The sequence below is a fragment of the Streptomyces sp. NPDC046349 genome (assembly GCF_055587885.1).
On sequence record NZ_JBVJFK010000008.1, the window covers coordinates 215,557 to 328,255 of the forward strand.

At 72.1% G+C, this 112,699-nt stretch carries 103 protein-coding genes and 1 riboswitch (2 of these 104 running past the window's edge); of the genes, 75 read left to right on the forward strand and 28 right to left on the reverse strand.

What is annotated here, in order from left to right; all coding sequences use genetic code 11:
- The 15 genes from secY to glmM all read left to right on the forward strand — a co-directional run.
- Positions 1–391 carry the 3' portion of a preprotein translocase subunit SecY gene (secY, locus tag ACZ6JS_RS20485; protein WP_030026339.1) on the forward strand. The gene continues 923 nt to the left of window position 1, outside the view, so only the last 391 of its 1,314 coding nucleotides appear in the window; the start codon falls outside the window, past its left edge; the stop codon is at positions 389–391.
- Positions 391–1,038, forward strand: a complete 648-nt coding sequence (locus tag ACZ6JS_RS20490; protein WP_136229682.1) for an adenylate kinase — start codon at positions 391–393, stop codon at positions 1,036–1,038. Before secY ends, ACZ6JS_RS20490 begins: the two co-directional genes overlap by 1 nt.
- 92 nt (positions 1,039–1,130) lie before the next feature.
- The gene (gene map, locus ACZ6JS_RS20495) at positions 1,131–1,982 is read left to right on the forward strand and encodes a type I methionyl aminopeptidase (protein WP_469299667.1); all 852 of its coding nucleotides are present in this window, start codon (positions 1,131–1,133) and stop codon (positions 1,980–1,982) included.
- A 138-nt stretch (positions 1,983–2,120) separates the two neighbouring features.
- Positions 2,121–2,342 carry a translation initiation factor IF-1 gene (gene infA / locus ACZ6JS_RS20500; protein WP_003956442.1) on the forward strand — a complete coding sequence of 74 codons (222 nt, stop codon included), beginning with the start codon at positions 2,121–2,123 and terminating at the stop codon, positions 2,340–2,342.
- Positions 2,343–2,415: 73 nt separating this feature from the next.
- The gene (rpmJ, locus tag ACZ6JS_RS20505; protein WP_003956441.1) at positions 2,416–2,529 is read left to right on the forward strand and encodes a 50S ribosomal protein L36; all 114 of its coding nucleotides are present in this window, start codon (positions 2,416–2,418) and stop codon (positions 2,527–2,529) included.
- Positions 2,530–2,727: 198 nt separating this feature from the next.
- The gene (rpsM, locus tag ACZ6JS_RS20510) at positions 2,728–3,108 is read left to right on the forward strand and encodes a 30S ribosomal protein S13 (RefSeq protein ID WP_007265919.1); all 381 of its coding nucleotides are present in this window, start codon (positions 2,728–2,730) and stop codon (positions 3,106–3,108) included.
- A 54-nt stretch (positions 3,109–3,162) separates the two neighbouring features.
- Positions 3,163–3,567, forward strand: coding sequence for a 30S ribosomal protein S11 (gene rpsK / locus ACZ6JS_RS20515; protein ID WP_003956432.1), 405 nt, complete (start codon positions 3,163–3,165; stop codon positions 3,565–3,567).
- A 158-nt stretch (positions 3,568–3,725) separates the two neighbouring features.
- A complete protein-coding gene (locus ACZ6JS_RS20520) occupies positions 3,726–4,748 on the forward strand; it encodes a DNA-directed RNA polymerase subunit alpha (protein ID WP_007265920.1) in 1,023 nt (340 codons plus the stop codon).
- Between the two features lie 106 nt (positions 4,749–4,854).
- Complete coding sequence (gene rplQ / locus ACZ6JS_RS20525) at positions 4,855–5,328, forward strand: 50S ribosomal protein L17 (RefSeq protein ID WP_319733898.1); 474 nt, start codon at positions 4,855–4,857, stop codon at positions 5,326–5,328.
- 102 nt (positions 5,329–5,430) lie between these two features.
- Positions 5,431–6,282 carry a tRNA pseudouridine(38-40) synthase TruA gene (gene truA / locus ACZ6JS_RS20530; RefSeq protein WP_469299668.1) on the forward strand — a complete coding sequence of 284 codons (852 nt, stop codon included), beginning with the start codon at positions 5,431–5,433 and terminating at the stop codon, positions 6,280–6,282.
- 44 nt (positions 6,283–6,326) lie between these two features.
- Positions 6,327–7,955 carry an ABC-F family ATP-binding cassette domain-containing protein gene (locus ACZ6JS_RS20535; RefSeq protein WP_469299670.1) on the forward strand — a complete coding sequence of 543 codons (1,629 nt, stop codon included), beginning with the start codon at positions 6,327–6,329 and terminating at the stop codon, positions 7,953–7,955.
- Positions 7,956–7,974: 19 nt separating this feature from the next.
- The gene (locus tag ACZ6JS_RS20540; protein ID WP_469299672.1) at positions 7,975–9,258 is read left to right on the forward strand and encodes a glycosyltransferase family 87 protein; all 1,284 of its coding nucleotides are present in this window, start codon (positions 7,975–7,977) and stop codon (positions 9,256–9,258) included.
- Positions 9,259–9,501: 243 nt separating this feature from the next.
- A complete protein-coding gene (rplM, locus tag ACZ6JS_RS20545; protein ID WP_363060160.1) occupies positions 9,502–9,945 on the forward strand; it encodes a 50S ribosomal protein L13 in 444 nt (147 codons plus the stop codon).
- Between the two features lie 42 nt (positions 9,946–9,987).
- Positions 9,988–10,503 (forward strand): 30S ribosomal protein S9, encoded by a 516-nt coding sequence (gene rpsI, locus ACZ6JS_RS20550; protein ID WP_469299674.1) that lies wholly within the window; start codon positions 9,988–9,990, stop codon positions 10,501–10,503.
- Between the two features lie 135 nt (positions 10,504–10,638).
- The gene (gene glmM / locus ACZ6JS_RS20555) at positions 10,639–11,997 is read left to right on the forward strand and encodes a phosphoglucosamine mutase (protein ID WP_469299676.1); all 1,359 of its coding nucleotides are present in this window, start codon (positions 10,639–10,641) and stop codon (positions 11,995–11,997) included.
- An 11-nt stretch (positions 11,998–12,008) separates the two neighbouring features.
- Here the strand turns inward: glmM and ACZ6JS_RS20560 are convergent, their stop codons facing one another.
- The gene (locus ACZ6JS_RS20560) at positions 12,009–12,983 is read right to left on the reverse strand and encodes a DUF389 domain-containing protein (RefSeq protein WP_469299678.1); all 975 of its coding nucleotides are present in this window, start codon (positions 12,981–12,983) and stop codon (positions 12,009–12,011) included.
- A 16-nt stretch (positions 12,984–12,999) separates the two neighbouring features.
- Complete coding sequence (coaA, locus tag ACZ6JS_RS20565) at positions 13,000–14,049, reverse strand: type I pantothenate kinase (RefSeq protein ID WP_469299680.1); 1,050 nt, start codon at positions 14,047–14,049, stop codon at positions 13,000–13,002.
- A 257-nt stretch (positions 14,050–14,306) separates the two neighbouring features.
- On the opposite strand from coaA, the gene ACZ6JS_RS20570 reads away from it, so the two are divergent.
- The 9 genes from ACZ6JS_RS20570 to ACZ6JS_RS20610 all read left to right on the forward strand — a co-directional run bounded on the left by ACZ6JS_RS20570 (position 14,307) and on the right by ACZ6JS_RS20610 (position 23,050).
- Entirely contained in the window at positions 14,307–15,041 is a 735-nt protein-coding gene (locus tag ACZ6JS_RS20570) for a hypothetical protein (RefSeq protein WP_469299681.1), read from the forward strand.
- A gap of 241 nt (positions 15,042–15,282) precedes the next feature.
- A complete protein-coding gene (locus ACZ6JS_RS20575) occupies positions 15,283–16,023 on the forward strand; it encodes a hypothetical protein (protein WP_469299683.1) in 741 nt (246 codons plus the stop codon).
- Between the two features lie 109 nt (positions 16,024–16,132).
- Positions 16,133–17,980 (forward strand): glutamine--fructose-6-phosphate transaminase (isomerizing), encoded by a 1,848-nt coding sequence (glmS, locus tag ACZ6JS_RS20580; protein WP_469299685.1) that lies wholly within the window; start codon positions 16,133–16,135, stop codon positions 17,978–17,980.
- Between the two features lie 21 nt (positions 17,981–18,001).
- On the forward strand, positions 18,002–18,370 hold the full coding sequence (locus ACZ6JS_RS20585) for a holo-ACP synthase (RefSeq protein ID WP_469299687.1): 369 nt from the start codon (positions 18,002–18,004) through the stop codon (positions 18,368–18,370).
- A 4-nt stretch (positions 18,371–18,374) separates the two neighbouring features.
- On the forward strand, positions 18,375–19,778 hold the full coding sequence (locus tag ACZ6JS_RS20590) for an NAD(P)H-hydrate epimerase (protein WP_469299688.1): 1,404 nt from the start codon (positions 18,375–18,377) through the stop codon (positions 19,776–19,778).
- Between the two features lie 109 nt (positions 19,779–19,887).
- Positions 19,888–21,024, forward strand: a complete 1,137-nt coding sequence (alr, locus tag ACZ6JS_RS20595; protein WP_469299690.1) for an alanine racemase — start codon at positions 19,888–19,890, stop codon at positions 21,022–21,024.
- A complete protein-coding gene (locus ACZ6JS_RS20600) occupies positions 20,969–22,228 on the forward strand; it encodes an alpha/beta fold hydrolase (RefSeq protein WP_469299692.1) in 1,260 nt (419 codons plus the stop codon). Before alr ends, ACZ6JS_RS20600 begins: the two co-directional genes overlap by 56 nt.
- A complete protein-coding gene (gene tsaE, locus ACZ6JS_RS20605; RefSeq protein WP_469299694.1) occupies positions 22,179–22,745 on the forward strand; it encodes a tRNA (adenosine(37)-N6)-threonylcarbamoyltransferase complex ATPase subunit type 1 TsaE in 567 nt (188 codons plus the stop codon). The genes ACZ6JS_RS20600 and tsaE overlap by 50 nt, the downstream gene beginning before the upstream one ends.
- Positions 22,746–22,861: 116 nt before the next feature.
- Positions 22,862–23,050 carry a hypothetical protein gene (locus tag ACZ6JS_RS20610; RefSeq protein ID WP_469299696.1) on the forward strand — a complete coding sequence of 63 codons (189 nt, stop codon included), beginning with the start codon at positions 22,862–22,864 and terminating at the stop codon, positions 23,048–23,050.
- Positions 23,051–23,137: 87 nt separating this feature from the next.
- On the opposite strand, the gene ACZ6JS_RS20615 is transcribed toward ACZ6JS_RS20610, so the two are convergent.
- Complete coding sequence (locus ACZ6JS_RS20615; RefSeq protein ID WP_469299698.1) at positions 23,138–23,701, reverse strand: hypothetical protein; 564 nt, start codon at positions 23,699–23,701, stop codon at positions 23,138–23,140.
- A 129-nt stretch (positions 23,702–23,830) separates the two neighbouring features.
- Here ACZ6JS_RS20615 and tsaB point away from each other — a divergent pair, with 129 nt between their 5' ends.
- From tsaB to ACZ6JS_RS20635, 4 genes are read left to right on the forward strand one after another with little or no spacing between them, the layout of a single operon-like run.
- Positions 23,831–24,493: a tRNA (adenosine(37)-N6)-threonylcarbamoyltransferase complex dimerization subunit type 1 TsaB gene (gene tsaB, locus ACZ6JS_RS20620; protein ID WP_469299699.1), complete on the forward strand. Its 663-nt coding sequence runs from the start codon at positions 23,831–23,833 to the stop codon at positions 24,491–24,493.
- 26 nt (positions 24,494–24,519) lie between these two features.
- Positions 24,520–24,999 (forward strand): ribosomal protein S18-alanine N-acetyltransferase, encoded by a 480-nt coding sequence (gene rimI / locus ACZ6JS_RS20625; protein ID WP_469299921.1) that lies wholly within the window; start codon positions 24,520–24,522, stop codon positions 24,997–24,999.
- A complete protein-coding gene (tsaD, locus tag ACZ6JS_RS20630; RefSeq protein ID WP_469299700.1) occupies positions 24,992–26,113 on the forward strand; it encodes a tRNA (adenosine(37)-N6)-threonylcarbamoyltransferase complex transferase subunit TsaD in 1,122 nt (373 codons plus the stop codon). The genes rimI and tsaD overlap by 8 nt, the downstream gene beginning before the upstream one ends.
- Positions 26,110–26,406, forward strand: coding sequence for a hypothetical protein (locus ACZ6JS_RS20635; RefSeq protein WP_469299702.1), 297 nt, complete (start codon positions 26,110–26,112; stop codon positions 26,404–26,406). The genes tsaD and ACZ6JS_RS20635 overlap by 4 nt, the downstream gene beginning before the upstream one ends.
- A 63-nt stretch (positions 26,407–26,469) precedes the next feature.
- Here the strand turns inward: ACZ6JS_RS20635 and ACZ6JS_RS20640 are convergent, their stop codons facing one another.
- Positions 26,470–27,666, reverse strand: a complete 1,197-nt coding sequence (locus ACZ6JS_RS20640) for a class I SAM-dependent methyltransferase (RefSeq protein ID WP_469299703.1) — start codon at positions 27,664–27,666, stop codon at positions 26,470–26,472.
- Positions 27,667–27,773: 107 nt separating this feature from the next.
- On the opposite strand from ACZ6JS_RS20640, the gene ACZ6JS_RS20645 reads away from it, so the two are divergent.
- Positions 27,774–28,730 carry a polysaccharide deacetylase family protein gene (locus tag ACZ6JS_RS20645; protein WP_469299705.1) on the forward strand — a complete coding sequence of 319 codons (957 nt, stop codon included), beginning with the start codon at positions 27,774–27,776 and terminating at the stop codon, positions 28,728–28,730.
- A 5-nt stretch (positions 28,731–28,735) separates the two neighbouring features.
- A complete protein-coding gene (locus ACZ6JS_RS20650) occupies positions 28,736–29,611 on the forward strand; it encodes a polysaccharide deacetylase family protein (RefSeq protein ID WP_469299923.1) in 876 nt (291 codons plus the stop codon).
- A gap of 114 nt (positions 29,612–29,725) precedes the next feature.
- On the opposite strand, the gene ACZ6JS_RS20655 is transcribed toward ACZ6JS_RS20650, so the two are convergent.
- Positions 29,726–29,935, reverse strand: coding sequence for a hypothetical protein (locus tag ACZ6JS_RS20655; RefSeq protein WP_469299707.1), 210 nt, complete (start codon positions 29,933–29,935; stop codon positions 29,726–29,728).
- A gap of 211 nt (positions 29,936–30,146) precedes the next feature.
- Between ACZ6JS_RS20655 and ACZ6JS_RS20660 the strand changes: the two genes are divergently transcribed.
- Positions 30,147–30,905 (forward strand): GntR family transcriptional regulator, encoded by a 759-nt coding sequence (locus tag ACZ6JS_RS20660; protein ID WP_469299708.1) that lies wholly within the window; start codon positions 30,147–30,149, stop codon positions 30,903–30,905.
- Positions 30,906–32,203: 1,298 nt separating this feature from the next.
- Here ACZ6JS_RS20660 and ACZ6JS_RS20665 read toward each other — a convergent pair.
- Positions 32,204–33,598 (reverse strand): FtsW/RodA/SpoVE family cell cycle protein, encoded by a 1,395-nt coding sequence (locus tag ACZ6JS_RS20665; protein WP_469299710.1) that lies wholly within the window; start codon positions 33,596–33,598, stop codon positions 32,204–32,206.
- A 532-nt stretch (positions 33,599–34,130) separates the two neighbouring features.
- Between ACZ6JS_RS20665 and ACZ6JS_RS20670 the strand changes: the two genes are divergently transcribed.
- Complete coding sequence (locus tag ACZ6JS_RS20670; protein WP_469299712.1) at positions 34,131–34,313, forward strand: hypothetical protein; 183 nt, start codon at positions 34,131–34,133, stop codon at positions 34,311–34,313.
- 103 nt (positions 34,314–34,416) lie between these two features.
- Here the strand turns inward: ACZ6JS_RS20670 and ACZ6JS_RS20675 are convergent, their stop codons facing one another.
- Complete coding sequence (locus tag ACZ6JS_RS20675; RefSeq protein WP_469299714.1) at positions 34,417–34,875, reverse strand: hypothetical protein; 459 nt, start codon at positions 34,873–34,875, stop codon at positions 34,417–34,419.
- Between the two features lie 258 nt (positions 34,876–35,133).
- On the opposite strand from ACZ6JS_RS20675, the gene groES reads away from it, so the two are divergent.
- A complete protein-coding gene (gene groES, locus ACZ6JS_RS20680) occupies positions 35,134–35,442 on the forward strand; it encodes a co-chaperone GroES (RefSeq protein WP_030011064.1) in 309 nt (102 codons plus the stop codon).
- A 112-nt stretch (positions 35,443–35,554) separates the two neighbouring features.
- Entirely contained in the window at positions 35,555–37,183 is a 1,629-nt protein-coding gene (gene groL / locus ACZ6JS_RS20685) for a chaperonin GroEL (RefSeq protein WP_030851491.1), read from the forward strand.
- 63 nt (positions 37,184–37,246) lie between these two features.
- Here groL and ACZ6JS_RS20690 read toward each other — a convergent pair whose 3' ends face one another.
- The 3 genes from ACZ6JS_RS20690 to ACZ6JS_RS20700 all read right to left on the reverse strand — a co-directional run bounded on the left by ACZ6JS_RS20690 (position 37,247) and on the right by ACZ6JS_RS20700 (position 39,556).
- Entirely contained in the window at positions 37,247–37,957 is a 711-nt protein-coding gene (locus tag ACZ6JS_RS20690; protein WP_469299716.1) for an ester cyclase, read from the reverse strand.
- Between the two features lie 107 nt (positions 37,958–38,064).
- A complete protein-coding gene (locus ACZ6JS_RS20695; RefSeq protein ID WP_469299717.1) occupies positions 38,065–38,838 on the reverse strand; it encodes an SDR family NAD(P)-dependent oxidoreductase in 774 nt (257 codons plus the stop codon).
- A 31-nt stretch (positions 38,839–38,869) separates the two neighbouring features.
- Positions 38,870–39,556, reverse strand: a complete 687-nt coding sequence (locus tag ACZ6JS_RS20700) for an MOSC domain-containing protein (protein ID WP_469299925.1) — start codon at positions 39,554–39,556, stop codon at positions 38,870–38,872.
- Between the two features lie 88 nt (positions 39,557–39,644).
- Between ACZ6JS_RS20700 and ACZ6JS_RS20705 the strand changes: the two genes are divergently transcribed.
- A complete protein-coding gene (locus tag ACZ6JS_RS20705; protein ID WP_046779224.1) occupies positions 39,645–40,544 on the forward strand; it encodes a LysR family transcriptional regulator in 900 nt (299 codons plus the stop codon).
- 160 nt (positions 40,545–40,704) lie between these two features.
- Here the strand turns inward: ACZ6JS_RS20705 and ACZ6JS_RS20710 are convergent, their stop codons facing one another.
- Positions 40,705–41,031, reverse strand: coding sequence for a WhiB family transcriptional regulator (locus tag ACZ6JS_RS20710; protein ID WP_030027725.1), 327 nt, complete (start codon positions 41,029–41,031; stop codon positions 40,705–40,707).
- A 389-nt stretch (positions 41,032–41,420) separates the two neighbouring features.
- Between ACZ6JS_RS20710 and ACZ6JS_RS20715 the strand changes: the two genes are divergently transcribed.
- The 4 genes from ACZ6JS_RS20715 (at position 41,421) to ACZ6JS_RS20730 (ending at position 45,916) form a co-directional block, all read left to right on the forward strand.
- Positions 41,421–42,032: a response regulator transcription factor gene (locus ACZ6JS_RS20715; RefSeq protein WP_003948568.1), complete on the forward strand. Its 612-nt coding sequence runs from the start codon at positions 41,421–41,423 to the stop codon at positions 42,030–42,032.
- Between the two features lie 375 nt (positions 42,033–42,407).
- Positions 42,408–43,037, forward strand: a complete 630-nt coding sequence (locus ACZ6JS_RS20720) for a sigma-70 family RNA polymerase sigma factor (protein WP_469299719.1) — start codon at positions 42,408–42,410, stop codon at positions 43,035–43,037.
- 114 nt (positions 43,038–43,151) lie between these two features.
- The gene (gene guaB / locus ACZ6JS_RS20725) at positions 43,152–44,651 is read left to right on the forward strand and encodes an IMP dehydrogenase (RefSeq protein WP_469299720.1); all 1,500 of its coding nucleotides are present in this window, start codon (positions 43,152–43,154) and stop codon (positions 44,649–44,651) included.
- A 140-nt stretch (positions 44,652–44,791) separates the two neighbouring features.
- Positions 44,792–45,916, forward strand: a complete 1,125-nt coding sequence (locus ACZ6JS_RS20730; RefSeq protein WP_030851473.1) for a GuaB3 family IMP dehydrogenase-related protein — start codon at positions 44,792–44,794, stop codon at positions 45,914–45,916.
- 227 nt (positions 45,917–46,143) lie between these two features.
- Here the strand turns inward: ACZ6JS_RS20730 and ACZ6JS_RS20735 are convergent, their stop codons facing one another.
- Complete coding sequence (locus ACZ6JS_RS20735) at positions 46,144–47,373, reverse strand: nucleotide sugar dehydrogenase (protein WP_469299722.1); 1,230 nt, start codon at positions 47,371–47,373, stop codon at positions 46,144–46,146.
- A gap of 229 nt (positions 47,374–47,602) precedes the next feature.
- Between ACZ6JS_RS20735 and ACZ6JS_RS20740 the strand changes: the two genes are divergently transcribed.
- From ACZ6JS_RS20740 to ACZ6JS_RS20770, 7 genes are all read left to right on the forward strand, one after another.
- A complete protein-coding gene (locus ACZ6JS_RS20740) occupies positions 47,603–49,309 on the forward strand; it encodes a glycerol-3-phosphate dehydrogenase/oxidase (RefSeq protein ID WP_469299723.1) in 1,707 nt (568 codons plus the stop codon).
- Positions 49,310–49,470: 161 nt separating this feature from the next.
- Positions 49,471–51,930 (forward strand): serine/threonine-protein kinase, encoded by a 2,460-nt coding sequence (locus ACZ6JS_RS20745; RefSeq protein WP_469299725.1) that lies wholly within the window; start codon positions 49,471–49,473, stop codon positions 51,928–51,930.
- A gap of 78 nt (positions 51,931–52,008) precedes the next feature.
- Complete coding sequence (locus ACZ6JS_RS20750; protein WP_469299726.1) at positions 52,009–54,609, forward strand: protein kinase; 2,601 nt, start codon at positions 52,009–52,011, stop codon at positions 54,607–54,609.
- A 125-nt stretch (positions 54,610–54,734) separates the two neighbouring features.
- Positions 54,735–56,378 (forward strand): serine/threonine-protein kinase, encoded by a 1,644-nt coding sequence (locus ACZ6JS_RS20755; protein WP_469299727.1) that lies wholly within the window; start codon positions 54,735–54,737, stop codon positions 56,376–56,378.
- Positions 56,379–56,481: 103 nt separating this feature from the next.
- On the forward strand, positions 56,482–58,113 hold the full coding sequence (locus tag ACZ6JS_RS20760; RefSeq protein ID WP_469299729.1) for a succinic semialdehyde dehydrogenase: 1,632 nt from the start codon (positions 56,482–56,484) through the stop codon (positions 58,111–58,113).
- A gap of 9 nt (positions 58,114–58,122) precedes the next feature.
- The gene (locus ACZ6JS_RS20765; protein WP_469299730.1) at positions 58,123–59,940 is read left to right on the forward strand and encodes a GMC oxidoreductase; all 1,818 of its coding nucleotides are present in this window, start codon (positions 58,123–58,125) and stop codon (positions 59,938–59,940) included.
- A 166-nt stretch (positions 59,941–60,106) separates the two neighbouring features.
- Positions 60,107–61,741 carry a peptidase gene (locus tag ACZ6JS_RS20770; RefSeq protein ID WP_469299732.1) on the forward strand — a complete coding sequence of 545 codons (1,635 nt, stop codon included), beginning with the start codon at positions 60,107–60,109 and terminating at the stop codon, positions 61,739–61,741.
- Between the two features lie 261 nt (positions 61,742–62,002).
- Here ACZ6JS_RS20770 and ACZ6JS_RS20775 read toward each other — a convergent pair whose 3' ends face one another.
- Entirely contained in the window at positions 62,003–62,263 is a 261-nt protein-coding gene (locus ACZ6JS_RS20775; RefSeq protein WP_469299733.1) for a chorismate mutase, read from the reverse strand.
- A 292-nt stretch (positions 62,264–62,555) separates the two neighbouring features.
- Between ACZ6JS_RS20775 and guaA the strand changes: the two genes are divergently transcribed.
- The 4 genes from guaA (at position 62,556) to ACZ6JS_RS20795 (ending at position 66,974) form a co-directional block, all read left to right on the forward strand.
- On the forward strand, positions 62,556–64,142 hold the full coding sequence (gene guaA, locus ACZ6JS_RS20780; RefSeq protein ID WP_469299735.1) for a glutamine-hydrolyzing GMP synthase: 1,587 nt from the start codon (positions 62,556–62,558) through the stop codon (positions 64,140–64,142).
- Positions 64,143–64,292: 150 nt separating this feature from the next.
- Positions 64,293–65,087: a class II aldolase/adducin family protein gene (locus tag ACZ6JS_RS20785; RefSeq protein WP_469299737.1), complete on the forward strand. Its 795-nt coding sequence runs from the start codon at positions 64,293–64,295 to the stop codon at positions 65,085–65,087.
- 102 nt (positions 65,088–65,189) lie between these two features.
- Positions 65,190–66,446 carry a hypothetical protein gene (locus ACZ6JS_RS20790; RefSeq protein WP_469299738.1) on the forward strand — a complete coding sequence of 419 codons (1,257 nt, stop codon included), beginning with the start codon at positions 65,190–65,192 and terminating at the stop codon, positions 66,444–66,446.
- Positions 66,447–66,464: 18 nt separating this feature from the next.
- The gene (locus ACZ6JS_RS20795) at positions 66,465–66,974 is read left to right on the forward strand and encodes a DoxX family protein (protein ID WP_469299740.1); all 510 of its coding nucleotides are present in this window, start codon (positions 66,465–66,467) and stop codon (positions 66,972–66,974) included.
- Here the strand turns inward: ACZ6JS_RS20795 and ACZ6JS_RS20800 are convergent.
- Together ACZ6JS_RS20800 and ACZ6JS_RS20805 are read right to left on the reverse strand one after the other, a co-directional pair.
- Positions 66,920–67,144: a hypothetical protein gene (locus ACZ6JS_RS20800; protein WP_469299742.1), complete on the reverse strand. Its 225-nt coding sequence runs from the start codon at positions 67,142–67,144 to the stop codon at positions 66,920–66,922. The two genes, ACZ6JS_RS20795 and ACZ6JS_RS20800, sit on opposite strands and share 55 nt — an antisense overlap.
- On the reverse strand, positions 67,131–68,477 hold the full coding sequence (locus tag ACZ6JS_RS20805; RefSeq protein WP_469299743.1) for a PspC domain-containing protein: 1,347 nt from the start codon (positions 68,475–68,477) through the stop codon (positions 67,131–67,133). The genes ACZ6JS_RS20800 and ACZ6JS_RS20805 overlap by 14 nt, the downstream gene beginning before the upstream one ends.
- Before the next feature lie 131 nt (positions 68,478–68,608).
- On the opposite strand from ACZ6JS_RS20805, the gene ACZ6JS_RS20810 reads away from it, so the two are divergent.
- The 3 genes from ACZ6JS_RS20810 to ACZ6JS_RS20820 all read left to right on the forward strand — a co-directional run bounded on the left by ACZ6JS_RS20810 (position 68,609) and on the right by ACZ6JS_RS20820 (position 71,827).
- Positions 68,609–69,904 (forward strand): PspC domain-containing protein, encoded by a 1,296-nt coding sequence (locus ACZ6JS_RS20810; protein ID WP_469299745.1) that lies wholly within the window; start codon positions 68,609–68,611, stop codon positions 69,902–69,904.
- Positions 69,901–70,599: a LuxR C-terminal-related transcriptional regulator gene (locus ACZ6JS_RS20815; RefSeq protein WP_469299747.1), complete on the forward strand. Its 699-nt coding sequence runs from the start codon at positions 69,901–69,903 to the stop codon at positions 70,597–70,599. The genes ACZ6JS_RS20810 and ACZ6JS_RS20815 overlap by 4 nt, the downstream gene beginning before the upstream one ends.
- A 124-nt stretch (positions 70,600–70,723) precedes the next feature.
- Positions 70,724–71,827 (forward strand): alpha/beta hydrolase, encoded by a 1,104-nt coding sequence (locus tag ACZ6JS_RS20820; protein ID WP_469299749.1) that lies wholly within the window; start codon positions 70,724–70,726, stop codon positions 71,825–71,827.
- A gap of 173 nt (positions 71,828–72,000) precedes the next feature.
- Here the strand turns inward: ACZ6JS_RS20820 and ACZ6JS_RS20825 are convergent, their stop codons facing one another.
- The 3 genes from ACZ6JS_RS20825 to ACZ6JS_RS20835 form a co-directional block, all read right to left on the reverse strand.
- Complete coding sequence (locus ACZ6JS_RS20825) at positions 72,001–73,047, reverse strand: C40 family peptidase (RefSeq protein ID WP_469299750.1); 1,047 nt, start codon at positions 73,045–73,047, stop codon at positions 72,001–72,003.
- Positions 73,048–73,190: 143 nt separating this feature from the next.
- The gene (locus ACZ6JS_RS20830) at positions 73,191–73,544 is read right to left on the reverse strand and encodes a hypothetical protein (RefSeq protein ID WP_136229734.1); all 354 of its coding nucleotides are present in this window, start codon (positions 73,542–73,544) and stop codon (positions 73,191–73,193) included.
- Between the two features lie 27 nt (positions 73,545–73,571).
- Positions 73,572–74,522 (reverse strand): alpha/beta fold hydrolase, encoded by a 951-nt coding sequence (locus ACZ6JS_RS20835; protein ID WP_469299753.1) that lies wholly within the window; start codon positions 74,520–74,522, stop codon positions 73,572–73,574.
- A gap of 143 nt (positions 74,523–74,665) precedes the next feature.
- On the opposite strand from ACZ6JS_RS20835, the gene ACZ6JS_RS20840 reads away from it, so the two are divergent.
- Positions 74,666–75,013: an ArsR/SmtB family transcription factor gene (locus ACZ6JS_RS20840; RefSeq protein WP_469299755.1), complete on the forward strand. Its 348-nt coding sequence runs from the start codon at positions 74,666–74,668 to the stop codon at positions 75,011–75,013.
- On the forward strand, positions 74,997–77,513 hold the full coding sequence (gene pcrA / locus ACZ6JS_RS20845) for a DNA helicase PcrA (protein ID WP_469299757.1): 2,517 nt from the start codon (positions 74,997–74,999) through the stop codon (positions 77,511–77,513). The genes ACZ6JS_RS20840 and pcrA overlap by 17 nt, the downstream gene beginning before the upstream one ends.
- A gap of 84 nt (positions 77,514–77,597) precedes the next feature.
- Here the strand turns inward: pcrA and ACZ6JS_RS20850 are convergent, their stop codons facing one another.
- Both ACZ6JS_RS20850 and ACZ6JS_RS20855 read right to left on the reverse strand, forming a co-directional pair.
- Complete coding sequence (locus ACZ6JS_RS20850; RefSeq protein ID WP_469299759.1) at positions 77,598–79,187, reverse strand: M23 family metallopeptidase; 1,590 nt, start codon at positions 79,185–79,187, stop codon at positions 77,598–77,600.
- 164 nt (positions 79,188–79,351) lie between these two features.
- Positions 79,352–80,140, reverse strand: a complete 789-nt coding sequence (locus tag ACZ6JS_RS20855; RefSeq protein WP_469299760.1) for an esterase/lipase family protein — start codon at positions 80,138–80,140, stop codon at positions 79,352–79,354.
- 170 nt (positions 80,141–80,310) lie between these two features.
- Between ACZ6JS_RS20855 and ACZ6JS_RS20860 the strand changes: the two genes are divergently transcribed.
- Positions 80,311–80,712, forward strand: a complete 402-nt coding sequence (locus tag ACZ6JS_RS20860; RefSeq protein WP_361590982.1) for a cobalamin B12-binding domain-containing protein — start codon at positions 80,311–80,313, stop codon at positions 80,710–80,712.
- Between the two features lie 365 nt (positions 80,713–81,077).
- On the opposite strand, the gene ACZ6JS_RS20865 is transcribed toward ACZ6JS_RS20860, so the two are convergent.
- Both ACZ6JS_RS20865 and ACZ6JS_RS20870 read right to left on the reverse strand, forming a co-directional pair.
- On the reverse strand, positions 81,078–82,664 hold the full coding sequence (locus ACZ6JS_RS20865) for a DUF5691 domain-containing protein (RefSeq protein ID WP_469299762.1): 1,587 nt from the start codon (positions 82,662–82,664) through the stop codon (positions 81,078–81,080).
- Positions 82,665–82,916: 252 nt separating this feature from the next.
- Positions 82,917–84,260 (reverse strand): SWIM zinc finger family protein, encoded by a 1,344-nt coding sequence (locus ACZ6JS_RS20870; protein WP_469299763.1) that lies wholly within the window; start codon positions 84,258–84,260, stop codon positions 82,917–82,919.
- A gap of 134 nt (positions 84,261–84,394) precedes the next feature.
- Between ACZ6JS_RS20870 and ACZ6JS_RS20875 the strand changes: the two genes are divergently transcribed.
- The 5 genes from ACZ6JS_RS20875 to sucD all read left to right on the forward strand — a co-directional run bounded on the left by ACZ6JS_RS20875 (position 84,395) and on the right by sucD (position 91,412).
- Complete coding sequence (locus ACZ6JS_RS20875) at positions 84,395–85,501, forward strand: ATP-binding protein (protein ID WP_469299765.1); 1,107 nt, start codon at positions 84,395–84,397, stop codon at positions 85,499–85,501.
- On the forward strand, positions 85,498–87,789 hold the full coding sequence (locus ACZ6JS_RS20880; protein WP_469299766.1) for a DUF5682 family protein: 2,292 nt from the start codon (positions 85,498–85,500) through the stop codon (positions 87,787–87,789). The genes ACZ6JS_RS20875 and ACZ6JS_RS20880 overlap by 4 nt, the downstream gene beginning before the upstream one ends.
- A gap of 43 nt (positions 87,790–87,832) precedes the next feature.
- Positions 87,833–89,029: a VWA domain-containing protein gene (locus tag ACZ6JS_RS20885; protein ID WP_469299768.1), complete on the forward strand. Its 1,197-nt coding sequence runs from the start codon at positions 87,833–87,835 to the stop codon at positions 89,027–89,029.
- Between the two features lie 292 nt (positions 89,030–89,321).
- Positions 89,322–90,500, forward strand: coding sequence for an ADP-forming succinate--CoA ligase subunit beta (gene sucC, locus ACZ6JS_RS20890; protein WP_469299769.1), 1,179 nt, complete (start codon positions 89,322–89,324; stop codon positions 90,498–90,500).
- A 21-nt stretch (positions 90,501–90,521) separates the two neighbouring features.
- Positions 90,522–91,412 (forward strand): succinate--CoA ligase subunit alpha, encoded by an 891-nt coding sequence (gene sucD, locus ACZ6JS_RS20895; RefSeq protein ID WP_030764277.1) that lies wholly within the window; start codon positions 90,522–90,524, stop codon positions 91,410–91,412.
- Between the two features lie 75 nt (positions 91,413–91,487).
- On the opposite strand, the gene ACZ6JS_RS20900 is transcribed toward sucD, so the two are convergent.
- Positions 91,488–92,744: an RNA polymerase sigma factor gene (locus tag ACZ6JS_RS20900; RefSeq protein WP_469299770.1), complete on the reverse strand. Its 1,257-nt coding sequence runs from the start codon at positions 92,742–92,744 to the stop codon at positions 91,488–91,490.
- Positions 92,745–92,863: 119 nt separating this feature from the next.
- On the opposite strand from ACZ6JS_RS20900, the gene ACZ6JS_RS20905 reads away from it, so the two are divergent.
- Entirely contained in the window at positions 92,864–94,492 is a 1,629-nt protein-coding gene (locus tag ACZ6JS_RS20905) for a cell division protein PerM (RefSeq protein ID WP_469299772.1), read from the forward strand.
- Between the two features lie 433 nt (positions 94,493–94,925).
- Here the strand turns inward: ACZ6JS_RS20905 and ACZ6JS_RS20910 are convergent, their stop codons facing one another.
- Entirely contained in the window at positions 94,926–95,507 is a 582-nt protein-coding gene (locus ACZ6JS_RS20910) for a hypothetical protein (protein WP_469299773.1), read from the reverse strand.
- A 244-nt stretch (positions 95,508–95,751) separates the two neighbouring features.
- Here ACZ6JS_RS20910 and purN point away from each other — a divergent pair, with 244 nt between their 5' ends.
- Together purN and purH are read left to right on the forward strand one after the other, a co-directional pair.
- A complete protein-coding gene (gene purN, locus ACZ6JS_RS20915; protein WP_469299774.1) occupies positions 95,752–96,375 on the forward strand; it encodes a phosphoribosylglycinamide formyltransferase in 624 nt (207 codons plus the stop codon).
- Complete coding sequence (gene purH, locus ACZ6JS_RS20920; RefSeq protein ID WP_469299776.1) at positions 96,372–97,967, forward strand: bifunctional phosphoribosylaminoimidazolecarboxamide formyltransferase/IMP cyclohydrolase; 1,596 nt, start codon at positions 96,372–96,374, stop codon at positions 97,965–97,967. Before purN ends, purH begins: the two co-directional genes overlap by 4 nt.
- A gap of 79 nt (positions 97,968–98,046) precedes the next feature.
- Here purH and ACZ6JS_RS20925 read toward each other — a convergent pair whose 3' ends face one another.
- Positions 98,047–98,712 (reverse strand): hypothetical protein, encoded by a 666-nt coding sequence (locus ACZ6JS_RS20925; RefSeq protein WP_469299777.1) that lies wholly within the window; start codon positions 98,710–98,712, stop codon positions 98,047–98,049.
- A gap of 244 nt (positions 98,713–98,956) precedes the next feature.
- Here ACZ6JS_RS20925 and ACZ6JS_RS20930 point away from each other — a divergent pair, with 244 nt between their 5' ends.
- The 6 genes from ACZ6JS_RS20930 (at position 98,957) to ACZ6JS_RS20955 (ending at position 104,914) form a co-directional block, all read left to right on the forward strand.
- A complete protein-coding gene (locus tag ACZ6JS_RS20930) occupies positions 98,957–99,817 on the forward strand; it encodes a bifunctional methylenetetrahydrofolate dehydrogenase/methenyltetrahydrofolate cyclohydrolase (RefSeq protein WP_469299779.1) in 861 nt (286 codons plus the stop codon).
- The gene (locus ACZ6JS_RS20935; RefSeq protein ID WP_469299781.1) at positions 99,807–100,238 is read left to right on the forward strand and encodes a DUF3017 domain-containing protein; all 432 of its coding nucleotides are present in this window, start codon (positions 99,807–99,809) and stop codon (positions 100,236–100,238) included. Before ACZ6JS_RS20930 ends, ACZ6JS_RS20935 begins: the two co-directional genes overlap by 11 nt.
- Positions 100,239–100,720: 482 nt before the next feature.
- Positions 100,721–101,710, forward strand: a complete 990-nt coding sequence (locus tag ACZ6JS_RS20940; RefSeq protein ID WP_469299783.1) for a malate dehydrogenase — start codon at positions 100,721–100,723, stop codon at positions 101,708–101,710.
- A 143-nt stretch (positions 101,711–101,853) separates the two neighbouring features.
- Positions 101,854–103,575: a hypothetical protein gene (locus ACZ6JS_RS20945; RefSeq protein WP_469299785.1), complete on the forward strand. Its 1,722-nt coding sequence runs from the start codon at positions 101,854–101,856 to the stop codon at positions 103,573–103,575.
- A complete protein-coding gene (locus tag ACZ6JS_RS20950; protein WP_469299786.1) occupies positions 103,562–103,945 on the forward strand; it encodes a hypothetical protein in 384 nt (127 codons plus the stop codon). The genes ACZ6JS_RS20945 and ACZ6JS_RS20950 overlap by 14 nt, the downstream gene beginning before the upstream one ends.
- 3 nt (positions 103,946–103,948) lie before the next feature.
- Positions 103,949–104,914 (forward strand): hypothetical protein, encoded by a 966-nt coding sequence (locus tag ACZ6JS_RS20955; protein ID WP_469299788.1) that lies wholly within the window; start codon positions 103,949–103,951, stop codon positions 104,912–104,914.
- A gap of 49 nt (positions 104,915–104,963) precedes the next feature.
- Here the strand turns inward: ACZ6JS_RS20955 and ACZ6JS_RS20960 are convergent, their stop codons facing one another.
- Entirely contained in the window at positions 104,964–105,479 is a 516-nt protein-coding gene (locus ACZ6JS_RS20960) for a carboxymuconolactone decarboxylase family protein (RefSeq protein WP_469299789.1), read from the reverse strand.
- Positions 105,480–105,526: 47 nt separating this feature from the next.
- On the opposite strand from ACZ6JS_RS20960, the gene pdxR reads away from it, so the two are divergent.
- A complete protein-coding gene (gene pdxR / locus ACZ6JS_RS20965; protein ID WP_469299791.1) occupies positions 105,527–106,924 on the forward strand; it encodes a MocR-like pyridoxine biosynthesis transcription factor PdxR in 1,398 nt (465 codons plus the stop codon).
- A gap of 136 nt (positions 106,925–107,060) precedes the next feature.
- Here pdxR and ACZ6JS_RS20970 read toward each other — a convergent pair whose 3' ends face one another.
- Positions 107,061–107,897, reverse strand: coding sequence for a DMT family protein (locus tag ACZ6JS_RS20970; RefSeq protein ID WP_469299927.1), 837 nt, complete (start codon positions 107,895–107,897; stop codon positions 107,061–107,063).
- A gap of 116 nt (positions 107,898–108,013) precedes the next feature.
- Between ACZ6JS_RS20970 and ACZ6JS_RS20975 the strand changes: the two genes are divergently transcribed.
- Entirely contained in the window at positions 108,014–108,310 is a 297-nt protein-coding gene (locus tag ACZ6JS_RS20975) for a hypothetical protein (protein ID WP_469299792.1), read from the forward strand.
- 7 nt (positions 108,311–108,317) lie between these two features.
- The gene (locus tag ACZ6JS_RS20980; RefSeq protein ID WP_469299794.1) at positions 108,318–109,520 is read left to right on the forward strand and encodes a glutathionylspermidine synthase family protein; all 1,203 of its coding nucleotides are present in this window, start codon (positions 108,318–108,320) and stop codon (positions 109,518–109,520) included.
- Positions 109,521–109,543: 23 nt separating this feature from the next.
- Here the strand turns inward: ACZ6JS_RS20980 and rocD are convergent, their stop codons facing one another.
- A complete protein-coding gene (gene rocD / locus ACZ6JS_RS20985) occupies positions 109,544–110,749 on the reverse strand; it encodes an ornithine--oxo-acid transaminase (protein WP_469299795.1) in 1,206 nt (401 codons plus the stop codon).
- Positions 110,750–110,919: 170 nt separating this feature from the next.
- Positions 110,920–111,010, forward strand: a riboswitch (ZMP/ZTP riboswitch).
- Positions 111,011–111,044: 34 nt separating this feature from the next.
- On the opposite strand from rocD, the gene ACZ6JS_RS20990 reads away from it, so the two are divergent.
- Positions 111,045–112,313, forward strand: a complete 1,269-nt coding sequence (locus tag ACZ6JS_RS20990) for a serine hydroxymethyltransferase (RefSeq protein WP_469299797.1) — start codon at positions 111,045–111,047, stop codon at positions 112,311–112,313.
- A gap of 248 nt (positions 112,314–112,561) precedes the next feature.
- Positions 112,562–112,699, forward strand: the 5' end (the start) of a protein-coding gene (gene trpS / locus ACZ6JS_RS20995) for a tryptophan--tRNA ligase (RefSeq protein ID WP_469299799.1). The gene runs 876 nt beyond the window's last position; 138 of the gene's 1,014 nt are visible here — the first part of the coding sequence; its start codon is at positions 112,562–112,564; its stop codon lies beyond the right edge, outside the window.

Below are 112,699 nucleotides of genomic sequence, written 5' to 3' on the forward strand. Positions count from 1 at the left end.
GCACTTCGTCAAGGGCGACCACCCGTACTACATCGCGGTCTACTTCCTCCTGATCGTCTTCTTCGCGTTCTTCTACGTGGCGATCTCGTTCAACCCCGAGGAAGTTGCAGACAACATGAAGAAGTATGGTGGGTTCATCCCCGGTATCCGCGCCGGTCGACCCACCGCCGAGTACCTGAGCTACGTGCTCAACCGGATCACCTGGCCGGGGTCGCTGTACCTGGGTCTCATCGCTCTTGTGCCGACGATGGCGTTGGCCGGCTTCGGAGCGAACCAGAACTTCCCGTTCGGCGGGACGAGCATCCTCATCATCGTGGGTGTGGGTCTGGAAACCGTGAAGCAGATCGAGAGCCAGCTCCAGCAGCGTAACTACGAAGGGTTCCTCCGCTGATGCGAATCGTCCTCGTCGGACCGCCCGGTGCGGGCAAGGGAACGCAGGCCGCGTTCCTTGCCAAGAACCTGTCGATCCCGCACATCTCCACGGGCGACCTGTTCCGGGCCAACATCAGCCAGGGCACCGAGCTGGGCCTGCGCGCCAAGGCGTTCATGGACGCCGGCGACCTCGTTCCGGACGAGATCACCATCGGTATGGCGAAGGACCGGATGGAGCAGTCCGACGCCGCCGGCGGCTTCCTTCTCGACGGCTTCCCGCGCAACGTCTCCCAGGCCGAGGCGCTCGACGTGATGCTCCAGGAGTCGGGCATGAAGCTCGACGCCGTCCTCGACCTCGAGGTCGAGGAGGACGAGGTCGTCAAGCGCATCGCCGGCCGCCGCGTCTGCCGCAACGAGTCCGCGCACGTCTTCCACGTCGTGTACGCCGCCCCGAAGACCGAGGGCGTCTGCGACCACTGCGGTGGCGAGCTCTACCAGCGCGGTGACGACTCCGAGGCCACGGTGCGCAACCGGCTGGAGGTCTACCACACCCAGACCGAGCCGATCATCGACTACTACAAGGCCCAGGGCCTGCTGGTGACCATCCCGGCCCTCGGTGAGGTCGCGGACGTCACCAAGCGCGCCATGGACGCCCTGCAGAAGTAGTCCCCAGTAGTACAGGTACGGCCGCGGTGTCCCCAGGGCATCGCGGCCGTACTGTTGAGAAGACCCGTTTCGAAGCTGGAAGGCACGTCCCTATGGTCCAGATCAAGACCCCCGAGCAGATCGCGAAGATGCGCGAGGCGGGGCTGGTCGTCGCCGCGATCCATGCGGCGACCCGTGAGGCGGCCGTACCGGGCGCCACGACGCGGGATCTGGACATGGTGGCCCGCAAGGTCATCGCGGACGCCGGCGCGAAGTCGAACTTCCTGGGCTACGGCGGCTTCCCCGCGACGATCTGCACCTCGGTGAACGAGGTCGTCGTCCACGGCATCCCGGACGACAAGACGGTCCTCAAGGACGGCGACATCATCTCGATCGACGCCGGCGCGATCGTGGACGGCTGGCACGGCGACGCCGCGTACACCGCCTTCGTGGGCACCGGTCACGCTCCGGAGCTGGTGGAGCTCTCCCGGGTCACCGAGGAGTCCATGTGGGCCGGCATCGCCGCCATGAAGCTGGGCAACCGCCTGGTGGACATCTCCAAGGCGATCGAGACGTACATCAAGCGCCAGCCCCGCCCCGCCACGGGTGAACACAGCCGCGGCAAGTTCGGGATCATCGAGGACTACGGCGGCCACGGGATCGGGTCCGAGATGCACATGGACCCCCACCTGCTGAACTACGTCTCGCGCAAGCGCGGCAAGGGCATCAAGCTGGTCCCGGGCGTCTGCCTGGCGATCGAGCCGATGGTCTCCCTCGGCACCGCCCAGACGGAGGTCCTCTCGGACGACTGGACGGTCATCACGACGGACGGCACCTGGTCCTCGCACTGGGAGCACTCCATCGCGCTGACGGAGGCGGGGCCGATCGTCCTGACCAGCCCGGACTGCGGCAAGGCCAAGCTGGCGGAGTACGGGGTCACCACGGCTCCGGAACCCCTCGGTTAATGATCTAGACTCTGGGGCAAACTTTCCGGATTCGTCTTTCTGGGTGCCCTGACGTAGACTGACTCGTCGGCTCTCGTGCACTTCCATGTCTGCATGGCGCACGGAGCCGATCAAGGTAGCCGATTCGAAAGGCGAAGCGTGGCCAAGAAGCAAGGTGCCATCGAGATCGAGGGCACCGTGATCGAGTCCCTCCCGAACGCCATGTTCAAGGTGGAACTCCAGAACGGTCACAAGGTCCTCGCGCACATCAGCGGGAAGATGCGCATGCACTACATCCGCATCCTGCCCGATGACCGGGTCGTTGTGGAGCTGTCTCCGTACGACCTGACGCGTGGCCGGATCGTCTACCGATACAAGTAGATCTTGCTCTCACTCCTGCCTGGGCGTCCGTCCCGGTGCGGGTGGTGGCACTGACCCGGAGAACCTCACCAACATGAAGGTCAAGCCGAGCGTCAAGAAGATCTGCGACAAGTGCAAGGTGATCCGCCGTCACGGCCGGGTCATGGTCATCTGCGACAACCTGCGCCACAAGCAGCGCCAGGGCTGACGCACGCCGACCGACCTGCCTTAACGCAGTTCTTCGCGCGACGTAAGAAAACGTACATACGCAGAACCCGCCCAGCCCCGCAAGGGCCGGCGGCACCTCCGGCGGGGGCCGGGGACCCGGACGTACCATCACCCACTCGGGTGGTCGGCGGTCGGGATCGGTTCTGTGGAAGACCCCCGAACACACAGGAGCCATTGAATGGCACGCGTTTCCGGTGTTGACATCCCGCGCGAAAAGCGTGTGGAGATCGCACTCACCTACGTCTTCGGTATCGGGCGCACCCGGTCCAAGGAGATCCTCGCCTCCACCGGCGTGAACCCGAACACCCGCGTTCGTGACCTGGCCGAAGAGGACCTCGTCAAGATCCGCGAGTACGTGGACGCCAACCTCCGTACCGAGGGTGACCTCCGCCGCGAGATCCAGGGCGACATCCGTCGCAAGATCGAGATCCAGTGCTACCAGGGTATCCGCCACCGTCGCGGCCTCCCGGTGCACGGCCAGCGCACCAGCACGAACGCGCGTACCCGCAAGGGCCCGCGTCGCGCGATCGCCGGTAAGAAGAAGCCGGGCAAGAAGTAGTCCTGTTCAGCGGTCTTGCGCTGTAGGACCGACCACCTCCCGTAGGAGATTTAGATGCCCCCCAAGGGTCGTCAGGGCGCTGCCAAGAAGGTGCGCCGCAAGGAAAAGAAGAACGTCGCTCACGGGCACGCCCACATCAAGAGCACGTTCAACAACACCATCGTTTCGATCACGGACCCGTCCGGCAACGTGATCTCCTGGGCCTCCGCCGGCCACGTCGGCTTCAAGGGCTCGCGCAAGTCCACCCCCTTCGCCGCGCAGATGGCCGCCGAGTCGGCCGCCCGCCGCGCGCAGGAGCACGGCATGCGCAAGGTCGACGTCTTCGTCAAGGGTCCCGGCTCCGGCCGTGAGACCGCGATCCGCTCCCTCCAGGCCACCGGCCTCGAGGTCGGCTCGATCCAGGACGTCACCCCCACCCCGCACAACGGCTGCCGCCCGCCGAAGCGCCGCCGCGTCTGACGCAGCGGACGCACCTGTGCGTTCTTGAGTGTCCGGGCGGTACGACCCCTTCGGGGGACGTGCCGCCCGTACCCTTGCAGTAGCCGTACCCGGGTGACTCCGGTACGGCCCCCGTCGGACGTCAAATAGTGGGCGTCCACGAATGAAGGAACACAGACATGCTTATCGCTCAGCGTCCGTCGCTGACCGAAGAGGTCGTTGACGAGTACCGCTCGCGCTTCGTGATCGAGCCGCTGGAGCCGGGCTTCGGCTACACCCTCGGCAACTCGCTGCGCCGTACCCTCCTGTCCTCCATCCCGGGTGCCGCTGTCACCAGCATCCGCGTGGACGGCGTCCTGCACGAGTTCACCACCGTGCCGGGCGTCAAGGAAGACGTCACGGACATCATCCTCAACATCAAGCAGCTGGTCGTCTCCTCGGAGCACGACGAGCCGGTCGTGATGTACCTGCGCAAGCAGGGCCCGGGCCTGGTCACCGCCGCCGACATCGCGCCCCCGGCCGGTGTCGAGGTGCACAACCCGGACCTCGTCCTCGCCACGCTCAACGGCAAGGGCAAGCTGGAGATGGAGCTGACCGTCGAGCGCGGTCGCGGCTACGTCTCCGCCGTCCAGAACAAGCAGCTGGGCCAGGAGATCGGCCGCATCCCGGTCGACTCCATCTACAGCCCGGTCCTCAAGGTCACCTACAAGGTCGAGGCGACCCGAGTCGAGCAGCGCACCGACTTCGACAAGCTGATCGTCGACGTCGAGACCAAGCAGGCCATGCGCCCGCGCGACGCCATGGCGTCCGCCGGCAAGACCCTGGTCGAGCTGTTCGGTCTGGCCCGCGAGCTCAACATCGACGCCGAGGGCATCGACATGGGCCCGTCCCCGACGGACGCCGCCCTGGCCGCCGACCTGGCGCTGCCGATCGAGGAGCTCGAGCTCACCGTCCGGTCGTACAACTGCCTCAAGCGTGAGGGCATCCACTCCGTGGGTGAGCTCGTCGCCCGCTCCGAGGCCGACCTGCTCGACATCCGCAACTTCGGTGCGAAGTCGATCGACGAGGTCAAGGCGAAGCTGGCCGGCATGGGCCTGGCCCTCAAGGACAGCCCGCCCGGATTCGACCCGACCGCCGCCGCCGACGCCTTCGGCGCCGACGACGACGCGGACGCCGGTTTCGTCGAGACCGAGCAGTACTGAGAAAGCTTGCGGGGGGTTCACGCCCCCCGCACCCGCCCTCTCGCGACCGCTTGAGGGAACTGACTCCGGTACCTGACACGGCCGGTGCAGATTTGAAGGAGTAACAATGCCGCGTCCCGCAAAGGGTGCCCGCCTGGGCGGCTCCGCCGCGCACGAGAAGCACCTCCTCGCGAACCTCGCGAAGGCGCTCTTCGAGCACGGCCGGATCACCACCACCGAGGCCAAGGCCCGCCGCCTGCGTCCCTACGCCGAGCGTCTGGTCACCAAGGCCAAGAAGGGCGACATCCACAACCGTCGCCTGGTGCTGCAGACGATCACGGACAAGAGCATCGTGCACACGCTGTTCACCGAGATCGCCCCGCGCTACGAGAACCGCCCCGGTGGTTACACGCGCATCACCAAGATCGGCAACCGTCGTGGCGACAACGCCCCGATGGCCGTGATCGAGCTGGTCGAGGCCCTCACGGTCGCCCAGCAGGCCACCGGTGAGGCCGAGGCCGCCACGAAGCGCGCGGTCAAGGAGGCGGAGGCCAAGGCCGAGGCCACCGAGACCCCCGCCGAGGAGACCAAGGAGGCCTGATCCCGCTTCGGGATCGAGCTTGCTTGATCGGCTCTGAACGGGCCCGCCCCCTTCCGGGGCGGGCCCGTTCTGCATATGGGTGATTCTGAGAGGATCGGTCACGTGAGTGACGAGGTGGAGCCCGGGCACGTCCGGGTACGGCTGGACCTGAGCTACGACGGCAAGGACTTCTCCGGCTGGGCGAAGCAGCGCACGCTGCGGACGGTCCAGGGCGAGCTGGAGAGCGCCCTGCAGACCGTGATGCGGCTGAAGGAGCCGGTCGAGCTGACCGTGGCCGGGCGCACGGACGCGGGCGTGCACGCCCGCGGGCAAGTCGCGCAGTTCGACCTCGCCGAGGAGGTCTGGGCCGAGCACCACGACAAGCTGCTGCGCCGCCTCGCCGGGCGGCTGCCGCACGACGTACGGGTGTGGAAGGTCGCCGAGGCCCCCGAGGGCTTCAACGCGCGCTTCTCGGCCATCTGGCGCCGCTACGCCTACCGCGTCGGCGACCACCAGGGCGGCGTCGACCCGCTGCGCCGCGGTCACGTCCTGTGGCACCAGTGGCCCCTCGACGTGGACGCCATGAACGAGGCCGCGGCACCGCTGCTGGGCGAGCACGACTTCGCCGCCTACTGCAAGAAGCGCGAGGGCGCCACGACGATCCGTACGCTCCAGCAGCTCAGCTGGGAGCGCGCCGAGGACGGCATCGTCACCGCCACCGTCCGCGCCGACGCCTTCTGCCACAACATGGTCCGCTCCCTGGTGGGCGCCCTGCTGCACGTCGGCGACGGGCACCGGCCCACCGACTGGCCCGGCAAGGTGCTGGCCGCCGCGGTACGGGACTCCTCGGTGCACGTGGTCAAGCCGCACGGCCTGACCCTGGAGGAGGTCGGCTACCCGGCGGACGAGCTGCTGGCCGTCCGCAGCAGGGAGGCGCGCAACATGCGGACCCTGCCGGCCGCCGGCTGCTGCTGAGCCGCAGCCAAATCGTTTGGGCGGATCGCGCGCCGACCTGGACAATGCCCGGCATGGGACATCTCGAAGCCAGCCACCTGGAGTACTACCTTCCCGACGGGCGGGTACTGCTCCCCGACGTCTCCTTCCGCGTGGGGGAGGGGGCGGTGGTCGCCCTGGTGGGGGCGAACGGCGCCGGCAAGACCACCCTGCTGAAGCTGATCTCCGGGGAGCTCCAGCCGCACGGCGGCGGAGTGACCATCAGCGGCGGCCTCGGCGTGATGTCCCAGTTCGTGGGCTCCGTGCGCGACGAGACGACCGTACGGGACCTGCTGGTCTCGGTGGCCCAGCCGCGGATCCGGGAGGCCGCGAAGGCCGTCGACCGCGCCGAACACCTGATCATGACGGTGGACGACGAGGCCGCCCAGATGGCCTACGCCCAGGCCCTCAGCGACTGGGCCGACGTGCAGGGCTACGAGGCGGAGACCCTGTGGGACGTCTGCACGATGGCCGCCCTGGCCATCCCGTACGACTCCGCCCAGTTCCGCGAGGTGCGCACGCTCTCCGGCGGTGAGCAGAAGCGGCTCGTGCTGGAGGCGCTGCTGCGCGGGCCCGACGAGGTGCTGCTGCTCGACGAGCCGGACAACTACCTCGACGTCCCGGGCAAGCGGTGGCTGGAGGAGCAGCTGAAGGCGACCCGCAAGACGGTCCTCTTCGTGTCCCACGACCGGGAGCTGCTGACCCAGGCCGCCGAGAAGATCATCAGCCTGGAGGCGAGCCCGATGGGCTCCGACGTCTGGGTGCACGGCGCGGGCTTCGGCACCTACCACGAGGCCCGCAAGGAGCGCTTCGCCCGCTTCGAGGAGCTCAAGCGACGCTGGGACGAGGAGCACGCCCGGCTCAAGGCCCTGGTGCTGCGGCTGCGCAACCAGGCCGCGAGCAGCCCCGACATGGCTTCGCGCTACCGCGCCATGCAGACCCGCTTCCAGAAGTTCGAGGAGGCAGGCCCGCCGCCGGAGCCGCCGCGCGAGCAGGACATCAAGATGCGGCTCAAGGGCGGCCGGACCGGCGTGCGGGCGCTGACCGTGGAGAACCTGGAGCTCACCGGGCTGATGAAGCCGTTCTCCCTGGAGGTCTTCTACGGGGAGCGGGTCGCGGTGCTCGGCTCGAACGGCTCCGGCAAGTCGCACTTCCTGCGGCTGCTGGCCGGCGAGGACGTCAAGCACACCGGCGACTGGAAGCTGGGCGCACGGGTGGTCCCCGGCCACTTCGCGCAGACCCATGCCCACCCGGAGCTCTTCGGCCGCACGCTCGTCGACATCCTGTGGACGGAGGCGGCCAAGCCCCTGGGGCAGGCGATGGGCGCGCTGCGCCGCTACGAGCTGGAGCGCCAGGCCGAACAGCCCTTCGAGAAGCTCTCGGGCGGCCAGCAGGCGCGTTTCCAGATCCTGCTCCTGGAGCTGGCAGGGACCACGGCGCTGCTGCTCGACGAGCCCACGGACAACCTCGACCTGGAGTCCGCGGAGGCCCTCCAGGACGGCCTGGAGTCCTACGACGGGACCGTGCTGTGCGTCACGCACGACCGCTGGTTCGCGCGCACATTTGACCGTTACCTGGTCTTCGGTTCGGACGGTGTTGTGCGGGAGACTCAGGAGCCAGTCTGGGACGAACGCAGGGTCGAACGCAAGCGCTGAGCGGTGAGGGAGGGGCGTCGTGGGCCTGAGGCCTGGCAGCTGGCTCATGAGGTGGGAGGCGCGGGCCCCGGGGAACCGGCTGCTGGAGTGGCTGCTGCGGCCGGCTCCCCGGTCCTGGCGGGTGGTCTCCCTGGCGGTGCTCCTCGGGATCTGCGTCTCCACGAGCCTGCGGGCGAACTGGGGCTCGGACAACGCCTTCGTCGTCAAGGCGGCGCAGACGCTGCTGGAGGGCGGGTCGCCGTACGAGGACAAGCGCTTCCTCTACCTGCCCAGCGCCGTGCTCATGGGGGTGCCGGAGGCGCTGGTACCGCGGGGCGTGCTGCGCTGGATCCTGCCGGTCGGGATGGCGGGTCTGCTGGGCGTCGGCTGGCTGGCCGCCCTGCGGCTGTTCTCGGTGCCGCTGCGCTCGCGCTTCGCGGTCGGGGGTCTGGCCGTGTTCGCCCTCGCGTACAAGCCGTGGGCGAACCTGGTGCTGATCGGCAACTGGACGGCCGTCTCGGCGGCCGCGCTGCCCGTGGCGCTGCTGCTCGCGCACCGGCGGTCGTGGGGTGCGGCCGGGCTGGTGGTCGGGCTGGCCATCGCCTGCAAGCCGATGCTGGTGCCGATGGGGCTGCTGTTCCTGCTCGCCCGCCAGTGGCGGGGGCTGGCCGCGGCGGTGCTGGTGCCGCTGGGGATCTCGCTGGCCGGGGCGCTGCTGATGCCCAGCCCGTCGCTGTTCTTCACCAAGACCCTGCCGTTCCTGCTCCAGGGCCAGGACGCGTACGCGCTGCCCTGGGACGCCTCGCCCATCGCGGTGCTGCCGCGGCTGGGGGTGCCGCAGGCGGTGGCGGTGCTCGTGGCCTTCGCCGGAGCCGCGGCCGGGCTGTGGGCGGCCTGGGCGCGGTGGCGGCGTACGGAGCAGGACGCCGACCGGGGTGAGCTGCGTCTCGTCGAGACCGCCTGCATGGTGATGCTCGCCGCATTCCTGGTGTCGCGGCCCTCCTTCGACCACTACCTGCTCGTGGTGCTGCCGCTGCTGCTGGCCTCGGCGGTACGGCCGGGTTCGACGGCGCGCTCGCCCTGGTTCTGGCTGGCGTTGACGCCCCAGATGGCCCTGGTCCCGTGGCCCTCGGAGCTGGCCCACAAGCGGCGCGCCTTCAAGGACTGCGCCGCCCTGTGCGGGCTCGCGTTTGTGCTGGCGTGTCGTGCGCTGCGCTCGGGTCGGGTTATTCTGGAGCCCGTAACAACTGCGGGGTCCCCACCCAGGACCGAACCGGAGTGCGCCGCGACGTCAGCAGAATCGGCATCGCGGACCGCGTTTTGACCCGTAAGGGTCTGCTTGGGTATCCTGCTGGTTTGTTATGCGTATTGGCTTTCTCATTCTCACGTGAAAGGGCCTTACGCCGGTCCACCGGACCGATGACCAGCAGTTGGCCGTTCACACGGGTTGCGTCCCCGGAGTGAACGAGGGCTGTCGTGATCGTCCGTGGTGACCCTGTCAGGACCCTTCCCGCGGGGCTTTGCGCCCTATGGGATGACCCACCACTGAAGAAGCGAAGGCATACGCGTGCGTACGTACAGCCCCAAGCCCGGCGACATCTCGCGCCAGTGGCTCGTCATCGACGCCCAGGACGTCGTCCTCGGCCGTCTGGCGACCCAGGCCGCTGCCCTCCTCAAGGGCAAGCACAAGCCGACCTATGCCCCCCACATGGACATGGGTGACTTCGTCGTCATCATCAACGCCGACAAGGTTCACCTGTCCGGCAACAAGGCCTCCCAGAAGATGGCGTACCGCCACTCCGGTTTCCCGGGCGGTCTGCGCTCCGTGCGTTACGACGACCTCCTGGCGAACAACCCGGAGAAGGCCGTCGAGAAGGCCGTCAAGGGCATGCTCCCCAAGAACACCCTGGGCCGTCAGATGCTCTCGAAGCTGAAGGTCTACTCGGGCGACCAGCACCCGCACGCTGCCCAGCAGCCGGTGCCGTTCGAGATCACCCAGGTCGCGCAGTAGTTCCGGCCACCCCCTAAGACACAGAGAATTCTGAGGAGCATCGTGGCCGAGACCACCGCCGAGACCCCCGTCGACGAGTTCGAGGGCGTCGAGGAGTACACCACCGAGTCCGAGGTCGTCGTCGAGGGCGACTACACCTCCGAGTCCCTTGCCGGTCGCTTCGGCGACCCCCAGCCGGCCGCCGGCCTGGGCCGTCGCAAGAACGCCATCGCCCGCGTCCGGATCGTTCCGGGCACCGGCAAGTGGAAGATCAACGGTCGCACCCTTGAGGACTACTTCCCCAACAAGGTGCACCAGCAGGAAGTCAACGAGCCCTTCAAGCTCCTCGAGCTCGACGGCCGTTACGACGTCATCGCCCGCATCGCGGGTGGCGGCGTCTCCGGCCAGGCCGGTGCCCTGCGCCTCGGTGTGGCCCGTGCGCTGAACGAGGCGGACGTGGACAACAACCGCCCGGCGCTGAAGAAGGCCGGCTTCCTCTCCCGCGACGACCGTGCGGTCGAGCGCAAGAAGGCCGGTCTCAAGAAGGCCCGTAAGGCTCCGCAGTACAGCAAGCGTTAATCTGCGCCTGCTGTTCTGCAACGAAACCGCCCCGGCAGCACTCTCTGTGCTGTCGGGGCGGTTCGTTTACCGCCACAAGCGGCAAATACCTGACACAAGCGGTCATACGCGAAGCGCAAACTCGGGAGGACAACAGTGGGACGACTCTTCGGGACGGACGGTGTACGCGGGGTCGCCAACGCGGATCTGACGGCGGAGCTCGCGCTCGGCCTCTCCGTGGCGGCTGCCCATGTTCTCGCCGAGGCGGGCACCTTCGAAGGCCACCGGGCGACCGCGGTGGTCGGCCGGGACCCGCGGGCCTCCGGCGAATTCCTCGAGGCCGCCGTCGTGGCCGGCCTGGCGAGCGCGGGCGTGGACGTCCTGCGCGTCGGTGTGCTGCCCACCCCGGCGGTGGCGTATCTCACCGGTGCGCTGGGTGCCGACCTCGGCGTGATGCTCTCCGCCAGCCACAACGCCATGCCGGACAACGGCATCAAGTTCTTCGCCCGCGGCGGCCACAAGCTCGCCGACGAGCTGGAGGACCGCATCGAGTCCGTCTACGAGGAGCACCGCACCGGTGCCCCATGGGACCGGCCCACCGGGTCCGGCGTCGGCCGGGTCTCGGACTACACCGAGGGCTTCGAGAAGTACGTCTCGCACCTCATCGGCGTCCTCCCGAACCGTCTCGACGGCCTGAAGATCGTCCTGGACGAGGCCCACGGCGCGGCCGCCTACGTGTCGCCCGAGGCGTTCGCCCGCGCCGGCGCGGAGATCGTCACGATCGGCGCCGAGCCGGACGGCCTGAACATCAACGACGGCTGCGGATCCACGCACCTCGGTCTGCTGAAGGCGGCCGTGGTCGAGCACGGCGCCGACTTCGGCATCGCGCACGACGGCGACGCGGACCGCTGCCTGGCCGTGGACGGCAGCGGTGCGGAGGTCGACGGTGACCAGATCCTCGCGGTGCTGGCGCTGGCCATGCGCGAGGCCGGCCAGCTGCGCGAGAACACCGTGGTCGGGACCGTCATGTCCAACCTGGGCTTCAAGCTGGCCATGGAGGGCGAGGGCATCCAGGTCGTGCAGACCGGCGTCGGCGACCGGTACGTGCTGGAGTCGATGAAGGAGCACGGCTACGCGCTCGGCGGCGAGCAGTCCGGCCACGTGATCATCCTCGACCACGCGACCACCGGCGACGGCACGCTGACCGGCCTGCTGCTCGCGGCGCGGGTCGCCGCCACCGGCAGGTCCCTCGCCGAGCTGGCGGGCGTCATGCAGCGGCTGCCGCAGGTCCTGGTCAACGTTCCCGACGTGGACAAGTCCCGGGTCTCCACCTCCGCCGAGCTGGCGGCGGCGGTCTCGGACGCCGAGCGCGAACTGGGCACCTCCGGCCGCGTCCTGCTGCGCCCTTCCGGTACGGAGCCGCTCGTCCGGGTGATGGTCGAGGCCGCCGACATCGAGCAGGCCCGCGCCGTCGCCGGCCGGCTCGCGGACGCCGTGAAGTCGGCGCTCGGCTAGCGGGCCATCTCCTAGAAGGCGTCTGCACCAGGTCTGCGCGGCGCACCCGGCTTCCGGATCGTCCGGTTCGGCTGGGTGCGCCGCAGCAGTTTCCAGGCGATGAGGGTGAGTGTGCCCGAGAGGATGATGCCGCCCAGGTTGAGCGCCAGCTGGATGCCGGAGCCCCACATCTGGCCGAGGTCGCCGTAAGCGAGTGCCACGGCGGCGTTGGCGGCCGCCGGGACCGTGGTGACGGAGATCGCCACGCCCACGAGCGCACCAGCCTTCGCCGAGGTCAGCGAGAGCATGCCGGCCACGCCGGCGAGCAGCGCCACGACGAAGGAGAACGGGTCGGGCTGCCAGATGAAGCTGGTGTTCGGCCGTTCGTTCTCGAGCAGGTGCTCATGGAAGAGGCCCAGCGCGTCCATGCCCAGGCTGAAGGCCGTCGTCGCCGCGATCGCCGCCGTGAAGCCGACCGCCAGCGCGATGAAGGAGCGCCAGGCGAGTCCGGGCGTGCGCTGCACCAGACCGGTGCAGATGCCGGCGAGCGGGCCGAACTCGGGGCCGACCGCCATCGCGCCCACGATCAGCACGGCGTTGTCGAGCACGACACCGCACGCCGCGATCATCGTCGCCAGGATTATGAAGGCGGTGTAGGTGATGGTGAGGGTGGACTCCTCGTGCGTCGACTCGGTGAGCTGTTCCCACACCACCGCGTCGGCGGCCTCGCCCGGCGCCTCCTCCTCCGCCTCGTCCGCGCGCGTGGAGATCGACAGGTCGATGTTCTCGACGGCGATCGAGCCGGACTTGTCGATGCCGAGCGCGCGCATCTCCTGGAGCAGTTCGTCGACGGACTCGCGAGCGACGTCGCACAGCACGAGGTCGCCCTCCGGGTCGCGGGCGGCACCGGTCAGGACGACCAGGTGGGTGGTGCCGACCGTCCGGTCGATCAGCTCCACCACCTGCTCGGTGAGGTGGTGCGGGGTGATCATCCGCAGATGCAGCATGCCCGCACCCTAACCACTACAGCTTGCGCAGGCTCAGCTTCTGGACCTTGTGGTCCGGTCCCTTGCGCACGACGAGGGTGGCCCGGCCCCGGGTGGGGGCGACGTTCTCCAACAGGTTGGGCCGGTTGATCGTCCGCCACATCGTCTGCGCGTACTCCATGGCCTCCTCCTCGGAGACCTGCGTGTACTTGCGGAAGTACGAGAACGGGTTCTGGAAGGCTGTCTCGCGCAGCTTGCGGAAGCGGTTGAGGTACCAGCGCTCGATGTCCTCCGGCCGGGCGTCCACGTACACGCTGAAGTCGAAGTAGTCGGCGAGGGCGACGCGGGTCCGGCCGTCGGTGCCCGGCAGGGCCGGCTGGAGCACGTTGAGCCCCTCGACGATGAGGATGTCCGGACGCCGTACGACGAGTTCCTCGCCCGGCACGATGTCGTAGATCAGGTGTGAGTAGACCGGGGCCCGCACCTCGTCCTTGCCGGCCTTGATGTCGGCGACGAAACGGGTGAGCGCGCGGCGGTCGTAGGACTCGGGGAAGCCCTTGCGGGAGGTGAGCCCGCGCCGCTGGAGCTCCTTCATCGGGTACAGGAAGCCGTCGGTGGTGACCAGCTCCACGCGGGGGTGCTCGGGCCACCGGGCGAGCAGGGCCTGGAGCAGGCGTGCAACCGTGGACTTGCCGACGGCGACCGAGCCGGCGACCCCTATGACGAAGGGGGTGCCCGCCTGCGCGCCGTGGCCGTTGCCGGCGTCGCCCAGGAAGGTGTTGAGGGTGCCGCGGAGGTTGCTGGTGGCGCCGACGTAGAGGTTCAGCAGGCGTGACAGCGGCAGGTAGACGTCGCGGACCTCGTCGAGGTCGATGACGTCGCCGAGGCCGCGCAGGCGCTCCACCTCGTCGGCGGTCAGCGGCAGCGGCGTCCGCTCGCGCAGGGCGCTCCACTCGGCCCGCGTGAGGTCGACGTACGGCGAGGCCTCGGTGCCGCGGCGGTGCGCGGTCCGCGGGGGCTGCCCGTCCCGGCCGGCGTGCTCCGTTGCACCCTCGGGCGTGTTGCTTCGTGGCGGCGAAGTGATCACACCGCCATTGTCGGGGCTGGGGGGCGCTTGTGGGTGGTGGGGTCGGTCACGTGGCCAAAGGGCGCAGCGGGTCTTCCCATCTCGATTCGGCACGATCGCGGTTGCGCCCTGATCACGATCCGCGTGCGGGCCACCTGCGCCGCCGGCGGGCGGGCGGACCGGCCGTAGAGTGCGGAGCGCCGCACTCCATTTGCTCGTCCCCCCGACCGGGGGCCGTTCGTGCTGCTCCGACGCCACCTCGTTCCCGGGAGTCCTCCGTGCGTACCGCCCTCGTCCGTCGTGCCCTCCTGACCGCCTCCGGCGCGTCCCTGGTCCTGCTGGCCAGCGCCTGCGGCCCCTCGGGCGGGGCCGGCGCCGAGCAGGACGCGAAGCCGTCCGCGGCCGCCCCGTCCCCCTCGCCCACGCCCGAGGCCAAGGCCCTCACCGCCGCCGAGCTGGAGAAGCTCACGCTGGCCGACGGCGACGTCCGCGACGTCAAGATCGAGAAGGCCGGGGCGGACGACGTCGCCAAGGCGGCCGAGGTCACCACCGACAAGCCGGAGTGCACGGCGCTCGCCCAGGCGGGCGGCCTGGCCCCGGTCGGCAAGGCCGTCACCACCACGGAGCGGATCGGCGTCGGCAAGCCGTCCGACCCGGCCGATCCGATGAGCGTCTCCGCGACGTCCGTACAGCTCGCCTCCTACGACGGCAAGGGTGCCGAGGAGGCGCTCGCCTCGCTGAAGGCCGCCGGACAGGCTTGCGGTGGCGGATTCACGACGACGGCGAAGGGTGAGAAGACCACGGTCAAGTCGGTCACGCCGTCGACCGTCACCGCCGGTGACGAGGCCGCGGCATGGGCGCTCGCCACCGAGGACGAGGGCGAGGCCATGAACAGCCAGATGGTCGCCTTCCGCAAGGGCAGCAACCTCGTCGTCATCCACACGGTCCGGTTCGACGCCAAGCCCGCCAGCGCACAGGCGTTCATCGACGCGCAGCTGAAGAAGCTCGGCTGAGAACGGGCCCCGGCCGCCACCGGCCGGGGCCCGTCACGGCCGGGACGGAACGGTCTCGCGACGATCACGATGTGGCTCGGCAGTGCGAATTCGCGAGCTGCTGATCGTTTGCCTCTGTAGATTGCCCCTGCAGCAGTTTTCGAGCAGCGCCCGCCTCGCGGGCGCCGTTCCTGCATGCCGTCGCCGTCATTGCCTGTGGGGGAGTCTTCTCGTGCGTAACGCTTTCGTCCGTCGTTCTGTCATGACCGCGTCCGCGGTGTCCCTGGTCCTGCTGGCCACCGCCTGCGGCTCCGACAAGGCGGACACCAAGGCCGACACCAAGCCGTCCGAGGCCGCCGCGACGTCGGCCGCCCCGGCCGCCAAGGCGAGGACGAGCGCCGAGCTGGAAGGCGTGATCGTGGTCCAGGCCGACCTGCCCAACCACGTGGTCAAGGCCCCCACCGCGGCCGAGACCGCGGGTGCGGCCGGCGCCAAGAGCGACAAGCCGGAGTGCCAGCCGCTGGTGTCGGCGCAGTCCATGAACGCGGTGGGCACCGCCGCGGGCACCGCCGGGACCCGCGCCGTCGTCAAGGGCAAGGCGCCCGCCGCCGACGCCAGCCCCGAGGAGAAGCTCAAGGCCGGCCTGGACGCCCTGGGCGGTACGGCCACCTCGGTGTACCTCGCCTCGTACGAGGGCAAGGGCGCCGCGGAGGCCTTCGCCTCCCTCAAGACGGCGGGCACGGCCTGCGCCGGCGGCTACACGGGCAGCCAGGCCGGCGACTCCCTCAAGGTCACGAAGGTGGCCCCGGGCGCTGCCGTCACCGCGGGAGACGAGGCCCTCGCGTACACCGTGACGGGTGAGGCGGACGGCGAGACGCTGACCACGGAACTCGTGGTCGTGCGCAAGGGCAACACCCTCGCGACCTTCTCGGCCCTGAGCATCACCGGTGCCGCGGAGCAGCCGAAGGACGTCGTCGACACCCAGGTGAAGAAGCTCGGCTGAGGCACAGTCCGACGCCCCGTCAACCCCGCTCCGGCCCATCCGCCGGGGCGGGGTTTTCGTCTTGTTCCGCTACGGGGCAGACGGCCGACCACGGCGTACGCTGCGCCCTATGTGCGGAATTGTGGGTTACGTGGGAGCGCAGTCTGCGCTCGATGTGGTCATCGCCGGACTCAAGCGACTGGAGTACCGCGGCTACGACTCGGCAGGGGTCGCCGTACTCGCAGACGGCAGCCTGGCCGCCGCCAAGAAGGCCGGCAAGCTCGTCAATCTGGAGAAGGAACTCGTCGCGCACCCGCTGCCGGCCGGTTCCACGGGACTCGGGCACACCCGGTGGGCGACCCACGGCGGGCCCACCGACGTCAATGCCCATCCGCACCTCGACAATTCGGGGCGCGTGGCCGTCGTCCACAACGGCATCATCGAGAACTTCGCCGCGCTGCGCGCCGAACTCGCCGAGCGCGGGCACCGGCTGGAGTCCGAGACCGACACCGAGGTCGTCACGCACCTGCTGGCCGAGCAGTTCTCGGCCGCCGGCGATCTCGCGGAGGCCATGCGGCAGGTGTGCCGGCGTCTCGAAGGCGCCTTCACCCTGGTGGCCGTGCACGCCGACGAACCGGACGTGGTGGTCGGCGCGCGCCGGAACTCCCCCCTGGTCGTGGGCGTCGGCGAGGGAGAGAACTTCCTCGCCTCGGACGTCGCCGCGTTCATCGCCCACACGCGGTCCGCGATCGAGCTCGGGCAGGACCAGGTCGTCGAGCTCCGCCGCGAAGGGGTCGCGGTGACCGACTTCGACGGCTCGGTCGCCTCAGTGCGGGCGTACCACGTGGACTGGGACGCCTCGGCGGCCGAGAAGGGGGGATACGACTACTTCATGCTCAAGGAGATCGCCGAGCAGCCGAAGGCCGTCGCCGACACCCTGCTCGGCAGGATCGACGGGAGCGGCTCGCTGAGCCTGGACGAGGTGCGCATCCCCGTCTCGGTGCTCAGGGAGGTCGACAAGGTCGTGATCGTGGCCTGCGGTACGGCCTACCACGCGGGCATGATCGCGAAGTTGGCCATCGAGCACTGGACCCGCATCCCGTGCGAGACGGAGCTGGCGAGCGAGTTCCGCTACCGCGACCCGATCCTGGACCAGCGGACGCTGGTGGTCGCGATCTCGCAGTCCGGCGAGACCATGGACACCCTGATGGCGCTGCGCCACGCACGCGAGCAGGGCGCCAAGGTGCTGGCCATCTGCAACACGAACGGGTCGACGATCCCGCGCGAATCGGACGCCGTGCTCTACACGCACGCCGGTCCCGAGGTCGCCGTCGCCTCGACCAAGGCCTTCCTGACCCAGCTGGTGGCCTGCTACCTCGTCGCGCTGTACCTCGGGCAGGTCCGCGGCACCAAGTGGGGCGACGAGATCGAGGCGGTGATCCGGGAGCTGTCGGACATCGCCGCCGCCGTGGACACCGTCCTGGAGACCATGGAGCCGGTCCGCCGGCTCGCGCGGTCCCTCGCCGAGAAGAACACCGTGCTCTTCCTCGGCCGGCACGTGGGCTACCCGGTGGCGCTGGAGGGCGCGCTCAAGCTCAAGGAACTGGCGTACATGCACGCCGAGGGCTTTGCGGCGGGCGAGCTCAAGCACGGGCCGATCGCGCTCATCGAGAAGGACCTGCCGGTGGTCGTGGTCGTCCCCTCGCCGCGCGGCCGCTCCGTGCTCCACGACAAGATCGTGTCGAACATCCAGGAGATCCGGGCGCGCGGGGCGCGGACCATCGTGATCGCGGAGGAGGGCGACGAGGCGGTCGTCCCGTACGCGGACCACCTGATCCGCATCCCGGCGACGCCCACGCTGCTCCAGCCGCTGGTGGCTACGGTGCCGCTGCAGGTGTTCGCCTGCGAACTGGCCACGGCCCGCGGCAACGAGGTGGACCAGCCGCGTAACCTCGCAAAGTCCGTGACAGTGGAGTAGTCGGGTAGTGGGGTAGGGCTCGTGATTGTCGGCGTCGGGATCGATGTGGCGGAGATCGAACGGTTCGGGGCGGCGCTGGAGCGCACGCCGGGACTGGCCGGGCGGCTGTTCGTCGAAGCCGAGCTGACACTGCCGAGCGGCGAGCGGCGCGGGACCGCCTCGCTCGCCGCTCGGTTCGCGGCCAAGGAGGCGCTGGCCAAGGCGCTCGGCGCGCCCGCCGGCCTGCTGTGGACCGACGCGGAGGTGTACGTGGAGGACACGGGGCGGCCCCGGCTGCGGGTGTCGGGGACGGTGCAGGCGCGGGCCCAGGCGCTGGGCGTGAAGTCCTGGCACATCTCGCTGAGCCACGACGCCGGTGTGGCCTCCGCGGTGGTGATCGCGGAGGGTTGACCCCATGCGTACTGCTTACAGCGTGGAGACCGTGCGGGCCGCCGAACGGGAGCTGATGGCCCGGCTGCCGGAGGGCGCCCTGATGCTGCGGGCGGCGGCCGGGCTGGCCGCCGTGTGCGCGGGCCTGCTCACGCGGCGCCGCGGCCGGGTCTACGGGGCGCGCGTCGTGCTGCTCGTCGGGCCGGGGGACAACGGCGGCGACGCCCTGTACGCCGGAGCCCGCCTGGCGCGCCGCGGGGCCGGGGTGACGGCCGTGCCGATGGACCCCGAACGGATGCACGCCGGCGGCCTGGCCGCGCTGCGTGCCGCCGGAGGACGGGTGGCGCAGACCGTACCGCAGCGGGCGGACCTGGTGGTGGACGGGCTGCTCGGCATCGGCGGGCGGGGCGGGCTGCGGCCCGCGGGAGCCGCGCTCGCCGAAAGGATCCCGCCGGGCGTGCCCGTGGTCGCCGTGGACCTGCCCAGCGGGGTGGACGCCGACACCGGGGAGGTGGCGGGGCCGGCCGTCACCGCCGATGTGACGGTGACCTTCGGGGCGTACAAACCGGGTCTGCTGATCGACCCCGGGGCCTCCCGGGCGGGCGCGGTGCACCTCGTGGACATCGGACTGGAGCTGCCGGAGCCCGAGGTGGAGGCCCTCCAGCACCCGGACGTGGCGGGGCTGCTGCCCGAGCCGACGGCGTCGAGCGACAAGTACCGGCGCGGCGTCGTCGGAATCGCCGCCGGATCGGCGCAGTACCCGGGGGCGGCGGTGCTGGCCGTCGCGGGAGCCCTCCGCGGCGGCGCGGGCGCGGTGCGCTACGTGGGTCCGGCGGCGGAGTCCGTGCTGGCGCGGTACCCGGAGACGCTGATCGGGCCCGGCCGGGTACAGGCGTGGGTGATCGGCCCGGGCCTGGGGGAGGGGCGCGCCGGCGAGGTGGCGGACCTGCTCGCGGGGGACACGGCGGTACTGGTCGACGCGGACGGGCTGCGCGGTCTGGACCCGGCGGTGCTGCGGGCGCGGACGGCCCCGACCCTGCTGACCCCGCACGCGGGGGAGGCGGCGGCGCTGCTCGGGGTGTCGCGTGAGTCGGTGGAGGCGGGCCGGCTGGCGGCCGTACGGCGGCTGGCGGAGCGGTTCGGGGCGACGGTCCTGCTGAAGGGTTCGACGACGCTGGTGGCCTCCGGGACCGGCCGCCCGGTCAGGGTGAACCCCACGGGAACGCCGTGGCTGGCCACCGCGGGCAGCGGTGACGTGCTGTCCGGACTGGCCGGGTCGCTCCTGGCGGGCGGCCTGTCCGGGGCGGACGCCGGCGCGGTGGGCGCGTACCTCCACGGCCTGGCGGCCCGCCGCACCGGCGGCCCCCTGCTGGCCCGGCAGGTGGCCGAAGCCCTCCCCGCCGCCTGGCGGGACGCCGCCCGACCCTGACTTCCCGAGCCCGCCCGCGGGTCGGGGCGGAGCCCCGGAAACGGAGCAAGGCCCGCCTCTTCCGGCGCCCGCACCAGGGCCCGACGCGGATTCTGAGAGACTGTGGGCGATGAACGAGACACCGACGCGCGTGTACGCCGAGATTGATCTTGACGCCGTACGGGAGAACGTGCGCGCACTGCGCGAGCGGGCGCCCCGGGCCGAGTTGATGGCCGTCGTCAAGGCGAACGCCTACGGGCACGGGGCGGTGGAGTGCGCCAGGGCCGCCCAGGAGGCCGGCGCCTCCTGGCTCGGGACCGCCACCCCCGACGAGGCCCTCGCGCTGCGCGCCGCCGGGATCGAAGGCCGCATCATGTGCTGGCTGTGGACCCCTGGCGGCCCCTGGCGGGAGGCCGTCGAAGCCGACCTGGACGTCTCCGTCAGCGGAATGTGGGCGCTCGACGAGGTACGCGAGGCCGCCCGCGCGGCCGGCCGCACGGCCCGCATCCAGCTCAAGGCCGACACCGGCCTCGGCCGCAACGGCTGTCAGCCCGCCGACTGGGAGGCCCTGGTCGGCGCGGCCGTCGCCGCCCAGGCCGAGGGCACCGTCAAGGTCACCGGCCTCTGGTCGCACTTCGCCTGCGCCGACGAGCCCGGCCACCCCTCGATCAGGCTCCAGCTCGACGCCTTCCGCGAGATGCTCGCGTACGCCGAGAAGGAGGGCGTCGAGCCCGAGGTCCGGCACATCGCCAACTCGCCCGCCACCCTCACCCTGCCCGAGTCCCACTACGACCTGGTGCGCTGCGGGCTGGCCGTCTACGGGGTGTCGCCGGCGCCCGAGCTCGGCACCCCCGCCCAGCTGGGCCTGCGGCCCGCTATGACCCTCAAGGCCTCCCTCGCGCTGGTCAAGACGGTCCCCGCCGGGCACGGGGTGAGCTACGGCCACCACTACGTCACCAGCGGCGAGTCGGGCCTCGCGCTGGTTCCGGCCGGCTACGCCGACGGCATCCCGCGGCACGCCTCCGGGGCCGGCCCCGTGCTCGTCGGCGGCAAGATCCGCCACGTCGCCGGACGCGTCGCCATGGACCAGTTCGTCGTCGACCTGGGGGAGGACCAGGCCCGCGCCGGCGACGAGGTCGTCATCTTCGGCGACGCGGAACGCGGTGAACCCTCCGCCGAGGACTGGGCACAAGCGGCGCACACGATCGCGTATGAGATCGTCACCCGTATCGGCGGACGCGTGCCCCGGGTGTACCTGGGCGGCTGAACGGAGTGAGGGCGGCGGCGTGAGCGAGAACTGGCGCAGGGCCGGCTGGGCCGGCGCCGCCATCGGCGTGATAGCCGCTGGTGCGGCGGCCGGTGTCGCGGTCGAGCGGATCACCGTCGGCCGCGGCATGCGCAGGAAGGCCCGCCTGGCCCTCGACGCCGCGGGGGACTACGGCTCCGTGCGCGGCACCGAGGGGACCTGCCGGGCCGAGGACGCCACCGAGCTCTACTACGAGGTCGACGAACTCCCCGAGGAGGGCAAGCGGCGCCGACTGCGGCGCAAGGCCGAACCCCCCGCCACCGTGGTCTTCTGCCACGGCTACTGCCTCGCCCAGGACTCCTGGCACTTCCAGCGGGCGGCCCTGCGCGGAGTGGTCCGCGCCGTCTACTGGGACCAGCGCAGCCACGGGCGCAGCGCGCGCGGCCTGGCCCAGGCGGACGGCGAACCGCTCACCATGGAGCAGCTCGGCCGGGACCTGAAGGCCGTCATCGATGCCGCCGCCCCCGAGGGCCCGCTGATCCTGGTGGGTCACTCGATGGGCGGAATGACCATCATGGGATTCGCCGAGCAGTACCCCGACCTCGTGCGCGACCGCGTCGTCGGCGTGGCCCTGATCGGCACCTCCAGCGGCCGCCTGGGCGAGGTGACGTACGGGCTGCCCGCCGCCGGCATGGGCGCCGTGCGAAGGATCCTGCCGGGCGTGCTGAAGGCGCTCGGATCACAGGTGGAACTGGTCGAGAAGGGCCGCCGCGCCACCGCCGACCTCTTCGCCGGCATGATCAAGATGTACTCGTTCGGCTCCCGGGACATCGACCCGGGGGTCGCGCGCTTCGCGGAGCGGCTCATCGAGGCCACCCCGATCGACGTCGTCGCGGAGTTCTACCCGGCCTTCCAGACCCACGACAAGACCGCCGCGCTCGAGCAGTTCGCCGGCATCCCGGTCACCGTCGTCGCCGGGGACAAGGACATGATCACCCCGCCGGGGCACAGCGTGGCCATCAAGGACGTGCTGCCCGCCGCCGAACTCGTCGTCCTGGAGGCCACCGGGCACCTGATGATGCTGGAGCGCCCCGAGACCGTGACGCGGCTGCTGACCGAGCTGCTGGCCCGCACCGGGACGGTGCCGGTCCCGGTAGCGACTAACGTTGGGGCGCATGGAAGAAGTACCGCTGGAAGCACAGCGCAGCCAGGCACCGGAAGCTGAGTCCGGGCGCGGCGCGCAGACCCGGATCACCGTCGACTCCCCCCGGGCGATGCAGGAGTTGGGCCGCCGGATCGCCGGCCTGCTGCGCCCCGGCGACCTCGTGCTGCTGACCGGCGAGCTGGGCGCGGGCAAGACCACGCTGACCCGCGGCCTGGGCGAGGGGCTGGGTGTGCGCGGGGCCGTGACCTCGCCGACCTTCGTGATCGCCCGGGTCCACCCGTCGCTGACCGGCGGGCCGGCGCTGGTGCACGTGGACGCGTACCGCCTGGGCGGCGGGCTGGAGGAGATGGAGGACCTGGACCTCGACGTCTCGCTGCCCGAGTCCGTGGTCGTCGTCGAGTGGGGCGACGGGAAGGTCGAGGACCTCTCCGACGACAGGCTGCACGTGGTGATCGCGCGGGCCGTCGGCCACGAGGAGGTCCTGGACGACGTGCGCGAGGTCTCGGTGCGCGGGGTCGGAGCGCGCTGGGACGCCGGAGCGGGGCTCGAGGCGCTGGCAGGAGCGCTCTCGGAGTAAACGTACCGACAACTCGTCGGCAAGATATTGCGTTGTCGGCAGCCCTCGTGATGACATGGTACCGAGAGTTTCTTAGGTATGCCTAAGTACGGCGTCCCGGGGTTCAGGAGGCAGCCATGTCGGCACCAGCAGGAGCACAGCGCCACCCCCGCCCGTCCGTCGTCTCCATGCGCGCGCTGCTGGCCGCCGGCGCGGCCGCCAACGCCGTCTCGACGCCGCCCTCGCGCGATGAACGCGCACCGCGCGAGGACGAGCCGGAGGCCGGCGTACGCGAACAGGCCGCTCCTGAGTCCGAAGCGGCCTGAAAGACACCGAAGAGGCGCCCGAAGGACGCGCCCCGTGCGGCCCCGGCCTCGACCGGTCGCCCGTACGGGTGAAGGAAGAGCGTTACGTCAGGGAACGACGACGACCTTGGAATTGATCGTCGCGAAGGCCCACATCGCATCGCCGTCGGCGCGCGTCATACGGATGCCGCCGGTCTTCTTGTTGGGATCGGGCTCCGGAGTCGTCCCGTCCACCCGGGCGCTGAAACCGACCGCCACACCCTCCTGGGTGGCGAACCGGACCACGTGCTCGATCGGCACCCCGTCCGAGCCCGTGACCGAGCCCGACCGCGAACCGACGATGTAGGTGCCCGGCTTCGGGTGCACCGTGCTCGGCATCACGGCGAACGACTTCGGCTGCTGCTGCGCGGCGTCCCCGACCAGCCACACCCGCTTCTGGCCCACCGAGTACACGACGCGCACACCCGTGCCCGAACCCTCGGGCAGGGGCACCGGCTTCGCCGGATCCTGCTTGCCCGCGGCCGCCGGGCTCGCCGCCGGGGCCGGCTCCTGCGCGGCCGCCTTCGGGGGATGCGCCGGCGCCGTCGCGGAGGCCTGGTAGCCGAGGAAGCCGACGGCTGCGATCGCCGCGGCCGTGAGCCCGGCCACGATTCCCGAGCTGCTGCGTGCCACCTTGCTCCACCTCTCCGCGCTGACGTGATCCCTAGTGATCCCTCGTGATCCCTCGGTCGAAAGGTAGCAGCCGCCCCGCTCCACGACCGGGCGCGAGGGGCGCGGCCGCCGGAGTCGTAGGCTGTTCGCGTGCTCTTGCTCGCTGTAGATACCGCCACGCCCGCCGTCACCGTCGCGCTGCACGACGGCGATTCCGTCCTCGCCGAGTCCGACCAGGTCGACGCCCGCCGCCACGGGGAGCTGCTGATCCCCTCCGTGGACCGCGTCCTCGCCGAGGCCGGTCTGAAGCTCGACGCGATCACCGGCATCGTCGTCGGTGTCGGCCCCGGCCCCTACACCGGCCTGCGCGTCGGCCTCGTCACCGCCTCCACCTTCGCCGCCGTACTGGGCGTGCCCGTCCACGGCCTGTGCACGCTCGACGGACTCGCCTACGCAGCCGGCACCGCCGGGATCGAGGGCCCCTTCACCGTCGCCACCGACGCGCGGCGCAAGGAGGTCTACTGGGCGCGCTACGAGGACCCGCGCACGCGCGTCGGCGAGCCCTCCGTGGACCGGCCCGCGGACATCGCCGAACAGGTCGCGGGACTGCCCGCGGTGGGCCAGGGCGCACTCCTGTACCCCGAGGTGTTCCCCGACGCGCGGGGCCCCGAGCACCAGTCGGCCGCCGCACTGGCCTGCCTGGCGGCGGAACGGCTGGCCGCGGGCGCGGAGTTCCTCCCCCCGACCCCGCTCTACCTGCGCCGCCCCGACGCGCAGGTACCCAAGAACTACAAGGTGGTCACCCCGCAGTGACCACGGCCGAGACGGTTCTGCGCGAGATGCGCTGGTGGGACATCCCACCGGTGCTGGAACTGGAGCACGACCTCTTCCCCGAGGACGCCTGGTCCGCCGGGATGTTCTGGTCCGAACTGGCCCACGCGCGCGGCCCGCAGGCCACCCGCCGCTACGTCGTCGCCGAGACGCCCGACGGCCGCATCGTCGGTTACGCAGGACTGGCCGCCGCCGGGGACCTGGCCGACGTACAGACCATCGCGGCCGCCCGCGACCAGTGGGGGACCGGGCTCGGCGCCCGGCTCCTGACCGACCTGCTGCGCGCCGCCACGGCGTTCGAATGCGCCGAGGTGCTGCTGGAGGTGCGCGTGGACAACACGCGCGCCCAGAAGCTCTACGAGCGCTTCGGCTTCGAGCCCATCGGCTTCCGGCGCGGCTACTACCAGCCGGGCAACGTCGACGCGCTCGTCATGCGACTGACCGACCCCGCACAAGCACGAACTGAGAGCAGTGAGAGCAATGGCTGACGAACCGCTCGTCCTCGGCATCGAGACGTCCTGCGACGAGACCGGTGTCGGCGTCGTCCGCGGAACCACCCTCCTCGCGGACGCGATCGCGTCGAGCGTCGACGAGCACGCCCGCTTCGGCGGCGTCGTGCCCGAGGTGGCCTCGCGGGCCCACCTGGAGGCGATGGTCCCCACCATCGAACGCGCCCTGAAGGAGGCCGGCGTCAGCGCCCGCGACCTCGACGGCATCGCGGTCACGGCCGGCCCCGGCCTCGCCGGGGCGCTCCTGGTGGGCACCTCGGCCGCCAAGGCCTACGCGTACGCCCTGGGCAAGCCCCTGTACGGCGTCAACCACCTGGCCTCGCACATCTGCGTGGACCAGCTGGAGCACGGCCCGCTTCCCGAGCCGACGATGGCGCTCCTGGTGTCCGGCGGTCACTCCTCGCTGCTGCTGGCACCCGACATCACCTCCGACGTACGTCCGCTCGGCGCGACGATCGACGACGCCGCGGGCGAGGCCTTCGACAAGATCGCGCGCGTGCTCCAGCTGGGCTTCCCCGGCGGCCCGGTCATCGACCGGCTCGCGAAGGAGGGCGACCCGAAGGCGATCAACTTCCCGCGCGGCCTGACGGGCTCGCGCGACCCGGCGTACGACTTCTCCTTCTCCGGCCTGAAGACGGCCGTCGCCCGCTGGATCGAGGCGAAGCGGAACGCGGGCGAGGACGTGCCGGTCCGCGATGTGGCGGCGTCCTTCCAGGAGGCCGTCGTGGACGTCCTGACGCGCAAGGCCATCCGGGCGTGCAAGGACGAGGGCGTCGACCACCTGATGATCGGCGGCGGTGTGGCGGCCAACTCGCGGCTGCGCTCGCTCGCCCAGGAGCGCTGCGACGCCGCCGGCATCACCCTGCGCGTGCCGCGGCCCAAGCTGTGCACGGACAACGGGGCGATGGTGGCCGCGCTCGGTGCCGAGATGGTCAAGCGGAACCGGCCGGCCTCGGACTGGGACCTGTCGGCGGACTCCTCGCTGCCGGTCACGGACCCGCACGTGCCGGGAACGTCCCACGGCCACTCGCACGGCCACGGACACGACCACGACCACGTGCACGAGCTGAGCAAGGACAACCTCTACTCGTGAGCACCGTCGCGCTGATGTGGGAGGCCCGGGCCGCCGACGGCCGGGGCAACGAGCTGCTGGAGTGGGCCCGCGCCCAGGTCCTCGCCCGGGACCCGGTACGCCGCGAGGTGTTCCGGGCCCCGCAGGGGCGGGTCCTCGTCATCACCTGGTGGGAGGCTGCCGAGGGGCTCGCGGCGGACCTGCCCGAACTGCCCGAACCGGCCGCCGACCTGATCACGCGGGCGGTGCACCGCTGGCGGTTCGAGTCGGTGGAGACCGACGGGGGCCAGGGGGTGTTCGGCGGAAGCCGGTGAGCCGGGCGGGCGGCCGCCCGCCGGGCAGCCGGCCCGACGCCTCCGGTCATGCCGCCCGGCACGTCACCGCCCGAGCTGCGCCGCGGGCGGCGCGGCAGGCGCGCCGATCAGCATCGAGGGGGCGCCCGCCACCCGGGTCAGGAAGACGGTCGCCGAGTGGGGGCCCTGCGGCTTGACCTTCCTGCGCAGCTCCTCGGGCTCGATTGCCGAGCCGCGCTTCTTGACGGTCAGGATCCCGACCCCGCGCTCGCGCAGCAGGGCCTTCAGCTTCTTCAGACCGAAGGGCAGCACGTCGGTGATCTCGTACGCGGTCGCGTACGGCGTCGCCCGCAGCTCGTCCGCCGTGATGTAGGCGATGGTCGGGTCGATGAGCCGTCCGTCCAGCCGTTCGGCGACCTCGGCGACCAGATGGGCGCGGATCACGGCGCCGTCGGGCTCGTACAGCCAGCGGCCCACCGGCCCGGCCTCCGGGTCGGGCAGCGGGTCGGCGGTGTGCAGTTCGCGCGGCCCGGGGAGCAGGGTGGCGCGCACGGTCCCCGGGGCGGTGCCGAACCAGAGCACGGCCTCCTTGACGTCCCCGTGGTCGGAGATCCACTCGGCCTCGGCCTCTGCCGGGACCGCCTCGTGCGGGATTCCGGGGGCGATCTTGATGGCCGCGTACCTCGCCGCGCGGGCCGTCTCCACGGCCCACGACAGCGGCGGCGAGTAGGACTCCGGGTCGAAGATCCGCCCGCGGCCCCCGCGCCGGGCCGGGTCGATGAAGACCGCGTCGTGGCCGGAGACGTCCACCTCCGTCACATCGGCCTCCCGGACCTCGATCAGGTCCGCGAGGCCCAGTGCCTCGGCGTTGGCACGCGCGACGGCGGCCGTCAGCGGGTCGTGGTCCACCGCGAGCACCCGGATGCCGAGCCGGGCCAGGGCGAGGGCATCGCCGCCGATGCCGCAGCACAGGTCGGCGAGGCTGCGCACGCCCAGGGCCGCGAGCCGCTCGGCCCGGTACGCGGCCACGGACGCGCGGGTGGCCATCTCGCCGCCGCCGGGGGTGAAGTACATCCGGAAGGCGTCCTCGGCCCCGAACTTCGCCACCGCGCGCTGCCGCAGCCGGGCCTGCCCGAGGGCCGCGGAGACCAGCCCGGCGGGATGCTCGCGGCGCAGCCGGGTGGCGACGGCCAGCTCCTGGGCGGGGTCGTAGTCGCGGAGCGAGTCGAGGAGGGCGCGGCCCTCGGGGGTGAGGAGGGCGGCGAAGTCTTCGGGGGTCACGGGTCCATTGTCGGCGAAGGGGTGTGTGGGCCGGTCGGAGGAACGTCGCAGCCCGGTGCGAGGTGTCGTCCCGGGAGCCCGCGTGTCGGATGCCAGGATGCGCTGCTATGCAGCTAGTCGGACAAAGGGAAGATAAGACGCAACTGGGTCACCGGTGCGCGGCGGGTCCGCGCGGCCGGTTCGGGGTGGCCGCGGCCGCCCTGCTGGTAGCCGCCCTCGGCACGGCGTGCGGCTCGGGGCAGTCGGGAGCCCCGGACAAGGCCGAGAAGACGAAGGCCGCCAAGGGGTCGGAGGCGGGCGCCGCGGGCGCGCTCAGCGCCGCCGAGAAGGCCAAGGCGCTGCAGCAGGCACGCGTCGCGGCGGCGAAGAAGTGGGGGCTGCGCAAGGTGCCGCTCGCCGCGCCCGCGGCGCCGAAGGAGAAGCCCCACATCAGCACGCGCGACGGCTTCGAGGTGTGGAACCACGAAGAGGACGAACTGCCCCCCGTCTTCACCACCGTCCCCACCGAGGACAAGGTCGTCTTCCTGACCATCGACGACGGCTCGGAGAAGGATCCCGAGTTCCTGAAGATGATGCAGGAGCTGAAGATCCCGTACACGGCCTTCCTCAGCGACTACCTGGTGAAGGACAACTACCCCTACTTCAAGCAGATGCAGGCCGCCGGCGTCACCCTGAACAACCACACCCTCAACCACCGCTACATGCCGGGGCTGTCGTACGAGCAGCAGCGTGAGGAGATCTGCGGTCAGCAGGACACCATCCAGAAGACGTTCGGCAAGCGGCCGACCCTCTTCCGGCCGCCGTACGGCAACTACAACGACGACACCCTCAAGGCGGCGAAGTCCTGCGGCATCAAGGCGGTTCCGCTGTGGAACGCCGAGGCGTTCACGAACCGCATGGACTACCGCGAGTGGGACCGCGACCTGCACCCCGGTGACATCATCCTCACGCACTTCCGGGGTAAGGAGGACTGGAAGGGAACGATGCCTGACATGATCCGTCATGTCATGAAGACCGTCACGGACAAGGGGTATGCCGTGGCCCGCCTGGAGGACTACTTGTGAGGTACGTGCGCCGGTTGGTAGCCGGAACGCTGGCGGCCGGCGCGCTCGCGCTCTCCCTGACGGGGTGCGGAAAGAGTGTGGAGCCCACCGAACGGCTGGGCCGCAAGACGCAGGAGCCGTCGCAGGCGCCGTCCGCGTCGGCGTCGGCGCCTGTGTCCCAGCCCGCGCCCGCGCCGGGCGGCGCGGGCGACGAGGCCTACAAGAAGTGGGGCCTCACGGCCCCCGTCCAGTACGCGCCGAAGCCCGCCCAGAAGCCGCAGTTCCCGAAGGCAGCCCCGGGCGCGGTTCCGGTGATAGACCGAATACCCCTGCCGGCCGGGGAGAAAATAGTCTTCCTGACCTTCGACGACGGCGCGGAGAAGGACCCCGAGTTCCTCAGGATGGCGGCCGACCTCAAGCTGCCGATCAGCATGTTCCTGACGGACAGCGTGGCCTCGTCCGACTACGGGCACTTCGAGAAGCTCCGCGACAACGGCTCGGCGAGCACGGTGAACAACCACACGCTGACCCACCCGAACCTGCGGACCCTCTCCTTCGAGGCGCAGAAGAAGGAGATATGCGGCCAGCAGGACACGCTGGAGAAGCGCTTCGGCCAGCGCCCGCCGCTCTTCCGCCCGCCCTTCGGCAACTACAACGGCGACACCCTCCGGGCGGCCTCGGAGTGCGGCGTCTCGGCGGTGGTCCTGTGGCGGGTGTCGATGCAGATCAACAACTTCCAGTACGCCCAGGGCTCCGCCCTCCAGCCCGGTGACATCATCCTGGCCCACTTCCGCGGCCCGTCCGAACTCAAGGGCGCGACGGAGATCCAGATGACGACCCGCATGCTCCAGCGCATCCAGGAGCAGGGCTACAAGATCGGCCGCCTGGAGGACTACCTGTAGGGCGGTACGAACCCCCGCGCACTCGGGCCCGTCAACCCCGCGGCTGCAACGCCCCTGGCCGGTGGCCGGCCGCACGGCTCGGCGGTGGCGGGGCGGAAGCCGATCCGGGTGGGGTCAGTCCGCGGGCTCGACGTTGGCGGCCGAAGTGGTGAACTCCAGCCCGCACGCGCCACGGATGTAGGCGAGTTCCACCCAGCGCTCGGTGGGTGTGTCCGAGACGTTCTCGTTGATCACGGCCATCAGTTCGCCCTCGACGCCCGAGGCGATGTCGCGGACGCGTCGATGCAGCAGACGGTGCGGCACGTGTTCGTACCTCTCGCTCATCGGACGTCACGGTGCTGAGGCATGCAGACCACCCCTCATCCGCAGCTGCCAACGGGCAGCCTCTCTAGAGACATTCCCACTCCATCCGATCCGGCTTCCGTTCGCAATGCGTCTCTAGAGAACTACGCCCGAATGGACCCCCAGGCCGATGCGTGCGGCGGCCCACCTCTCGCCCTAGGGTGTCTAGAGAGGAGAGGGAGTGATCGTTTTCATGACCAGCCAGGGCGCTACTCGGCAGCCGAAGTACCGGAGGATCGCTGACGCGCTGAGGAAGGCCATCCAGGCCGGCGAATACGGTCCGGGTGACCGGCTGCCCGGTGAGAACGACCTCATGGCCGCGTACGAGGTCGCTCGGATGACCGCCCGCCAAGCCCTCGGCGTCCTCCAGAACGAAGGCCTCGCCGAGGCGCGCAAGGGGGCCGGGGTCTTCGTCCGCGCGTTCAGGCCCCTGCGGCGCCGCGGTCTCCAGCGGTTGGCGCAGGAGCAGTGGGGCTCGGGCCGCTCCATCTGGTCGACGGACTCCGAGGACCGGGAGCTGGTCGTCGACCAGGTCGACGTGCGCGAAGAAGCGGCGGACGACCGCGTCTGCGACGCGCTCGGCATCGCTCCGGGTGCCCAGGTGTGGGCGCGCAGCCGCCGTTTCGTGCTCGACGGCAAGCCGGTGCTCTTCGCTACGTCGTACCTGCCGTCGGACGTCGTCGCCGATTCCCCCATCACCCAGCACGAGACGGGCCCGGGCGGGATGTACGCCCGGCTGGCGGAGCTGGGTCACGGGCCGGTCCACTTCCGCGAGGAGATCCGCTCCCGGATGCCGTCCGCCGACGAGGCCGACCGACTCTCGCTGGCAACGGGTACGCCCGTCATCCGCATCGTCCGCACCGCGTTCGCCGAGGACGGTCGAGCCGTCGAGGTCAACGAGATGACGCTGGACTCCGCCTCGTACGTACTGGAATACGACTTCGACGCCTAGCCGGCCGATGGGGGTGGTTTCGGCGGGGCCGGGGTGTTGGGCGCGGGGTGGCTGCGGGGGCGGGATTTGCGTGGGGCGGGGTCGGGGGTGTGCTGGGGGTTTCCCGGCAGTCCCATCGTCTCTCCGGTTCGGGCCGGTCCCTCAAGGGCGCTCGTTCCTCGCGTCGCTTCGCGATGGCCTTCGGCCACCCTTGACCGACCGTCCCGCCCCGGAAATCCGAAAGACTGCCGGGAAGCGCCCAGAGGAACGGGCCGGGCGACAAAGGCCCATCGGGGCGTCGGCGCCGTGCGGGCGGAGCCCGCAGCGCCTCCAATCGCTACGCGCTCCTGACGGACGGCGTCCGCAGGCCTCTGTGGCTGGACATAGGCCGCCATCAATCGCTACGCGCTCCTGCCCCACGGCGACCGCAGACCCCTGTGGCCGGACATAGGCCGCCACCGATCGCTACGCGCTTCTCCGAGACCGCGTCCGCCTCTTGTTCGGGGCTGGGAGGGGCGGATTCGAGGGGACGGGAGGGCGATCCATCGGCTCAGCCGATGCCAACCCCCATCAAGACCGGGGCGGCATCCCAACCGCCCGCCCAAACAGGGGCAATGAGGGCGTATTGACGGCCTTTTGGGGCGCGCCCTCGCCCACACCTGGATTCGCTTCGCCTCAGCCGTCATCTGCCGCCCTTCCTCCCCCCGACAGCCCCCAGACGCCGTCCACGAGGAGCAAATCGGGCGCCTGCGGCTTGGGTCGGCCCCAGACGGATCGCAGACGCCCTCCGACAGGAGCGCGTAGCGATTGATGGCGGCCTATGTCCGGCCACCGAGACTCGCAGACGCCCTCCGACAGGAGCGCGTAGCGATCGGTGGCGGCCTATGTCCGGCCACAGGGGCCTGCGGCCGCCGCCCGACGGGAGCGCGTAGCGATTGGGGGCGCTGCGGGCTGTGCCCGCGCAAGGCCTCTGTCGCCCGGCCCGTTCCTTTGGGGGCTTCCCGGCAGTCTTTTGGATTTCCGGGGCGGGACGGTCGGTCAAGGGTGGAGCGCAGCGACATCGCGAAGCGACGCGACGAAGGAGCGCCCTTGAGGGACCGGCCCGAACCGGAGAGACGATGGGACTGACGGGAAACCCCCCGAACGTCACTGGCCACGGGCCGAGCGGATCCCGCCCCCACGCCACCACGCCGCGCCGGCCCTGCCCCGCCGCACCGGCTGCCGCCGCACCCCCCGACCCCGCCGCGCCTGGGGCGGGTGGTCAGCCACTGGCGGGGATCGGTGGGGGCGCGGGGGTGAAGGCCCTGAGCGGGTGGGCCCTACACCGGCACCACCGGCGTGATCGTCGTTTCCGCCGGGCCCCGGGCGTCCGCCTCGCGTTGGCGTTCCGCGCTGTCGCTGATGCGGAGGAGGAGGGCGATCATGATCCAGTTGGCCAGGAGGGACGAGCCGCCCTTGGCCAGGAAGGGCAGGGCCTTGCCCGTCAGGGGGATCAGACCCGTGACGCCTCCGGCGACCACGAAGACCTGGAGCGCCAGCGCCGAGGCCAGGCCCACCGCCAGCAGTTTGCCGAAGGGGTCGCGGGCGCCGAGCGCCATCCGCAGGCCGCGCTGCACGAGAAGCGCGTAGAGGATCAGTACGGCCATGACCCCGGCCAGGCCGAGTTCCTCGCCCACGGTGGTGAGGATGAAGTCGCTGCGGCCGGCGAACTTGATCAGTTCGGGGTGTCCCGAGCCGAGGCCGGTTCCGGAGATGCCTCCCGTGCCGAAGCTGAACAGGGCCTGCGCGGACTGGTCCGAGGTGACGCCCGGGGGCGGGTTCTCCCAGTAGACGGAGAGCGGGTTCAGCCAGGCCGCCACGCGCGCCTTGACGTGCGGCTCCGTCGAGCCGACCACGAAGGCGCCCGCCGATGCCATGAGCAGGCCGCACACGATCCAGCTGGTGCGTTCCGTGGCGACGTACAGCATCACGACGAAGACGCCGAAGAAGATCAGGGACGTGCCCAGATCCCGCTCGAAGACCAGCACCAGCATCGAGAGGATCCACACCGTGATGATGGGTCCGAGCTGGCGCATCGGGGGCAGCCGTATGCCGAGGAACCTGCGGCCCGTCAGGGCCAGCGAGTCGCGGTGGATGACCAGGTAGCCGGCGAAGAAGATCGCGATCATGATCTTCACGAACTCGCCGGGCTGGATCGAGAAGCCGAAGAGGATGATCCACCGCTTGGCGCCGTACCTGTCCGCGCCGAAGAACGCCGGCGCGATCAGCAGCACCAGCGCGACCGCCATCGTGATGTAGATGAACCGCTGGAGCAGCCGGTGGTCGCGCAGCAGGGCCAGGACCGCGATGCACGAGGCGACGCCGACCACCGTCCACAGGAGCTGGCCCGGGGCGTTGGCGTCCGAGTTCCACCGCTCGATGTAGCCCTGGTCGAGGCGGTGGATCAGCACCAGCCCCAGGCCGGTCAGCAGCATGGCGAGCGGGAGGACCAGCGGATCCGCACAGGCCGCGAAGCGACGCACGCCCAGGTGCCCCACCAGCGCCAGCAATGTCATGGAGATGGTGAAGCCGGCGAGGTTGGGCGGGAGCTCGCCGTTCATCGCGAGGCCCGCGGCGGCATGCCCGAAGACGGCGATGACGATGACGAAGGCGAGGAGCAGCGCCTCGGTGCGGCGGCGGGCGCCCGCAGACGTCAGGGGCCTCAGTCCACGCACGGGATGCCGCCGCCGTCCTTGGGGGAGGGCGAAGAGGCCGGTGGGGGTGACGCCTCACGCGCCCCCGGCGCGGAGCCGGGCGCGCCGGGGCTTGCGGAAGCCTTGAGTCCGATCTGCTCTGCAATGAGGCGCTTTATCTTCATATCATCTACGACGTTGATGTCCTTTCCGGGGTTCCTTCCCAAATGTTCGGCGGGCGGTGTCGTGTACCGCCCCCTGCCGCCGGAAAGGCCCGTCGCCTGCTTCACGGCCTGCCCTGGACCCGCCTTGTCCGGGCATGCCGGTACGCCGCCCAGTGCGTCCTCGAGGTGGTGGAAACCGGCCAGTTCAGCTCGGCGAAGTGGTCGACCGGAACCCCCGGGGAAGGCGCGCACCGGCGCGCTCCGGGGCGCCGGCCCCGCTTCCCGGTCTTCCCGTTCCGGCTGCCGGGAGCCCTTCACGCCGCTGCGCCGAGCTGCCCCGTACGGCCTCTTGATGTCGCTTCTGCCGCGACCCGGGTCGCGTGGCAGCCGCCGATGTCCGAGGTGCCGCCGTGGAGCTGTTCGAGGAGTTCCTCCGGCGGTTTTCCGCCGTTCCGGTCCCGGTGGCTGTCCGGGCCGATGAGCAGGATGTGGTGTCGCCCGAACTGGACTCCTCGGCTCCCTCCGGGGCCATGGAGCTGCCGGTCATCGCCGCCGCGCAGGCAGCGCGGCGGCGTGAATCCGGAGGTTCCTGAGCTCCCGGCGGGGATGTCGCCCCGCCCCGGCCGCCGCAAGTCCCCGCACGGGCGCAGCCCGTGCAGCGCCGAGCCGCCCGGAGGGACCCGCGACCGGAGCGAGTCACGCCGCCGATCCCCCAGTGGGGGCCCGGCGGGTCAGGAAGTCGCGGGTGGCTGCCGTCAGGGCCCAGGCCGGGAAGGCGAAGGCGGTCAGGCCGAGGCCCATGGGTGCGAGGGAGGTGAGGAAGTCCATCTGTGCGGCCCGATCGGCGTCGGGGCCGCTGACGCGGGCGGCCACCGGCGTCCGGGGCCGCTCGTCGAAGACGCCGTCGATCCTGATCCCGGCAAGGGTGAACGATCCGTCGGCGGCGGTGAAGGACCCCCGGCACGTCATCGTGCGGTCCCCCTCGGAATCCGGGTCCCCCCACACGCACCGCTCCGCGCTGAACCTGCCGTCCACCCCCGTCAGCTGGGTGATCAGGCGCGGTAGGGCCGCGTGGAACATCCAGATCCCGACGGCGAGCCCGATGGCGATCGGGACGGCGTGCACCCATCGCACACCGGAGTTTGTCCTGGTCATGTCCGGGACAGTACTGATCTCGAACGTGTGAACGCACGAGGGTTTCGGGGGTCGGGCCGACCTCCGCGCAACGCCCGGAGGTCGGGAATTGGCACTCCGCTTGACCGAGTGCTAATCGCCGGAATAGTCTCGCACCTGGCACTCGCCCCCGGTGAGTGCCAACACAGCGACAGGCAGGTCCGGCACCCGCGACGACGGATCGACCTGGTCGCCACCTCAGACAGTTAACCCCGGATCTCCGAAGGGGGAGGTCGGATCGTGACGACCGCCAGCTCCAAGGTTGCCATCAAGCCGCTTGAGGACCGCATCGTGGTCCAGCCGCTCGACGCCGAGCAGACCACGGCCTCCGGCCTGGTCATCCCGGACACCGCGAAGGAGAAGCCCCAGGAGGGCGTCGTCCTCGCGGTCGGCCCGGGTCGCTTCGAGGACGGCCAGCGTCTCCCGCTGGACGTCACCGTCGGCGACATCGTGCTGTACAGCAAGTACGGCGGCACCGAAGTGAAGTACAGCGGCGAGGAGTACCTCGTCCTCTCGGCTCGCGACGTGCTCGCGATCGTCGAGAAGTAATTTCGCTTCACAGCACTGCTTTGAGCTACGCCCCTGGTCACCCCGCTGATTGCCGGGCGGCGAGGGGCGTAGCTCGTTAAACCCGAGTTTTCGAGAGGGCTGAACCGCTCCCATGGCGAAGATCCTGAAGTTCGACGAGGACGCCCGTCGCGCCCTCGAGCGCGGCGTCAACAAGCTTGCCGACACGGTCAAGGTGACGATCGGCCCCAAGGGCCGCAACGTCGTCATCGACAAGAAGTTCGGCGCCCCCACCATCACCAACGACGGTGTCACCATCGCCCGCGAGGTCGAGCTGGACGACCCGTACGAGAACCTGGGCGCGCAGCTCGTGAAGGAGGTGGCGACCAAGACCAACGACATCGCGGGTGACGGCACCACCACCGCCACCGTGCTGGCCCAGGCGCTGGTCCGCGAGGGTCTGCGCAACGTCGCCGCGGGTGCTTCCCCGGCCGCCCTGAAGAAGGGCATCGACGCCGCGGTCAAGGCCGTTTCCGAGGACCTCCTCGCGACCGCCCGCCCGATCGAGGACAAGTCCGACATCGCCGCCGTGGCCGCGCTCTCCGCGCAGGACTCGCAGGTCGGCGAGCTCATCGCCGAGGCGATGGACAAGGTCGGCAAGGACGGTGTCATCACCGTCGAGGAGTCCAACACCTTCGGCCTGGAGCTGGAGTTCACCGAGGGCATGGCCTTCGACAAGGGCTACCTCTCCCCGTACATGGTCTCCGACCAGGAGCGTATGGAGGCCGTCCTCGACGACCCGTACATCCTGATCAACCAGGGCAAGATCTCCTCCATCCAGGACCTCCTGCCCCTGCTGGAGAAGGTCATCCAGGCGGGTGGCTCCAAGCCGCTGCTGATCATCGCCGAGGACGTCGAGGGTGAGGCGCTCTCCACCCTCGTCGTCAACAAGATCCGCGGCACCTTCAACGCGGTGGCCGTCAAGGCCCCGGGCTTCGGTGACCGTCGCAAGGCGATGCTGCAGGACATGGCCACCCTCACCGGTGCCACCGTCATCGCCGAGGAGGTCGGCCTCAAGCTCGACCAGGCCGGTCTGGACGTACTGGGCTCCGCCCGCCGCGTCACGATCTCCAAGGACGACACCACCATCGTCGACGGCGCGGGCAGCTCCGACGAGGTCCTCGGCCGCGTGAACCAGATCAAGGCCGAGATCGAGGCCACGGACTCGGACTGGGACCGCGAGAAGCTGCAGGAGCGCCTGGCGAAGCTCGCCGGCGGCGTCTGCGTCATCAAGGTCGGCGCCGCCACCGAGGTGGAGCTCAAGGAGAAGAAGCACCGTCTCGAGGACGCCATCTCCGCGACCCGCGCCGCGGTCGAGGAGGGCATCGTCTCCGGCGGTGGCTCCGCGCTCGTCCACGCCGTCAAGGTCCTGGACGGCAACCTCGGCCTGTCGGGCGACGAGGCCACCGGTGTCGCGGTCGTGCGCCGCGCCGCCGTCGAGCCGCTGCGCTGGATCGCCGAGAACGCGGGCCTCGAGGGCTACGTCATCACCTCGAAGGTCTCCGAGCTCGACAAGGGCCAGGGCTTCAACGCCGCCACCGGCGAGTACGGCGACCTGGTCAAGGCCGGCGTCATCGACCCGGTGAAGGTCACCCGCTCCGCGCTGGAGAACGCCGCCTCCATCGCCTCCCTGCTGCTCACGACCGAGACCCTGGTCGTCGAGAAGCCGGCGGAGGACGAGGGCGACGCCGGTCACGGCCACGGTCACGGCCACAGCCACTGATCGCGCTCCACGTCGAAGGCCCCGTTCCGCAGTCGCGGACGGGGCCTTCCCCGTGCGGGGGCTTCAGGTTCCGTAGGGCGATCCGGTCCCGCCCATCTCGCGTTGCAGGGCTCCGGGGTTGTAGTGCCACCAACCCTCGGTGATCTCCCCGTCCTGGCACCGGAAGGTCGTGGTCCCGGACATCTCGTAGGTCTTCCCGGTCGGTGCGACCCCCATGAACTCTCCCTTGTGGGTGCCGCGCCAGTTCCACACCGTCGTGACCATGTCGCCCTCGGCCACCTGGACCGTCGGCTCGAAGGACATGTCGAAGGCCGAGCGCCACCTCTCCATGTCGGAGCGCATGCTCTCGCGTCCGATGACGGTGGGCTCCTCCTTGCTGACGTCGTGGTCGATGTAGTTGGTCGCGAAGCACTCGTCGAGGACGCTCATGTCGCCGGCCATGGCGGCTTCCTGGAACACCCGGTTCACGAGCTGCTTGTTGAGGTGCTCGTCGCGGACCACGTCGAGGTTCATGAACTTCGGCATCCCCTCGCAGAGGGACACCATCTCCTGGAACATCCGGTCCGTCTCGGGGAGCTGAGAGTTCTTCATCGCCTCCTCGTACGAGGCGAATTCCACCATGTCCACGTAGTGGTTCCGGGCCTCGCGGTCCTGGCCGATCATCGTGTGCGTGGCCGTGCGCCTGCCGCTGCTCTGTTCCGCCCAGCGGTCGATGAGCGCGTTCATCTCATCGAACCGCGTGGTCTCATAATCGATCACCTGTACGAATGTCATCGCGTCGCCTCCCTCTGGAGATGGGACATGTCCAGTTTAGGGAGAGTTAGCCCTTTTGGCGGTCCGGGTGGGGGCCGCCGCGGAGGCTTACCGGCGGGTCACGAGCGCTACTGGGGCCCGTACTTGCGGCCCGTGCGCGAGGACACCCCGCCCAGCAGCCCGCGCGGCGTCAGTTTCACCACGCCCATCAGCGCCTTGTACCGCGGGTCCGGGACGGACACCGTCTTCCCGCGCGCCAGGTCGGCCAGCGCCGCCGCCACGAGCTTGTCGGCGTCCAGCCACATCCAGCCGGGGATGTTGTCCGTGCCCATGCCGGCGCGCTGGTGGAACTCCGTCCGCACGAAGCCGGGGCACAGCGCCATCAGCCGGACCCCCGACCCGGCCAAGTCCCGCGCCGCGCCCTGGGTGAACTGCACGACCCAGGCCTTGCTCGCCCCGTACGTGCCGCGGGGCACGAAAGCGGCCACCGAGGCCACGTTGATCACGCCGCCGCGGCCGCGCGAGCGCATCGACTCCGACGCCGCCGAGGTCAGCCGCAGCACCGCCTCCACGTGCACCTTCAGCATGGTCAGCTCGTCGGCCATGGAGACCTCGAGGTAGCGGCCCTTGTTGCCGAAGCCCGCGTTGTTGACCAGCAGGTCCACGGGGTGCGTACGGTCGCCGAGGCGTTTCTCGACCGACGCGATGCCCTCCTCGGTGGACAGGTCGGCGACCAGCACCTCGGCCTCGATGCCGTGCAGGTCGTGCAGCTCCGTGGCCTGCTCGCCGAGGCGCTTGCTGTCGCGCGCCACCAGCACGAGGTTGTGCCCCTGGGCGGCCAGCCGCCGGGCGAAGGCGGCGCCGATGCCCGCCGTGGATCCCGTAATCAACGCAGTCGTCATAGGCGCAACCTAGCCGCCCCGGACGACAGCGTTACCGCGCCCCGGCCCCGGTCCCGTACTTCGCCACGTACCGGCGCACGGTCTCGTGCGCCTCGGGCTCCATCGCCGCGCCCGCGGCCAGGGTGCGGGGCAGCAGCTCGCGCTCGGTGGTGAAGGCACGGAACCAGAGCTGCACCGTCACGTCGTGCTCCGGCCGGTGGATGATCTCGATGGGGTCGCCGGGCGAGACGGAACCCTCCTGGATCACCCGGAGGTACGCGCCCGGCCGGGCCTCCCGGGTGAACCGCCTGACCCACCCCGCCTCGCCCAGCGCCCCCTGGAAGGTGCGGCACGGGATGCGGGCCGAAGCCACTTCGAGGACGAGGTCGGCGCCGACCCGCCAGCGGTCGCCGAGCCGTGCGGTGTTCAGGTCGATGCCCGAGGTGGTGAAGTTCTCGCCGAAGAGCCCGCCGGGCATGTCACGGCCCAGCTCTCGCTCCCACAGGTCCAGGTCCTCGCGGGCGTACGCGTACACGGCCTGGTGGTCGCCGCCGTGATGGCGACGGTTGCAGATGGCGTCGCCCTCCAGGCCGCTGCCGAGGCCGGTGGCCTTGTCGCCGGGGGCGAAGACGCGGACCGGGCCGGGGACCGGGCGCTTGCCGATGCCCGTGACCCCGCTCTCCGCGTCGGTGTGCTCGGAAGGCGTGGCGGTGCCGAGATTCACGGAGATCAGATGCATGGGACCCATGGGCCCAGGCTAACCGCGCGGTCCCAAAGCGTCACGAGGGTAGTCGGGCGCCGGTCAAAGAGGGCCTTATGCTCGAAGGGTGATCGAGGCACGTCATCTCCGGGTACTGCGCGCCGTCGCCGGGACCGGGTCCTTCTCCGCCGCCGCGCGCGAACTCGGCTGCACCCAGCCCGCCGTCTCCCAGCAGATGAAGGCGCTGGAACAGTCGGCCGGCACCCCGCTGCTCATCCGCACCGGCCGCGAGATGCGGCTGACCCAGGCGGGCGAGGCCCTGGTCCGGCACGCCGCCGGGATCCTGGCCGGCCTGACGGCCGCCGAGGAGGAGGTCGCGGCCATCGCCGGGCTGCGCGCGGGCCGCGTACGGCTGGTGTCCTTCCCCAGCGGCAGCTCCACCCTGGTGCCGACCGCACTCGCGGCCATGCGCGCCGAGCACCCCGGTACCCGTATCTCACTGGTCGAGGCCGAGCCGCCGCGGTCCGTCGAGATGCTGCGCGAGGGTGACTGCGACCTGGCGCTGGCCTTCCGCTACGGCGGGGCCGCCGGGTCCGCGGCCGAGTGGGAGGACCTCGTGGTGCGGCCGCTGCTGACCGACCGGCTCGTGGGGCTGGTCCCCGAGGGGCACGCGCTGGCCGGGGCGGAGCGCGTGGGCATGGCGGAACTGGCCGGCGAGCCCTGGATCGCGGGCTGCCCGCGCTGCCGCCGCCACCTGGTGGAGGTGTGCGAGGACGCGGGCTTCACCCCGCGCATCGACTTCGCCACCGACGACTACCCCGCGGTGGTCGGTCTGGTCGGCGCGGGGCTGGGCGTGGCGGTCCTGCCGGAGCTCGCGGTGGAGTCCGTACGGGCCAAGGGTGTCAGCACGCTCGTCGTGGAGCCGGCCGTCGAGCGGGAGGTCGTGGCGTTGACCCTGCCCGACCTGGCCCGGGTGCCGGCCGTGGCCGCGACCCTGGCCGAGCTGGAGCGCGCGGCCGCGCGCTGACCGTGCGCCGGGCAGGGCGCCGACCGTACGCGCGGCCGCCGTCCCGGCCGTACGCGCGGCGCGCGCGTACGGCCGAACGCGTGAATCCAGGGCCGGGCGGCGACACGCCCGGCGTGCAGGTGGTGCGGAGGAAACGTTCCTTCCGTCGTTTCGTCGGCTCTCAGTGCGGCGCGATCGGTCCGATCGCACTCGACGCGGGGATCAGTCGGTGCCGGGCGCGGCCCATCAGTTCCTCGCGCTCGTCCTCGGTGAGGCCGCCCCACACCCCGTAGGGCTCACGGACGGCGAGTGCGTGCGCGGCGCATTCCGAACGAACCGGGCATCGCATGCAGACCTCTTTAGCCGAGGCCTCACGCGCGCTCCTGGCCGCGCCCCGCTCGCCCTCCGGGTGGAAGAAGAGGGAGCTGTCGACCCCGCGGCAGGCGGCTAGCAGCTGCCAGTCCCAGAGGTCGGCATTCGGTCCGGGGAGGCGGGAGAAATCTGCCATTGGTAGTCCTCTTGGTGCCGGTACTGAGGCGGATACGGTCCATGTCTCCAAGGGTCTCCACACCTACTGTCGGAGTAGATGTAAATATGACTCATTGGGAATCTAGCCTCAGACACGTGCCAAACGGAAGGAAAGCCGCCAAATAGGGCATAGCTCCAGATGGAGGACAGGTGGCTTGCGCCTCCGCCGCGGTGTTCGCTTCCTCACGTAGAGTGCCGAAGGTGTCCGTCCGACCCGTAACTCTTTCGAGTGACCATCGTTGAGAGTGCGAAGGCGGTTGAACCGACAAGTTCTCGGACAGGTGTCCGGGAGCATCGACCGCACAGGTGACGATACGTACCAGCCTGGAGGCTCAAGGTGACGCGCATCAGCAGCTGCGGAGGGCGGTCATGACTTCCGTCCTCGTCTGCGACGACTCCCCGCTTGCCCGAGAGGCGCTCCGTCGCGCGGTTGCCACCGTGCCCGGCGTCGAGCGTGTGACGACGGCTGCCAACGGCGAGGAAGTCCTCCGCCGCTGGGGTGCCGACCGCTCCGACCTGATCCTGATGGATGTACGGATGCCCGGGCTCGGCGGTGTGGAGACGGTCCGCCGCCTCCTCTCGGCCGACCCCGGCGCCCGCATCATCATGCTGACGGTCGCCGAGGACCTGGACGGCGTGGCCCTCGCGGTCGCCGCCGGCGCCCGCGGCTACCTGCACAAGGACGCTTCGCGCGCCGAACTGCGGGCCACGGTCACCCAGGCCCTCGCCGACCCGACCTGGCGACTGGCCCCGCGCCGGCTCCGCTCCGCCGAGATGGGCGCCGCGCCCACCCTCACCGCGCGCGAGATCCAGGTGCTGGAGGGCATGAGCCACGGCCGGTCCAACGCGGAGATCGGCCGCGAGCTCTTCCTCTCCGAGGACACGGTCAAGACGCACGCCCGCCGGCTGTTCAAGAAGCTCGGCGCCTCGGACCGCGCACACGCCGTGGCGCTCGGCTTCCGCTGGGGTCTCGTCCGCTGACCCGGCAGCGGCCGGGCCCGGCCCGGTCCGCCGCAGACCGCGGATCGTCGAGAGCGGTCCCGTCCGCCACCGGTGGACGGGGCGGCGCGCCGCTCTTGCCGTCGCACGGCGCCTCCCGGCGCCTCTTCTCGTCGCGGTAGCCCCGTCCCGCCGTACCCGGTGCGCACCCGGGGGTTGGCGGGGCACAATCCGGGGGACGTCTCGCTTCGTGCGCGATGCCGCATCCTTGAGGGTGTGGAGTCTCTCGGGGACTATTCGGCCGAGCGGGAGGGGAGGGCGCAGATGAAGAGTTCCGGCGCACCCGCTCATAACGCTTCGACGCACAACAAGGACCACGGTGCCGCGGATGCTCCGGCGTCAAGGCACCATGGACTGATGCGCGACGACGATGCCCTGGGGTCCCCCGCGGCCACAGGCCCCACCGGCGCCGCCGGCGGCGGCAGTGCCGGAGGCGTCAGCGCGCTGGTACGCCGGGCGGTGGAGGGTGACGAGCAGGCCACACACGACCTGCTCGCCTTCGTGCACCCCCTGGCGATCCGCTACTGCCGCACCCGGCTGTCCCGGCTTCCGGGTGACGCCCGCCACTTCGTGGAAGACCTGGCGCAGGAGGTCTGCGTCGCCGTCCTGATGGCGCTGCCGCGCTACCGGGACACCGGTCGGCCCTTCGAGGCCTTCGTCTTCGCCATCGCCGCGCACAAGGTCGCCGACCTGCAGCGGGCCGCCATGAGGCACCCGGGCAGCACGGCGGTGCCGTCGGACGAGATGCCCGAGCGGCCGGACGACTCGCTGGGCCCCGAGGAGCGCGCGCTGCTCAGCAGCGACGCCGCCTGGGCCAAGAAGCTGCTGGCGAACCTTCCGGAGAACCAGCGTGAACTCCTCGTACTGCGGGTGGCCGTCGGGCTGACCGCGGAGGAGACCGGCCAGATGCTCGGGATGTCCCCCGGAGCCGTGCGCGTGGCCCAACACCGGGCCCTCAGCCGACTCCGCGCGCTCGCCGAGCAGTAGGCATACCCGTAGGAACCTACGAAACTTCCGGTTGACCTTGGTCGTGGAATGAGACGCGTCGGGATCCCGTTAGCATGGACATCCGCGCTGAGCAAGACCATTTGGGAAGGTGTCATGACTGCCGACGGAGTGCCCGACAAATTCGCCACGCTCGGACTGACCTACGACGACGTGCTGCTGCTGCCGGGCGCGTCGGACATGGCGCCGAACGACATCGACACCTCCTCCCTCATCTCCCGCAACGTGCGCGTGAACATCCCGCTGCTGTCCGCCGCCATGGACAAGGTCACCGAGGCCCGCATGGCCATCGCGATGGCCCGCCAGGGCGGCGTCGGCGTACTGCACCGCAACCTCTCCATCGCGGACCAGGCCAACCAGGTCGACCTCGTCAAGCGCTCCGAGTCCGGCATGGTCACGGACCCGATCACGGTGCACCCGGACGCGACCCTGCGCGAGGCCGACGAACTCTGCGCGAAGTTCCGCATCTCCGGCGTCCCGGTCACCGACCCCGCCGGCAAGCTCCTCGGCATCGTCACCAACCGCGACATGGCCTTCGAGTCCGACCGCAGCCGCCAGGTGCGCGAGGTCATGACCCCGATGCCGCTGGTCACGGGCAAGGTCGGCATCTCCGGCGTGGACGCCATGGAGCTGCTGCGCCGCCACAAGATCGAGAAGCTGCCGCTGGTCGACGACGCGGGCATCCTCAAGGGCCTCATCACGGTCAAGGACTTCGTCAAGGCCGAGAAGTACCCGAACGCCGCCAAGGACAAGGACGGCCGCCTCCTGGTCGGCGCCGCCGTCGGCGTCGCCGGGGACGCCTACGAGCGCGCCCAGGCCCTGATCGAGGCGGGCGCCGACTTCATCGTCGTCGACACCGCCCACGGCCACTCCCGCCTGGTCGGCGACATGGTCTCCAAGATCAAGTCGAACTCCACGGTCGACGTCATCGGCGGCAACGTCGCAACCCGCGACGGCGCCCAGGCGCTCATCGACGCCGGCTGCGACGGCATCAAGGTCGGCGTCGGACCCGGCTCCATCTGCACCACCCGCGTCGTCGCCGGCATCGGCGTCCCGCAGGTCACCGCGATCTACGAGGCTGCGCTCGCCGCGAAGGCGGCCGGCGTCCCGGTCATCGGCGACGGCGGCCTGCAGTACTCCGGCGACATCGCGAAAGCCCTGGTCGCGGGCGCCGACACGGTGATGCTCGGCTCGCTGCTCGCGGGCTGCGAGGAGTCCCCGGGCGAGCTGCTCTTCATCAACGGCAAGCAGTTCAAGTCCTACCGCGGCATGGGCTCGCTCGGCGCGATGCAGTCCCGCGGCGACCAGCGCTCCTTCTCCAAGGACCGCTACTTCCAGGAGGGCGTGGGCGGCGACGACAAGCTCATCCCCGAGGGCATCGAGGGCCAGGTGCCCTACCGCGGCCCGCTCTCCGCGGTCGTCCACCAGCTCGTCGGCGGCCTGCGCCAGTCGATGTTCTACGTGGGCGGGCGTACCGTGCCGGAGCTCCAGGAGAACGGCCGCTTCGTGCGCATCACCTCGGCGGGCCTCAAGGAGAGCCACCCGCACGACATCCAGATGACCGTCGAGGCCCCGAACTACAGCCGCAAGGGCTGAGCAGGCGCAAGCGCGGAGGGGCGGACCCGGGTCACCGGGTCCGCCCCTCTCGCATGGCGTCCGTACAGCGGTCACCGGAACGCGGCCCGCCGGGGTTCGGGGATACTGGACGGGCAGACCCAGAGGAAAGGCCACCACACGTGACTGAGATCGAGATCGGGCGCGGCAAGCGCGGCCGCAGGGCGTACGCGTTCGACGACATCGCCATCGTCCCGAGCCGGCGTACCCGGGACCCGAAGGAGGTCTCGATCGCCTGGCAGATCGACGCGTACCGCTTCGAGCTCCCCTTCCTGGCCGCCCCCATGGACTCGGTCGTCTCCCCGCAGACCGCGATCCGCATCGGTGAGCTCGGCGGCCTCGGCGTGCTGAACCTCGAAGGCCTGTGGACCCGCTACGAGGACCCGCAGCCGCTGCTCGACGAGATCACGGAGCTGGACGAGGAGTCGGCCACCCGCCGCCTCCAGGAGATCTACTCCGCGCCGATCCAGGCCGACCTGATCCGGCAGCGCATCAAGGAGGTGCGCGACTCCGGCGTCGTCACCGCCGCCGCGCTCTCCCCGCAGCGCACCGCCGAGTTCTCCAAGGCCGTCGTCGACGCGGGCGTGGACATCTTCGTCATCCGCGGCACGACCGTCTCCGCCGAGCACGTCTCCGGCGCTGCCGAGCCGCTGAACCTCAAGCAGTTCATCTACGAGCTCGACGTCCCGGTCATCGTCGGCGGCTGCGCCACCTACACCGCGGCCCTGCACCTGATGCGCACCGGCGCAGCGGGCGTGCTGGTCGGCTTCGGCGGCGGCGCCGCGCACACCACGCGCAACGTGCTCGGCATCCAGGTCCCGATGGCGACCGCCGTCGCGGACGTGGCAGCGGCCCGCCGCGACTACATGGACGAGTCCGGCGGCCGCTACGTGCACGTCATCGCCGATGGCGGCGTGGGCTGGTCGGGCGACATCCCGAAGGCCGTGGCCTGCGGCGCCGACGCCGTGATGATGGGCTCCCCGCTGGCCCGTGCCACGGACGCGCCCGGCAAGGGCAACCACTGGGGCATGGAGGCCGTCCACGAGGACGTGCCGCGCGGCAAGAAGGTCGACCTCGGCACCGTCGGCACCACCGAGGAGATCCTCACCGGTCCCTCGCACAGCCCGGACGGCTCGATGAACATCTTCGGCGCGCTGCGCCGTTCGATGGCCACCACCGGCTACAGCGAGCTCAAGGAGTTCCAGCGGGTCGAGGTCACGGTCGCGGACTCCCAGCACCGCCGCTGACCCACCGCCGCACGAGCGAACACCGGAGGGCGGGCCCCCTGCACGGGGTGCCCGCCCTCCGGTGTCTGTCACAGCACGAGGGCAGCGTCACGGCGTGTTCGGCCTGGGCGGGCTCGTGCCGGTCCGGACAGGGCAGCGGGTCGCCGTGGACGAGCGGCCGGGGGTGCAACACCGTGTGCGGAATGCCGCACACGGTCGGGGTGGCACCAGTGGGCCGCGGCGGTGCTTCAGAGGCGGTGGGCCGCGCCCACCGGGCTGGCGCCCCGGGTGTCCAGGAGCAGCTGGGCCTTCACCGCCAGGGCCTGCATGTCGTAGGTGCGGTGGTGCTGGAGCAGGATCGTCAGGTCGGCGTTGGCCGCGGCCTCGTACAGGGACTCCGCGCGGGGGACCGGCTGGTCCCTGACCCGCCAGCCCGTGATGTACGGGTCGTGGTAGCTGATCAGCGCGCCGAGGTCGATGAGGCGGCTGGCGATCTCGCCGGCCGGGGAGCCCTCCTGGTCGGCGAGGTCGGGCTTGTACGTGACCCCGAGCAGCAGGACGCGCGCCCCGCGGGCGGACTTGCCGTGCTCGTTCAGAAGGGTGGCCGAGCGCTGGATGACGTACTGCGGCATCCGGTCGTTGATCTCCTGCGCCAGGCCGACCATGCGCAGCGGGTGTCCGGGGGTGCGGGTGGTGTGGGGGAGGTAGTTCGGGTCGAGGGGGACGCCGTGGCCGCCGACGCCGGGTCCGGGGCGGAAGGCCTGGTACCCGTACGGCTTGGTCTCGGCGCAGCGGATGACGTCCCACAGGTCGACGCCGAGGTCGTGGCAGAGCACGGCCATCTCGTTCATCAGGGCGATGTTGACGTGGCGGTAGTTGGTTTCGAGGAGCTGCACGGTCTCGGCCTCTCGCAGGCCGCGGGCGCGGACCACCTTCTCGGTGAGGCGGGCGTAGAAGGCGTGCGCGGACTCGGTGCAGGCGGGGGTGAGGCCGCCGATCACCTTGGGGGTGTTGGAGATGCCGTGGGTCCGGTTGCCGGGGTCGAGGCGGCTGGGGGAGTAGGCCAGGTGGAAGTCCCGGCCGGCGCGGAGTCCGGATCCCTCCTCCAGGATCGGCCGCAGGTAGTCCTCGGTGACGCCGGGGTGTACGGCGGATTCGAGGATCACCGTGGTGTGCGGGCGCAGCCGCGCGGCGAGGGCGCGGCCCGCGCCGCCCACGGCGGACAGGTCCAGCGCGCGGTCCGCGCCGAGCCGGGTGGGGGCGCAGATGACGGCCGTGCGGACCCGGCCGAGCTCGGCGGGGTTGGTGGTGACCCGGAAGCCGGCCGCCGACATGCGGCGGATCTCGGCAGCGGAGAGAGTGGAGTCCGTGGCCGGACCGCTGTCGTAGCCGACCGTCTCGATTCCGGCGGCGACGGCCGCCTGGGCGAGCGGCAGGCCGAGGTGGCCGAGTCCGATGACGGCGAGGTCTGCGGGCATGGGGATGCCGTCCCTTCCCTGGCGTGAGGGGGTGCCGCGCAAGTCCTCCCGAGGGCAGGGGAGCTGGCGCAATGTCAGACTAGGCTTATATATGACAGATATGTCGCATTGCGCGGTGAACGCCGCCGTTGTGTTGTCCACAGGCGGTGGCCGATGTGGGTGCGGGACGTCAGAATCGTGAAACGGGGGCATGTGAGCGGGATCTCACCCGCACCAACGGGAGGCAGCCGTGAGGACAGCGACACTGGGGCCGGCGCAGCGAGCCGCGGCCTTCACCCGGATGGCCGAACGGGAACTGGACGTGCTGGTCGTGGGCGCGGGCGTGGTCGGCGCCGGCACCGCGCTCGACGCGGTGACGAGGGGCCTGTCCACCGGTCTGGTGGAGGCCCGGGACTGGGCCTCGGGCACCTCCAGCCGGTCGAGCAAGCTCATCCACGGCGGTCTGCGCTATCTGGAGATGCTCGACTTCGCCCTCGTGCGGGAGGCGCTGAAGGAGCGCGGTCTGCTGCTGGAGCGCCTCGCCCCGCACCTGGTGAAGCCCGTGCCCTTCCTGTACCCCTTGCAGCGCAAGGGCTGGGAGCGGCTCTACGCCGGCGCGGGCGTCGCGATGTACGACGCGATGTCAATCTCCAGCGGACACGGCCGGGGCCTTCCGGTGCACCGGCACCTCTCACGCTCCCGGGCCCTGCGGGTGGCGCCGGCGCTGCGCAAGGACGCCCTGGTGGGAGCCCTCCAGTACTACGACGCCCAGATGGACGACGCGCGGTACGTCACCACGCTCGTGCGGACGGCCGCCGCGTACGGTGCGCACTGCGCCAACCGGGCGAGGGTCGTCGGATTCCTGCGCGAGGGTGAACGGGTGGTCGGGGCGCGCGTGCAGGACGTGGAGGGCGGTGTCGCGTACGAGATCCGCGCGAAGCAGGTCGTGAACGCCACGGGGGTGTGGACGGACGACACCCAGGCGCTGATCGGGGAGCGCGGGCAGTTCCACGTGCGGGCCTCGAAGGGCATCCACCTGGTCGTGCCGAAGGACCGCATCCATTCGACCACCGGGCTGATCCTGCGGACCGAGAGGTCGGTGCTGTTCGTCATCCCGTGGGGGCGGCACTGGATCGTGGGGACCACCGACACCGACTGGGACCTGGACAAGGCACACCCGGCGGCGTCGAGCGCTGACATCGACTATCTGCTGGAACACGTGAACGCGGTGCTGTCGGTGCCGCTGACGCGCGACGACGTCCAAGGCGTGTACGCGGGCCTGCGGCCGCTGCTGGCCGGTGAGTCGGACGCGACGAGCAAGCTGTCGCGCGAGCACACGGTGGCGCATCCGGTGCCGGGGCTGGTGGTGGTCGCAGGCGGCAAGTACACGACGTACCGGGTCATGGCGAAGGACGCGGTGGACGAGGCGGTGCACGGGCTGGACCAGCGGGTGGCGCCGTGCGTGACGGAGGACGTGCCGCTGGTGGGGGCCGAGGGGTACCGGGCCCTGTGGAACGGCCGGGCGAGGATCGCGGACCGGACGGGTCTTCATGTGGTGCGGGTGGAGCACCTGTTGAACCGGTACGGGTCGCTGACGGAGGAGCTGCTCGACCTCGTCGTCGCCGATCCGGAACTGGGCAAGGCGCTGACCGGCGCCGACGACTACCTGCGGGCGGAAATCGTGTACGCCGCCTCGCACGAGGGGGCGCGGCACCTGGACGACGTGCTGACGCGGCGGACGCGGATCTCCATCGAGACCTTCGACCGGGGGACGCGGTCGGCACGGGAGTGCGCGGAATTGATGGCGCCCGTGCTGGGATGGGACAAGCAGCAGATCGAGAAGGAAGTGGAGCACTACGAGAAGAGGGTCCAGGCGGAGCGGGAATCGCAGCGACAGCCGGACGACCAGACGGCGGACGCGGCACGGCTGGGGGCGCCCGACATCGTTCCGTTGTAACTCCGGGATGCGGAAGGCGGAACCGCAGACCCGGGGGGTCCGTCCGTTGCGGAGTGAGGAACAATGATGGCTCTGCCGGGGCGGGTTACCGTGGGCCCCGGCCGCCGGGTCGCTCAGCCGCTGGGGCGGGCGGAGCAGCGGCACGATCGCAGAGGGGACGCATGTCGAAGCCGGAGCACACCGAGTCACCTGCCGGGGCGCCTGCGGCGAAGCTTGACGATGGCGATTCGGCGGGGCCCGTCCCTGCCTCTGCGCCTGCGGCGAAGCCCGAGGACGTTTCCGTGCCCGCGGCAAGGACGGCCTCTGACGCGGAGCCTGACGTGTCGAAGCCCGCCTCAGCCTCTGCGCCTGCGGCGAAGCCTGCGGGTTCGAAGCCGGGGCTGAGCAAGGCGGTGCCTGCGACGCAGGGTGGTGACGGGGAGTCCGAGGGGGCGAAGCCTGCGGATTCGGAACCGCGGCTGAGCAAGGCGGTGCCTGGGACGTCGGCCGTTGACGCGGAGCCCGACGTGTCGAAGCCCGCCTCTGCCTCTGCGCCTGCGGCCAAGCCCGCCGTTTCGAAGCCGGGGCTGAGCAAGGCCGTGGCCGAAGATGCGAAGCCCGCCGCCAAGCCCGTGGGGGCGACCGGGGCCAACCCCGTCGTCGAGAAGGCCGATGCCATGGCCGCCGCCGTCAAGGCCGCCGCCGCCAAGGCGGCCGGGGACGGGCAGGACGAAGGGCGGCTGCTGGCCGGCCGGTACCGGCTGCGGGCCGTGCTCGGCAAGGGCGGGATGGGTACCGTCTGGCGGGCCCAGGACGAGACCCTGGGCCGCACCGTCGCCGTCAAGGAGCTCCGCTTCAGCAGCGGGGTCGACGACGACGAGAAGCGCCGCCTCATCACCCGCACCCTCCGCGAGGCCAAGGCCATCGCCCGGATCCGCAGCGGCGGCGCCGTCACCGTCTACGACGTCGTCGACGAGGACGCCCGGCCGTGGATCGTCATGGAGCTCATCGAGGGGCCCTCGCTCGCCGAGTTCATCCGGGAGAACGGCCCCCTCACCCCCCACCGCGCAGCCGAGGTCGGCCTCGCGGTCCTCGACGTCCTGCGCGCCGCGCACGGCCAGGGCATCCTGCACCGGGACGTCAAGCCCTCCAACGTGCTCATCGCCGGCAATGGCCGTGTCGTCCTCACCGACTTCGGCATCGCGCAGGTCGAGGGAGATCCCTCCGTCACCTCCACCGGCATGCTCGTCGGCGCCCCCTCCTACATCTCGCCCGAGCGCGCCCGCGGCCAGAAGCCCGGCCCGCCCGCCGACATGTGGTCCCTCGGCGGCCTGCTGTACGCCTCCGTCGAAGGCACGCCCCCGTACGACAAGGGGTCCGCGCTCGCCACGCTCACCGCGGTGATGACCGAGCCGGTCGACCCGCCGAAGAACGCCGGCCCGCTGACCGAGGTCATCTACGGTCTGCTCGCCAAGGACCCGGCCCGCCGCCTCGACGAGGCCCGCGCCCGGGCGATGCTCACCGCCGTCATCGCCGCGCCCGAGCCGGAACCTGCCCCCGTGGTGCCGGCGGTCGCCGAGGAGACGCGGCAGATATCGCTGGCCGACGCCAAGCAGGCCGCGGAGAAGGCCACCGCGGAGAAGGCCGCCGAGAAGGCCGCGAGGAAGGAGCGGGAGCGTCGCGAGCGGGAGCAGCGCGAACGCGCCCGCGCCGCGCTGAAGGCCGCCCGTAAGGCGGCGACGGCCACCCCGGCCGCCGCCACGACCGCGGTCTCTGCCGCGGAAGCGCCGAAGGGCCGGACCGCCTCCGTCGTCGCGCCGCTCACGGACGTCATGCCTCGCCGCACCATCGCGCTGGCCGTCGTCGCCGTGGTCGCCGTGCTGGCGGTGGTCGGCTCGCTGATCGCCTGGGCGATCAGCGGCGACGACAAGGACAAGAAGGACCAGGGCAAGGGCGGCCTGCCCACCCCGGCCGCATCCGCCCCGCAGACCTCGGGCGGGGCCGAACAGGGTTCCCCCAAGCCCTCGGGGAACACCGGTGAGACGGGCGCGGGCGGTACCGCGGGCACCGACGCGGGCGCCGGCGGCCAGGGTCAGGGCCAGCAGACCGCCGGCCAGGGCCAGGGCCAGGGGCAAGGTCAGGGCCAGGGCCAGGGCGCCACGACCGGGGGCGCGGGAGGCGCACTCCCCGCCGGATACGCGATGGTGACGGAACCCGGGTTCCACTTCTCGATGGCGATGCCCGAGGGGTTCAAGCGGACGGCCACAGCGGGCGACAACTCCGGCGCGATATTCAGCCGCGACGGCGGATTCCCGCGGATCCAGGTCGACTTCACCGGCAGCCCGGGTGACGACGCGGTCCTCGCCTGGGTCAAGCTGGCCCCCGCCGTGGGCGGCAGCAGCAAGGGCTACCGGCCGATCCGCATAGACAAGGCGGAGTACCGGGACTACCCGACCGTCGCCGACTGGGAGTTCGAGCGCGAGCAGGGCGGGATGAAGGTCCGCGTACTCAACCGCGGGTTCAAGGTCGACGCCACGCACGGCTACGCCATCATGATCAGCTGCCCCGCGGACCAGTGGGACGGCCCCGAGTGCACCCAGATGCGCAACGTCGCCTTCCAGACGTTCCGGCCTCTCGGCTGACCCCGGGACGCAGGCGCCCCTGTCGACGTATCGTGTCAGCGGGGCCCTGGGGGGCCTGCCGCACTCGGGGGAGGCGATGTGGAGGAGTACGCGGGCCGGATCCTGGCCGGCCGCTACCGCCTGCCGCTGCCGCCGTCCGACGAGTACGAGCTCGTCGAGACCCGTGCCTTCGACACGCGCAGCGGACAGGAAGTCCTGGTGCGCCAGGTGCCGTTGCCGGAGGTCGTGGACGCCGAGCTGATGGACGGGCCGATGGCCGTTCCGGCGACCCGCCGCGCTCCGGCCGACCTGCCGGCCGTACGGCGCGCGATCGAGGCGGCGCAGGCCGCGGCCTCGATTCCCGACCATCCCCGGCTGGACCAGGTCTTCGACGTGTTCGCCGAGGGCGAGTCGCTGTGGATAGTGAGCGAACTGGTCCCGGCCAGGCCACTGGCCGCACTGCTCGCCGACGAACCCCTCACCCCCTACCGGGCTGCTGAGGTGGCGTCGGACGTGCTCACCGCGCTGCGCGTGCTGCACGCGCACGGCTGGACGCACCGGAACATCACCGTCCGGACGGTGCTGGTCTGCGAGGACGGCCGGGTCGTACTGACCGGCCTCGCGGCCGGGGCCGCGGAGGAGGCCCTGTGCGGGTACGACCCCGTCCCCCGCACCGGTGACGCCGGCCCCGACGAGCGGTGGGGCGCCGGCTCCGCACCCGCCCCGTTACCGGCCCACGTGCCGGCCCCACCGCTTCCGGTGCAGACGCTTCCGACCCCGGCACAGGTCCCGCCCCCGCCGCAGGTGTCCGCAGCGGAGGCCGCCCCCGGGTACGCGCCGCTCGTGGCCCCCGGGTACGACACCGGGCCGCGGTACAACGACCACATCACCCCCGGGCGGCCGCAGGACCGTGCCGACCTCCAGGCCGCCGCACGTGCCGGGGCCGTCGCCGCGTACCGGGCGGGCACGCGGGCCGCAGCCGCCAGAGTCACCGAGCAGCGGAAGGCCGAGGCGGGGACCGGGACCGGGGCCGCGATCGAGGCGGGATCCGCGGCCGCGCCCGAGCGCCGGCCCGAGGGATCGACCCTCCCGCAGGGCTACTCGTACCCGTACGGCGGAGGACCGGAGACAGGTGCCGGTACCGGCACCGACGGTGCCTGGCACGGCGCCACCCCGCGCCGCCCGGCCCTGCCGCAGCCCGAAACCGTGCCCCGGCCGGAACGCGCGTCGGGGCCGGAGCCCGAGCCGGAACCCGCGTCGGGGCCGAGGCCCGAGCCGGAGCCCGCGTCGAGGCCCGAGCCCGCGCCGAGGACGGAGCCGAGCCCCGGGGCCCAGCCGTGGCCCGTCCCCGCCCCGCCCGCGTGGAGCCGGGCCGAACCGCCGGCGCCCGCGCTGCCCGCGCAGCTCGCGCTTCCCCAGGGCTACCGACAGGCCGAGCCCCCGGGGCGCCCCGCGCCCGCAGGCCCACCCCCGGCACCTGAGCCTGCCCCGCAGCGCCCTGCGGAGCCGGCCCCGTGGACCGGGCTCGACGCCGAGCGGGCACGGCACACGCGCATGGCCGTGGTCGGCGCGATCACCGAGCGGTGGGCCCCCGAACAGGCCGGCCCCGTGCACGGGCACTGGCAGCTGGCGGCACCCGTCGGGCCCGCCACCGACCTCTGGGCGCTCGGCGCGCTGCTCTACCGCGCCGTGCAGGGCCACGCCCCGTATCCGGAGGACAGCGTCGCCGAGCTCGTCGAGATGGTCTGCGCCGAGCCGCCCGCCTTCGCCGAGGATTGCGGCGCGCTCCGCCCCGTCGTGGAGTCGCTGCTGCGCCAGGACCCCACCGAGCGGCCCGACTTCGAGGAGTTGCGAGGCTGGCTGCGCTCACTCGTACGGTCCGCACCCGAGCCGGACGCCGGCATCGGGATGCTCCCGATGCCGGAGGCGGATCCCGCTCGGCTGCCCGTCGTGCGCCGCCGCGGCGAGGTCCACGGACGGCACCGCAACCCCACGGCCGCCCGCAAGCCGCGGGCGCTCGGCCGGACCCTGCTCGTCGGCATCCTGGTCCTCCTCGCCGGGGCCGTCGCGTACGCCATGCTGTTCATGCCCCGGGCCGGGGTTCCCCAGGAGCAGGACGGCCCCGGGGAGGCCACCGCGCACACGTCGCCGCGGCCGAGCCCCTCCCAGGTGCCCACCGGCACGCCCGAGTCCAAGCCCGCGCCCCAGACGACGGGGCCCGCCGCGTCGCAGGCCGCACCCGCGCCGGCTCCGCCCGGCTACACCACCCAGCAGGACCCGGAGCACTTCGAGATCGCCGTCCCCGAGGGCTGGGAGCGCCGCGGGATCAACGAGGCGGGCCAGGTGCGGTACACCGACGGGGCGTTCGTGCTGACCGTGGTGCCCGGCCGGGACAAGGTCGAGGGCAATCCGGACCCGGCGGCGTACCAGAAGGACAAGGAGCCCGAGCTGACGCCGTACCGGACCTCCACCTGGTCGACCGTCGGGGACGTGAAGACCACCAGGGTCGGACAGCAACTGCGGGCAACGGGGCGCTACACGTGGATCGACGGGACCGGTCGCAACGTGTTCGCCCGCAATTTCGTCGTCGCGCTGGGCGGCAGTTACCACGTCGTCCTGGTGACCGGTCCGGAGGACGAACAGACCAAGGTCACCGAGGTCTTCGAGAAGGCCACGGCGAGTTACAAGGCGGGCGGATGAGCGGATATTGACGACTGATCAGTACGGCGATTGCGTCACAGTGCCGTCTTTCGGCGCCCGGGCGGTTCCGACAGCCCCCGTGGGCTCCGTAATCTGGCCTGAAGTGCAGAGAGCGGCGGGAATTCGTGGAACAGCAGACAGGTGGGGGCGCCGTGCTGGCGGGCCGGTACAGGCTCGTCGAGCCGATCGGCCGTGGCGGCATGGGAAAGGTGTGGCGCGCGCATGACGAGCTGCTCCACAGGACCGTCGCGGTCAAGGAACTGACGGCGGGTCTGTACGTCGCCCAGGCCGACCGGGACGTCATGCACGCCCGGACGCAGAAGGAGGCCCGGGCGGCCGCCCGGATCCAGCACCCGGCGGTGGTCACCGTCCACGACGTGCTGGAGCACGACGACCGGCCGTGGATCGTCATGGAGTACATCGACGGCCCCTCCCTCGCCGAAGCGGCCAAAGCGGCGGGGCGGATCGAGCCCCGCGAGGCGGCCCGGATCGGGCTGCACGTGCTGGGCGCGCTGCGCGCCGCGCACGCGGTCGGCGTGCTGCACCGGGACGTGAAGCCGGGCAACGTGCTGCTCGCCAAGGACGGCCGGGTGCTGCTCACGGACTTCGGGATCGCCGCGATCGAGGGCGACTCGTCCATCACCCGTACCGGCGAGATCGTCGGCTCCATCGACTACCTGGCGCCCGAGCGGGTCACCGGTGGGATCCCCGACCCGTCCTCGGACCTGTGGTCGCTGGGTGCCACCCTCTACACGGCGGTGGAGGCCCGTTCCCCCTTCCGTCGTACCTCGCCCATCTCCAGCATGCAGGCCGTGGTCAACGACGAGCCGCCGGCGCTGCGCCAGGCCGGGGCGCTGGGTCCGGTGATCACGTCCCTGCTGCGCAAGGACCCGATGGAGCGGCCCTCGGCGGAGGAGGCCGAGCGGATGCTGCTGGAGGCGATGGAGGGCCGCGAGCCGAAGGCGGCGCACGCCTACGTGCCCACGCGGGCGGTCACCTCCGAGGAGCTCGCCCCGGCGCAGGACCGGTCCGAGGCCCCGGCCCCGCACGAGGACGTCGCACAGACGGCCCCGCTGCCGGAGCCCGCGGTCTCCGGCAGCGGGTCCGCGGCCGCGCCCGCGGACCGGGACGGCGGCTGGCTCAAGCGCGCCGCGGTGGTGGCCCTGGTGGCCGCGCTGCTCGGCGGCGGCGGCGTCTTCGGGGTGCTCAAGTACACCGGGGACGCGGGGAAGCAGGGCGATCCGGACCGGGTCGCGACGTCGACCGGCGGGCAGTCGGGCGACGACGGCAAGCCGCAGGCGGCGGCCCCGCCGGCCGGTTACACGAAGGTCGTCGACCCCCTCGCCGGTTTCACCCTGTTCGTCCCCGAGGGCTGGACGCGCAAGGCGAACGGCGACCAGATCGACTACACCCCGGACGACGGCAAGCACTTCATCCGGATCGCCGCCGACCCCACCCCGGACTACGGGACCCCGTTGGACCACCTGACCGACCTGGAGAAGCAGGTGGCGAAGCGGACGGACTACAAGAAGGTCCGGCTGAACCAGAACACCTTCCGGGACAGCACCCGGGCCGCGCTCTGGGACTTCACCTGGACGGAGAAGCAGAACCACCCCGGCCCGCGCCGGGCCAAGGAGCAGATGTACATCGCTCCGGACGGCACGGAGTACGCCATCTACATGTCGAGCCCGGTCGCGAGCTGGGCCACGACCGAGCAGCAGTTCGACGTCGTACTCAGTGGCTGGGAGCCGGCCCCCAAGAAGCCCTGATCGGCACCGATCCGGGCATCCTGCCAGCGATCACTGGCGGAAAAGGCAAAATCCGGTTACCGGCGGGTACCCAAAGGCTGTCGGGCGCAATACGCTCACCGGCATGACGGACTCGCAGGCCTCCGAAGCCCCCCTCCGCACCGCGCCGCAGCCCACCAACCCGGTCGCCCCGGCCCCGGTCGGCGCCCGGACCGCAGCCGACGTGGTGACCCCCGACCTGGTCGCACGGCTGACCCGCGGAGTGATCGGCTCCGGCCGCACCGCCAATCACACCCCCTTCACCGGGGACCGGCTGGCGGAGCTCCCCGAGGCCACCCCCGAGGACGTGGCCGAGGCATTCGACCGGGCCCGCGCCGCCCAGCCCGCCTGGGCGGCCGTCCCCGTACGGCAGCGGGCGGCCGTCCTGCTGCGCTTCCACGACCTGGTCCTCGCCCGGCAGGCCGAAGTCCTCGACCTGATCCAGCTGGAGACCGGCAAGGCCCGCCTGCACGCCCACGAGGAGGTCCAGGCCGTCGCCGTATCGGCCCGCCACTACGGCCGCAAGGCACCCTCCTACCTGCGCCCCAAGGGCCACACCGGCGCGATGCCCACCCTCACCAAGGTCACCGAGCTGCGCCAGCCGCGTGGCGTCGTCGGCCAGATCGCCCCCTGGAACTACCCCCTGGAGCTGTCGGTCGGCGACGCCCTGCCGGCCTTCGTCGCGGGCAACGCGCTCGTCATGAAGCCCGACACCGAGACCGCCCTGACCGCCCTGTGGGCCCGCGACCTGCTGATCGAGGCCGGGCTGCCCGCCGAGGTCTTCCAGATCGTCCTCGGCGAGGGTCCCGTCGTCGGCCCCGAGGTGGTCCGCCACGCCGACTACGTCTCCTTCACCGGCTCCACCCGCACCGGCCGCGAGGTCGCCCGGGGCGCCGCCGACCGGCTCGTCGGCGTCTCCCTCGAACTCGGCGGCAAGAACGCCATGCTCGTCCTGCACGACGCCGACGTCGAGAAGGCCGCCGCGGGCGCCGTCCGCGCCTGCTTCTCCTCCGCCGGCCAGCTGTGCATATCCATCGAGCGGCTCTACGTCCACGCCTCGATCGCCGACGACTTCGTCGCGCGGTTCGCCGCCCGTACCAGGGCCATGCGCCTGGGCAGCTCCCTCTCCTACGGCGCCGACATGGGCTCGCTGGTCGGCGAGCGCCAGCTGGAGACCGTACAGCGGCACGTGGACGAGGCGGTCGCCAAGGGAGCCACCCTCGTCGCCGGCGGCACCGCCCGCCCCGACATCGGCCCGCTCTTCTACGAGCCCACCATCCTCGACGGCGTCGAGGCCCCCATGGCGGTCTGCGGCGAGGAGACCTTCGGCCCGGTCGTCTCGATCTACCGGTTCACCGACGAGGAGCAGGCCATCGCGGAGGCCAACGCCACCGCCTACGGCCTCAACTCCAGCGTCTGGACCAAGGACGCCCGCCGCGGCCACGCCGTCGCCGCCCGCCTGCGCACCGGCACCGTCAACATCAACGAGGGCTACGCCCCCGCCTACGGCAGCGCCCAGGCGCCCATGGGCGGCATGAAGGACTCCGGCCTCGGCCGCCGCCACGGCTCCGAGGGCATCCTCAAGTACACCGAGGCCCAGACCGTCGCCCACCAGCGGCTGGTCCCGATGGCGCCCTCGCTGGGGATGGACGACGAGAAGTACGCGGCGTTCATGACCCGCAGCCTCAAGGTCATGAAGGCTCTCCGACTGCGCTAAGGGGTATCCGTGTCGCACGACGACGCGTCCGACGACGCCTACGACTACGACGTCATCGTCATCGGATCGGGCTTCGGAGGGTCGGTCTCGGCCCTGCGCCTCACCGAGAAGGGGTACCGGGTCGGCGTCCTGGAGGCAGGACGCCGCTTCACCCGCGAGAGCCTGCCGAAGAACAGCTGGGACCTGCGCAACTACCTGTGGGCCCCGGCCCTCGGGCTGTACGGGATCCAACGGATCCACCTGCTCGGCAACGTCATGGTGCTCGCGGGCGCCGGCGTCGGCGGCGGCTCGCTCAACTACGCCAACACCCTGTACGTGCCGCCCCGGGCCTTCTTCGAGGACCGGCAGTGGGCGTCCATCACCGACTGGCGCGAGGAACTCGCCCCCTACTACGACCAGGCCAAGCGGATGCTCGGGGTGCGCCTCAACCCGACCATGACCCCGTCCGACGTCCACCTCAAGGCGGTCGCCGAGAAGATGGGCGTGGCGGACACCTTCCACATGGCCCCGGTCGGCGTCTTCTTCGGAGACGGCGAGGACGCCGCCGACGGGCCCCGCGCCCGGCCCGGCGAGGAGGCCGCAGACCCCTACTTCGGCGGCGCCGGCCCCGCCCGCAGGGCCTGCACCGAGTGCGGCGAGTGCATGACCGGATGCCGGCACGGCGCGAAGAACACCCTGAACGAGAACTACCTCCACCTCGCAGAGCGGGCCGGCGCCGTCATCCACCCCATGACGACCGTCACCGCCCTGTCCGAGCACCCGGACGGCGGCCACCGCGTCCGCACCGTGCCCACCGACGGCCGCCGCCGCGGGAAGGCGAAGGTGCTGCGCTGCCGATACGTGGTCGTCGCCGCGGGCACGTACGGTACGCAGACCCTCCTGCACACCATGAAGGACCGCGGCGAGCTGCCGCGCCTGTCGCAGCGGCTCGGCGAGCTGACCCGGACCAACTCCGAGGGCATCATCGGCGCGCAGACCGACGACCGCCGCTACCGCAGGCGGCGCGGCGCGGGCCCCGGGCAGGAGCGGAGGGCCGACTTCACCAGGGGCGTGGCGATCACCTCGTCCGTGCACCCCAACGCCGACACCCACATCGAGCCGGTCCGCTACGGCAAGGGCTCGAACGCGATGGGGTTCATGACCGTCCTGCAGGTGCCCCACAGCGCCCACCGGGTCCGCGGCTGGCTGGCCAGGACCGCGAGGCACCCCCTCCAGCTGGCCCGGTCGCTGTCCAACCGACGCTGGTCGGAGCGGACCATCATCGGCCTGGTCATGCAGTCCCTGGACAACTCGCTGACCACGTACCGCAAGCCGGGCGGCATCGGGAAGGGCCTGCTCACCGCCCGCCAGGGGCACGGCGCCCCCAACCCGGTCCAGATCGCGGAGGCCACGCAGGCCGCGACCCTGCTGGCAGAGGAGATCAACGGCTTCCCCGGCAGCAACATCGGCGAGCTGATGGGGACCCCGCTGACCGCGCACTTCCTCGGCGGCTGCCCGATCGGGGCGTCGGCGGACGAGGGCGTGGTGGACCCGTACCACCGGCTCTACGGGCATCCGGGCATCTCGGTGGTGGACGGCTCGGCTGTCTCCGCGAACCTGGGGGTCAACCCGTCGCTGACGATCACCGCACAGGCGGAGCGGGCGATGTCGTACTGGCCCAACAAGGGCGAGCGGGACCCGCGGCCCGAGCAGGGCGAGGCCTACGCCCGCCTGGACGCGGTGGAGCCGGTCCGGCCTGCCGTGCCCGCGGACGCCTTCGGCGCGCTTCGGCTGCCGTTCCTGGCCGTCCCCGAAATTCCCCCACGGGATCCGGAACCTGCCGGATGACGACGGTGGGTACCGCGCTCCCCCTCCGAGCGCGGTACCCACCGCGGTACATACGTGACAGATGTTCAGCCTTGATGGTTGTACCGGAATCCGCCGAGCCGGGCTGTGGCGTCGATCACATGGCCAACGAGGCAACTGGAACTCGCGCTCGACCGTCAACGGCAGCATGAGAAAGCGCATCTCCTTGCTGGCTGCCTGCGGCGTCGCCGCCCTGGGGCTCTCAGCCACTCCCGCACACGCCGCGGACCCCGTCTTCACCCTGGCCGGACCGGCCGAGGTCGGCCTGCGCCCCCACTCCGGGCAGAGCGGCGCACCGCAGAAGACCTCGGTCGAGTTCCGGCTCGTCAACGACACCGCCTCCGCGTTCGACCGCCAGAGCACCTTCACGATCGACCTGAGCGGCCTCAAGGGGATCGCCGACGTCGCGCTCGCGAAACAGCAGGGCTCGGACTGCACGCTCACCGAAGCGGCCGTCACCTGCAAGCGCCCCGCGCTGTGGAAGGGCGAGACCGGCGTCGTCGACCTGGACCTCAGCGCCGCCCAGGGCAGCAAGGCCGGAGCCACCGCCGACCTCACCGTCACCGGCAAGGCCGAGGGCGCCACCTTCAAGGCCGCCACCACCAAGGTCCGGGTCGGCGGCCCCGACCTCGTACTGGAGCGGGCCGGGCTCAAGGAGGAGCAGAAGCCGGGCGACAAGCAGAACCTGTCGATCGTCTTCGCGAACAAGGGAACGGAGTCCGTCCAGGGCGTCGTCCTGGAGATGCGCACCACGCACGGCATCGACCTGCTGGAGCAGTACGACAACTGCTCCTACTCCGAGGACGCCGGTGAGGGACAGCCCCTGAACACGGGCTGGAGCACGGTGCAGTGCCTGCTGGAGGGCGAGTACAAGCCGGGCAGCGTCTACGGGGTCGACGGATCGCTGACCCTCAAGGCCGCCCCGCACGCCTTCGCCGACACCCTCACCTACGCCGTGTACGCCGACGGTCACCAGCCGAAGGCCGGCAAGACGTCCAAGAAGCCGACCGGCGGCAAGAAGCTGGCCGTGCGGGAGCACGCCGCCAAGGCCACCGCACAGTCGGCGGACCTCGATCCCTGGAACAACCTCCAGGAGTTCGACTTCAGGACGAGGAACAGCGCCGACCTCGTGGCCTGGCCCGTCGCCCTCGCGGGCGGGGCGGGCGAGACGGTCAGGGCCGACTTCGGCTTCCGTAACAACGGCCCCGCCTGGGTGGCGAACCTGCGGTCCGGTGAGAGCGTCGCCCGCACCGACATCGTGGTACCGGCCGGCACGAAGGTCACCAAGGTCCCGGCCGGCTGCCACGGCGTCAACGCCGACGGCACCGCCCGCGAGCAGACGCTGGGCGCACCGCGCTACTTCTGCTCCACCGGCCACGTCGTCGGGGAGCGGGAGAAGATCAGCTACCCGTTCGAGCTGAAGATCGAGCAGGTCGTGGCGAACGCGGCGGGCTCCGTCTCGGTCGGCCAGTGGACGCCCGAGGGCACCAAGGGCCAGCCCTGGGACCCGAACCACGCCAACGACAAGGCGTCCGTCGTCATCGCCGCGAAGGACGGCGGCGCCACGCCGACCGCGACCGCGACGACCAGCCCCTCGCCGACCGCGACGGCCTCCACCTCGGCCACGCCCAGCGCCACCGCGACCTCGGGTGCCACGGCGAACGGCGGCCTCGCCGCCACCGGCAGCTCCGCCGGGATGCTCGCGCTCGGCGGCGCGGTGCTCGTGGCCGCGGGCGGCGGCCTGGTCCTGGCCTTCCGCCGCAGGACCGGCACGCACGCCTAGCCTCGCGGCTTTGTACGCAGAACGGCCGGCCCTGGGCGTCCCCGGGGCCGGCCGTCCTTACGGGGTGACCGGGCTGCTGTCCCCTGCCGTCCGGTCACGCGAAGGAGCGAGGTCCCACGACGCACGCACCACGAGGCGTACGTCTCATCGCTCCTGCGGAGCCACGCGTGGTGTTGCGGTTCCGCGGCTGGCTGCCGCGGACATCCTCACCAACGAAGCGTCCCGGGGCCGGTCACGCTCCGGACGGGTGACGAACAGCCGTCACACCCGGCCCCGGCACAGCTCCAGCAGGGTCATCGCGAGGGCGGTGCCGGGCTTGCCGAGGGCATCGCTCCAATGGGACAGCACCTCCATCTCGCGGGACAGGTGCACCCGGCGCCCGCCGGAGGCGATCCGGGCGTCCTGGATGACCGTCGAGACGGCCATCCGCTCCTGGATCAGCCCGATGATCCGGTCGTCGATGGCGTCGATACGGCTCCGGGACTCGGCGATCAGCTGCTCGGGGGTGGTGGTGACGCTCATGGTGTTCTCCTGTGGGTCGTGCCGGCAGGAGCGGAAACGCAGAGCGCCCCGGTCCTGGCGGACCGGGGCGCTCTGGGAAGTCAGCGGCTCAAGCGAGCATCACGATGACCCATGGCGACCGGACCGACCGGTGCCATAGGTAAAGAGGAAGCTCAGCTGCTTGCGCACGGAACGGATTATGGCCCGGCGTCCCGTCGCGTGCCAAGCCGATTCGGATGGTGAGACGAAGGGGCCCCGGCGTCCCCCGTTAGAATCGACAGAACAGCCCCCTCTTCCGCCGGAAGGCCGCCCCGTGCCAGAAGCACCCTCCGCCGCCCACGACAGCGCCCCGGACACGGTTCTCGTCGTCGACTTCGGCGCCCAGTACGCCCAGCTCATCGCCCGCCGCGTCCGCGAGGCACGGGTCTACAGCGAGATCGTGCCGAGCTCGATGCCCGTCGACGAGATGTTGGCCAAGAACCCGAAGGCGATCATCCTCTCCGGCGGCCCGTCCTCCGTCTACGAGGAGGGCGCCCCGCAGCTGGACCGCTCCATCTTCGAGGCCGGGATCCCCGTCTTCGGCATGTGCTACGGCTTCCAGCTGATGGCGACCACCCTCGGCGGCACCGTCGACAACACCGGCGCCCGCGAGTACGGCCGCACCCCGCTGCAGGTCTCCAGGACCGGGTCCACCCTCTTCGAGGGCACCCCGGAGAATCAGTCGGTGTGGATGTCGCACGGCGACGCCTGCTCCGCCGCCCCCGAGGGCTTCAGCGTCACCGCGTCGACGAACGTCGTGCCCGTGGCGGCCTTCGAGAACGACGAGAAGAAGCTGTACGGCGTGCAGTACCACCCCGAGGTGATGCACTCCACGCACGGCCAGCAGATCCTGGAGCACTTCCTCTACCGCGGCGCCGGCCTGGCCCCCACCTGGACCACCGGCAACATCGTCGAGGAGCAGATCGCGGCCATCCGCGCCCAGGTCGGCGACAAGCGCGCCATCTGCGGCCTGTCCGGCGGCGTGGACTCCGCGGTCGCCGCGGCCCTCGTGCAGAAGGCCATCGGCTCCCAGCTGACCTGCGTCTACGTCGACCACGGCCTGATGCGCAAGGGTGAGACCGAGCAGGTCGAGAAGGACTTCGTCGCCGCCACCGGCGTGCAGCTGAAGGTCGTCGACGCCCAGGAGCGCTTCCTGACCGCGCTCGCCGGCGTCTCCGACCCGGAGACCAAGCGGAAGATCATCGGCCGCGAGTTCATCCGCGTCTTCGAGCAGGCCCAGCTGGAGATCCTCCAGGAGGACGGCCCCGCGGTGGCCTTCCTCGTGCAGGGCACCCTGTACCCGGACGTCGTCGAGTCCGGCGGCGGCACCGGGACCGCGAACATCAAGTCGCACCACAACGTCGGCGGCCTCCCCGACGACATCGAGTTCGAGCTCGTCGAGCCGCTGCGCCAGCTGTTCAAGGACGAGGTCCGCATGGTCGGCCAGGAGCTCGGCCTGCCCGACGAGATCGTCCAGCGGCAGCCCTTCCCCGGCCCCGGCCTGGGCATCCGCATCGTCGGCGAGGTCACCAAGGAGCGCCTGGACCTGCTGCGCGAGGCCGACGCCATCGCCCGCCACGAGCTCACCGCGGCCGGCCTGGACCGCGAGATCTGGCAGTGCCCGGTCGTCCTGCTCGCGGACGTCCGCAGCGTCGGCGTCCAGGGCGACGGCCGCACCTACGGCCACCCGATCGTGCTGCGCCCCGTCTCCTCCGAGGACGCGATGACCGCGGACTGGACGCGCATGCCGTACGAGGTGCTCGCCCGGATCTCCACCCGCATCACCAACGAGGTGCCGGAGGTGAACCGTGTGGTCCTCGACTGCACGAGCAAGCCCCCGGGCACCATCGAGTGGGAGTAAGGGGCCCCGCCCCGCACGACGGCGCCGCCGCTCAGCCTGGCTGAGCGGCGGCGCCGTCGCCGTTTCGCCCTCGCGCGCCTCTGTTCTCCTCACGCGCCGGCCAGTACCTTGCGCCGACGACGGCGGAGCCGAACCGGAGGAGGGCGGGCGATGTCCGAGGAGACGGGGGCGCCGGGCACGCGGCCGCCCGGCCCGGTGCCGGTGGACCGGCTGCGCTTCGAGATGCCGCCCGAGCACACGGATCCGGCCGAGGAGCGCGCGTACCGCAAGGAGCGCCTCGCCGGAACGCTGCGGCTGTTCGCGCGCCTCGGGTACGAGGACGGGGTCGGCGGGCACGTCACCGCACGGGACCCCGAACTCGACGACTGCTACTGGGTCAACCCCTTCGGCCGCGCCTTCGCCGCCCTAGGCCCCGAGGACCTGGTGCTCGTCGACGGGGACGGACGCGTGGTGCAGGGGGAGCGGCGGGTCAACCAGCTGGCCTTCGCCGTGCACGCCGCCGTGCACCGGGCGCGCCCCGAGACGGTGGCCGTCGTCCGCGCCCAGGCCCCGTACGGCCGGGCCCTGGCCGCCCTCGGCGAACTGCTCGCCCCGATCACCCACGAGGCCTGCGCCTTCTACGAGGACCACGCGCTCCTCGACGAGTACGACGGAGCGCACGACGGCGCCCGGATCTGCCGCGCCCTCGGCCCGTACAAGGCGCTCGTCCTGCGCAACCACGGGCTGCTGACGGTCGGCGGTTCGGTGGACGCGGCCGCCTGGTGGTTCGTCGCGGCGGAACGGGCCGCGCAGGTCCAGCTGATCGCACGGGCCGCCGGGAAGCCGGTGCACATCGACCACCACAGGGCCGTCGCCACCCGCGAGCGGTTCGGCGGGGACCTCGCCGCATGGGTGAGCTACCAGCCGCTGTGGCAGACGGTCGCGGACATGGCGTCAACATCATGAACCGTTAATCACCTGCTCTGACATCGTGCGCAATCCGGAGCACTGCCGCAGTGGTGCACAATTCGCTGGCATTGCCCCGTAGTTCAGAGAGGCGGCACGTACGTGGCTGTCCAAGAGATGTCCCGCGGCACCCATACCACTGCCTGCGCCTGCGAAGAGTGCGCACGGGAAGGCCACCGCCGAGCGGTGGCCGCGTTCCTGGAGAAGCGCGACGAGTTCGCCGCCGGACAGGGCGTTCCGGCCGCCGTCGCCCACTCCCTCGGCGCCTCCCGCCAGTGGGTCTCCGACGAGCTGACCCTGTCCGCCCGCACCGTCGCCGACCGGGGCCGGGAAGCCGGGAACTCCTGGCTGTACGTGTTCTCGCGGCGGGCCGTCCTCGCCGTGTGGATCGCCGCCGGCGTCCTGCTGCTGATCCAGGTCGCCGCCGCGCTCGGCACCGGCTGGTCCACGGCCCGCACCGCCGGCCTGCTCGCCGCCCTGATGCTGGCCGGGCTGCTGACGGTCGCCGCCCGGGCCCAGTCGCTGCGCGGCGGACTGCTGGCCCCGCTGGTCGGCGAGGACAACCGGCTGTCCACCTCGAAGGCGGTGCCCAGCGCCTGGGTGGTGCTCACGGCGTTCGCCACGCTGCTGCCCGCACTGCGGCTGGCGGCGTCGGCCCCCGGCCCGGAACGCCGGGCGCTGTACGCGGGCCTCGCCCTGGACCGGGCGCTGCCGCTGCTGTCGGTGGTCGTGCTGACCTCCGCAGTGGCGGTGCTGGTGCGCCGCGTCGTCTCCGTCCGGATCATGAGCCAGCGGCTGCAGAAGCTGCCGGCCGACCGGCCGCGCGGAGCGGACCTGCTGACGGACGACGCGGGACGCGGCAGCTTCCCGGACGCGCAGTACGTGCTCGTCTCGACGGGCGTCCTGGCCTATGCGGCGGCCTCGCTGGCCCGCTTCCCGGACCGGCTGCCGCAGCTGCCGTGGTCGCTGGCCCTGCTGGTCGCCCTGTCGGCCACGGTGTACCTGGCGGCGAAGTACGCCGAGGGCAGCCGCCCGCTCGTGCTGTCGGTCGTACGCAGACGGGAGCCCGGGGACCTGGACGCCGCCGTCCGACCCGGGGACGACATCGAGATCCGCGGCGTGGGCTTCGTCCCGCCCGGGGCGCAGACCCCGGAGATGCTCGCCCGGCTGGTGGTGCGGATCGGGGCGGTCCATGTGCACGTACCGCTGGTCCCGGTGCCCGGCGGGTTCACCAACCCCGCCGACGCGGTGCTGACGGTGCCGGTCCCGGCGGAAGTGGAACCGGGGCGCACCGAGATCCAGGTGGTCACGGCCGCCGGAGTGGAATCCAACCGCTGCACCATCGACGTGGCCGAGTGATCGGGGTAGACATGTCGCGTGACCAGAACCGAAGCACCTCCCCGGACCGACGTACCGCGCGGGCTGCGTGACCAGGCTGCCCGGTACCACCTGCTGCCCCTGAGGCTCTTCCTCGGCGTGACCTTCGTCTACGCGGGGCTGGACAAGCTCTTCGATCCCGCCTTCCTCGCAGCCTCCGGCGAGGGCTCCATCGGCGACCTGATGCGCGGGGTGCGCGACACCTCCGCGGTCCCCGCCCTCGTGGACCTGTCCCTGGAGTCCCCCGTGGGCTTCGCGGTGTTCCTCGCCTTCGCCGAGATCCTGGTGGGCCTCGGAACCCTGGTCGGCCTGCTGTCGCGTATCGCGGCCGTCGGCGGGGCACTGATCTCGCTCAGCCTGTGGCTCACGGTGTCGTGGGCGGTGTCCCCGTACTACTACGGCAACGACCTGATCTACCTGCTGGCCTGGACCCCGCTGATCCTCGCCGGTGCTCCCTACCTGTCGCTGGACTCGGAGATCGCCTCGCGCCGGTCCCGGCGCACGGCGTAGGTGACCAGTCCCACCAGAGCGGCCAGCGACAGGCCTCCCATGGTCATCGGGACGACCGCGAACCACGGCAGGTCCGCCTCGCCGGTGCTGTCGAGCAGGTAGAGCACGCCCGCCAGCAGCAGGACCAGCCCCGCGATCAGCCGTCCCGGCTGGAACTCATGACGCCGCACGGTCCACCTCCACCTGTCCGATACCCGCACTGAGGTCCAGCTCGATCGTCCCGCCGGCCTCGGTGCCGGTGGGCGGCGCGAGCGTCGCCGTCCGCTTCTGCTGCCCGGGTCCGGCCCGCTCGATACGGCCCGCGTAGTCGCCCGGCAGCTGGATGTCGCCGAGGCGCCGGACGGTGACGTCCGCCCGGGCGGTGACCTCCCGCGGCAGGACCACCTGGAGCCGGCCCACGTCGATGGAGGCCCTGACGGTCACGCTGGTGCCCTTCGGCACGTCCAGCCGGCTCAGGTCCAGGACGGCCAGCCCCGTGCCCGCCTCGTACTCGGGCTGCACGTCGGCCACCGCAACCGGCCGCCACTCGAACTTCCCCCAGTCGGTGCCGATGTCGCGCGGCAGCGCCGCGGCGCCCGCCAGCAGACCCGAGGTGAACAGGGCCAGCACGACCGTGCCGAAGCCGGTGCGGCCCAGCAGGGAGCTGACCGCGAGGCCGAGACCGAAGACGATCAGCGCACAGGCGAGTCCGGTCTGCAGGGCCTCGCCCAGCGGGCTGCCCCTCCAGTCCGCCGCCGTCCCGGCCACCCCGGCCGACAGGGCGAGCAGGAACACCCGGCCGCCGATGCCGCCGCGCCCCCGGACCCCGGCGGCGGGCGGCCGTACGGACACGTCCGCGGCGCCCGTGCCGCCGGTGGCCGCCGGGTCGGCGGCGACGTCGGCCGGCCCCCACAGGTACCCCGTCGAACCGACGGGGCCGGTGGTGCCGTCCTTGACCAGCGGGTCCCGCCACCACGAGGGGGAACCGGGAGCGGGCGGAGCCTTCGTCTCCGGCGGGGCGGCCGGGGTGTGCGCGGCGCGGGGCGCGGCCCCGCCCCACGGGGCGGGCGCCTCCGCCTCGGGGGCGACGGCCTGCCGTCGCCGCTGCGACCAGTACGAGGCACCGCCGAGCGCCAGCACCACCAGCCCCGAGAACAGCGCCAGCGCGCCGTTGTCCAGCATCGACAGGAACAGCGCACAGCCCACCAGGGCCGTGAACACCGCCGCCAGGGTCGCGCCCTCGACCCGGCCCGTCAGCAGCTTCTTCGCCTCGCTGTCCTCATCACCCTCCTGCGGGAGCAGCAGCCACGCGAAGCCGTAGAAGATGAGGCCGACCCCGCCGGTGACCGCGAGGACACCGAGGACGATCCGGAAGACCACCGGGTCCAGGTCGAAGTACCGGCCCAGACCGCCGCACACGCCCGCGAGGACCTTGTCGCGCTTGCTGCGGCGCAGGGGCGGCCGGGTCTCGGCCGCCAGGGGTGTCCCGGCGCCGGTCGGCGGGGCGTCGTGTACTTCGGTCATGCGTCCATGGTGACGGTCGGCGAGGGCCCCCGGAATCCGGTCCTACCCTGGCGCAACCCTGAGATCTCCCCGGCAGAACTGGGGGGATGCCCTGATGCCCGGCCGCGGCCCGCCGTGTGACCCTTGGTGACATGCCCGTAGCCGCCGCCTCCCGCCCGCCGCACGCCCCGGACGCCGACGACCCGCCGCAGCGCAAGCTCTACCGCAGCGCCGACGGCCGGATGCTCGGCGGTGTCGCGCGCGGTCTGGCCGGGCACCTCGGGCTGCCCGTGGGCTGGGTCCGGCTCGCCTTCCTCCTGCTGTTCATGTGGGGCGACGGGCTGGGCGTACTGCTCTACGCCGCGTTCTGGGTGTTCGTACCGCTGGGCGTCGGCGGGCGCGCCGGGCACCGCTCCTTCTTCGAGGCCCTCCCCGACGGCACCCGCCGCCTGCGCAAACCCGACCGCGGGCAGATCACGGCACTGATCGCCCTGGTCATCGGCGCGGGCATCTTCATCTCCAAGGTCCAGCTGGGCGGCGAGTCCGGGCGCTACGTGTGGCCGACGCTGCTGGTCGGGGCCGGGGTGGTCCTGGTGTGGCGGCAGGCCGACAACGCCCGCCGGGCCCACTGGAGCACCGCCGCCGGCCGGCACGGGCGGCTCTTCCAGGCCGCCCGCGCCCTCGCCGGCGTCGCCCTGGTCGGCGTGGGCCTCACCGTCTTCATCGTCGTACGGGGCTCCGCCGCGCAGCTCGGCAACGTCCTGACCGCCACCCTCGCCGTGCTCGTCGGCGTCGCCCTGCTCGCCGGACCCTGGCTGATCCGGATGACGCAGGACCTCTCCGAGGAGCGGCTCATGCGCATCCGCGCCCAGGAGCGCGCCGAGGTCGCCGCCCACGTCCACGACTCGGTGCTGCACACCCTCACCCTGATCCAGCGCAACGCGGAGGACGTGGGCGAAGTGCGTCGGCTCGCCCGCGCCCAGGAGCGCGAGCTGCGCAACTGGCTCTACAAGCCCGAGGGCACCGGCAAGGAAGAGGCCGAGGAACCGGCCACCCTGGCCGAGGCCGTCAAGAAGACCGCCGCCGAGGTGGAGGACCACCACGGCGTGCCCATCGAGGTCGTCGTCGTCGGCGACTGCCCGCTCGACGAGAAGCTGGGCGCCCAGATCCAGGCCGCGCGCGAGGCGATGGTCAACGCCGCCAAGTACGGTGGCGAGGGCGGGCCGGTACAGGTGTACGCCGAGGTCGAGGGGCAGACGGTGTTCGTGTCCGTACGGGACCGGGGACCGGGCTTCGACGTCGACGCGGTACCCGAAGACCGCATGGGCGTACGAGAATCGATCATCGGCCGGATGCAGCGCAACGGCGGGACCGCACGACTGCGGTCCGCGCCCGACGGCGGCACGGAAGTCGAGCTGGAGATGGAGAGGGCGGCGAACGCGGCATGACCGAGGCCGGAGAGAACGCAGGCACGGGGGAGACCAGGCGCGTCCGGGTGGTGCTCGTCGACGACCACAGGATGTTCCGCACAGGAGTGCAGGCCGAGATCGGCGAGACCGACCGGACCGGCGTCGAGGTCGTCGGCGAGGCCGCCGACGTCGACCAGGCCGTCACCGTCATCACCGCCACCCGGCCCGAGGTGGTCCTCCTCGACGTGCACCTGCCCGGTGGCGGTGGCGTCGAGGTGCTGCGGCGCTGCGCCCCGCTGATGGGGGCCGCCGAGAATCCGGTGCGGTTCCTGGCACTGTCGGTGTCCGACGCGGCCGAGGACGTCATCGGCGTGATCCGCGGCGGTGCGCGCGGCTACGTCACCAAGACCATCACCGGCACCGACCTGGTGGACTCGATCTTCAGGGTGCAGGACGGGGACGCGGTGTTCTCGCCGCGGCTGGCGGGTTTCGTGCTCGACGCGTTCGCCTCGACGGACGCTCCGCCGGTGGACGAGGACCTGGACCGGCTCACGCAGCGCGAGCGCGAGGTGCTGCGGCTGATCGCGCGGGGATACGCGTACAAGGAGATCGCCAAGCAGCTCTTCATCTCGGTGAAGACGGTGGAGTCACACGTCTCGGCGGTGCTGCGCAAGCTGCAGCTCTCCAACCGGCACGAGCTGACCCGCTGGGCCACGGCCCGCCGGCTCGTGTGACGGCTCACGTGCCGCTCGTGTGACGGGCCGCGTGCCGCCGGACGGCCCGCGACCTGCGATGTGACCCACACCGCAGGCCTGCTGGGCAACCGGGCTGCCGCCGGCCGCACTCTAGGCTGGCGTGATGAGCTTGACCGGTACACCCTTCTTCGTGTCGGTGATCGCGCTGACCGTGATCGCCGTCATCCTTCCCCTCGCCGTCTGGAGCAAGGTGCGCGGCCCTGCCGTCGTACGCACCCTGCTCCGTGCCCTGATGGTGATGTTCGCCCAGGTCACAGCCGTCGCCGTGGTCTTCGTCGCCGTCAACAGGGCCGAGCACTTCTACAACTCGTGGGGCGATCTGCTCGGCACCGGCAAGTACGTCACCGCGGCTCCCGACCTCGGCCCGGACGGGCTGGGCGGCAAGAAGGTCGAAGAGGCGCCGAAGGTCAAGCAGGCCTTCCAGCCCGTCGAGGGCCTCGGCGGCCGCGTCCAGAAGACCGAGCTCGACGGGAAGATCTCCGGGGTCAGGGGCGACGTGCTGGTCTGGCTGCCGCCGCAGTACGACGATCCGGCTTTCAAGGACAAGAAGTTCCCGGTCGTCGAGCTGATCCCGGGCATCCCGGGCACGGGCAAGTCCTGGTTCCAGGGGCTCAAGGCGCACGAGGTGCTGGAGCCGCTGATGAAGAGCGGCAAGGTGCAGCCGTTCATCCTCGTCTCGCCGCGCGCCATGCTCCTGGGCAACGGCGACACCGGCTGCGCCAACCTCCCCGGCAAGGTCAATGCGGACAGCTGGTTCAGCGTCGACGTCCGCAAGATGGTCGTCGACAACTTCCGGGCCTCGGACGAGGCCCGCACCTGGGGCGTCGCGGGCTACTCGGCCGGCGCCTACTGCGCCGCCAAACTGGCGATCGCCCACCCCGACCGCTACAGCGCGGCCGTCTCCCTGTCCGGCTACAACGACCCCGGACAGGAGCCCTCCTCGCTCGTCGCCCAGGACCCGCAGCTGCGCGTCTCGCACAACCTCAAGAACGTCCTCAAGGCCCAGCCGGCGCCGCCGGCGGTCTCGCTGTGGCTGTCGGGTGCCGAGCAGGACGGCTACCTGTCCGGCATGGACCTCAAGGCGCTCGCGCAGAAGCCGACCGTCGTGCACGCGGAGAAGGTCACCGGCGGCCACAACCTCGACTCGTGGTCCAAGCAGCTGCCGCAGACCTTCGGCTGGCTGAGCGGCGTGGTCAAGGCCCCCTAGTGGTGTGCCGATCGGCAGGGAGCGGCCGTCGGGGGGCGGCCGATCTCTGCCGGTCGGCCGATGTGCCCGGTACCCGCCGGCCGGGAGCCCGGTCCCGGCACGACATGGCCCACCGGCCTCACGCCGGCCGGGACCTCGAGCGGGGCGACCGGGACCTCACGCCGGGCGGGACCTCACGCCGGGCGGGAGGCGCCGGCCCAGGGCATCGAGTCGATCGGCGCCAGCCGGACCGTCGATCCCGGGCGCGGGGCGTGGATCATCTGGCCGTTGCCGACGTAGAGGCCGACGTGCGTGATCCCGGAGTAGAAGAACACCAGGTCGCCGGGGGTCAGCTGGTCGCGGGCCACCCGCCGGCCGGCGTTGATCTGGGTGTAGGTCGTGCGGGGCAGCGACACCCCGGCCGAGCGCCAGGCCGCCTGGGTCAGCCCTGAGCAGTCGAAGGAGCCTGGCCCCGTCGCGCCCCACACGTACGGCTTGCCGATCGACCCGTACGCGAAGGCCACGGCGCGGGCCGCGCGGGAGCCGTCGGCGGCCGGCGGGGGCGCGGCGGTGACCGGGCCGGAGGGCGCGGCGGCGGCGCCGGGCGCCTGGGCCTCGTAGGCGGCCCGCTCCTCGGCCGTGAGCTTGACCAGCAGGCGCTTGGCGGCGGCGAGCTTCCCCTCTGCCTCCGCCTTGTGGGCGGCGAGTTCGTCCCGCCGGGCGCGGAGGTCGGTGAGGCGGCCCGAGGCCTGCTCCCGCAGCTTCGAGACCTCGTCCAGCCTGCGGCGGACGGTGGTGATCCCGGCGGCGTTGCGGTCCCCGGCGCGGGAGAGGAAGGAGGCCTGCGCGAGGTACTCCTGCGGATCGTCCGACAGGGCGAGCTGTACGGCTGTGCCCAGCGAACCACTGCGGTACTGGGAGGCGGCGAGCGTCCCGAGCGCGCTGCGGGCGGTGTTGAGCTGGTCGGCCTTGCGGGCGGCCTCGTCGCGCAGGCCGGTCAGTGCCCTTTCGGCCTCGTCGGCCTGCTCCTTCGCCCCGTTGTACCGCTCGGTCGCAGCCTCGGCCTCCTCGTAGAGGCGGTCCACCTCCGTCTTGATCTGGGCGGGGGTGGGCCGGGGGTCGGCCTGGGAGGTGCTTTCGAAGACGGTGGCGGTGGCAGCGCCCGCGAGGGCGATGGTGGCGGCGGTCCGTACCGGGCCGCCGGAGAGCGAGCGCTGCCTGGGCTTTCGATGACTGGCCACGCGGGCCTCACGTCCTTCCTCTGCCGGTGCTTGGAGGAGGACGCTAGACCCGGAGGTCACGGGCGGATGACGGGATGATCGCAAGTGCCCCGATGCGATCGGAGCTGGCCGCACAGGACCGGAGTGGATCGCTCCGGTGTGGGTCAGTGCCAGAGAAGGGCGATGAAGATGTTGATCACGGTCAGTCCTCCGACCGCGCCGAACAGCGCCTTGTCCACCTGCTCCTCGTCGCGCTTGACGTAGACCAGCGCGAGGATCACGAAGAGGAGGGCCAGCTTCACGCCGACCTTGATGTTGTTGACGGGCGTGCCGTCCATCTCGTTGAAGCCGACGAGGAGCACGCCGGTGACGAGCATGGTGAGCGCGCCGTGCAGCATGGCGGGCGTGAAGCGGGCGGTGCCCGCGCTCATCGCCTTCATCTGGGTCAGGAAGCCGCCGAGGAGTGCGGCGATCCCGATGATGTGCAGGCCGACGAAGACACTGATGAGTACGTCCATGGCAGTCGAGCGTACGGGGGCGGACGCTCAGCCGAAGAAGCGGGTCAGCTCGTCGACGACGGCCTGCGGCCGCTCCTCCGGGAGGTAGTGGCCGCTGCCGTCGACGCGTACCACCCGGGTGTCCGTGCCGAGGGCCGGGACGGCGGCGACCAGCGGCTCGTAATTGCTGTACTCGCCGCCGAGCGCGAGCAGCGGGGTGCCCACGGGTGCGTATCCGGCGAGGTCTGCGATGTCCTGGCCGAAGGCGCGGTACCAGGCGTTTCCGGCCCGGATCGCGTCCGGGGAGTCGTAGGCGCGGGCGTAGACGGCGCGGGAGCGGGCGTCGACGGCCGCGGGGTCGTGGGCCGCGTTGTCGAACAGCCAGTCCAGCAGGAGGCGGTAGCGGCCGGCGAGCAGCTGCTCGGGCAGGCCCTCCACCTGGTTGAAGGCGAACCACCACAGGTGCCGGCCGTCGGGCCGGGGCAGCAGCGGCATCCGGGCCCAGTGCCCGTCGGGGTGCGAGACGTCGAGAAGGGCGACCCGGCCGGTGGCCCCGGGGTGGTTGGCGGCGTGGGCGTAGGCGACCATCGCGCCGATGTCGTGGCCGGCGAAGTGGGCCCGCTCGACGGAGAGGTGGCCGAGGAGGGCGTGGACGTCCGCGGCCATCGTCTTCTTGTCGTAGCCGGCGGCGGGCTTGGCCGAACCGCCCATGCCGCGCAGGTCCACGGCGATCACCCGGTGGCGGCGGGCCAGCTCCGGCAGCACCTTGTGCCACTGCCACCAGGTCTGCGGCCAGCCGCCGAGGAGGACGAGGGGGTCGCCGCTGCCGCCTTCGACGTAGTGCAGACGCGTGCCGTTGACCTCGGCGTGGTGGCTGGTGAAACCGCCGTCGAGGGACGCGGCGAGGGAGGCGTCGTCGAGCAGGGCGTCGTCGAGGCGGGCGGGGTCGGTGGGGGCGTCGCCGAGGCGGGCGTCGTGTGTGAGGGCTTCGCGGGGCATGGGGGTCCTCTCGCAGGGCGCGGTCGCGGGGCAGGGCACGGCGGCCGCCACCGATGACCGTACGAACATCTCGTACGGTCGGACTGTACGAGATCTTCGAACGGTCTGGCAATGTCCGTACGAGAACTGCGTACAGTGGGGGCATGCCTGCCGCCGCCGACCTGAGCCACCCCGCCGCCGACCGCCTCGAGCTCGTCGACGTCCTGGCGGCGCTCGGACATCCCGTCCGGCTGGAGATCGTCCGCAGGCTCGCCTCCGGCGAGGAGGCCTTCTGCGGCGAGGTCGTGCCCGACCTGCCCCGGTCGAGCGTCACGCACCACCTCAGGACGCTGCGCGAGAGCGGAGTCATCTGCCAGCGCCCCCAGGGCCGCAAGCTCTACCTCGCGCTGCGCCGCGACGACCTGGAGCTCCGCTTCCCCGGTCTGCTGGAACTCGTGCTGGCGTGTCGGTCCCGCCCCCTAGACTCGGAATGCGATGAGCAGCCTCTTTGACGACAGCTTCCTGGCGGACCTCACCCCCTCCGACGAGGTCCCGCCGCCGCCCGAGGAGCACCCCGCCCCGGAGTCGGGTGCGGACGACCTCTTCGGGGGTCACTTCGACGTGCCCATGACCGGGGACGCGTACTACCGGGACGGCGCCCCCAAGCCCGTCATCGACCCGGCGACGCTCCTCGACGGCCTGAACGAGCAGCAGGCCGCCGCCGTGGTGCACGCGGGCTCCCCCCTGCTCATCGTGGCCGGCGCCGGCTCCGGCAAGACCAGGGTGCTCACGCACCGCATCGGCCACCTGCTGGCCGCCCGCAACGTCCACCCCGGCCAGATCCTGGCGATCACCTTCACCAACAAGGCCGCCGGCGAGATGAAGGAGCGCGTCGAGGGTCTCGTCGGCCCGCGCGCGAACGCCATGTGGGTCTCCACCTTCCACAGCGCGTGCGTGCGCATACTGCGCCGCGAGTCCAAGCGGCTGGGCTTCACGTCCTCGTTCTCGATCTACGACGCGGCCGACTCGAAGCGCCTCATGGCGCTCGTCTGCCGTGACCTCGACCTGGACCCGAAGAAGTTCCCGCCGAAGTCCTTCAATGCCAAGATCTCGAACCTGAAGAACGAGCTCATCGACGAAGAGGCCTTCGCCGATCAGGCCGCCGACGGATTCGAGAAGACCCTTGCGCAGGCGTACGTGATGTACCAGGCGCGGCTGCGCGAGGCCAACGCCCTCGACTTCGACGACATCATCATGACCACGGTGCACCTGCTCCAGGCCTTCCCGGACGTCGCCGAGCACTACCGGCGCCGCTTCCGGCACGTCCTGGTCGACGAGTACCAGGACACCAACCACGCGCAGTACACGCTCGTGCGCGAGCTGGTCGGCACCGGCTACCCGGACCTGCCGCCGGCCGAGCTGTGCGTGGTCGGTGACGCCGACCAGTCGATCTACGCCTTCCGTGGCGCGACGATCCGCAACATCCTCCAGTTCGAGGAGGACTACAAGGACGCGACGACGATCCTGCTCGAGCAGAACTACCGCTCCACGCAGACGATCCTCTCCGCGGCCAACGCCGTCATCGAGCGCAACGAGAACCGCCGCGCCAAGAACCTGTGGACCGAGGCCGGCACCGGAACGGTCATCACCGGCTACGTCGCGGACACCGAGCACGACGAGGCGCAGTTCGTCGCCGACGAGATCGACCGGCTCACCGACGCCGGGGACGCCAAGGCCGGCGACGTCGCGATCTTCTACCGCACCAACGCCCAGTCGCGCGTGTTCGAGGAGATCTTCATCCGGGTCGGCCTGCCCTACAAGGTCGTCGGCGGCGTCCGCTTCTACGAGCGCAAGGAGGTCCGTGACGTCCTCGCGTACCTGCGCGTCCTCGCGAACCCGGAGGACAACGTCCCGCTGCGCCGCATCCTGAACGTACCCAAGCGCGGCATCGGCGAGCGCGCCGAGGCCATGATCGACGCGCTCGCCCTGCGCGAGAAGATCACCTTCCCGCAGGCGCTGCGGCGCGTCGACGAGGCCTTCGGCATGGCGGCCCGCTCCACCAACGCGGTGAAGCGGTTCAACACACTGATGGAAGAGCTCCGTACGATCGTCGACTCGGGCGCCGGGCCGGCGGTGGTGCTGGAGGCCGTCCTGGAGCGCACCGGCTACCTCGCCGAACTCCAGGCGTCGACCGACCCGCAGGACGAGACACGGATCGAGAACCTCCAGGAACTGGCCGCCGTCGCGCTGGAGTTCGAGCAGGCGCGCGAGGCCGCGGCCGCCGAGGCGCCGGAGGGTACGGCGCCGGCCGGTCCCGGCACGCTCGCCGAGTTCCTGGAACAGGTCGCCCTTGTCGCCGACTCCGACCAGATCCCCGACGAGGACGAGGACGGCTCCGGCGTCATCACCCTCATGACCCTCCACACCGCCAAGGGCCTCGAGTTCCCGGTGGTCTTCCTGACCGGCATGGAGGACGGGGTCTTCCCGCACATGCGCGCGCTGGGCCAGACCAAGGAACTGGAGGAGGAGCGCCGCCTCGCCTACGTCGGCATCACGCGTGCACGCGAGCGGCTGTACCTGACCCGCTCGAGCATGCGCAGCGCGTGGGGCACCCCGTCGTACAACCCGCCGTCGCGGTTCCTGGAGGAGATCCCGGACCAGTACCTGCAGTGGAAGCGCACGGGGGCGGCCCAGAAGCCGGCCGGCCCGATGCGCAGTTCGGGCTACGGCTCGGGCCCGGGCGGCGCACGGTCCTCCTTCGGCACCTCGCCCGAGGCCTTCCTGTCCTCGTCGCGTACGAAGTCGGGCCCGTCCGGGTTCGCGACGCGCCGGGCAGCGGACAAGCCCGTCATCGCGCTGGTGGTCGGGGACCGGGTCACGCACGACCAGTTCGGGCTCGGCACCGTCATGGAGGTCAAGGGAGCGGGCGCGGACGCGCAGGCCACCATCGACTTCGGAGACGACAAGCCCAAGCGGCTGCTGCTGCGTTACGCGCCGGTGCAGAAACTCTGACGTCCGGCCGGGCCGCCTGCACGCACAGATGCCCGGCAGCGAGAACGCTGCCGGGCACCCGTGGAACCGGTCGTACCGAGGCGCCTACCTCGGGTCCAGGCCCTTGCTGCGCAGCCAGGCCAGGGGGTCGATCGCGGAGCCTCCGCCGGGCCGGACCTCGAAGTGCAGGTGCGGGCCGGTGGAGTTGCCGGAGTTGCCCGAGTAGGCGATGACATCGCCCGCCTTGACCTTGCCGCCGCGGATCTTGGTGGAGCTGAGGTGGCAGTACCAGGTCTCGGTCCCGTCGGGCGCGGTCACTATGGCCATGTTCCCGTAGGCGCTGTTGTACTGCGTGCGCACCGTGCCGTCGGTGGCGGCCATGACCGGGGTGCCGTAGGAGACCGGGAAGTCGATGCCGGTGTGCACCGACATCCACATGCCGCCTGCCTGGCCGAAGCTGGCGCTGAGGCCGTGCTGTGCGACGGGGACCGCGAACTTCGGGCGGGCGGCCTCCTTGGCGGCGGCTTCCTCGGCCTTCTTCTTCTTTTCCTCTTCCTGGCGCTCGCGCAGGTCGATGCGCTCCTGCGTGCGGCTCGCACGGTCCGCGAAGTCGCCGGCGTCGGCGCTGAGCGCGGCCAGTTGGGTGTCGAGCTTGGTGTTCGCGGCGACCGGCTTCACCGAGGCCGGGTCGGGCGCGGCCATCGTGGTGGTGTCCTCGCCGGGCTTCTCCGTGCCGGTGAGTCCGCCGACGGAGGCGGCCGCGACGCCCGCGACACCCATGACGCAGGCGGAGGGAACCGCGACGGTCAGCAGGGCGGAACGCTTCGCCGGGGTCCGCCTGCGGCCACCGGTCGCCTTGGCGCCCGTCGCCTTGGCGGTGCCCTTCGCAGTGCCCTTGGCGGCGGTCCGGCGCGCGGAGCGCGGCGCCAAGGTCACCGGCATGGCCTGGGTGGGCATCTCGTGCACGCCGTGCAGCTCATGGACCTCGGGCAGCTCGTACGCCTCGGCGGCCTCGGGCGCCTGGTCGGAGAGCACCTCGAAGACGGCGGTCTCGCTGTACGTGTCGGCCCCGGTCTCCGGCTCGGTCGCGTCGGCCTGGGACTCGTGGACGTAGCCGGCGGTGCCGAGGGTGGTCGTGCCGTACGCGTAGTCCTGCTGCGCGGGCTGGTAGTCGTACGCGTAATCGGCCTCGGGCTGCGCCGGAGTCTGCGTGACAGTGTTCCAGGCGGTCGCGTCGTAGGCGCCGGTCTCGGTGCCGGTGGTGCCGAAGCCGGGCATCGCCCAGTGGCCGGTCTGCTCGGCGGAGGTGTCGTAGCCGAAGGAGGCCGTCGGGTAGGCGGTGTAGCCGGAGTAGTCCGCACCCGCACCCGCGCCCGCCGCGTTCCATGCGTTCGCGTCCCAGCTCCCGGTGGCGTCCTCGGGTGCGGACTGCGAGGGGATCGTCGACAGGTAAGGGTCCTGGGAGGTCCACGCGGTGGTGTCGTACGCGCCGGTCTCATAGGAGGCGTAGGCGGCGTAGTTGACCCCTTGACCCTGCGTTTCGTAGGAAACGTAGGGCGAGTCACCAGCGAAAGCGGTGGTGGAAAGGCCGTCGTACCCGGCATCCGGGTACTGGCCCGACGGGGGGCGGTCGTTCACCAACTTCTCTTTCGCCTCGGCAGTGGGGGCCTGGGTGGCCGGGAACTCGAAGTTCACCGGAGGAGAGCAGTGGCGTGACTGTACCCGGCGGTTACTCGCATCGACAATCTTCGCCGGGTCCCCAGATCAGCGGAACCGGGCATTCGGCCGTCTTTCGGTCGCCGAAAGACGCAGCCTTGGCCTTGAGTTCGAAATGTGTTCGACTCTTGGTCGCCGAGCGGTCAGGCGACGGAAGCGGCGTCCGGGCCCGTCACGACGGCCGGGGCGGGACCGTCGAGAGCGCGGCCGACCGCCGCGATGACCGTCGGGTGTGCCGGGAGGGCGAGGTGTCCGATACCCGTGACCTGCACGTTCTCCACATGCAGGTCCGGATGTTCGATCCGGGCGCTCCCGACCGGGGTCATCAGCGTGTCGAACTCGCTCCAGAACGCCACGCACCGGCTCGCGCAGCCCGGCGCGGGCGCGGCGAGCTCGGCCAGCACCTCGGAGCCCGGTCGCATCTGCCGCACCAAGGGGTGCGCGTCCAGGAAGGGGGCGACCCGCGTGCCGGAATGAGGGGTGCCGAGCGTGACCAGGGTGCGCACGCGCGTGTCGCCGCCGAGGCGCTGGACGTAGTACCTGCCGACCAGGCCGCCCAGGCTGTGCCCGACGATGTCCACCTGCTCCTGCCCGGTGCGCTCGCACAGTTCCTCGACGCGGCGGGCGAGGTGGCCGGCGATGACGCGCAGGTCGAGGGCGAGGGGGGAGTAGTTGAACGCCTCCACGTGCCGCAGGCCGCCGGCTCCGAGGGCGCGGCGCAGCAGGACGAAGACGGAGCGGTTGTCGGTGAAACCGTGGAGCAGCAGGACGGGCGGGCGTGTCGTGGCCCGGACGCGGACGATTTTCTCCTGGCACACCCCGGTGGGGTACAGCAGGAGGTGCCCGCCGAGCACGACGACCTCGAGTGCGCCGGCCCGCAGCGCGGCGCCGGAGAAGGGGATGGGCACGGATACGGGTAAGGACAGTCCCATCGACGGCCTCCTGTTCTCCTGGGGCGGCCGCCGTCGCGCCACCGTGCCGTGCGGCTGGCGGCACGGTGGCGCAATGCCGTCCCACGTGTGATTTCCCCCTCGTGCTTGACCGCGAAACGGCGGCGTGCGCGATGCTGTACTTAACGTTCGTTCACTCGGGAGGCAGTGCGATGGGTGTGACCGGTCCGATCCGTGTGGTGGTGGCCAAGCCGGGTCTCGACGGCCACGACCGCGGGGCCAAGGTGATCGCGCGGGCGCTGCGGGACGCGGGCATGGAGGTCATCTACACAGGCCTCCACCAGACCCCTGAGCAGATCGTGGACACCGCGATCCAGGAGGACGCCGACGCGATCGGGCTGTCGATCCTCTCGGGCGCCCACAACACGCTCTTCGTGCGCGTGCTGGAGCTCCTCAAGGAGCGCGACGCCGAGGACATCAAGGTCTTCGGCGGCGGCATCATCCCGGAGGACGACATCGCCCCCCTGAAGGAGAAGGGCGTGGCCGAGATCTTCACCCCGGGCGCGACGACGACCGCCATCGTGGACTGGGTCAACGCCCACGTCCGCCAGTAGCCTCCGGCGGGTCGGCGGCAGGGCCGCCGCGCGGGAGCGCACCCCCCCGGCCCGCCCCGCACAGGCGGCGGGCCCCGCCGGCACGTCTTCCGGCAGCGGCCGTCCCGAGGATTCCCCGGGTCCGGGTCCGCTCGGCGGGGCCGCCCCCGTATCCGCCGGCCCGTCTTGCGGCAGTGGCCGTTCCGTGACCGGCAGGCGCGCGGCGGCAGCCCCGCGGGGCATTGCAGGCAGTCGCCGGATGATTCCCCGAGTCCGGTCCGCTCGGCGGGACGCCCCCGTATCCGCCGGCCCGCCCGGCCCTGTGCGGGGCCGGGATCCGGGGGTGTGCCCCCGGATCCGGATCTCGGCCGAGCGCCCCGCAGGGGTCAGGCCGGAGCGAGTTCCGACAGCATCGCCGCGCGCAGCCGAAGCGTGGCCACCAGCCGCTGGAAGGCCTCGGCCCAGTAGGCGGCGGCGCCCGGCGACGCGTCCGGCGGGTCCTCCGCGGCCGCCGTCAGCGCCTCGAGCCGGCCGGCTTCGGCGGGATCGAGGCAGCGCTCGGCCAGGCCCATCACCCCGCTGAAGCTCCACGGGTAGCTGCCGGCCTCCCGGGCGATGTCCAGCGCGTCCACCACGGCACGGCCCAGCGCGCCCGCCCACGGCACCACGCACACCCCGAGCAGCTGGAAGGCCTCGGACAGGCCGTGCGCCCGGACGAACTCCGCGACCCACTCGGCCCGCTCCCCGTCGGGCAAGGTCTCCAGGAGTTTCGCCCGCTCCGCGAGAGAGGCCGTGCCCGGCCCCGCCGCGGGCGGCGCCGACGCCGGGCCGAGCAGGGCCCTCGACCATTCCGGGTCCCGCTGGCGCACCGCCGCCCGGCACCACGCCGCGTGCAGTTCCTCCGTCCAGTCCTCGGCCGCGGTCACCGGCAGCGCCACTATCTCCGCCGGACCCAGGCCCCCGAACCGCTCCCGCCAGCACGACAGCGGCGCGGCCTCCACCAACTGGCCGAGCCACCAGGCCCGCTCCCCGCGTCCGGCGGGCGGCCGCTTGACCACGCCGTCACGGAGCATCCCCGCGTCGCACTCGGCCGGCGGCGTCACCCCCTCCGGTCCCACACAGGCCACCGCGCGCTCGGCCATCCGACCCGCCAGCGCCGACTGCGGCAGCGCCGACAGCAGTTCGGCGGCCGTCGCACGGACGTTGCGGCTGCGATCGCCCAGTGCCGCTTCGAGGAAGGACTCGTCCGCCAGGGACAGCCCCGCCCTCAGTGAGTCGAGGAACATCAGCCGGTCCTCGGCCCGTTCGCTCGCCCAGGTCGTCGCCAGCAGCCGCGGGGCGGCCGCCGGCTCGTGGGCCCGGACGGCGCCGAGCAGTGCCACGCGCTCCGCGAACAGTCCCTCCTCCCACAGCCGTTCCACCGCGGACGGATCGCCCACGTCCGGCAGTTGCCCGCCGCCCGCCCCGCCGCGCAGGGCGAACCGCCAGTCCGGATTCATCCGCGCCAGCCACAGCCCCCGCGTCCCCGCCAGGGCCAGTGCCTGCGGGCGCAGGTCCGTACGGGCCCGCGCGGCGTCCAACAGGGCCGGTACGAGCGCGGCGGGCGCGCGGTAGCCGTGCCGTCCGGCCGCGGCCAGCCACTGCGGGAGCAGCTCCGTAAGATCCGGAGCCGACCCGCGCCGCCCGCCGCCGCCCCCACTGCCGGCGCCGGTACGGCCCGCCAGCAGTTGAGCGAGCCGGCGGCCCGCCGCCTCCGGCGGTGCCGGCCGGGGGTCCGCAGGTGCGGGCTCCGGCCGGGGGCGCGCCCCCGCCGGCCGCAATCCGGCGCGGCGGCGCACGGTGTGCACGGCCGCCGCGTCGAGCAGCGCCTCCGGCGAGCCGGACGGGCCCCCGCCCCGGCGCCGGTCGGTGCCAAGCAGCGCGGTGCCGACCAGTTCCTGCCACTCTCCGTACCCCTCGTCACCCTCGCCCATCGGTGCCCCTCCCTCGCTGCTCGTCCTCGGCCGTGTCCAGTGCCCCGGTCCCGCCCCCTCCACGGGACCGGGGCTGTCGATGTCCCTTGCGGGTCCGCTCAACTGGCGTGGTTGTCGTTCATGAAAGCCCCCCGGCTTCTCGTCGTTGCGTGTGTACGGCGCCCCCCGGCGCCGCACCTCTCCCTGCCGTCCTCGTGCGACGGCACAGGACCCCCCAGGCCCCCTGTGATGTGGTTGTCGTCGCCGCCCGGCTCAGGACAGGGCGACCGGCTCCGACGAGCCCGGCTGCCAGGCCGTCAGCGGGGTGAACCCCCGGTGGCCGCACTCGCCGAAGACCGTCACCGGGCCCCCGCCCGACAACGAGGCCAGCTGCCACAGTCCCCCGCGGGAGCGGCTGCCCGCCCCCGTGAGGGGCACCGGCAGGGCGGAGGTGCCCTCCGCGTCGGCCAGCTGCCAGCCGAGCTCTCCCGGTATCGGAACCACCGGACCGAGCACCACCGGCCAGGACTCCAGCCACGGGTCGTCCCGCAGCGCCGCCCCGTAGGCCTCCAGGGCCGCCCGGGTGCCCACCCCCGCCGGAACCTCCGTGCACGGCACGGCCGCCGCGAACCTTTCGCCGAGGTCCGCCCGCAGCCCCGCCGACCCGGGCCGGAAGCGCATTTCCGCCTCCAGCACCAGCCCCACCGGCAGCGCCAGCCCCGGTGGCCGCCCGGGCGGCCCGAAGTCCAGCACCAGCGCGGGCCGTCCGCCCACCAGCCCGCGCAGCCATATCCGGCGGGTGGTGAGCCGTCCGTCCGGAGACACCGAGTCGTACTGGGCGAGCACCAGCCAGCGGTCCCGTACGGCCTCCCCCTCCCCGGAGGCCGGCAGTCCCACCCGGCTGCGCACGGTCGCCGCCAACTGGTCCGGAAGCCCCGCCACCCCCATCCAGGCCCGGTCCAGCAGGTGCAGCAGCGCCGCCTCCTCCAGCATCCGGGCGGGCCAGCCGGGGCCGCAACTGGGTATCGTCCCCAACTCCCGCACCCTCCCGGCCAGTCCGGGCGCCTGGGCGTCGACCATCCGGGCGGCGGTCTCCTCCCACGCCCCGTACCCCGCGTGCTCCTGGCCCGCGAGGCCGCCGCGCAGCAGGTCGGCCAGCCGCTGTTCCAGCTCGGTGACGCCCGCGCCGATGCGCGCCGCCCGCCGCTCGGCCCGGCGCCGGGCCCCCTCCTCGTCCACCGGGCCGGCCGCCGCGCCCGCCGGACGGGCGGCTCCGGCCGCCCGGTCCGCCAGCCACTGGGCGGCCCAGTCCGGTGCCTCTCCGGGCTCGCCGACCCCCTCGGCGGACCAGAGCAGGAGCAGTCCCAGTGCGTGCTTGCACGGGAACTTCCGGCTCGGGCAGGAGCACTTGTAGGCCGGTCCCGTCAGGTCGACGACCGTCCGGTACGGATTGCTGCCGCTGCCCTTGCACAGCCCCCACACAGAACCGGAAGCGGAACCTCCGATCTGTGACCACGGCCCCGCCCCGCCGAGTCTGCCGCCCGCCTTGCGTGAAGCATCGTCAGGAGCCAGAGCCAGTACCTGTTCCGCCGTCCAGCGGACCCCCTGCTCAGTCATGACAACCACCGTAGAGACCCCCTCTGACAATCGTCCTGACCTGCAACAACAGCATGGGCGTGGGGCGTTGTCAGTGGTGTGGTGCACCGTTGGAACAGCAGCCGGGAGCGGCTGCCGAGCATTGGAGGGGGACCATGAGCAAGCCCGAGAACGGCATCGGCGCCGAGGCGCTGCGACCGCACGCCGAAGACGCCTTCGCGCACGAACTGAAAGCCCTGGCGGCTGCCGACGACAGGCCCCGCCCGACCCGCTGGAAGCTCTCCCCGTGGGCCGTCGCCACCTACCTGCTCGGCGGCACGCTCGGCGACGGCACGGTCATCACGCCCAAGTACGTGGGACCGCGCCGCATCGTCGAGGTCGCGGTCACCACCCTGGCCACCGACCGCGCCCTGCTCCTGCTCGGTGTTCCGGGCACGGCCAAGACCTGGGTGTCCGAACACCTGGCGGCCGCCGTCAGCGGGGACTCCACGCTCCTCGTCCAGGGCACCGCCGGCACCCCCGAGGAGGCCATCCGGTACGGCTGGAACTACGCCCGGCTCCTCGCCCACGGCCCCAGCCGCGAGGCGCTCGTCCCCAGCCCCGTCATGCGGGCCATGGCCGACGGCATGACCGCCCGTGTCGAGGAGCTCACCCGCATCCCCGCCGACGTCCAGGACACCCTCATCACCGTCCTGTCCGAGAAGACGCTGCCGATACCGGAGCTCGGCGAAGAGGTCCAGGCCGTGCGTGGCTTCAACCTGATCGCCACCGCCAACGACCGCGACCGCGGGGTCAACGAGCTCTCCAGCGCCCTGCGCCGCCGCTTCAACACCGTCGTCCTGCCGCTTCCCGCCACCGCGGACGCCGAGGTCGACATCGTGGCCCGCCGCGTCGACCAGATGGGACGCTCCCTCGACCTGCCGGCCGTGCCCGAGGGACTGGAGGAGATCCGCCGCGTCGTCACCGTCTTCCGGGAGCTGCGCGACGGGGTCACCGGCGACGGCCGGACGAAGGTGAAGTCGCCCAGCGGCACGCTCTCCACCGCCGAGGCCATCTCCGTCGTCACCAACGGCCTGGCGCTGGCCGCCCACTTCGGGGACGGCGTACTGCGGCCCTGCGACGTGGCCGCGGGGATCCTCGGCGCGGTCGTCCGCGACCCGGCGGCCGACAAGGTGGTCTGGCAGGAGTATCTGGAGGCCGTGGTCCGCGAGCGCGACGGCTGGAAGGACTTCTACCGGGCCTGCCGGGAGGTGACGGTATGAGCACCGCCCGACAGGGCCCACTGCTCCTCGGCGTGCGCCACCACGGGCCCGGATCGGCCCGTGCGGTCCGCTCCGCCCTGGACGCGGCCCGCCCGGCGGCCGTGCTGATCGAGGGGCCGCCCGAAGGGGACGCACTGCTCGAACTGGCCGCCGACCCCGGCATGCGGCCGCCGGTGGCACTGCTCGCGCACGCCGCGGACGACCCGGGCCGGGCCGCGTTCTGGCCGCTCGCCGACTTCTCCCCGGAATGGGTGGCGATCCGCTGGGCGCAGGAGGCCGGAGTACCGGTCCGGTTCATGGACCTGCCCGCCGCGCACTCCCTGGCCGCCGCCGGTGAGCCGGACACGGACCACGCCGAGCCGGACGCGGTCCGGCTGGACCCCCTCGCGGTGCTCGCCGAGACCGCCGGGTACGACGACCCCGAGCGCTGGTGGGAGGACGTGGTCGAGCACCGGGGCACCGGCGGCGCGGGGGAGGAGGCGCTCGGCGCGTTCGAGGCCCTGGGGGAGGCCATGGGCGCCCTGCGCGAGGCGTACGGCGACGGCGGCCACCGCCGGGACCTGGTGCGCGAGGCGTACATGCGGCAGCGGATGCGCGCCGCCCGCCGCGAGTTCGGCGACGGGTACGCCGTGGTGTGCGGGGCCTGGCACGTCCCGGCGCTGCGGGCGAAGACCACCGTGGCCGCCGACAAGGCGCTGCTGACCGGGTTGCCGAAGGTCAAGGTGGAGACCACCTGGGTGCCGTGGACGCACCGCCGGCTCGCCCGGGCCGGCGGGTACGGCGCGGGAATCACCTCGCCCGGCTGGTACGCCCACCTCTTCTCCGCCCGTGACCGGCCCGTGGAACGGTGGCTGACCAAGGTCGCCGGCCTCCTGCGCGAGGAGGACCGACAGGTGTCCTCGGCGCACGTCATCGAGGCGGTCCGGCTGGCCGAGACCCTGGCCGCGATGCGGGGTAGACCCCTGGCCGGCCTGACGGAGACCCTGGAAGCGGTCCGGGCGGTGATGTGCGACGGCTCCGACGTACCGCTCGCGCTCATCGAGGACCGCCTGGTCGTCGGCGACGTGCTCGGCGAGGTCCCGGACGCGGCGCCCGTCGTGCCGCTCCAGCGGGACCTGACGCGGCAGCAGCGGTCGCTGCGGCTCAAGGCGGAGGCGCACGAACGCGAGCTGGAACTCGACCTGCGCAAGGACACCGACGCCGCGAAGTCCCTGCTGCTGCACCGGCTGCGGCTGCTCGGCATCGGCTGGGGCACCCCGACCGCCTCCCGCAGCAGCACCGGCACCTTCCGGGAGACCTGGCGGCTGCGCTGGGAGCCGGAACTGTCCGTGCGGGTGGCCGAGGCCGGGATCTGGGGCACCACCGTCCTCGCGGCGGCCACCGCCAAGGCGGAGGCGGACGCCGTGGGCGCCGAGGAGCTGGGCGAGGTCACGGCGCTCGCCGAGCGGTGCCTCCTGGCCGGGCTGTCCCAGGCGCTGCCGGCCGTACTGCGGGCCCTCGCGGACCGCGCCGCGCTGGACACGGACGTCGCCGGGCTCGCCAAGGCCCTGCCCGCTCTCGCCCGTTCACTGCGGTACGGGGACGTGCGGGGCACCGACGCTGCGGCGCTCGGCGCAGTCGCGGCCGGGCTCGCCGACCGGATATGTGTCGCGCTCCCGCCGGCCTGCGCGGCCGGCCTGGACTCCGACGCGGCGGCGGAGCTGCGCGGCCACGTGGACGGGGTGAACACGGCGATCGGCCTGCTGGCGGACGCCGACGACGGACTGCGGGAGCGCTGGTCCGCGGTGCTGGGGACACTGTCCGACCGGGACACCGTGCCGGGCGTCATCCGGGGCAGGGCGGCCCGCCTGCTCCTCGACGACGGGCGGCTGGACGCCGGGGAGACGGCCCGGCTGATGGGCCTCGCGCTGTCCCCGGCCGCCCCGCCCGCCGACGCGGCGGGCTGGATCGAGGGCTTCGCGGGCGGGAGTTCGGGCGGCGGCACGCTGCTGGTCCACGACGACCGGCTGCTGGGCCTGATCGACAGCTGGCTGGTGGGGGTGCCGGAGCGGGCCTTCACCGACGTGCTGCCGCTGCTGAGGCGGACGTTCGGGGCGTACGAGCCGGGGGTGAAGCGGACCCTGGGCGAGCTGGTCCGGCGCGGCCCGGCCGCCTCCGCGGGGGCGGCGCGGTCGGCGGGCGACGCCCCCGAGGGCTTCGCCCCCGACCTGGATCCGGAGCGGGCGGACGCCGTGACGGAGCTGGTCCGGATGCTGCTGGCGTCTCCCGACGGGGTGTCGGCCGCCTGAGAGCGCGGTGCAACGAAGACGACGAGTGAAGGGGGACGGACGGATGATCGGTACGGAGACGAGCGCGGCGGTCGGGCAGGACACCGCGGACCGCGCCGGGGGCGAGCGGCTGCGGCGGTGGCGGATGGTGCTCGGCGGTGGAGACGCGGACGGCACCGGGCACGCGCTGACCGGGCGGGACGCGGCGATGGACGCCGCGCTCGGCGCGCTGTACGGCGGAGCCGGTGAAGGGGGGACCCGCCGCGCCCCGGGGTCTGCCCGGTCGGCCGGGCTCGGCGGCTCCGCGCCGAACGTGGCCCGCTGGCTCGGGGACATCCGCACGTACTTCCCGAGCTCGGTGGTCCAGGTGATGCAGCGCGACGCGATCGAGCGGCTGGGCCTCTCCGCCCTCCTGCTGGAGCCGGAGATGCTGGAGGCCGTCGAACCGGACGTCCACCTGGTCGGCACCCTGCTCTCCCTGAACAAGGCGATGCCCGAGACGACGAAGGAGACGGCGCGGGCCGTCGTCCGCAAGGTGGTCGAGCAGCTGGAGAAGCGGCTCGCGACGCGCACCCGGGCCACCCTCACCGGCGCACTCGACCGCTCCGCCCGGATCAGCCGTCCCCGCCACCGCGACATCGACTGGGACCGCACGATCCGGGCCAACCTGAAGAACTACCTGCCCGAGTACGGCACGGTCGTCCCCGAGCGGCTGATCGGCTACGGCCGGTCGGCGCAATCGGTGAAGAAGGAGGTGATCCTCTGCATCGACCAGTCGGGTTCGATGGCGGCCTCCGTCGTCTACGCCTCCGTCTTCGGCGCGGTCCTCGCCTCCATGCGCTCGATCGCCACCCGTTTGGTCGTCTTCGACACCGCCGTGGTGGACCTGACCGACCAGCTCGACGACCCGGTCGACGTCCTCTTCGGCACCCAGCTGGGCGGCGGCACCGACATCAACCGGGCCCTCGCCTACTGCCAGTCGAAGATCACCCGGCCCGCCGACACGGTCGTCGTCCTCATCAGTGATCTCTACGAGGGCGGCATTCGCAACGAGATGCTCAAGCGCGTGGCCGCGATGAAGGGGGCTGGCGTCGAGTTCGTGACCCTGCTGGCGCTGTCCGACGAGGGGGCCCCGGCCTACGACCGCGAGCACGCCGCGGCACTGGCCGCCCTCGGCGCGCCGGCCTTCGCCTGCACGCCCGACCTGTTCCCGGAGGTGATGGCCGCGGCGCTGGAGAAGCGGCCCCTGCCGACCCCCTGAGGTTCCTCCGACACGCCCGTCCCGGCTGCCCGTGTGAAGGGGCCGATCACACGAATTTCCAGTTCAACCGTGAGGCGTTCTGTGACAGGTATCACCGCTCAGGTGTGATCTGCGATTTAGGGTCGCACGCCCCACGGGGATAACCTGCCGGACGGACATGCCGCGTCCACGGTCACCGTGTGCGCCTTCCTTGTGACAGCGCCGTCACGTTGCCCTCCGCGGCACGCCCACGCAGATAGCAGACAAACCGCGAATCACTGCGAATCTTTAAAAAGACAAGGGACGGACGCGCGTGGACCTGTTCGAGTACCAGGCGAGGGACCTCTTCGCCAAGCACGGTGTACCGGTGCTGGCCGGTGAAGTCATCGACACGCCTGAGGCGGCTCGCGAGGCCACCGAGCGGCTGGGCGGCAAGTCGGTCGTCAAGGCGCAGGTGAAGGTCGGCGGCCGCGGCAAGGCCGGCGGCGTGAAGCTGGCCGCCAGCCCGGACGAGGCCGTCGCCCGCGCGACGGACATCCTGGGCATGGACATCAAGGGCCACACGGTCCACAAGGTGATGATCGCGGAGACCGCTCCCGAGATCGTCGAGGAGTACTACGTCTCGTACCTCCTCGACCGCACCAACCGCACCTTCCTGGCCATGGCCTCGGTCGCGGGCGGCATGGACATCGAGCAGGTCGCCGAGGAGACCCCGGAGAAGCTCGCCAAGGTCCCGGTGAACGCCAACGAGGGCGTGACCATCGAGAAGGCCCGCGAGATCGTCGAGCTGGCGCAGTTCCCGGCCGAGGTCGCCGAGAAGGTCGCCGAGGTCCTCGTGACCCTGTGGGACACCTTCATCGCCGAGGACGCGCTCCTCGTCGAGGTCAACCCGCTCGCGAAGGTCGCCTCCGGCGAGGTCATCGCCCTCGACGGCAAGGTCTCCCTCGACGAGAACGCCGAGTTCCGCCAGCCGGGTCACGAGGAGTTCGTCGACCACGCCGCCGCGAACCCGCTCGAGGCCGCCGCCAAGGCGAAGAACCTCAACTACGTCAAGCTCGACGGTGAGGTCGGCATCATCGGCAACGGCGCGGGTCTCGTCATGAGCACCCTGGACGTCGTCGCCTACGCCGGCGAGAACCACGGTGGCGTCAAGCCCGCCAACTTCCTGGACATCGGCGGTGGCGCCTCCGCCGCCGTCATGGCCAACGGTCTCGAGATCATCCTCGGGGACCCGGACGTCAAGTCCGTCTTCGTCAACGTCTTCGGTGGCATCACCGCCTGCGACGAGGTCGCCAACGGCATCGTCCAGGCGCTGGCCCTGCTGGAGGAGAAGGGCGAGGCGGTCACCAAGCCGCTCGTCGTCCGTCTCGACGGCAACAACGCCGAGCTGGGTCGCAAGATCCTCTCGGACGCCAACCACCCGCTGGTGCAGCGCGTGGACACCATGGACGGCGCGGCCGACAAGGCCGCCGAGCTCGCGGCTGCGAAGTAAGGGCAGAGGTCACAGACTCACATGGCTATCTTCCTCAACAAGGACAGCAAGGTCATCGTCCAGGGCATGACCGGTGCCACGGGCATGAAGCACACCAAGCTGATGCTGGCTGACGGCACCAACATCGTCGGCGGCGTGAACCCGCGCAAGGCCGGCACCACCGTCGACTTCGACGGCACCGAGGTCCCGGTCTTCGGTTCCGTCGCCGAGGCGATGGAGAAGACGGGCGCCAACGTCTCCGTCCTCTTCGTCCCGCCGGCCTTCGCCAAGGCCGCCGTCGTCGAGGCCATCGACGCCGAGATCCCGCTGGCCGTCGTCATCACCGAGGGCATCGCGGTGCACGACTCCGCCGCCTTCTGGGCGTACGCGACCGCCAAGGGCAACAAGACCCGCATCATCGGCCCGAACTGCCCGGGTCTGATCACCCCCGGCCAGTCCAACGCCGGCATCATCCCGGGCGACATCACCAAGCCGGGCAAGATCGGCCTCGTGTCCAAGTCCGGCACGCTGACCTACCAGATGATGTACGAGCTGCGCGACATCGGCTTCACCTCCGCCGTCGGCATCGGTGGCGACCCGGTCATCGGCACCACGCACATCGACGCCCTGGAGGCCTTCGAGGCCGACCCGGAGACCGAGCTGATCGTCATGATCGGCGAGATCGGCGGCGACGCCGAGGAGCGTGCGGCGGACTTCATCGCGAAGAACGTCACCAAGCCGGTCGTCGGCTACGTCGCGGGCTTCACCGCCCCCGAGGGCAAGACCATGGGCCACGCCGGCGCCATCGTCTCCGGCTCCTCCGGCACCGCGCAGGCCAAGAAGGAGGCCCTCGAGGCCGCCGGCGTCAAGGTCGGCAAGACGCCGACCGAGACCGCCGAGCTCGCTCGCGCGATCCTGAACGCCGCTCAGTAAGCAGCGGCCGTACGGCTGAACGGGCGTGGCCCGCACCCCTCGGGGTGCGGGCCACGCCCTTTCGCGTACGCGGTCTCACTCGATCTTCGGGGTGATGCGCGCCGGTCCCGCCTGCGGATCCGCGCGCAGCTTGTCGTGGAGTTGCCTGCTCCGTTCGGTGAGCTGCTGCGGGCCGCTGAGCGCCGGCACCCCCGTCACGCTCACCCCGGGTGCCGGCGGCGGGTCGTACCGGGTGGGCGCGGTCGCCGCCGTGTAGGCGGTGGCGGCCGTGATCATCGCGGTCAGGCCGAGCGTCGCCCGGGTCCACTGCCGGACGCGCCGCTCGCCGCCGCCGCGGACCGCCGCCGCCGGGCGCGGGGCGAGCGTGAACGGCGGGCGCAGCGCGACGAGCCGCTCCCGCAGCGCCGCGGACTGCTTCTCGACCGGTACGTCGGTCAGGTCGGGGATCCGGGCGGCGAGGTCGGCGTGTGCATGCAGGATGCGGTTGCCGGCGGCGAGGGTCGTGGCCTCCGTTTCGGCGGCGGTGTCGGGCAGGTCGAGGCCGACGCCGTCGTAGAGCAGGACGGTGCGCCGGTGGATGGCGGACAGCGCGAGCAGGGCGTCGAGCAGGATCCGGTCGGCGGGATCGGCCGGGGGCCGGTCGGGCCTGCGGTGGGCGCGCCGGAACCGGTGCCAGGGGGAGAGCGCGTACTCGTGGGCGATCGCGCGCACCCAGCCTTCGGGGTCCGGGTCGGTGGCCACTTCGGGCCACTGGTCCCAGGCCCGGGTGAAGGCCCGGTCCACGGCCTCCAGGGCGAGGGCGCGGCGGCCGGTGAGCAGGTAGCTCTGCAGGGCGAGGGTGGGCGCGGCCCGCTCGTAGAGGGTGTCGAAGGCATCGGCCGGTCCGAGGAGGGGACGTACGGCCGGTCGGGCGGCGGCTCCGGTCCTGCCGCCGGTGGTGGTGTCGGCGGTGACCGCGGCACCGTCCTGGGCTGTCGGACCGCGGCTGGTGGTGTCGGCGGTGACCGCGGCCCCGTTTGGGGGCGTCGGACCGGCCTCCGTCCAGGCCCCGGCCGCGGGCGCCACCGCCGCCAGGGCCGGGTCGGCCGGGTCGCTCCGGCCCCGCGGCCCGGTCGCGTCCGCGGCCACCGGCAGTGCGGTGAGGTCGCCGAGCAACCTCGCGTACGCGTCGTGCTTGCGCCCGCGCGGGTTCGTGCGTCCGGACTCCCAGTGGCGAACCGTCGCCGCGGTGACGCCCACGGCCGCCGCGACCTCATCGAGCGTCAGCTCCGCGGCTTCGCGCAGTCTTCGGCGCTCGTGCGGGGCGGGCAGGCCCTCGACGCTTCCTGTCATGCCACACTCCCCGCAACCCGGCAGCCCTGAGCAATAAAGTACATAAGCGTATATTGGGCGACACCACGGACATTCGCCTGTTACCCGCTCATAGCGCGTGTCGTTGGCACCATGGCGGGGTGACCCAAGTGACCGAACGCGGGACCCGGTTGCCGGCGGCCCCGCGAGGCGGGGTGCGGCGGCGCTCGCCGGCAGCCGCCGCATGCGTGGTGGGCGGCGCCGTGGCGGCCGGACTCGGGCTCGGCTTCCTCGCCGTGCTCGTCATCGTCCTGTGGATCAGCTCCCCCTATCCCGACAGCGGCCCCGGCGGGGCCCTGCACCTCGCCGCCGGGCTGTGGCTGCTCGCCCACGGGACCGAACTGCTGCGGTACGACACGCTTTCCGGTGTCCCGGCACCCGTTGGTGTGACACCGCTGCTGCTCGTCGCGCTGCCCGTCCTGCTCATGCGGAGGGCCGCCCGGCTGGGCGGCGCCTCCGACGAGGAGGACGAGGACGTGCTGCCCGCGACGGCCGTGTTCTCGGCCGTGCTCTGCGGATACCTCTCCGTCGGGGCGCTCGCCACGGTGTACGCCGCCGGCGGCCCGATGCCGGCCGACCCGATCAGCGCCGCCTGGCACATCCCGCTGGTTGCCGTACTGGCCGCGGCCGGCGGGGTGTGGGGCGCCAAGGGGCGGCCGCTCGGGCCGCTGCCGAACTGGCTGCCCGGGGGCGTACGGAGGGGGCTGGCGCGCCCTCGGTACGCGCTTGCGCTGCGGGCGGGCGCGGGCGGCGCCCTGGTGCTCCTGGGCGGCGGAGCGCTGCTCGTCGGCGCCTCGCTCGCCTGGCACGGCGCGCAGGTCCAGGCCTCGTTCCTGTCCCTGACCGGGGTGTGGTCGGGCCGGTTCGCGGTCCTGCTGCTCGCGCTCACCCTGATCCCGAACGCCATGGTGTGGGGAGCGGCCTACGCCCTCGGCCCCGGCTTCTCCCTCGGCGCCGAGGTCACGGCCACCCCGTTCGGCTTCGCCGGCGCGCCCGCGCTGCCCCGCTTCCCGCTGCTGGAGGCGCTCCCGGCCGCCGGGCCGGGCACCCCGCTGACCTGGGCCGCCGTGGGAGTGCCGGTGGTCGCCGGGCTGGCGGTGGGCTGGTTCGCGGTACGCCGGGCGCGCGAGGTCTCGTACGGGGAGACCGCGCTCACGGCGGCCCTCGGCGCGCTGGTCTGCGGCCTTGCGATGGCCGGGCTCGCGGCGGCGTCGGCGGGACCGCTCGGCTCACGGCGGCTGGCCGAGTTCGGGCCGGTGTGGTGGGCCACGGGTGCGGCGGCCTTCGCGTGGACGCTGGTGCTGGCCGTGCCGGTGGCGGTGGGGGTGCACGCGTGGCGCTACCGCCCGGCGGAGGGCCCGGTCGCGGTGGACGCGGACGCTCCGGTGGACGACGGCTGGCACGACAGCGGGGTGCGGGAGCTGCGGTGGGAGGCGATGCGGAAGGCGTCGGGGACGCTGGTTCCGGAGATCGTGCCGGTGCCGGTTCCTCCGGTGGTTGAGGTGGTTGAGGTGGTTGAGGTGGTTGAGGTGGTTGAGGCGGTTGAGGCGGTTCCGGCGGGTGCGGCTGCACCTGCGGTGCGGGCGCGGCGGGCGGTGACCGTGGTGACCGGGCTCGACCTGCGTCCGGGCCCGGGCCCGGGCCCGGGGCCGGTGGCCCCACCGGCTCCGCCCGTGCCGCCTCCCGTGGCCGGGATGCGGGTGCTCGCCCGGCGGAAGCCGCCCGCCTGAGGTGTCCCGTCATCCCCGGTGGATCGGCGCGCGGCGTCGGATGCGGTGCGTCGCACGGCGGGGGAGCGTCCTCGTACCGGGCGTCTCCGGGCGGTGTGACAACGCGGCAGGCGCCGTGGCCGTCGTCGTGCGCGCGCCGGGGAGGACGGGTCAGCCCTTGTGGCTTTCTTTCGGATCAGGCCGGATCCGGGTGCGCAGTCGGTTCGCCCGAGGCGGTCGGTACGCGGGAGCCCCTCCGTCCGCCGTGTGATGCACGGCCGGACCACGAGGGCTTGACCGACAGGATCCCAGGGAGACGACCCAGCCCGCGCGGCACCGTTGCGGGGCCTTCGGCCCCCGAGCCCGCGGGTCCCGAACGCCGACGGGGTCGGCGGACGGACCCCGGCAGGCTGGAGGAGCGGGGCTCCGCCCCGGACCCGCGCATCGTGCGGTGCTACTGGCGGACCTTCAGGACCTCGCCGACGAAGTTGTCCGGGAGGATGGTGTTGCACTGGAGTTCCGCCGACTTGGTGAGGGCGTCGTCGCGGCAGACGTAGAAGTCCTTGTACACGAGCTGCAGTGCGTACGAGCTCATGGCCAGCAGGATCGCCAGCGAGGCGGTGACCAGGCCGCTCACGGCCGCCGTGCGCTGCGGTCGCGCCGCCGGGCCCAGGGCGTCGAGGCCCGTCGGGGCGCCCGGCTCGCCGGTCGCCGCGGCCGGCTGGCCGCGCAGCGCGCTGATCCCCCAGTACAGGGCGAGCGCGCCCAGCAGGAGGCCGACCGACGGGATGCCGAAGATCCCGAAGAAGAAGCCCCACATGCCCGCCAGCAGCGCGTAGCGGGCGCGGCGCTGGACCGGGTCCGTCGGGTCCCAGCGCGCCGGACCGCGTTGCCCGCCCGAGTCCCCCGGGCCGTTCCCGTCGCCGTTCCCGCCGCCACCGCTGCGCGGCTGCCACGGCTGGTCGGGCCGGCCCTCCGGCGGGGCCGCGAAGGGGTTGTCGTCGGTGGGGGAGTCGGGCTGACGGCGGTCCGGCATCGGGTGTGTTACTTCCCCTGTGTCATGGACGTCACGAGGACATCGAGGCGAGGTGAGGCCAGTTTGCGGCTTGTACGCCAGACGCTACCGCCCGCCCGTCCCCCCGTCCCTCGGGGGCCGTCCGGTGTGCCGGTATCGTTGCAGGCGGTCGGCGGCTTCGTATGGTTCCCCGTATATCGGTACCCCGAAGTTTCGTATGACCGCACAAAGACGAACACCGCAATTCCGCGAGAAAGGGCCTCCCATGGCCGCCTCCCGCCTGGTCGTGCTGGTCTCCGGTTCCGGCACCAACCTCCAGGCCCTGCTCGACGCCATCGACGCCCATCCCGGCGGACCCGAGGGCTTCGGTGCCGAAGTCGTCGCCGTGGGAGCCGACCGGGCGAACATCGCCGGCCTGGAGCGGGCGGAGAAGGCCGGGATCCCCACCTTCGTCTGCCCGGTGAAGGACTACGGGAGCCGCGCCGAGTGGGACGCCGCCCTCACCGCGGCGACCGACGCACACGCGCCCGACCTCGTCGTGTCGGCCGGTTTCATGAAGATCGTGGGCAAGGAGTTCATCGACCGCTTCGGCGGCCGGTTCATCAACACCCACCCCGCCCTCCTCCCCTCCTTCCCCGGTGCGCACGGCGTGCGGGACGCGCTCGCCTACGGCGCGAAGGTCACCGGCTGCACGGTCCACTTCGTGGACAGCGGCGTGGACACCGGTCCGATCATCGCCCAGGGTGTGGTCGAGGTCCGGGACGAGGACGACGAAGCCGCTCTCCATGAGCGCATCAAGGAAGTCGAGCGACAGCTGCTCGTCGATGTCGTGGGGCGCCTGGCCCGGCACGGCTACCGCATTGAGGGACGAAAGGTAACAATCCAGTGACCGCCGCAGACACCGCAGCGAGCAACGACCCGACCACGACCCAGCGGCCGATCCGGCGTGCGCTCATCAGCGTCTACGACAAGACGGGACTGGAAGAGCTGGCCCGCGGCCTGCACGAGGCGGGCGTCGCGCTCGTCTCCACCGGCTCCACCGCCTCGAAGATCGCCGCCGTCGGGGTGCCGGTCACCAAGGTGGAGGAGCTGACCGGCTTCCCCGAGTGCCTCGACGGCCGGGTCAAGACGCTGCACCCGCGCGTGCACGCCGGCATCCTCGCCGACCTGCGCCTGGAGGACCACCGCAGCCAGCTCGCCGAGCTGGGCGTCGAGCCCTTCGACCTCGTCGTCGTCAACCTGTACCCGTTCCAGGCCACCGTCCGGTCGGGTGCCACCGAGGACGAGTGCGTCGAGCAGATCGACATCGGCGGGCCCTCGATGGTCCGAGCGGCCGCCAAGAACCACCCGTCGGTCTCCGTGGTCACCAGCCCCGACCGGTACGCCGACGTCATCGCCGCGGCCCAGGGCGGCGGCTTCGACCTGGCCGCGCGCAAGCGGCTGGCCGCCGAGGCCTTCCAGCACACCGCCGCCTACGACGTGGCCGTCGCCTCCTGGTTCACGAACGCGTACGCCCCGGAGGGCGAGGAGGGCGCGCTGCCGGAGTTCCTCGCCGGTGCCTGGGAGCGCAAGTCCACCCTCCGCTACGGCGAGAACCCCCACCAGGCCGCCGCCCTCTACACGGACGGCCGGCCGGGCGGGCTCGCCAATGCCGAGCAGCTGCACGGCAAGGAGATGTCCTTCAACAACTACGTGGACACCGAGGCCGCGCGGCGCGCCGCCTACGACCACGAAGAGCCGTGCGTAGCGATCATCAAGCACGCCAACCCGTGCGGCATCGCCGTCGGCGCGGACGTCGCCTCCGCCCACCGCAAGGCGCACGCCTGCGACCCGCTGTCGGCGTTCGGCGGTGTCATCGCCGTCAACCGTCCGGTGACCGTCGAGCTCGCCGAGCAGGTCGCGGAGATCTTCACCGAGGTCATCGCCGCCCCCGGCTACGAGGACGGCGCGGTGGAGATCCTCGCCAAGAAGAAGAACATCCGCGTCCTGAAGGTCGACGGCAGCCCGCACCAGCCGGGCGACCTCAAGCCCGTCTCCGGCGGCGTGCTGCTCCAGCAGTCGGACGTCTTCCAGGCCGAGGGCGACGACCCGGCCAACTGGACGCTGGCGACCGGCGAGGCCCTGCCCCCGGCGGAGCTCGCCGAGCTGGCCTTCGCGTGGCGGGCCTGCCGGGCCGTCAAGTCGAACGCGATCCTGCTCGCCAAGGACTGCGCCTCGGTCGGCGTCGGCATGGGCCAGGTCAACCGCGTCGACTCGGCGAAGCTCGCCGTCGAGCGGGCCGGCGCCGAGCGCGCGCAGGGCTCCTACGCCGCCTCCGACGCCTTCTTCCCCTTCCCCGACGGCCTGGAGATCCTGACCGCCGCGGGCATCAAGGCCGTGGTCCAGCCGGGCGGTTCGGTCCGCGACGAGCAGGTCGTCGAGGCCGCGCAGAAGGCAGGCGTGACGATGTACTTCACCGGGACCCGGCACTTCTTCCACTGAGTCCGGCCCACCCCGACACGGCGAAGGCCGCGACCCGCGCTGCGGGTCGCGGCCTTCGCCGGTTCTGCGGACGAGCGGATCAGTAGTTCGGACGCTTGAAGTAGTCGCCGGCCTTCGCGAGTCCGATGACGATCGTGAGGCCGAGGGCGAGGGAGACCACGGCGGGCAGCAGGACGATTGCGGTGGGTCCGCCCGACGACTGCTCGCTCGCGCCGAGGGCCGCCATGTTGAGGAGCAGGCTGAGGCCGGCGAAGAAGGTCTGCAGCGAGCCGTAGACGATGCCGGACACGCGCACCCCGTTGCGGCCCTTGCCCATCTTGAGCGCCGTGAGGAACGGCCACAGGGACACGCCGATCAGGAAGAGGCCGCCGATGACGAAGCCGACGCTGACGGCGGTCCCGACGTCCTGCGCCGAGGAGCTGGAGGACCCCGAGAAGGCCGAGGCGAAGACGGCGCCGCCGATGATGACGAGCAGGCCGGCCAGAGCCTGCAGGCTGCTCAGGACGAAGAGGATCACGCGGGCCGCCTTCGCACCCCCGGGCATCTCCATGTGGGCGCCCGGGTAGCCGCCCGGACCGCCCGGATACCCGGCGGGGCCGCCGGGGTAGCCCTGCGGGGCCTGTTGCGGGTAGGCGTAGCCGCCCTGCGGCGGGATGCCCTGCGGGGCCTGCTGCGGGTAGCCGTAACCGGGCTGGCCCTGCGCCGGCTGCTGTCCGTACGGGTTGTGCGGGTCGCCGAAACTCATCTGGGGTGTTCCTCCGTGGAAGTGCGGGGACGCACGGCAATGAGCGCGGAGGAATCCTGCACGGTGCGGTCCGCCCCCCGGCACTGCCCGCGGCACTCAGTCGTTTCATCGTGGTCCGACCGGCGAGTCCTTGTCCAGTTGGGTGTCATACAGCCGGTCACTTGTTGTGCAAGTGCAATGAACCCTACGGTCCCGCGAGCACCTTGACTGGAACCCGGGCCACCTCATCCGGGAGGATGGGGTCATGACCGCCCAGATTCTCGATGGCAAGGCCACCGCGGCCGCGATCAAGTCCGAACTGACCGCCCGTGTGGCGGCCCTCAAGGCCCGGGGCATCACCCCCGGCCTCGGCACCCTGCTGGTCGGCGACGATCCGGGCAGCCGCTGGTACGTCAACGGCAAGCACAAGGACTGCGCCGAGGTCGGCATCGCCTCCATCCAGCGCGAACTGCCCGCGACGGCCTCCCAGGAGGACATCGAGGAGGTCGTGCGGGAGCTCAACGCCAACCCGCAGTGCACGGGCTACATCGTCCAACTCCCGCTCCCCAAGGGCATCGACACCAACCGGGTCCTGGAGCTGATGGATCCGCTGAAGGACGCCGACGGCCTGCACCCGACCTCCCTGGGCCGACTCGTCCTGAACGAGCCGGGCCCGCTGCCCTGCACCCCGTACGGGATCGTCGAACTGCTGCGCCACCACGGCGTCGAGATCAACGGCGCGCACGTCGTCGTCCTCGGCCGCGGGATCACCGTCGGGCGGTCCATCGGCCTGCTGCTGACGCGCAAGTCGGAGAACGCCACCGTCACGCTGTGCCACACCGGTACACGCGACCTCTCACGGCTGCTGCGCCAGGCGGACATCATCGTCGCCGCGGCCGGCGTCCCGCACCTGGTCAAGCCCGAGGACGTGAAGCCGGGCGCGGCCGTGCTCGACGTGGGCGTCAGCCGCGACGAGGCCGGGAAGATCGTCGGCGACGTGCACCCCGGCGTCGCCGAGGTGGCCCAGTGGATCTCGCCCAACCCCGGCGGGGTCGGCCCGATGACCCGCGCCCAGCTGCTCGTCAACGTCGTCGAGGCGGCGGAGCGGACCGGCAGTGCGCGCTGAACCGGGCGCCGAGCACGTGAACGGGAGCGGCGCGGCCAAGTCCCGCCGCTTCCCGTCCGTCACGCGGGACACGGCCCGACCCGAGGGCAGCGGCCGCGCCGTCCCCGGGGCCGTGTCCACGCCCGCCCGCCAGTGGCCGATGCTCAGCGTGCTCGCCGCGACCGCGGTGGGGCTGCTGACCACCGCCCTCGGGCAGGCCAGGGCCGGGTGCCTGGTGATCGGTGTGGCCCTGATCGCGGCGGCGGTGCTGCGGCGCGTGCTGCCCTCCGTGGGGATGCTCGCGGTGCGCTCCCGCTTCACCGACATGATCACTTACGGGCTGCTGGGCGTGGCGATCACGCTGCTCGCGCTGGTGATGGAGCCCAGGCCGCTGCTGGAGATCCCGTTCCTGGAGAGCGCGGTCCGCTTCACCGTGCGCTGAGTGCGCCGAGTGCGCCGACCGCGCCGAGTGCGCCGGGCGCGGGGCGGACGCGGGACGCGCTGGTCCGGTCGGGCACCGAGGGCCGGCCGGCCGTGGCGGCCGCGCCGGCGGTGCTCACCGCGCCCGGCGTCTCGGCGCCGACGGCGGTGCCGGGCGCGGGGCGCGGTGAGATGCCCGGGGACGCGTTCGCGGGATCCGGGGGCGCCGTACCGGACGCCCGCGCGGCGAACGCCTGTGTCAGGTCGATGAGGGCGATCGGACGCGCCAGGCCTTTCCGGTCGAATAGAAGTCCTGAAATCGACTTCGCCTTCGAAACGCCGGGGTTCGTGTGCCGCGCACCACAGGGACCCGGGGGTCGGGCCGCGCCAGGGTCGGATAGCCTGACCGCGGATGTCTCTTCACGTCAAGATTTACAGGGGAGCGGCGTCCTCCAGCACATGGGGCAGGGACGCCCCACCGCCAGCTGTCTAACGGAGAAGGCCATGACCCGCACTCCTGTGAATGTCACCGTCACCGGCGCCGCCGGCCAGATCGGCTACGCGCTGCTCTTCCGTATCGCGTCCGGTCACCTGCTCGGCGCGGACGTGCCGGTCAAGCTCCGGCTCCTGGAGATCCCCCAGGGCATGAAGGCCGCCGAGGGCACCGCGATGGAGCTCGACGACTGCGCCTTCCCGCTGCTCGCCGGCATCGACATCTTCGACGACCCGAACAAGGGCTTCGACGGCGCCAACGTCGCGCTGCTCGTGGGCGCCCGCCCGCGCACCAAGGGCATGGAGCGCGGCGACCTGCTCGCGGCCAACGGCGGCATCTTCAAGCCGCAGGGCCAGGCGATCAACGCGCACGCCGCCGACGACATCAAGGTCCTGGTCGTGGGCAACCCGGCCAACACCAACGCGCTCATCGCGCAGGCCGCCGCCCCGGACGTACCGGCCGAGCGCTTCACCGCGATGACCCGCCTGGACCACAACCGTGCGATCTCGCAGCTGGCCGCCAAGACCGGCGCCGCCGTCTCCGACATCAAGCGCCTGACCATCTGGGGCAACCACTCGGCGACCCAGTACCCGGACATCTTCCACGCGGAGATCGCCGGCAAGAACGCCGCCGAGGTCGTGGGCGACCAGGCGTGGCTGGCCGACACCTTCATCCCGACCGTCGCCAAGCGCGGCGCCGCGATCATCGACGCCCGTGGCGCGTCCTCGGCGGCCTCGGCCGCCAACGCCGCCATCGACCACGTCCACACCTGGGTCAACGGCACCGCCGAGGGCGACTGGACCTCGATGGGCATCCCGTCGGACGGCTCCTACGGCGTCCCGGCCGGTCTGATCTCCTCCTTCCCCGTCACCTGCAAGGACGGCAAGTACGAGATCGTCCAGGGCCTGGACGTCAACGAGTTCTCCCGCGCCCGCATCGACGCCTCCGTCCAGGAGCTGTCGGAGGAGCGCGACGCGGTCCGCGAACTCGGCCTGATCTGATCCACCGCTCCTCGCCGAGGAGTGCGGACACCGCCGCCACCTCGACAACCAGTACGAACCGAAGCGCCCCGGCCCCATCAGGCCGGGGCGCTTTGGCGTGATTCCGCCTGTCGGACGGTGTAGGGGAAATCTAAAGTCGGGCGGTGACCGAGAGCCCGATCCCCCGTCAGCCCACAGGCGACCCGCAACACGGTCCCCTGAGCGGCCGTCCCCCCGTCGACCCGGCGGTCAGCGAGGCCGGCCGCTTCCTGTGCGCCGGCACCTACCTCGACGCGGGGTACCGCGACCGCGTCATCGAGGAGCTGTACGTCCACGAGGAGCGGATCGTCGCGCCCTCCTACGGGTTCGACGCCTCGCGCGTCCTCGCCCACGCCCTCCGCGCCCGCCGCGCCGAACTCGGCTGGGCCGTGGGCATCCTCGGCGCCTGGTTCGCGGGGTCCCTCCTCACCGGAGGCGCCCTCGCGGTGCTGCTCGTCCCGTTCCTGCTGCTGAGCCTCGCGGGCTGGCTCAGGGCCCGGTCCGGGCTGCTGCCGCGGGTGCTCTCCCTCGTCGTGCGGATCTACGCCTGGTGGAACCTGGCCGTCGTCGTGGTCGTCGTCCTGGGGATCTGGCTGGCCCTGCTCGGCGCCTTCGGCGACGAGGACGACGGCCCGGCCGCGGTCGGCGGCCTGCTCTTCGCAGGAGGCGCCGGCGGCATCGGCGGCCCGCTGGCCGGCTTCGTCCTCGGATGGGTGCCGGCCGTCTTCGCCGCCGTCGTCACCGTCGTAGGGCTCCAGCGCGGTCACGTCGCCCGGACCATCGCCGGGGACCTCAACCGGGAGCGCTACGCCCAGCGCTCCACCGACCCCGCGGAGGCGGACCAGGGCGTCCGGTTCGCCCGCGTGCGGCAGCGGATCCTCAGCGAGCAGCACTCGCCGATGATCATGTACGACATCAACGACCCGTTCGTCGGAGCCGGCGACCCGTACCGTCCCTGGCAGGTGTCCTTCGAGCTGCGCCCCCGCGAGGACCTCGAGCCCGGCCGGAAACCGGAGCCGCTCACCAACGCCCGGATCGTGGCCGGGATCGTGCCGCTGCTGGAGCGGCTGCGGGTGCCCTCCCGGCACGGGTCCCCGCAGGCCGAGGCCGCCGTACTGGACCGCCTGCGCGAGCTGGTCGTCGACCAGTGCGTGTTCCTGCCGGGCGGGGGCTTCACCCACCGCGACGAAGGCCCGCTCCTGAGGGCCGACTTCGAGACGCACCGGGCCGCCGCCGTCGAGGAGGGCGGCGAGCGCCGCCGGTACTTCCTGCGCGTCCGCGTCGGCGGCTGGGACGAGAACGTCGTCGTCACCGTGTTCGTACGGGTCCACACCCAGGGCGGGATGATGATGGTGGAGGTGGCGCCGCACGTGCTGCTGCCCGTCCACGTCGCCTTCCACAACGCGGACGCGGACGCCCACCGCTACCTGAACAACAGCCGCTTCGGCAAGGCGGTGTGGGCCCTGCGGCACACGCCCGGCTCCTTCACCGCCTCCCTCCTCACCCTCGGCCGCGGCATCGCGAGCTGGTGGCGGATCGCCTCGGGCGGCCACGGCGGCGCCCGCCCCGAGGGCCCGCGCGCCTCGGTGCGTGAACTCGCCGCGCAGGACAACGGCTCGCTCTTCCACCTCATGGACCTCGACCGGTATCTGAAAACCATTCAGGACCGGATCGTCGCCGGCATTACCGTCGTCCTGGACGAGAACGGCTGGTACACCGAGGCCTTCGCGCGCCGCGCCGACGTCTACATCAACGCGAACTTCGGCGATGTGAGCCACAGCGCGGTCAGCATCGGCGGCAGCGGGAACCACAACAGCACACACAGGGGGAGCCATGGCAACGGATGACCGGAGCGGACAGCAGCCCACCGCGCGGATCGGCAGCATCCACGGCAGCGCGGTCAGCATCGGCGGTTCCAACAACACGAACACCGTCCACCAGGGCGGTACGGGAGCGGCCGTACCCGGCGCGGCCGAGCTGCTGGAGGCGGTGCTCTCCCTGCGCGAGGCGCTCGTACGGGAGGCTCCCCGGGGCGCGGACCGGACCGCGCTCGACGCCGAACTGGACGGGGTCGCCGAGCAGCTGGAGGGCGCCGAGACGATCCGGCCCGGACTGGTCGCCCGACTGCGCGAGGCGTTGCAGCGGTGGGCGCCGCTGGTGGAGACCGTGAGCGCGGCCGCTGCCCTGGGCAGCCTGCTCGGCGCGCTGGGGGGCTGATCCGTGGCTCCGGCACAGCCGCCGTCCGGACCGCGCCGCTGGGACGCACAGGCGCAGCGCTGGGTGGTGGACCAGGCGCCGGCCGGGCCCGCTCCGGGCACCACCGCGGGCACGGCCCCGGGCAACGCTCCGGGCAACGCCGCGGGCCTGCCGCCGCTGCCGCCGCAGCCGCCGACCGCGCCGTCGGCGCACGACCCGCTCGGACCGGGCGCCCCGCCACCGCCTCTGCCCCCGTACGGGGTGCCGCCCGTGCCGCCGCGGCCCGGCCCCGGGACCTCCGGCGGGCCGCGCGGCCGGTGGCTGACTCCGGCGACGGCGGGCATCGCCGTCGCCTCCGTCGCGATCGGCGCGGCCGCCGTGTGGTTCGTGGCCCGGGACACGGGCGACGCGGACCGCGCGGGGGAGAGGAACGGGACGGCGACCTCGGGTGCGCCGACGCCGACCGGCGGGGAGCCGTCCACGGCGAGCGGGTCTCCGACCACGGCCGGGAGCCCGACCGGGACGTCCACCCCGAGCCCGACCGGCACCGGGACGGGTTCCCACGAGACCAGGCGGGACACGGCCGGCTTCACCATCGCCGTCCCGGCGGGCTGGGCGCGCGAGGAGCTCAAGGAGGGGGTCTTCTACCGCTCGGCCGACCGGACCGCGCTGATCCAGGTGTTCCGGGTGTCGGAGCCGGAGCTCAGCCCGCTCGCCGCGGTCAGGCAGGCCTCCACCTATCTGAGGGGCGGCACGCGGGGGTACGAGGAGATCAGCGTCGGACCGGTCTCCGGTGTTCCCGGCGCGGCCGAGCTCGTCTACCAGTACGACAGCGAGGAGTCGCGCGGCGTGCGCCGCGGGGTCGAACGGGTCTTCCTCGTGGCGGACGGCACCAAGTGGGCGGTACTGACCGCCGGGCCGGCCGCCGAGTGGCAGGCCACGCAGGACCACCACGCGGCGGCGCTGGCGGCGTTCCGGCCGACGGGCTGACCGGCCGGGCCGGGCCCGGCCGGAGCCTGCCGTTCGGCTCCGGCCCCGGTCAGGCCTTGTACATGCCCGGCTTGTAGTGGCCCGGCACCATGCGCGTGGTGACACCGAAGCGGTTCCACACGTTGATCGTCGCGATGACGGTGATCAGCTGGGCCAGTTCGCGCTCCTCGAAGTGCGCCGCGGCCTTCTCGTACACCTCGTCGGGCACGAAACCGTCGGTCAGGACGGTGACGGCCTCGGTGAGCTCGATCGCGGCGAGCTCCTTCTCGGTGTAGAAGTGCCGCGACTCCTCCCACGCGGCCAGCTGCACGATGCGCTCGACGCTCTCACCGGCGGCGATCGCGTCCTTGGTGTGCATGTCGAGGCAGAAGGCGCAGTGGTTGACCTGCGAGGCACGGATCTTGACGAGTTCGACGAGGGAGGGCTCCAGGCCCTTCCTGGCGGCGATCTCCAGCGCCAGGACGGCCTTGTAGGCCTCGGGGGCGAGCTTCGCCATGTTCATGCGCGGCGTGTGCTCGGGGGCGTGGGCGTGCGAGGGGGTCCGGTTTTCAGCGGTGGTGGTCATGTGTTCCACCGTAGGAGGCAGGCGGCCCGTCGATATGGTCCATATTCATGACGGATTCTTGGGCCACTTTCGGTGCCGACCTTCATCTGGACCTCTCCGCCGGGCGCGGTCTGCGGGCCGGGCTGACCGAGGCGCTGCGCGAGGCCGCGCGCAGCGGGCGACTGGCGGCCGGCACCCGGCTGCCCTCCTCCCGCGGCCTCGCCGCAGACCTGGGCATCGCCCGCAACACGGTCGCCGAGGCGTACGCCGAGCTCGTTGCGGAGGGCTGGCTCACGGCCCGGCAGGGCTCCGGCACCCGGGTCGCGGAACGGGCCCGCCCGCGCCGGCCCGCGACCGCCGCCCCCGTACGGCGTCCCGCTCGCGGCGGCCCCGCGTACAGCCTGGTCCCCGGCACTCCCGACCTGGGCGGTTTCCCCCGCGCCGCCTGGCTGGCGGCGGCCCGCCGGGCACTGACCGCAGCCCCGAACGAGGCCTTCGGCTACGCCAGCGACGGGCGCGGCCGCGTCGAGCTGCGACGGGCGCTGGCGGGCTACCTGGCACGGGCGCGCGGAGTGTACGCGGATCCGGACCGGATCGTGCTGTGCGCGGGGTTCCTGCACGGGCTGAAACTGCTCGCGGCGGTGCTGCGGGCGCGCAGGGTGCGCGAGGTCGCCGTGGAGGGGTACGGGCTGGACTTCCACCGGGACGAGCTGGTGCGGGCGGGGCTGCGGACCAGGCCGCTCGGGGTGGACGGCGACGGGGCCCGTACGGGGGAGCTGACCGCGGCGGCGGGCGCGGTGCTGCTGACCCCCGCCCACCAGTTCCCGACGGGCGCGGCCCTGACCCCCGCCCGCCGGGCGGCCGCGGTCGACTGGGCCCGGACCACCGGCGGGCTGATCCTGGAGGACGACTACGACGGGGAGTTCCGCTACGACCGGCAGCCGGTGGGTGCCCTGCAGGGTCTCGACCCGGACCGGGTGGTGTACCTCGGCACGGCCAGCAAGTCCCTCGCCCCGGGGCTGCGGATGGGCTGGATGGTGCTCCCGCCGGGCCTGCTGGAGGAGGTGGCCGCCGCGAAGGGGTACACGGACTGGACGTCCAGCATGCCGGACCAGCTGACACTGGCGGAGTTCATCGAATCCGGGGCGTACGACCGGCACGTGCGCGGGATGCGGCTGCGCTACCGGCGGCGGCGGGACGAGCTGGTGGCGGCGGTGGCCGGCCGGGTGGCGGGGGTCTCGGGGATCGCGGCGGGGCTGCACGCGGTGCTGGACCTCCCGGCGGGCACGGAGCGGTCGGTGCTGCAGTCGGCGGCCTGGCACGACCTCGCCCTGCACGGCCTGTCCGCCTTCCGCCACCCCCGGGCCGAGCTCGCGCCGCGGGACGCGCTGGTCGTCGGCTACGGGACCCCGTCGGACAGCGCGTGGTCCCCGACCCTCGCGGCGCTCGCCGCCTCCCTGCCATGACCCGGCGGTGTGCCCGGCGGTGTGCCCGGAGCGGCTGAAAGACCCGGGGCTCCGCCCCGGACCCCGCGCACCGAACGGCCGGCGGGGCCGAAGACCACCCCCGCGGCGGCGCGGCAGCCGGGGAACCCGGCCGGGCTCAGGACGCCCGCGGTGCCGGGGCCGGTGGGGATTTCGGTTCGCCGAAGCGCGACAGGGCCAGCGAGCCGGCGACCGCCACCGCGAACCCCGATACGGCCAGCCACGTCAGGCCCTCCCGGGTACGGTCGCCGAGCCAGACCACGCCCACCACCGCCGGGCCGACCGTCTCGCCGAGCACCAGGCCCGCCGTCGCCACCGTCACCGAACCGCGCGCCAACGCCGAGGTGAGGAGCAGGAACCCCGCCGCCCCGCCCAGCAGGAGCGCGTACAGCGCGGGGTTGCCGAAGTCCCACACGGAGTCGATGAGCCGCACCGAGACCTCCACCACGCCGAAGCCCGTGCCCGACCCCAGACCGAGCACCAGCGCCCGCGGCCCGTCCGGCAGGCCGCCCGCGGCCGCACCGAGCAGCAGCACCAGCACCGCCACGCCGAGCAGCCCCAGCTTCAGTGCGAACGAGCCCGTCCCGCTGCCCTCCTCACCCGAGGCGAGCCCCAGCATCAGCAGCCCCGCGCACACCACACCCACCGCGTACCACTCCGCGCGCGACAACCGCACGGCCATCAGCCGTGACGCGACCACCGCCGTCACGGCCAGACTGGCGGCCAGTGCCGCCCCGACCACGTAGATCGGCACGTGCCGCAGCGCGACGATCTGCAGGACGAAGCCGGCGCCGTCCAGGCCGAGGCCCAGGACGTAGCGCCACTGCCGTGCTGCCCGCAGGAGCAGCGCCGCGTCCACCCCGGAGCCGCTGCCTGGCTCCACCGCCCGCGTCGCGACGGCCTGCAGAACGGACGCCGTGCCGAAGCACACCGCGGCACCGAGCGCGCAAATCATCCCAATCAGCACGAACTGACTCTAGGTCACGGATCTCACGGCGGCCGGATTCCATCGGCCGGGGAGCCCGCTCTAGTCTGTCGGGAGCACGCCAGGCCCCAGGGGGAGCAGCAGACATGGACATCAGCAGCACCAACCACCGCCGTATGCGCTCGGGCGCCGTCGCCCTCGGAGGCATGGGCCTCCTCGCGGCCACCCTCGTGGCCTGCGGCAGCAGCGACGAACCGGACCGGCGCTGCGCGTCCCGCTCCACGCTGGACCACCTGAACAACAAGGAGTGCAAGACGGGCGGGACCGGCGCGTACTACTACGGCGGCCACGTCAGCAACGGCAAGGTCACCGGCGGCAGCTTCGACAAGGCCGCCGTCACCCGCGGCGGCATCGGCGGCCACTCCAGCTCCAGCGGCGGCTGATCACACGATGCAGCGGCACACCATCGAGCCCCGACCCGGCTGGCAGAAGACGGTCGAGGAGCAGGGGCTGATCTATCCCCTCACCCGCTACCCCGACGACTCGCTGCGCCCCTACTGGGACGAGAGCGCCTACTACTCCTTCACCCTCCCCGAGGTCGAGGCCCTGGAGAACGTCGTCGAGGAACTGCACGCCATGTGCCTGGCCGCGGCCGCGCACATCGTCGAGCACGACCGCTTCGCCGACCTCGGCATCACCGACCCCAAGCTCGCCGCGCTGATCGCCGAGTCCTGGCGCCGCCGCGCCGAGCAGCCCTCCCTCTACGGCCGCTTCGACCTGCGCTACGACGGCACCGGCAGCCCGGCCAAGATGCTGGAGTACAACGCGGACACCCCCACCTCCCTGGTGGAGGCGGCCAGCCCGCAGTGGTTCTGGATGGAGGAGCGGTTCCCCGGCGCCGACCAGTGGAACTCCCTCCACGAGCGCCTCGTCGACGCCTGGCGCCGCCAGGCGGAGCTGCTGGCGCCGGGCCCGCTGCACTTCGCGCACTCCGAGACCGACGAGCTGGGCGAGGACCTGATGACGGTCGCCTACCTCCAGGAGACCGCCGACCAGGCCGGCCTGCAGACGCACGCCCTGTCGGTGGAGCAGATCGGCTGGGACAGCCTCTCCGGCCGGTTCGTCGACGACAAGCTCCGGTTCATCCGCAGCTGCTTCAAGCTCTACCCGTGGGAGTGGCTGGCCACGGACGAGTTCGGCCCGCAGGTCCTCGGCACCTACGACCACGGCGGCGGCTCCGGCACCACCTGCTGGATCGAGCCGCTGTGGAAGATGCTGCTCTCCAACAAGGCGCTGCTCGCGATCCTGTGGGAGCTCTTCCCGGAGCACCCGAACCTGCTGCCCGCGTACCTCGACGGTCCGCGTGAGCTGGCCGAGCCCGGCTCGGCCGGATACGTGGCCAAGCCCCTCCTCGGCCGCGAGGGCGCGGGCGTCACCCTGCACGCGCCGGGGCCGGACGGCGAGCCGTTCGTACCGCGGCCGGGGGAGCGGTACTGCTTCCAGGGACTGGCCCCGCTGCCCGACTTCGACGGCAACCGGGTGGTGCTCGGCGCGTGGGTCGTCGAGGACGAGGCGGCGGGGCTCGGCATCCGCGAATCGGCGGGGCCGGTCACGGACGAGTACGCCCGCTTCCTGCCCCACGTCATCCTCTAGGTCCGGTCGGTGCTCGGCCCGCCCTACGCGCCGAGCACCGACCGGAGCTGGTCGAGGCCCCAGTCCAGGTCCTCCTTGGTGATCACCAGTGGCGGGGCGATCCGGATCGTCGAACCGTGGGTGTCCTTCACGAGCACACCGAGCTCCATCAGCTTCTCGGAGATCTCCCGGCCCGTTCCGCGGGAGGGGTCGATGTCGACGCCCGCCCACAGCCCTCGGCCGCGGACCGCGGTCACGGCGCCCCCGCCGACGAGCAGGTTCAGCTCGCGGTGCAGGTGGTCGCCCAACTCGGTGGCCCGCTGCTGGAACTCGCCGCTGCGCAGCATCGCGATGACCTCCAGGGCGACGGCGCACGCGAGCGGGTTCCCGCCGAAGGTGGACCCGTGCTGGCCGGGCCCGAACACCCCCAGCACGTCCCGGTCGGCGACCACCGCCGACACCGGCACCACACCGCCGCCGAGCGCCTTGCCGAGGATGTAGACGTCCGGGACGACCCCCTCGTGCTCACAGGCGAAGGTCCGGCCGGTCCGGCCGAGCCCCGACTGGATCTCGTCGGCCATGAAGAGGACGTTCCGCTCGCGGGTCAGCCTCCGTACGCCGTTCAGGTAGCCGGCGGGCGGCACCAGCACCCCCGCCTCGCCCTGGATCGGTTCCAGCAGCACGGCCACGGTGTTCTCCGTGACGGCGTGCGACAGCGCGGTGAGATCCCCGTACGGGACGATCTCGAAGCCCGGCGTGTACGGCCCGAAGTGGTCGCGGGCGTCGTGGTCCGTCGAGAAGGAGACGATGGTCGTGGTCCGGCCGTGGAAGTTGTCGGCGGCCACCACGATCTTGGCGTGGCCGTCCGGGACGCCCTTGACCTCGTAACCCCACTTACGGGCGGTCTTGACCGCCGTCTCCACCGCCTCCGCACCGGTGTTCATGGGCAGCACCATCTCCTTGCCGCACAGCGCGGCGAGTTCGGCGCAGAAGTCGGCGAACCGGTCGTGGTGGAAGGCGCGCGAGGTGAGCGTGACCCGCTCCAGCTGGTCCCGCGCGGCGTCGATCAGACGGCGGTTGCCGTGCCCGAAGTTGAGCGCGGAGTACCCGGCGAGCATGTCGAGGTATCTGCGGCCCTCCACGTCGGTCATCCACGCGCCTTCCGCGGACGCGACGACGACGGGCAGCGGGTGGTAGTTGTGCGCGCTGTGCGCCTCGGCGGAGCGGATGGCATCAGCTGTTGTCGACACGGGGTCTCCGATCGTCCGTCTGGCCGGTGAAGCGGTGACGAGGGTGGCGTCACCTTCTTATCGTCGCTCGTATCCCGGGCGCAGAAACCTGTCGCGCGGCGCGCCCGCCGGGTGAGCGGTCCGCGGTGGCCCCGCAGGCGACACTGCGGACTCCCTCCTCTAGGGTGTTCGGTACGCACGGCGACTGGCGTACGGAGAACCAACTCCGGGGGAGTCGTGCGCGCTCGACCGCATACAGGGCCGCTCGCCTGGGCCTCGCGGGGTACCGATCACATCGACCCCGGAGGAGCCCGCCATGCCCGCGAGCCGCCATCCCGCCCTGTCCGCGACCGATCCCGAACTGGCGTCCTGCGTCGCCGCGGAGGAAGTCCTCCAGGCGGAGACCCTGCGCCTGATCCCCAGCGAGAACTACGTCTCCGCGGCCGTCCTCGAGGCCTCCGGCACCGTGCTGCAGAACAAGTACAGCGAGGGCTACCCCGGCCGCCGCTACTACGAGGGCCAGCAGAACATCGACCGCGTCGAGGCCCTGGCGATCGAGCGGGCCAAGGGCCTGTTCGGCGTGGACCACGCCAACGTGCAGCCGTACTCCGGCTCCCCCGCCAACCTGGCCGTGTACCTGGCCTTCGCGCAGCCCGGCGACACGGTCATGGGCATGGCCCTGCCGATGGGCGGCCACCTGACGCACGGATGGGGCGTCTCCGCGACGGGATCGTGGTTCCGCGGCGTGCAGTACGGCGTCCGCGCCGACACCGGCCTGATCGACTACGACGCGGTGCGTGAGCTGGCCCTCGCCGAGCGGCCCAAGCTGATCTTCTGCGGCGGCACCGCCCTGCCGAGGACCATCGACTTCGCCGCCTTCGCGGAGATCGCGCGCGAGGCCGGCTCGGTCCTGGTCGCGGACGTCGCCCACATCGCCGGCCTGATCGCGGGTGGCGCCCACCCGTCCCCGGCGGGGCACGTGGACGTCATCTCCACCACGACCCACAAGACCCTGCGCGGTCCGCGCGGCGCGATGCTGATGTGCCGCGAGGAGCACGCGAAGGCGATCGACAAGGCCGTCTTCCCCGGCCTGCAGGGCGGCCCGCACAACCAGACGACTGCCGGCATCGCGGTGGCGCTGCACGAGGCGGCGCAGCCGTCCTTCGTCCGGTACGCGCACGCGGTCGTCGCCAACGCCGAGGCGCTGGCCGGGGCGCTGCTGGAGCGTGGCTTCGACCTGGTCTCGGGCGGCACTGACAACCACCTGATCCTGATCGACCTGACGGGCAAGGAGGTGCCGGGCAAGGCCGCCGCCAAGGCCCTGGACCGCGCGGGGATCGTCGTGAACTACAACACCGTCCCGTTCGACCCGCGCAAGCCGTTCGATCCCTCGGGGGTGCGGATCGGTACACCGTCGCTGACGTCGCGCGGGCTGTCCACGGAGCACATGCCGGTGGTGGCCGACTGGATCGCCCGCGGCGTGGACGCCGCGGCCAAGGGCGACGAGCAGGCCCTCGCCGTGATCCGTGCCGAGGTCGCCGACCTGATGGCCGCCTTCCCGGCCCCGGGCCTGCCGCTGTCGTAGCGGCGCAGCTGCGGGACGCCGCCCCCCGGTCCCGGCGCCGCGAACGCCGGCGGGGCTGAGAGCCGGCGGAGGGCGGGGCCCCAATTCCAGCCCCGCCCTCCGGCGCAAAGCGGTCGCTCGGCCGGGGCGGCATCAGGACAGGCCGCCGCCGCGCGGTACCCGCGCCCGGCACGGCCGGGGGCGGCGCGCCCCGAGGTTCCGGCCGACGGCGGGCCCGAGCCCGCCCCCGCACCTGAGAGAATGGGGCCATGGCTTCTGATCGTCCTCGCGCGCTCTCCGGCATCCAGCCCACCTCCGGTTCGTTCCACCTCGGGAACTACCTCGGAGCCATCCGCCAGTACGTCGCCCTCCAGGAGACGCACGACGCGTTCTACATGGTCGTCGAC

What these genes read in the sequence shown, in the direction of transcription:
- ACZ6JS_RS20820 (WP_469299749.1), top strand. Translation starts at nt 70,724, where the DNA reads ATGAGCTTGACCGGTACACCCTTCTTCGTGTCGGTGATCGCGCTGACC.
- ACZ6JS_RS20950 (WP_469299786.1), top strand. Translation starts at nt 103,562, where the DNA reads ATGGCAACGGATGACCGGAGCGGACAGCAGCCCACCGCGCGGATCGGC.
- ACZ6JS_RS20970 (WP_469299927.1), bottom strand. Translation starts at nt 107,897, where the DNA reads ATGATTTGCGCGCTCGGTGCCGCGGTGTGCTTCGGCACGGCGTCCGTT.
- purN (WP_469299774.1), top strand. Translation starts at nt 95,752, where the DNA reads ATGGCCGCCTCCCGCCTGGTCGTGCTGGTCTCCGGTTCCGGCACCAAC.
- rimI (WP_469299921.1), top strand. Translation starts at nt 24,520, where the DNA reads ATGCGCTGGTGGGACATCCCACCGGTGCTGGAACTGGAGCACGACCTC.
- ACZ6JS_RS20785 (WP_469299737.1), top strand. Translation starts at nt 64,293, where the DNA reads ATGTCCGAGGAGACGGGGGCGCCGGGCACGCGGCCGCCCGGCCCGGTG.
- ACZ6JS_RS20710 (WP_030027725.1), bottom strand. Translation starts at nt 41,031, where the DNA reads ATGGCAGATTTCTCCCGCCTCCCCGGACCGAATGCCGACCTCTGGGAC.
- ACZ6JS_RS20660 (WP_469299708.1), top strand. Translation starts at nt 30,147, where the DNA reads ATGACCAGCCAGGGCGCTACTCGGCAGCCGAAGTACCGGAGGATCGCT.
- ACZ6JS_RS20880 (WP_469299766.1), top strand. Translation starts at nt 85,498, where the DNA reads ATGAGCACCGCCCGACAGGGCCCACTGCTCCTCGGCGTGCGCCACCAC.
- map (WP_469299667.1), top strand. Translation starts at nt 1,131, where the DNA reads ATGGTCCAGATCAAGACCCCCGAGCAGATCGCGAAGATGCGCGAGGCG.
- ACZ6JS_RS20520 (WP_007265920.1), top strand. Translation starts at nt 3,726, where the DNA reads ATGCTTATCGCTCAGCGTCCGTCGCTGACCGAAGAGGTCGTTGACGAG.
- ACZ6JS_RS20700 (WP_469299925.1), bottom strand. Translation starts at nt 39,556, where the DNA reads ATGCATCTGATCTCCGTGAATCTCGGCACCGCCACGCCTTCCGAGCAC.
- ACZ6JS_RS20960 (WP_469299789.1), bottom strand. Translation starts at nt 105,479, where the DNA reads ATGACCACCACCGCTGAAAACCGGACCCCCTCGCACGCCCACGCCCCC.
- ACZ6JS_RS20770 (WP_469299732.1), top strand. Translation starts at nt 60,107, where the DNA reads ATGAGAAAGCGCATCTCCTTGCTGGCTGCCTGCGGCGTCGCCGCCCTG.
- groL (WP_030851491.1), top strand. Translation starts at nt 35,555, where the DNA reads ATGGCGAAGATCCTGAAGTTCGACGAGGACGCCCGTCGCGCCCTCGAG.
- ACZ6JS_RS20975 (WP_469299792.1), top strand. Translation starts at nt 108,014, where the DNA reads ATGGACATCAGCAGCACCAACCACCGCCGTATGCGCTCGGGCGCCGTC.
- ACZ6JS_RS20860 (WP_361590982.1), top strand. Translation starts at nt 80,311, where the DNA reads ATGGGTGTGACCGGTCCGATCCGTGTGGTGGTGGCCAAGCCGGGTCTC.
- ACZ6JS_RS20830 (WP_136229734.1), bottom strand. Translation starts at nt 73,544, where the DNA reads ATGGACGTACTCATCAGTGTCTTCGTCGGCCTGCACATCATCGGGATC.
- rpmJ (WP_003956441.1), top strand. Translation starts at nt 2,416, where the DNA reads ATGAAGGTCAAGCCGAGCGTCAAGAAGATCTGCGACAAGTGCAAGGTG.
- ACZ6JS_RS20535 (WP_469299670.1), top strand. Translation starts at nt 6,327, where the DNA reads ATGCCCGGCATGGGACATCTCGAAGCCAGCCACCTGGAGTACTACCTT.
- ACZ6JS_RS20560 (WP_469299678.1), bottom strand. Translation starts at nt 12,983, where the DNA reads ATGCTGCATCTGCGGATGATCACCCCGCACCACCTCACCGAGCAGGTG.
- ACZ6JS_RS20600 (WP_469299692.1), top strand. Translation starts at nt 20,969, where the DNA reads ATGAGATCGTCACCCGTATCGGCGGACGCGTGCCCCGGGTGTACCTGG.
- ACZ6JS_RS20645 (WP_469299705.1), top strand. Translation starts at nt 27,774, where the DNA reads ATGCAGCTAGTCGGACAAAGGGAAGATAAGACGCAACTGGGTCACCGG.
- pcrA (WP_469299757.1), top strand. Translation starts at nt 74,997, where the DNA reads ATGAGCAGCCTCTTTGACGACAGCTTCCTGGCGGACCTCACCCCCTCC.
- tsaD (WP_469299700.1), top strand. Translation starts at nt 24,992, where the DNA reads ATGGCTGACGAACCGCTCGTCCTCGGCATCGAGACGTCCTGCGACGAG.
- ACZ6JS_RS20735 (WP_469299722.1), bottom strand. Translation starts at nt 47,373, where the DNA reads ATGCCCGCAGACCTCGCCGTCATCGGACTCGGCCACCTCGGCCTGCCG.
- ACZ6JS_RS20775 (WP_469299733.1), bottom strand. Translation starts at nt 62,263, where the DNA reads ATGAGCGTCACCACCACCCCCGAGCAGCTGATCGCCGAGTCCCGGAGC.
- ACZ6JS_RS20885 (WP_469299768.1), top strand. Translation starts at nt 87,833, where the DNA reads ATGATCGGTACGGAGACGAGCGCGGCGGTCGGGCAGGACACCGCGGAC.
- rpsM (WP_007265919.1), top strand. Translation starts at nt 2,728, where the DNA reads ATGGCACGCGTTTCCGGTGTTGACATCCCGCGCGAAAAGCGTGTGGAG.
- glmS (WP_469299685.1), top strand. Translation starts at nt 16,133, where the DNA reads ATGTGCGGAATTGTGGGTTACGTGGGAGCGCAGTCTGCGCTCGATGTG.
- sucD (WP_030764277.1), top strand. Translation starts at nt 90,522, where the DNA reads ATGGCTATCTTCCTCAACAAGGACAGCAAGGTCATCGTCCAGGGCATG.
- ACZ6JS_RS20910 (WP_469299773.1), bottom strand. Translation starts at nt 95,507, where the DNA reads ATGCCGGACCGCCGTCAGCCCGACTCCCCCACCGACGACAACCCCTTC.
- rpsK (WP_003956432.1), top strand. Translation starts at nt 3,163, where the DNA reads ATGCCCCCCAAGGGTCGTCAGGGCGCTGCCAAGAAGGTGCGCCGCAAG.
- rplQ (WP_319733898.1), top strand. Translation starts at nt 4,855, where the DNA reads ATGCCGCGTCCCGCAAAGGGTGCCCGCCTGGGCGGCTCCGCCGCGCAC.
- guaB (WP_469299720.1), top strand. Translation starts at nt 43,152, where the DNA reads ATGACTGCCGACGGAGTGCCCGACAAATTCGCCACGCTCGGACTGACC.
- ACZ6JS_RS20675 (WP_469299714.1), bottom strand. Translation starts at nt 34,875, where the DNA reads ATGACCAGGACAAACTCCGGTGTGCGATGGGTGCACGCCGTCCCGATC.
- pdxR (WP_469299791.1), top strand. Translation starts at nt 105,527, where the DNA reads ATGACGGATTCTTGGGCCACTTTCGGTGCCGACCTTCATCTGGACCTC.
- ACZ6JS_RS20575 (WP_469299683.1), top strand. Translation starts at nt 15,283, where the DNA reads ATGACCGCGTCCGCGGTGTCCCTGGTCCTGCTGGCCACCGCCTGCGGC.
- ACZ6JS_RS20810 (WP_469299745.1), top strand. Translation starts at nt 68,609, where the DNA reads ATGCCCGTAGCCGCCGCCTCCCGCCCGCCGCACGCCCCGGACGCCGAC.
- ACZ6JS_RS20745 (WP_469299725.1), top strand. Translation starts at nt 49,471, where the DNA reads ATGTCGAAGCCGGAGCACACCGAGTCACCTGCCGGGGCGCCTGCGGCG.
- ACZ6JS_RS20690 (WP_469299716.1), bottom strand. Translation starts at nt 37,957, where the DNA reads ATGACATTCGTACAGGTGATCGATTATGAGACCACGCGGTTCGATGAG.
- ACZ6JS_RS20930 (WP_469299779.1), top strand. Translation starts at nt 98,957, where the DNA reads ATGACCGCCCAGATTCTCGATGGCAAGGCCACCGCGGCCGCGATCAAG.
- ACZ6JS_RS20940 (WP_469299783.1), top strand. Translation starts at nt 100,721, where the DNA reads ATGACCCGCACTCCTGTGAATGTCACCGTCACCGGCGCCGCCGGCCAG.
- ACZ6JS_RS20835 (WP_469299753.1), bottom strand. Translation starts at nt 74,522, where the DNA reads ATGCCCCGCGAAGCCCTCACACACGACGCCCGCCTCGGCGACGCCCCC.
- ACZ6JS_RS20980 (WP_469299794.1), top strand. Translation starts at nt 108,318, where the DNA reads ATGCAGCGGCACACCATCGAGCCCCGACCCGGCTGGCAGAAGACGGTC.
- ACZ6JS_RS20840 (WP_469299755.1), top strand. Translation starts at nt 74,666, where the DNA reads ATGCCTGCCGCCGCCGACCTGAGCCACCCCGCCGCCGACCGCCTCGAG.
- ACZ6JS_RS20925 (WP_469299777.1), bottom strand. Translation starts at nt 98,712, where the DNA reads ATGAGTTTCGGCGACCCGCACAACCCGTACGGACAGCAGCCGGCGCAG.
- ACZ6JS_RS20815 (WP_469299747.1), top strand. Translation starts at nt 69,901, where the DNA reads ATGACCGAGGCCGGAGAGAACGCAGGCACGGGGGAGACCAGGCGCGTC.
- ACZ6JS_RS20720 (WP_469299719.1), top strand. Translation starts at nt 42,408, where the DNA reads ATGCGCGACGACGATGCCCTGGGGTCCCCCGCGGCCACAGGCCCCACC.
- ACZ6JS_RS20875 (WP_469299765.1), top strand. Translation starts at nt 84,395, where the DNA reads ATGAGCAAGCCCGAGAACGGCATCGGCGCCGAGGCGCTGCGACCGCAC.
- ACZ6JS_RS20490 (WP_136229682.1), top strand. Translation starts at nt 391, where the DNA reads ATGCGAATCGTCCTCGTCGGACCGCCCGGTGCGGGCAAGGGAACGCAG.
- ACZ6JS_RS20760 (WP_469299729.1), top strand. Translation starts at nt 56,482, where the DNA reads ATGACGGACTCGCAGGCCTCCGAAGCCCCCCTCCGCACCGCGCCGCAG.
- ACZ6JS_RS20715 (WP_003948568.1), top strand. Translation starts at nt 41,421, where the DNA reads ATGACTTCCGTCCTCGTCTGCGACGACTCCCCGCTTGCCCGAGAGGCG.
- alr (WP_469299690.1), top strand. Translation starts at nt 19,888, where the DNA reads ATGAACGAGACACCGACGCGCGTGTACGCCGAGATTGATCTTGACGCC.
- ACZ6JS_RS20805 (WP_469299743.1), bottom strand. Translation starts at nt 68,477, where the DNA reads ATGACCGAAGTACACGACGCCCCGCCGACCGGCGCCGGGACACCCCTG.
- ACZ6JS_RS20865 (WP_469299762.1), bottom strand. Translation starts at nt 82,664, where the DNA reads ATGGGCGAGGGTGACGAGGGGTACGGAGAGTGGCAGGAACTGGTCGGC.
- ACZ6JS_RS20695 (WP_469299717.1), bottom strand. Translation starts at nt 38,838, where the DNA reads ATGACGACTGCGTTGATTACGGGATCCACGGCGGGCATCGGCGCCGCC.
- ACZ6JS_RS20655 (WP_469299707.1), bottom strand. Translation starts at nt 29,935, where the DNA reads ATGAGCGAGAGGTACGAACACGTGCCGCACCGTCTGCTGCATCGACGC.
- ACZ6JS_RS20870 (WP_469299763.1), bottom strand. Translation starts at nt 84,260, where the DNA reads ATGACTGAGCAGGGGGTCCGCTGGACGGCGGAACAGGTACTGGCTCTG.
- ACZ6JS_RS20610 (WP_469299696.1), top strand. Translation starts at nt 22,862, where the DNA reads ATGTCGGCACCAGCAGGAGCACAGCGCCACCCCCGCCCGTCCGTCGTC.
- ACZ6JS_RS20590 (WP_469299688.1), top strand. Translation starts at nt 18,375, where the DNA reads ATGCGTACTGCTTACAGCGTGGAGACCGTGCGGGCCGCCGAACGGGAG.
- ACZ6JS_RS20855 (WP_469299760.1), bottom strand. Translation starts at nt 80,140, where the DNA reads ATGGGACTGTCCTTACCCGTATCCGTGCCCATCCCCTTCTCCGGCGCC.
- ACZ6JS_RS20900 (WP_469299770.1), bottom strand. Translation starts at nt 92,744, where the DNA reads ATGACAGGAAGCGTCGAGGGCCTGCCCGCCCCGCACGAGCGCCGAAGA.
- tsaE (WP_469299694.1), top strand. Translation starts at nt 22,179, where the DNA reads ATGGAAGAAGTACCGCTGGAAGCACAGCGCAGCCAGGCACCGGAAGCT.
- ACZ6JS_RS20990 (WP_469299797.1), top strand. Translation starts at nt 111,045, where the DNA reads ATGCCCGCGAGCCGCCATCCCGCCCTGTCCGCGACCGATCCCGAACTG.